The 89,819-nt window shown below is 63.0% G+C and carries 83 protein-coding genes, 2 rRNA genes and 1 other RNA gene (1 of these 86 running past the window's edge); 67 read left to right on the top strand and 19 right to left on the bottom strand.

Annotation, left to right across the window (positions count from 1 at the left end; all coding sequences use genetic code 11):
• From V4529_03700 to V4529_03635, 14 genes are all read left to right on the top strand, one after another.
• Nucleotides 1–915, top strand: a 23S ribosomal RNA gene (locus V4529_03700); the annotation flags it as partial.
• Nucleotides 916–1,042: 127 nt separating this feature from the next.
• A 5S ribosomal RNA gene (gene rrf / locus V4529_03695) occupies nt 1,043–1,159 on the top strand.
• Nucleotides 1,160–1,214: 55 nt separating this feature from the next.
• Nucleotides 1,215–2,084: a GTPase Era gene (era, locus tag V4529_03690; GenBank protein ID MES2357426.1), complete on the top strand. Its 870-nt coding sequence runs from the start codon at nt 1,215–1,217 to the stop codon at nt 2,082–2,084.
• An 8-nt stretch (nt 2,085–2,092) separates the two neighbouring features.
• Nucleotides 2,093–2,260, top strand: coding sequence for a Trm112 family protein (locus V4529_03685; GenBank protein MES2357425.1), 168 nt, complete (start codon nt 2,093–2,095; stop codon nt 2,258–2,260).
• Nucleotide 2,261: 1 nt separating this feature from the next.
• Nucleotides 2,262–3,242 carry a hypothetical protein gene (locus V4529_03680; protein ID MES2357424.1) on the top strand — a complete coding sequence of 327 codons (981 nt, stop codon included), beginning with the start codon at nt 2,262–2,264 and terminating at the stop codon, nt 3,240–3,242.
• 100 nt (nt 3,243–3,342) lie between these two features.
• A complete protein-coding gene (locus V4529_03675; GenBank protein MES2357423.1) occupies nt 3,343–4,344 on the top strand; it encodes a diguanylate cyclase in 1,002 nt (333 codons plus the stop codon).
• Nucleotides 4,341–5,099, top strand: coding sequence for a zinc-ribbon domain-containing protein (locus V4529_03670; GenBank protein MES2357422.1), 759 nt, complete (start codon nt 4,341–4,343; stop codon nt 5,097–5,099). The genes V4529_03675 and V4529_03670 overlap by 4 nt, the downstream gene beginning before the upstream one ends.
• A 221-nt stretch (nt 5,100–5,320) precedes the next feature.
• Nucleotides 5,321–6,440 (top strand): peptide chain release factor 2 gene (gene prfB / locus V4529_03665; protein MES2357421.1). Its coding sequence is split into 2 segments (ribosomal slippage): nt 5,321–5,383 and nt 5,385–6,440, totalling 1,119 coding nucleotides; the frame shifts between segments, so codons are not numbered across the junction.
• A complete protein-coding gene (lysS, locus tag V4529_03660) occupies nt 6,437–7,933 on the top strand; it encodes a lysine--tRNA ligase (GenBank protein MES2357420.1) in 1,497 nt (498 codons plus the stop codon). The genes prfB and lysS overlap by 4 nt, the downstream gene beginning before the upstream one ends.
• A complete protein-coding gene (locus tag V4529_03655) occupies nt 7,930–9,180 on the top strand; it encodes an FtsX-like permease family protein (GenBank protein MES2357419.1) in 1,251 nt (416 codons plus the stop codon). The genes lysS and V4529_03655 overlap by 4 nt, the downstream gene beginning before the upstream one ends.
• Nucleotides 9,177–9,893 carry an ABC transporter ATP-binding protein gene (locus V4529_03650; GenBank protein ID MES2357418.1) on the top strand — a complete coding sequence of 239 codons (717 nt, stop codon included), beginning with the start codon at nt 9,177–9,179 and terminating at the stop codon, nt 9,891–9,893. Before V4529_03655 ends, V4529_03650 begins: the two co-directional genes overlap by 4 nt.
• On the top strand, nt 9,883–10,371 hold the full coding sequence (locus tag V4529_03645) for a UvrB/UvrC motif-containing protein (protein ID MES2357417.1): 489 nt from the start codon (nt 9,883–9,885) through the stop codon (nt 10,369–10,371). Before V4529_03650 ends, V4529_03645 begins: the two co-directional genes overlap by 11 nt.
• Nucleotides 10,368–11,444, top strand: a complete 1,077-nt coding sequence (locus tag V4529_03640) for a protein arginine kinase (protein MES2357416.1) — start codon at nt 10,368–10,370, stop codon at nt 11,442–11,444. Before V4529_03645 ends, V4529_03640 begins: the two co-directional genes overlap by 4 nt.
• A complete protein-coding gene (locus V4529_03635; protein MES2357415.1) occupies nt 11,441–13,933 on the top strand; it encodes an ATP-dependent Clp protease ATP-binding subunit in 2,493 nt (830 codons plus the stop codon). Before V4529_03640 ends, V4529_03635 begins: the two co-directional genes overlap by 4 nt.
• Nucleotides 13,934–14,015: 82 nt before the next feature.
• On the opposite strand, the gene V4529_03630 is transcribed toward V4529_03635, so the two are convergent.
• Complete coding sequence (locus V4529_03630) at nt 14,016–14,558, bottom strand: PEP-CTERM sorting domain-containing protein (GenBank protein MES2357414.1); 543 nt, start codon at nt 14,556–14,558, stop codon at nt 14,016–14,018.
• A 749-nt stretch (nt 14,559–15,307) separates the two neighbouring features.
• Between V4529_03630 and bamA the strand changes: the two genes are divergently transcribed.
• The 23 genes from bamA (at nt 15,308) to V4529_03515 (ending at nt 42,092) form a co-directional block, all read left to right on the top strand.
• The gene (gene bamA, locus V4529_03625) at nt 15,308–17,641 is read left to right on the top strand and encodes an outer membrane protein assembly factor BamA (protein MES2357413.1); all 2,334 of its coding nucleotides are present in this window, start codon (nt 15,308–15,310) and stop codon (nt 17,639–17,641) included.
• 9 nt (nt 17,642–17,650) lie between these two features.
• Nucleotides 17,651–18,274, top strand: a complete 624-nt coding sequence (locus V4529_03620) for an OmpH family outer membrane protein (GenBank protein MES2357412.1) — start codon at nt 17,651–17,653, stop codon at nt 18,272–18,274.
• 7 nt (nt 18,275–18,281) lie between these two features.
• Entirely contained in the window at nt 18,282–19,250 is a 969-nt protein-coding gene (gene lpxD / locus V4529_03615; GenBank protein MES2357411.1) for a UDP-3-O-(3-hydroxymyristoyl)glucosamine N-acyltransferase, read from the top strand.
• Nucleotides 19,247–20,545: a bifunctional UDP-3-O-[3-hydroxymyristoyl] N-acetylglucosamine deacetylase/3-hydroxyacyl-ACP dehydratase gene (locus V4529_03610; protein MES2357410.1), complete on the top strand. Its 1,299-nt coding sequence runs from the start codon at nt 19,247–19,249 to the stop codon at nt 20,543–20,545. The genes lpxD and V4529_03610 overlap by 4 nt, the downstream gene beginning before the upstream one ends.
• Entirely contained in the window at nt 20,542–21,318 is a 777-nt protein-coding gene (lpxA, locus tag V4529_03605; GenBank protein MES2357409.1) for an acyl-ACP--UDP-N-acetylglucosamine O-acyltransferase, read from the top strand. The genes V4529_03610 and lpxA overlap by 4 nt, the downstream gene beginning before the upstream one ends.
• Nucleotides 21,315–22,301 carry a Gfo/Idh/MocA family oxidoreductase gene (locus V4529_03600; GenBank protein ID MES2357408.1) on the top strand — a complete coding sequence of 329 codons (987 nt, stop codon included), beginning with the start codon at nt 21,315–21,317 and terminating at the stop codon, nt 22,299–22,301. The genes lpxA and V4529_03600 overlap by 4 nt, the downstream gene beginning before the upstream one ends.
• Nucleotides 22,294–23,403 carry a lipid-A-disaccharide synthase gene (gene lpxB, locus V4529_03595; protein MES2357407.1) on the top strand — a complete coding sequence of 370 codons (1,110 nt, stop codon included), beginning with the start codon at nt 22,294–22,296 and terminating at the stop codon, nt 23,401–23,403. The genes V4529_03600 and lpxB overlap by 8 nt, the downstream gene beginning before the upstream one ends.
• Nucleotides 23,400–24,077, top strand: a complete 678-nt coding sequence (locus V4529_03590) for a lysophospholipid acyltransferase family protein (GenBank protein MES2357406.1) — start codon at nt 23,400–23,402, stop codon at nt 24,075–24,077. Before lpxB ends, V4529_03590 begins: the two co-directional genes overlap by 4 nt.
• Entirely contained in the window at nt 24,074–25,099 is a 1,026-nt protein-coding gene (gene lpxK, locus V4529_03585; protein MES2357405.1) for a tetraacyldisaccharide 4'-kinase, read from the top strand. The genes V4529_03590 and lpxK overlap by 4 nt, the downstream gene beginning before the upstream one ends.
• Before the next feature lie 59 nt (nt 25,100–25,158).
• A complete protein-coding gene (locus tag V4529_03580) occupies nt 25,159–26,406 on the top strand; it encodes a Glu/Leu/Phe/Val dehydrogenase (protein MES2357404.1) in 1,248 nt (415 codons plus the stop codon).
• 21 nt (nt 26,407–26,427) lie between these two features.
• Complete coding sequence (locus V4529_03575) at nt 26,428–26,886, top strand: 23S rRNA (pseudouridine(1915)-N(3))-methyltransferase RlmH (GenBank protein MES2357403.1); 459 nt, start codon at nt 26,428–26,430, stop codon at nt 26,884–26,886.
• The gene (locus V4529_03570; protein MES2357402.1) at nt 26,883–27,602 is read left to right on the top strand and encodes a class I SAM-dependent methyltransferase; all 720 of its coding nucleotides are present in this window, start codon (nt 26,883–26,885) and stop codon (nt 27,600–27,602) included. The genes V4529_03575 and V4529_03570 overlap by 4 nt, the downstream gene beginning before the upstream one ends.
• The gene (gene bshC, locus V4529_03565) at nt 27,599–29,140 is read left to right on the top strand and encodes a bacillithiol biosynthesis BshC (protein ID MES2357401.1); all 1,542 of its coding nucleotides are present in this window, start codon (nt 27,599–27,601) and stop codon (nt 29,138–29,140) included. The genes V4529_03570 and bshC overlap by 4 nt, the downstream gene beginning before the upstream one ends.
• Nucleotides 29,133–30,788 carry a murein biosynthesis integral membrane protein MurJ gene (gene murJ, locus V4529_03560; protein MES2357400.1) on the top strand — a complete coding sequence of 552 codons (1,656 nt, stop codon included), beginning with the start codon at nt 29,133–29,135 and terminating at the stop codon, nt 30,786–30,788. The genes bshC and murJ overlap by 8 nt, the downstream gene beginning before the upstream one ends.
• 9 nt (nt 30,789–30,797) lie before the next feature.
• On the top strand, nt 30,798–32,645 hold the full coding sequence (gene uvrC, locus V4529_03555) for an excinuclease ABC subunit UvrC (GenBank protein MES2357399.1): 1,848 nt from the start codon (nt 30,798–30,800) through the stop codon (nt 32,643–32,645).
• Between the two features lie 100 nt (nt 32,646–32,745).
• Nucleotides 32,746–33,609 (top strand): acetyl-CoA carboxylase, carboxyltransferase subunit beta, encoded by an 864-nt coding sequence (gene accD / locus V4529_03550; protein ID MES2357398.1) that lies wholly within the window; start codon nt 32,746–32,748, stop codon nt 33,607–33,609.
• Nucleotides 33,594–34,901, top strand: coding sequence for a folylpolyglutamate synthase/dihydrofolate synthase family protein (locus tag V4529_03545; protein ID MES2357397.1), 1,308 nt, complete (start codon nt 33,594–33,596; stop codon nt 34,899–34,901). The genes accD and V4529_03545 overlap by 16 nt, the downstream gene beginning before the upstream one ends.
• 85 nt (nt 34,902–34,986) lie before the next feature.
• Nucleotides 34,987–36,210 carry a histidine--tRNA ligase gene (hisS, locus tag V4529_03540; protein ID MES2357396.1) on the top strand — a complete coding sequence of 408 codons (1,224 nt, stop codon included), beginning with the start codon at nt 34,987–34,989 and terminating at the stop codon, nt 36,208–36,210.
• 47 nt (nt 36,211–36,257) lie between these two features.
• Nucleotides 36,258–37,727, top strand: a complete 1,470-nt coding sequence (gene proS, locus V4529_03535) for a proline--tRNA ligase (protein MES2357395.1) — start codon at nt 36,258–36,260, stop codon at nt 37,725–37,727.
• Entirely contained in the window at nt 37,709–38,998 is a 1,290-nt protein-coding gene (gene lysA, locus V4529_03530) for a diaminopimelate decarboxylase (GenBank protein MES2357394.1), read from the top strand. The genes proS and lysA overlap by 19 nt, the downstream gene beginning before the upstream one ends.
• The gene (locus V4529_03525; GenBank protein ID MES2357393.1) at nt 38,998–39,486 is read left to right on the top strand and encodes a YfcE family phosphodiesterase; all 489 of its coding nucleotides are present in this window, start codon (nt 38,998–39,000) and stop codon (nt 39,484–39,486) included. The genes lysA and V4529_03525 overlap by 1 nt, the downstream gene beginning before the upstream one ends.
• A gap of 7 nt (nt 39,487–39,493) precedes the next feature.
• Nucleotides 39,494–41,041 (top strand): glutamine-hydrolyzing GMP synthase, encoded by a 1,548-nt coding sequence (guaA, locus tag V4529_03520; protein MES2357392.1) that lies wholly within the window; start codon nt 39,494–39,496, stop codon nt 41,039–41,041.
• Between the two features lie 28 nt (nt 41,042–41,069).
• Entirely contained in the window at nt 41,070–42,092 is a 1,023-nt protein-coding gene (locus V4529_03515) for an LLM class flavin-dependent oxidoreductase (GenBank protein MES2357391.1), read from the top strand.
• A 134-nt stretch (nt 42,093–42,226) separates the two neighbouring features.
• On the opposite strand, the gene V4529_03510 is transcribed toward V4529_03515, so the two are convergent.
• Nucleotides 42,227–42,679, bottom strand: coding sequence for a PTS sugar transporter subunit IIA (locus tag V4529_03510; protein MES2357390.1), 453 nt, complete (start codon nt 42,677–42,679; stop codon nt 42,227–42,229).
• A gap of 124 nt (nt 42,680–42,803) precedes the next feature.
• Here V4529_03510 and dusB point away from each other — a divergent pair, with 124 nt between their 5' ends.
• The 3 genes from dusB to ssrA all read left to right on the top strand — a co-directional run bounded on the left by dusB (nt 42,804) and on the right by ssrA (nt 45,937).
• Entirely contained in the window at nt 42,804–43,859 is a 1,056-nt protein-coding gene (gene dusB / locus V4529_03505; GenBank protein ID MES2357389.1) for a tRNA dihydrouridine synthase DusB, read from the top strand.
• Complete coding sequence (locus V4529_03500; GenBank protein ID MES2357388.1) at nt 43,792–45,285, top strand: GGDEF domain-containing protein; 1,494 nt, start codon at nt 43,792–43,794, stop codon at nt 45,283–45,285. Before dusB ends, V4529_03500 begins: the two co-directional genes overlap by 68 nt.
• 284 nt (nt 45,286–45,569) lie before the next feature.
• Nucleotides 45,570–45,937, top strand: a transfer-messenger RNA (tmRNA) gene (gene ssrA / locus V4529_03495).
• Nucleotides 45,938–45,972: 35 nt separating this feature from the next.
• On the opposite strand, the gene V4529_03490 is transcribed toward ssrA, so the two are convergent.
• The 15 genes from V4529_03490 to truA are packed head-to-tail and all read right to left on the bottom strand — an operon-like array spanning nt 45,973 to nt 62,913.
• Entirely contained in the window at nt 45,973–46,962 is a 990-nt protein-coding gene (locus tag V4529_03490) for a lysylphosphatidylglycerol synthase transmembrane domain-containing protein (protein MES2357387.1), read from the bottom strand.
• Nucleotides 46,959–47,645, bottom strand: a complete 687-nt coding sequence (locus V4529_03485; GenBank protein ID MES2357386.1) for a polysaccharide deacetylase family protein — start codon at nt 47,643–47,645, stop codon at nt 46,959–46,961. The genes V4529_03490 and V4529_03485 overlap by 4 nt, the downstream gene beginning before the upstream one ends.
• On the bottom strand, nt 47,642–48,805 hold the full coding sequence (locus tag V4529_03480; GenBank protein MES2357385.1) for a glycosyltransferase family 4 protein: 1,164 nt from the start codon (nt 48,803–48,805) through the stop codon (nt 47,642–47,644). Before V4529_03480 ends, V4529_03485 begins: the two co-directional genes overlap by 4 nt.
• A gap of 1 nt (nt 48,806) precedes the next feature.
• Nucleotides 48,807–51,482 carry a pyruvate, phosphate dikinase gene (gene ppdK, locus V4529_03475; GenBank protein ID MES2357384.1) on the bottom strand — a complete coding sequence of 892 codons (2,676 nt, stop codon included), beginning with the start codon at nt 51,480–51,482 and terminating at the stop codon, nt 48,807–48,809.
• A 1-nt stretch (nt 51,483) separates the two neighbouring features.
• Complete coding sequence (gene purF, locus V4529_03470) at nt 51,484–52,860, bottom strand: amidophosphoribosyltransferase (protein ID MES2357383.1); 1,377 nt, start codon at nt 52,858–52,860, stop codon at nt 51,484–51,486.
• Nucleotides 52,861–55,164, bottom strand: a complete 2,304-nt coding sequence (gene purL / locus V4529_03465) for a phosphoribosylformylglycinamidine synthase subunit PurL (protein MES2357382.1) — start codon at nt 55,162–55,164, stop codon at nt 52,861–52,863.
• Nucleotide 55,165: 1 nt separating this feature from the next.
• A complete protein-coding gene (gene purQ, locus V4529_03460; GenBank protein ID MES2357381.1) occupies nt 55,166–55,858 on the bottom strand; it encodes a phosphoribosylformylglycinamidine synthase subunit PurQ in 693 nt (230 codons plus the stop codon).
• Nucleotides 55,855–56,127: a phosphoribosylformylglycinamidine synthase subunit PurS gene (gene purS, locus V4529_03455; protein MES2357380.1), complete on the bottom strand. Its 273-nt coding sequence runs from the start codon at nt 56,125–56,127 to the stop codon at nt 55,855–55,857. Before purS ends, purQ begins: the two co-directional genes overlap by 4 nt.
• Before the next feature lie 7 nt (nt 56,128–56,134).
• Entirely contained in the window at nt 56,135–57,058 is a 924-nt protein-coding gene (gene pssA / locus V4529_03450; GenBank protein MES2357379.1) for a CDP-diacylglycerol--serine O-phosphatidyltransferase, read from the bottom strand.
• Nucleotides 57,059–57,099: 41 nt separating this feature from the next.
• Nucleotides 57,100–57,753 carry a phosphatidylserine decarboxylase family protein gene (locus V4529_03445; protein ID MES2357378.1) on the bottom strand — a complete coding sequence of 218 codons (654 nt, stop codon included), beginning with the start codon at nt 57,751–57,753 and terminating at the stop codon, nt 57,100–57,102.
• Nucleotides 57,750–58,670 (bottom strand): phosphoribosylaminoimidazolesuccinocarboxamide synthase, encoded by a 921-nt coding sequence (locus tag V4529_03440; protein ID MES2357377.1) that lies wholly within the window; start codon nt 58,668–58,670, stop codon nt 57,750–57,752. The genes V4529_03445 and V4529_03440 overlap by 4 nt, the downstream gene beginning before the upstream one ends.
• Nucleotides 58,667–60,094 carry an adenylosuccinate lyase gene (purB, locus tag V4529_03435; GenBank protein MES2357376.1) on the bottom strand — a complete coding sequence of 476 codons (1,428 nt, stop codon included), beginning with the start codon at nt 60,092–60,094 and terminating at the stop codon, nt 58,667–58,669. Before purB ends, V4529_03440 begins: the two co-directional genes overlap by 4 nt.
• Nucleotides 60,095–61,486, bottom strand: a complete 1,392-nt coding sequence (locus tag V4529_03430; protein ID MES2357375.1) for a trypsin-like peptidase domain-containing protein — start codon at nt 61,484–61,486, stop codon at nt 60,095–60,097.
• A 3-nt stretch (nt 61,487–61,489) separates the two neighbouring features.
• A complete protein-coding gene (locus tag V4529_03425) occupies nt 61,490–62,152 on the bottom strand; it encodes a transaldolase family protein (protein ID MES2357374.1) in 663 nt (220 codons plus the stop codon).
• Nucleotides 62,149–62,913, bottom strand: a complete 765-nt coding sequence (truA, locus tag V4529_03420; GenBank protein ID MES2357373.1) for a tRNA pseudouridine(38-40) synthase TruA — start codon at nt 62,911–62,913, stop codon at nt 62,149–62,151. The genes V4529_03425 and truA overlap by 4 nt, the downstream gene beginning before the upstream one ends.
• Nucleotides 62,914–63,049: 136 nt before the next feature.
• On the opposite strand from truA, the gene V4529_03415 reads away from it, so the two are divergent.
• Together V4529_03415 and trpD are read left to right on the top strand one after the other, a co-directional pair.
• Entirely contained in the window at nt 63,050–63,913 is an 864-nt protein-coding gene (locus V4529_03415) for a hypothetical protein (protein MES2357372.1), read from the top strand.
• Between the two features lie 13 nt (nt 63,914–63,926).
• The gene (gene trpD, locus V4529_03410) at nt 63,927–64,970 is read left to right on the top strand and encodes an anthranilate phosphoribosyltransferase (GenBank protein MES2357371.1); all 1,044 of its coding nucleotides are present in this window, start codon (nt 63,927–63,929) and stop codon (nt 64,968–64,970) included.
• A gap of 52 nt (nt 64,971–65,022) precedes the next feature.
• Here trpD and lexA read toward each other — a convergent pair whose 3' ends face one another.
• The gene (lexA, locus tag V4529_03405; GenBank protein ID MES2357370.1) at nt 65,023–65,631 is read right to left on the bottom strand and encodes a transcriptional repressor LexA; all 609 of its coding nucleotides are present in this window, start codon (nt 65,629–65,631) and stop codon (nt 65,023–65,025) included.
• A gap of 76 nt (nt 65,632–65,707) precedes the next feature.
• On the opposite strand from lexA, the gene V4529_03400 reads away from it, so the two are divergent.
• The 12 genes from V4529_03400 to V4529_03345 all read left to right on the top strand — a co-directional run bounded on the left by V4529_03400 (nt 65,708) and on the right by V4529_03345 (nt 75,818).
• Entirely contained in the window at nt 65,708–66,556 is an 849-nt protein-coding gene (locus V4529_03400; protein MES2357369.1) for an indole-3-glycerol-phosphate synthase, read from the top strand.
• Nucleotides 66,540–67,178, top strand: a complete 639-nt coding sequence (locus V4529_03395; GenBank protein ID MES2357368.1) for a phosphoribosylanthranilate isomerase — start codon at nt 66,540–66,542, stop codon at nt 67,176–67,178. The genes V4529_03400 and V4529_03395 overlap by 17 nt, the downstream gene beginning before the upstream one ends.
• A gap of 4 nt (nt 67,179–67,182) precedes the next feature.
• Nucleotides 67,183–68,376, top strand: a complete 1,194-nt coding sequence (gene trpB / locus V4529_03390) for a tryptophan synthase subunit beta (protein ID MES2357367.1) — start codon at nt 67,183–67,185, stop codon at nt 68,374–68,376.
• Complete coding sequence (locus V4529_03385) at nt 68,376–70,088, top strand: HEAT repeat domain-containing protein (GenBank protein MES2357366.1); 1,713 nt, start codon at nt 68,376–68,378, stop codon at nt 70,086–70,088. The genes trpB and V4529_03385 overlap by 1 nt, the downstream gene beginning before the upstream one ends.
• Nucleotides 70,085–71,536 carry an HD domain-containing phosphohydrolase gene (locus V4529_03380; GenBank protein MES2357365.1) on the top strand — a complete coding sequence of 484 codons (1,452 nt, stop codon included), beginning with the start codon at nt 70,085–70,087 and terminating at the stop codon, nt 71,534–71,536. The genes V4529_03385 and V4529_03380 overlap by 4 nt, the downstream gene beginning before the upstream one ends.
• Nucleotides 71,505–72,308: a tryptophan synthase subunit alpha gene (gene trpA, locus V4529_03375; GenBank protein ID MES2357364.1), complete on the top strand. Its 804-nt coding sequence runs from the start codon at nt 71,505–71,507 to the stop codon at nt 72,306–72,308. Before V4529_03380 ends, trpA begins: the two co-directional genes overlap by 32 nt.
• Nucleotides 72,309–72,310: 2 nt before the next feature.
• Nucleotides 72,311–72,661, top strand: a complete 351-nt coding sequence (locus V4529_03370) for a dihydroneopterin aldolase (GenBank protein MES2357363.1) — start codon at nt 72,311–72,313, stop codon at nt 72,659–72,661.
• A complete protein-coding gene (gene folK / locus V4529_03365; GenBank protein MES2357362.1) occupies nt 72,654–73,067 on the top strand; it encodes a 2-amino-4-hydroxy-6-hydroxymethyldihydropteridine diphosphokinase in 414 nt (137 codons plus the stop codon). The genes V4529_03370 and folK overlap by 8 nt, the downstream gene beginning before the upstream one ends.
• Entirely contained in the window at nt 73,064–73,876 is an 813-nt protein-coding gene (panB, locus tag V4529_03360; protein MES2357361.1) for a 3-methyl-2-oxobutanoate hydroxymethyltransferase, read from the top strand. Before folK ends, panB begins: the two co-directional genes overlap by 4 nt.
• 72 nt (nt 73,877–73,948) lie before the next feature.
• Complete coding sequence (gene panC / locus V4529_03355; protein ID MES2357360.1) at nt 73,949–74,842, top strand: pantoate--beta-alanine ligase; 894 nt, start codon at nt 73,949–73,951, stop codon at nt 74,840–74,842.
• Between the two features lie 2 nt (nt 74,843–74,844).
• Nucleotides 74,845–75,387, top strand: a complete 543-nt coding sequence (locus tag V4529_03350; GenBank protein ID MES2357359.1) for an HD domain-containing protein — start codon at nt 74,845–74,847, stop codon at nt 75,385–75,387.
• On the top strand, nt 75,387–75,818 hold the full coding sequence (locus V4529_03345; protein ID MES2357358.1) for a LytR C-terminal domain-containing protein: 432 nt from the start codon (nt 75,387–75,389) through the stop codon (nt 75,816–75,818). The genes V4529_03350 and V4529_03345 overlap by 1 nt, the downstream gene beginning before the upstream one ends.
• Here the strand turns inward: V4529_03345 and rlmN are convergent.
• Nucleotides 75,747–76,826 (bottom strand): 23S rRNA (adenine(2503)-C(2))-methyltransferase RlmN, encoded by a 1,080-nt coding sequence (gene rlmN / locus V4529_03340; protein ID MES2357357.1) that lies wholly within the window; start codon nt 76,824–76,826, stop codon nt 75,747–75,749. The two genes, V4529_03345 and rlmN, sit on opposite strands and share 72 nt — an antisense overlap.
• Before the next feature lie 115 nt (nt 76,827–76,941).
• Here rlmN and aspS point away from each other — a divergent pair, with 115 nt between their 5' ends.
• The 13 genes in view from aspS to V4529_03275 are tightly spaced (at most 18 nt apart) and all read left to right on the top strand, a layout consistent with a single transcriptional unit that may run on beyond the window.
• Complete coding sequence (gene aspS, locus V4529_03335) at nt 76,942–78,723, top strand: aspartate--tRNA ligase (protein ID MES2357356.1); 1,782 nt, start codon at nt 76,942–76,944, stop codon at nt 78,721–78,723.
• Complete coding sequence (locus tag V4529_03330) at nt 78,720–79,676, top strand: PhoH family protein (GenBank protein ID MES2357355.1); 957 nt, start codon at nt 78,720–78,722, stop codon at nt 79,674–79,676. Before aspS ends, V4529_03330 begins: the two co-directional genes overlap by 4 nt.
• 4 nt (nt 79,677–79,680) lie before the next feature.
• Nucleotides 79,681–80,718: an HDIG domain-containing metalloprotein gene (locus V4529_03325; GenBank protein ID MES2357354.1), complete on the top strand. Its 1,038-nt coding sequence runs from the start codon at nt 79,681–79,683 to the stop codon at nt 80,716–80,718.
• Nucleotides 80,715–81,158, top strand: coding sequence for an rRNA maturation RNase YbeY (gene ybeY, locus V4529_03320; GenBank protein MES2357353.1), 444 nt, complete (start codon nt 80,715–80,717; stop codon nt 81,156–81,158). Before V4529_03325 ends, ybeY begins: the two co-directional genes overlap by 4 nt.
• A complete protein-coding gene (meaB, locus tag V4529_03315; GenBank protein ID MES2357352.1) occupies nt 81,142–82,206 on the top strand; it encodes a methylmalonyl Co-A mutase-associated GTPase MeaB in 1,065 nt (354 codons plus the stop codon). The genes ybeY and meaB overlap by 17 nt, the downstream gene beginning before the upstream one ends.
• Entirely contained in the window at nt 82,203–83,867 is a 1,665-nt protein-coding gene (locus V4529_03310; GenBank protein ID MES2357351.1) for a methylmalonyl-CoA mutase family protein, read from the top strand. The genes meaB and V4529_03310 overlap by 4 nt, the downstream gene beginning before the upstream one ends.
• An 18-nt stretch (nt 83,868–83,885) precedes the next feature.
• Complete coding sequence (locus V4529_03305; GenBank protein ID MES2357350.1) at nt 83,886–84,296, top strand: cobalamin B12-binding domain-containing protein; 411 nt, start codon at nt 83,886–83,888, stop codon at nt 84,294–84,296.
• The gene (locus V4529_03300) at nt 84,293–85,888 is read left to right on the top strand and encodes a carboxyl transferase domain-containing protein (GenBank protein ID MES2357349.1); all 1,596 of its coding nucleotides are present in this window, start codon (nt 84,293–84,295) and stop codon (nt 85,886–85,888) included. The genes V4529_03305 and V4529_03300 overlap by 4 nt, the downstream gene beginning before the upstream one ends.
• Nucleotides 85,889–85,895: 7 nt before the next feature.
• A complete protein-coding gene (locus V4529_03295) occupies nt 85,896–87,254 on the top strand; it encodes an acyclic terpene utilization AtuA family protein (protein ID MES2357348.1) in 1,359 nt (452 codons plus the stop codon).
• Complete coding sequence (locus tag V4529_03290; protein MES2357347.1) at nt 87,254–87,604, top strand: hypothetical protein; 351 nt, start codon at nt 87,254–87,256, stop codon at nt 87,602–87,604. The genes V4529_03295 and V4529_03290 overlap by 1 nt, the downstream gene beginning before the upstream one ends.
• Nucleotides 87,601–88,365, top strand: coding sequence for an enoyl-CoA hydratase/isomerase family protein (locus V4529_03285; GenBank protein MES2357346.1), 765 nt, complete (start codon nt 87,601–87,603; stop codon nt 88,363–88,365). The genes V4529_03290 and V4529_03285 overlap by 4 nt, the downstream gene beginning before the upstream one ends.
• Nucleotides 88,362–88,517 (top strand): hypothetical protein, encoded by a 156-nt coding sequence (locus V4529_03280; protein ID MES2357345.1) that lies wholly within the window; start codon nt 88,362–88,364, stop codon nt 88,515–88,517. The genes V4529_03285 and V4529_03280 overlap by 4 nt, the downstream gene beginning before the upstream one ends.
• A gap of 13 nt (nt 88,518–88,530) precedes the next feature.
• Nucleotides 88,531–89,819 carry the 5' portion of a DUF3656 domain-containing protein gene (locus V4529_03275; protein MES2357344.1) on the top strand. 1,192 nt of this gene lie beyond the right edge of the window, so 1,289 of the gene's 2,481 nt are visible here — the first part of the coding sequence; it begins with the start codon at nt 88,531–88,533; its stop codon lies off the right edge, out of view.

The following is an 89,819-nucleotide window of genomic DNA, read 5'->3' as shown; positions in this document are numbered from 1 at the left end:
TCTCGACCACGTGCTCGGCGAAATTGCAGTCTCGGTGAGGATTCCGAGTCCCCGCAGCAGGACAAAAAGACCCCATGCACCTTTACTGTAGCTTGCCATTGGTCGTTGCACTTCACTGTGTAGCATAGGTGGGAGCCGTTGAGGCCCAGGCGCTAGCTTGGGCGGAGGCAATAGTGAAATACCACCCTGTGTTGTGCGACGCCCTCACCACGGAATGAAAACCATTTCTGGGACCGTGGCAGGTGGGCAGTTTGACTGGGGCGGTCGCCTCCGAAAGTGTAACGGAGGCGCGCGAAGGTTCCCTCAGCGCGGTCGGTACTCGCGCTTGAAGAGTGTAACGGCATAAGGGAGCCTGACGGTGAGACCGACGGGTCGAGCCGGCACGAAAGTGGGCCGTAGTGATCCGGTAGCCTCGCGTGGGCGAGCTATCGCGCAACGGATAAAAGGTACGCTGGGGATAACAGGCTTATCGCGCCCGAGAGTTCACATCGACGGCGCGGTTTGGCACCTCGATGTCGGCTTATCACATCCTGGGGCTGGAGCAGGTCCCAAGGGTCCGGCTGTTCGCCGGTTAAAGTGGTACATGAGCTGGGTTCAAAACGTCGTGAGACAGTTTGGTCTGTATCCGCTGCGGGCGTTGGAGAGTTGAGGGGTGCGGACTCTAGTACGAGAGGACCGAGTCGGACAGTCCGCTCGTGTACCGGCTGTGACGCCAGTTGCAGCGCCGGGTAGCGATGACTGGTGGCAAGAACCGCTGAACGCATCTAAGTGGGAAATGCCCCCCAAGATGAACTCTCCCTCCTTCTTAAGAAGGCAAAAGGGCCGGGGAAGAACACCCCGTCGAATGGCTGCACGTGGAAGTGGAGCAATCTATTCCAAGCGAAGCAGTACATATCGCCCGAGAGGCTTGACTCCAAATCTGGGCTGGTCTGAATACCGATCCAGCCCGAGCAACCAACAGGTTGCGACTCAGCAGAAAACTGCGATCTTGCGATACGTAGTTTCTTATACCACAATCACTACTGACTTCCGATCTTCCTACGCTGGCGACTAGAGCGCAGGGGCCACACCCGTTCCCGTTCCGAACACGAGCGTTAAGCCCTGCAGCGCCGATGGTACTCCGATCGAGAGATCGCGGGAGAGTAGGCCGTCGCCGGCACCTTTTCAAAAGGCCGTCCATCACTGGACGGCCTTTTGTATTTTCCACTACCGCCATGACCAGAGCCGGAACAGTCACCGTCGCCGGAAAGCCTAACGCTGGCAAGTCCACGCTCCTCAACCGACTCGTCGGCCAGAAGCTCAGCATCACCAGCGACAAGCCACAGTCCACACGCGATCGCATCGTGGGCATACGCACCGACGGCGACACCCAGATGATCCTGGCCGATACCCCTGGCCTCCTGGATCCCGGCTATCTGCTCCAGACCGCCATGCAGTCTGCCGCCGTTTCAGCACTCCGCGACGCCGACTGCATAGTCTACGTGTGTGACGCGCGCGAGGGTGTCCCGGGTCCTCTCAACGAAGTCGCTGGTCTCGAATCTCCACCACGCGCTCCAATAATCGTCGCACTCAATAAATCCGATCTGCTCGATCGTCGCCAACGTGAGAAACTGGCTCTCGCCCTGCCGGATGCTATCTTCATCTCCGCGCTCACCGGTGAGGGATTTCCCGCCCTCATCGCGGCGATCGAAAGCCATCTTCCCGAAAGCCCGTTCCTGTTTCCGGTCGAAGACGTAAGCATCCATTCAGTCCGCTTTCTCGCTGCGGAGCTCATCCGCGAGACGGCGCTCGAGCAGCTGGGCGCCGAGGTGCCGTACAGCGTCGCTTGCGAGATCGAGGAATTTCGCGAAGATCGCTCGCCCATCTACATTCGTGCAGTGATCCACGTCGAACGCGACAGCCAGAAGCGAATACTCATCGGCGAGAAGGGAAAGCGCATCAAGCTCCTCGGCACGGCTGCCCGCAAGAAAATTGAAACTCTCGTCGGCGCAACCGTGTACCTCGACCTTTGGGTCAAAGTATTGCAGAATTGGAGAAAGGACGCCGCGGCACTTCGCCGCTTTGGTTACACCACACACGACTGAAGCCCAACATGCCACTAGCACCGCAGCTCCTCGAAATACTCGTCTGCCCCAAATGCAAGGGGCCGCTGGAATACAACGAGGCAGAGGATGCATTGACGTGCCAGCGTGACAAGCTCAAATATCCGGTGCGCGACGGGATCCCGATAATGCTGATCGACGAGGCGACACCCGTATAGCGTGGCGCGAATCCTGACTGACAGAGCCGCAACCACGCTAGCTGCACTAGTCGCAGCATTCACCGTGGCTGCGGCAGTCGCGTACCCGCGCACGTCATTCGCACAGTCCGGCCAGGAGGGGATATTTCTCCTGCTGCCGGTCGGTGCTCGCGCCGTCGGAATGGGCGAAGCGGTCGTCGCGCAGCGCGGCGGCAGCGACCTGCTATGGTGGAACCCGGCCGGCATCGTCGGTAACGGTCCGCAGACGCACGAGGTCGCGCTCCATCATTCCACCACGGTCGTCGGCCAGGGGAATGCGCTTGCCTTCGTCTGGCCGGCAGACAAAAAGACGGCGTTCGGTTTCCTGGTCAACGTCCTCGATCTCGGCCAGCAGACGCTCACCGACGATCAGGGGAACAGCATCGGCGTCGCCAGTCCCACCGACTACTCCGTGGCCGCAAGCTACGCCGTGGCGCCCGCCCCCTGGCTGGCGCTCGGCGTGACCGCAAAACACGTGGAGGCCGGAATTCCCTGTTCAGGTGTTTGCAGCGGGCTCGGCATCGCCAGCTCGCGATCCAACGGCTTCGACATCGGCATGCAGTTTCGCCCCGACGCAATTCCGCTCACTCTCGCGGCAGCTGCCCGCAATCTGGGCATTGCCGGGGCGGCGGGCCGGCCCGGTCGCATCGACCTGGGCGCCGACTACAAGGTCATGGCATTTGCCCGGGGCGACGACAGCGTCGAAGTTCATGGTGCCGCAGACCTGGTCTCGACAGTCAAGATGGATAGCACCACGGCTCGACTCGGCACCGACATAGTCGTCGACCAGCGGCTGCACGTTCGGGCTGGCTACATCCGCGACGCGGTGAACGGTTCCGGTGGTGCAATAGGTGTAGGGCTCCAATCTGGTAAACTAGTGTTTGACATCGGACGGACATACGGCGGGCTCACAGGTACGAACGACAAGCCCCCGACGTATTTCTCGCTCCGATATTTGTGGTAGGTTGCGTGGCAGGTTGCAACGCCCGGCGCAGGCCGGTCGCACAAGTACCTTATGAGGCTGCCGCGATACCTGCCTGTGCGGTTATCTTCCAGGGATCGAGATGACGGACCAGTCGCTTTCAAGCCCCCAGCTCCCCATAGCCTTGCTGCTCCAGGCCGTGGAGGCACAACTCCCTCCGTCGGTTGCGGGGTGGGTCGATCGCCAGCCGGTAACAGTCGTTCCGGTCACATCGATCGACGAGCTGATGGTCTATGCGCTGCGCTCCCGGCCACGCTTTGTCGTCATAGACGGGCGATCGCCGGTTGGAGATCCGCTGGCTGCCTGCCGCAAGATCAAGCGCGATCCGTTTACCGGAGTGGTCCCGGTCGTGTACGTTGCACCAGACGGAATGCCAGCGCGCGTAGAGGCGCTGGATGCACTGGCGGATGACGTGGTATCGGCCGAGATGGACGACGCGGAGACTCTGACACGGCTACGCTGCACGCTGGCGCGCTCGGATCGCGACGTCAACGTCCATCCTTCGACACGGCTACCCGGTGCGCCGGCGATTCACGACGCAATCCGGGACCGGCTCGATACGCCATTCGCGGCCTGTTACGCGGACCTCGACCATTTCAAGGAATTCAACGATCGCTACAGCTACGTCGAGGGCGACCGCGTAATTCGCCTGCTGGCGGCGTTGCTTCACGATACCGTTCGCGGCCTGGTCGGCGACGACGGGTTTGTGGGTCATATCGGCGGCGACGATTTTATTTTCCTGATTCCTCGCGACCGAGTTGACGATGTGTGCACTGAGATCGTCCAGACATTTGATACGCTCATTGCGTATCAGTATTCCGAGAACGACCGGCGCGCAGGCTATTTTTTCGGGAAGGATCGACGTGGTCAGCTGCATCGTGTTCCCTTGATGACGCTTTCGATCGGCGTCGTTACGAACGAACGGCGCACATTCACGAGCTCCGTGGGTGTGAGCGCGCTTGCTACCGAAATGAAAACGTACGCGAAGACGCTTCCCGGATCGGTCTACGCCATCGACAGGCGAACAGATGACCGCTCCGAGATCCAGACGCCGCAGTTGACTGAAACCGGTGCCCGCCAATGACGCCAATGGTCGTACAGTGTTCCTCGTGCCTGACCGAGTTCGAGCTGGACCCGAACAAGGTGCCGGCTGCCGGCGTTCGCGCACGCTGCTCCGTCTGCTCCGCGGTAATCACCGTTCCCGCTCCGCACGTTGCGGCACCGCAACGAGTCGAACCGCAACGCGCTGAACCGCAAGGCGCTGAACCGCAACGGGGCGCGCCCGAGCGCGCGGTACCGGAACACAGAGAGACTGAACCTCAGGCGCCCGAATCCGCCGGCGCCGCGACAACTACCGCGAAAGAGTCCCCGTCGATCGCCGCCGAGCCGCCGAAGCAAGCTGTGCATCCCGCGCCTCCGCCTCCTGTCGCGGCTGAAGCGGCGCCCGCTGCTCCCGAGCCTGCACCGGCTGCGGTGAGTACGGCGGACAGTGTGATGGGGTCTTCGTGGGCAGTGCCCAAGCCGTCGGTTGCGCCGGCCGTGTCGCCGGTCGAGTCGGATGGCGGCCAACGCCGGCCGATCAATCCGTTTCTCACGCGTGATCCCGCGTTGCGCGCAAAGCGTCTCGCGCGCGCTCTCGTCTCGGATATCGTTGCCTACCACCCGGCGCGTCACGCCGAAGGCCTGCGCGACGGAACGCTGAAGACGTTGTTCCGCGATGAGATCAAGAAGAGCTACGAGGAATACGTCGATCAGGTGGGCCGTGACTTTGCAGGATCGACCACGCACTTTCAGGATGCGCTGAACGACGTTCTCGCAAGCGGCAAGAAGCTTTTCTAGGGACACGCCTCGTCGCGCGATGTCGTCATTCCCGCTGTAGGGCGCGGATGCATCCGCGCCTTGGGAATCCATGTTATCGTTCTCTGGACGCGATAAGGGTGGAAACTGGTCGGCAGCAAATGGATTCCCGCGTTAGCGGGAATGACGGCTGCCGGCGGTTGCCGCTTTCATCGGATGACGAGCCCTAGTGGTTTTCCAACTCTCGTACTCAATAATCAACCATGCTGGATCACGAACGGGCGCGCCTGCTCGAGCACGCCACGCAACGCCTCGCGGAACTGCGGAGGTATCTTTGACATCGCCGGGAAGCAGGAGCGCCTGACGGCGCTCGACGCGCGCACGGCCGACCCCGAGTTCTGGGATGCCCGCGAGGCGGCCCAGGGCGTGGTGCAGGAAACCAAGATTCTCAAGACGTGGATCGATCCCTTCGAGGCACTCGACGCACGCGTTCGCAGTGCGGTCGAGCTGGACGACATGCTTCGCGAATCGCCCGATGCCGAAATGCTGACCGATCTCGACGCCGAGCTGGTATCGATCGACGATGCACTCGGCGCATTCGAGCTGCGCTCGCTGCTCCGCGGTGAGGATGACTTCCGTGACGCGCAGGTCGAGATTGCGGCTGGTGCCGGCGGCACCGAGGCCCAGGATTGGGCCGAGATGTTGATGCGCATGTACACGCGCTGGGCCGAGCGTCGCGGGTTCAAGGTCGAAGTGCTCGACAGAAGCGAGGGAGAGGAGGCGGGAATCAAGGGCGCCGTATTGGAGATCAGCGGAGATCATGCGTACGGATTCCTCAAGCCGGAAGCCGGAGTGCACCGTCTCGTCCGCATCTCGCCATTCGATTCGAATGCACGCCGGCACACGAGCTTTGCGTCGATCTTCGTGTATCCGGTCGTCAACGAAGAGATCAACATCGAGATCAAGGAAGATGATCTCCGCATAGACGTATATCGTGCATCCGGCGCCGGTGGCCAGCACGTCAACAAGACGAGCTCGGCGGTCCGCATTACGCACATTCCTTCGGGACTGGTGACCGCGTCGCAGCAGGAGCGCTCGCAATACAAGAACAAGGCGACCGCGCTCAAGATGTTGAAGAACAAGCTTTACCAGGCCGAGGTCGCGAGGCGTGAAGCCGAGAAGGCGAAGGTGGACGCGTCCAAGACGTCGGTGAGCTTCGGCAACCAGACGCGGAGCTACGTGTTTCAACCCTACACGATGGTCAACGACCACCGTACCGAGCTCAAGATTCCCGACGTGCAGAAGGTCATGGACGGCGGAATCGATCCATTCATCGAGGCGTACCTCAAGATGCAGGCAGAGCAGGGGAGCGCAGAGTCATGACGGACGAGCTGCACTTTCTGATGGCGGCGCGCCGCGAGAAGCTCGACGCGATGCGTGCCCGCGGCATCGAGCCGTTTGCATACAGCTTCGATCGCACTTCGACCGCACAGCACGCCGTCTCGCTCGCTCCGGAAGATCAGTCCAGCGAGGCGTCCGAGCGCGTGAGCGTAGCCGGCAGAATCGTCTCGATGCGCGCGCACGGCAAGACCGCCTTCGCGCATCTTGCCGATGCAACGGGCCGCGTTCAGTTGTATTTCCGGCGTGACGACCTGGGTGACGCGTATTCACTGATCGACATGCTCGACATCGGCGACGTGATTGGCGTGAGCGGCGTGGTATTTCGCACGCGAAGTGGCGAGCCGACGATTCGCGTGGCTGCATTCGAGGTCCTTGCCAAGTCGCTCCGTCCGCTGCCGTTCGCCAAGGAAGAGACGGCGAGCGACGGATCGGTCGTCCGGCACATGGGCTTCAGCGATCCGGAGCAGCGTTTTCGTCAGCGTTACGCCGATCTTGCGGTAAATCCCGAGGTGCGCGCGACGTTCGTCGCGCGGGCGGGAATGACGCGTGCGATCCGCGCGTTCCTCGATGCGCGCGGATATCTCGAAGTGGAGACCCCAGTGCTGCAGCCGCAGTACGGCGGAGCGGCAGCACGTCCGTTTGTAACGCAGCACAACGCATTGGACATGGCGCTGTATCTCCGTATCGCGGACGAGCTGTATCTCAAGCGGTTGATCATCGGCGGAATGGAGCGCGTCTACGAGATCGGACACGACTTCAGGAACGAGGGCGTTGACCGGACACACAATCCGGAATTCACCATGCTCGAGTTCTACGAGGCGTACGCCGATTACGAAGTGATGATGGACGTCGTGGAGCGGCTGATCGTTGCTGCCGCCGACGCCGTGCGCGCTGTGGAACCGTTCAGCGATGCGGTGCCGGTCTTCACCACGCCGTTCAGACGGATCGAGTGGCTTGGTGCGATCAACGCCGGCCTTGGCACCGACATCCTCGCGCTGGATCACGGCGGGTTGATACAGCACGCCACACGACTCGGTGTGCCGCGCGCGGCCGCGATGAGCCGGCCCAAGCTCATGGACGAGATTTTTCAGCTGCTCGTGGAGTCGAAGATTGTCGAGCCGACGTTCGTGGTCGATTATCCGCTCGAACTGTCGCCGCTGGCCAAGCCCAAGCGCGGTGACGCGCGGCTTACCGAACGGTTCGAGCTGTTCGCCAACGGACGCGAGCTCGCCAACGCATTCAGCGAGCTGAACGATCCGATCGATCAGCGCGAGCGGTTCGAGGCTCAGGCAGTGTTGCGGGCGGCGGGCGATCTCGAAGCTGCAGGCGTCGACGAGGATTATCTCCGCGCGATGGAGTACGGCATGCCACCGACAGGCGGAGTCGGGATTGGAATCGATCGTCTGCTCATGTACCTGACTGGAATCCAGCACATCCGCGACGTAATTCTCTTTCCGACCCTCCGGCCGGAATGACGCGCCTCGAGCTGGCGATCGCCTGGAGGTATTTGCGGAGCCGGCGTGGATCGAAGTTGTTGTCGTTCATAAGCGTCATCGCGATCGCCGGCGTCGTCGTGGGCGTGAGCGCTCTGATAATCATCATCGGTGTGATGAACGGACTACAGCACGACCTGCGCGAGAAGATTCTGGTCGGCAGCCCGGACATTCGCGTGCTCACCTACGGCGACGATCTCAAGATGGATTCCTGGCGATTCGCGCTCAAGCGTGTGCGTCAGGTGCCCGGTGTAGTCGCGTCTGCGCCATTCGTGCAGAGCGAGGGTGCCATGAACGCGGGGAGAACATACGCGAGCGGCGTGTACGTGGTCGGAATCCCCGGCAAGGGATCCGGCTTCCCGGAAGTCACGAGCATTCGCGAGCACGCGGTTCGCGGGAAGTTCTCCTTCGATACGCAGGACGGAGCCCACCGTGGGGTGGTGATCGGGCAACTGCTTGCGTCGCGCTTCAACGTATGGCCGGGCGACACGATCAATCTTATTTCTGTTGCGGGTGTTCAGCAGAACGCGGCGACCGGTGCGTACATTCCGCGCGTTTACCGCTACGAGGTGACGGGCGTCTTCCAGACCGGGATGTACGAATACGACAACGCGTACGTGTACATCGATCTTCGCTCCGCACAGGAGTTCGCGGGAATCGACAGCTCGGTAACCGGGCTCGAAGTGAGCACGAAAGACCGGTGGAACGCGGGCGTCGTTGCGAGCGCGATCACGGACCACCTTGGCTTCCCCTACCGCACCGTCGATTGGCAGGAGCAGAACCATTCACTGTTCCAGGCGCTCAAGCTGGAGAAGCTCGGAATGAGTGTAATCCTGTTGCTGATCGTCATCGTTGCGGCGTTCAACATCGTGAGCACGCTGTCGATGGTGGTGCACGACAAGACGCGCGAGATAGGCATTCTCAAGGCGATGGGACTCCCGTCGTCGGCGATCCGAAACATCTTCCTGGTACAGGGCCTCGTGATCGGTGCCGTGGGCACCGGGCTGGGTCTCCTGCTCGGTTTTGCGGGGGCGCTTGCACTGGACAGATACAAGTTCATCAAGCTGGACCCATCGGTATATTTCATAGATCATCTTCCGGTGACGACACAACCGCGCGACGTGATATTGATCGTCGTTGCGAGCCTGCTGATCGCGGCGCTCGCGACATTGTATCCGGCAATTCAGGCGGCCAAGCTGTATCCCGTCGACGCGATTCGGTCGGAATGACGACGGTTCTGGAAAGTCGCGGCGTGACCAAACGGTACATCGGCGGCGACGGTGTTGCACTGGATGTTCTGCGTGGAGTGGATCTACGCGTCGAGTCGGGCGAGATGCTTGCGATAATCGGGGAAAGTGGCTCGGGGAAGAGCACTCTTCTGCACATACTGGGCGGACTGGACCGTCCGACCTCCGGTGACGTGCTGTTGTCTGATCGTCTTCTGTCCGATCGTTCGGATGAAGAACTCGCGGCCGTGCGAAACCGCGGCGTCGGTTTCGTGTTCCAGTTTCACCACCTTCTGCGGGAGTTCTCCGCGCTCGAAAATGTCGCAATGCCACTTCGCATCGCTGGTGAGAGTCCAGCCGTAGCCGAAGCACGAGCGACGTCGCTTCTGGAACGCGTGGGGCTTGGCGGGCGATTGCACCACCGGCCCGGCGAGCTTAGCGGCGGCGAGCAGCAGCGGACAGCGGTCGCCCGCGCGCTGGCGGCGTCGCCGGGTGTCGTCCTGGCGGACGAGCCGTCCGGCAACCTGGATCTCGCAAACGGCGAACGGTTGCACGACCTACTGGCCGAAGTCGTGCGAGACCTTGGCGTTGGGATGGTCGTCGTCACGCATAACATGTCTCTGGCCGACAGGGCGCGAGCGGTGTATCAGTTGAAGGAAGGAAGGTTGTCGGAAATCGTGCGGGGCGAGGGAGGAGGTTGGATCGGTGCTGTGTGAGGTTTGCAAGGAAAACGACGTGGTCATAACCGTTACGGAGATCGACGGGAACGGCGTGCGTCAGGTTCGGCTCTGCGAGCAGTGCGCCGCCGAGCGCGGACTCCAGGCGTCGGTCTCGGCGCCACCGCCCGCGGTAACCGATTTCCTCCAGTCGGTTCAGCAGCACATCCCGCCGTCGCAGACGGACGCGGTGCGTTGCTCGTTCTGCTCGTCCACGCTGCGCGACTTCCGCCAGACTGGCAGGCTTGGCTGCCCTTACTGCTATACCGCCTTCGAGCAGAGCCTGCGCGAGTTGCTCCGAAAGGTGCACGGGCAGGGGCAGCATCGAGGCCGGGAGTACAGTGGCGCACAAGGCGCGCTCGAAGCGCCGATTCCAGCATCGCCAGACCGGCTGCGTGAGCGGCTCGAGCGGGCGATCCGGAACGAGGAATTCGAACTGGCGGCGTCGCTGCGCGACCAGCTCCGGGCCATCGAATGAGCTTCGATCCGGAGACGCTGCCCGGCGGCGGCCTTGGCTGGATGGACGGGACCGGCGAGCAGGCTGGCGTCGTTCTGTCCACCCGCGTGCGTCTGGCCCGCAACGTCGAGGGCTACGCCTTCTCGGGGCGCGCCAGAGAGGGCGAGCGCCTGAGAGTGCTGTCGCAGGTCAGGGATGCCTTGTCGGTGATTCCGGCCGCACGGGACGGGGTCCTGGTGCGCGTTGACCAGCTGGAGGAGCCGGACCGTCTGCTATTGCATGAACGGCACGTCGTGAGCAAGGAGCTCGCGGCGCTCGATACCGGAACTGCGCCCCGCAGCGGCGCGGCGGTTCATGTCGGGCGCGACGTTGCCATCATGGTGAACGAGGAGGACCATCTCCGGATCCAGGCCATGCGGTCCGGGCTGGATCTGGATCGGGCCTTTGCGGATGCGCGTGACATCGACGTGGAGCTGGGACAGCGTGTCCCGTTCGCGTATCATCGTGAGTTCGGATTTCTCACCGCCTGCCCGACCAACGTCGGTACCGGGCTCCGGGCATCCGTGCTGGTTCACCTGCCCGCACTCGTTCTCACCAAGGAGATCGGCAGAGTGCTGGTCGGTCTTCAGCAGGTCGGCCTGACGTACCGAGGCTTATATGGAGAGGGCAGCGAGGTCATAGGCAATCTGTTCCAGATTTCCAATCAGACCACGCTCGGGAAGTCCGAGCAGGATCTGCTGGATTACCTCCAGGATATCGTTCGGCACGTCATCGAAAAGGAACTGGAAGCGCGTAAAGTGCTCCTGCGGGACGCGGAGTATATTCTAGAGGACAAGTTGTGGCGGGCATACGGCACACTGCGGTACGCGAGAAGCCTCTCTTTCGACGAGGCGATGAATTTTCTGAGTGGAGTTCGCCTGGCCGCCGGACTGAAACTGATCGATGGGTTGAGTGTATACATTCTTAACGAACTCCTGGTATTCACTCAATCAGCGCATCTCTCCGCACGCGAGGGAAGGGTATTGACAGAGGATGAGGCGAGCGTGGTTCGCGCTGCCTTCGTACGGGAGACTTTGGAAAGGGCTGCCCAATGAACGGATACAACTTCACGGAGCGGGTGCGCAAGGTTCTCGCGATGGCACGCGAGGAAGCGGCGCGTCTGCACCACGAATACGTCGGCACCGAGCACATTCTGCTCGGGCTGATTCGCGAAGGCGAAGGCGTTGCAGCGGCGGTCCTGCAAAACCTCAGCATCGATCTCGACGACATTCAACAGAAGATCGAAGAGACGGTGAAGAAGGGGAAGGCAACTGTCGCTACGGGTCCGGATCTACCCTACACATCACGCGCAAAGAAAGTTCTCGAGCTTGCAATGGCTGAAGCTCGCGAGCTCAATCACTCATATGTCGGTACGGAACACCTTCTGCTCGGCCTTCTGCGCGAGGAGAAGGGAATTGCAGCACAGGTACTGACCGACGCTGGAATCAATCTCGACGAAGCGCGCAAGGAAACGTTGCGTCTGCTCGGCACCGAGCTTCCGCAGGGTGCGGGTGCCGCGGCCACAGCCGGTGCACCAGCCACACCGCCAGCCGCCAAGGGCGAGAAGAAGTCCAAGACTCCCGCACTCGATCATTTCTGCCGCGATCTCACGCAGCTTGCGGCCGAAGGGCAGCTCGATCCGACGATCGGGCGCGCAAAGGAAATCGAGCGCGTTATGGAAATCCTCACGCGCCGGAAGAAGAACAATCCAGTTCTGATCGGCGAGCCTGGTGTCGGCAAGACGGCGATCGTCGAAGGACTGGCGCAGCTGATAGCAACTGGCGAGTGCCCTGATTCCTTGCGCGACAACCGCGTGCTGTCGCTCGACATGGCGGCGGTCATCGCTGGCACCAAGTATCGCGGCCAGTTCGAGGAGCGCCTCAAGGCCGTGATGAACGAGATCGCGCAGAACAAGAACATCATTCTCTTCATCGACGAGCTGCACACGCTCGTTGGCGCTGGCGCTGCAGAGGGCGCAATCGACGCGAGCAACATGCTCAAGCCAGCGCTTGCGCGCGGCGAGCTGCAGTGCGTCGGCGCATCGACGCTCAACGAGTACCGCAAGTACATCGAGAAGGACGGCGCTCTCGAGCGTCGCTTCCAGACTGTAGTCGTCGAGCCGCCCTCGGTCGACGACACGGTCGAGATACTGAAGGGACTGCGCAGCAAGTACGAGGATCACCACAAGGTGACGATCCCCGATCTCACGCTCGTCGCGGCCGCGAAGATGTCGGAGCGCTACATCACCGACAGATTCCTTCCGGACAAGGCGATCGACGTGATCGACGAGGCTGGCGCTCGCGCACGTCTCGCGACGCAGGCTCCGCCGCCCGAGGTCATCGCGCTCAAGCATGATCTCGAAGGCGTGAACGCGGAAAAGGAAACTGCGGTGCGCGATCAGAACTTCGAGCGTGCAGCGTCGCTGCGCGACAAGGAGCGCGATCTCCAGGCGCAGATCAAGCACGCGCAGGAAGATTGGGACAAACGTCGTCAATCGCATCGTCCGGTGCTCGGAGAGGATGAGATCTCCTTCATCGTGAGTCGCTGGACCGGCATTCCGGTTCGACGGCTGCAGGAAGCGGAGACTGCGCGTCTGCTCCGGATGGAGGATGAGCTTCATGCATCCGTCATCGGCCAGGACGAAGCGATCAGAGCGTTGTCGCGCTCGATTCGCCGGAGCCGCGCCGGGCTGAAGGATCCCGCGCGTCCGATCGGGTCGTTCATCTTCTCGGGGCCAACTGGCGTCGGAAAGACGGAGCTTGCCCGCTCGCTCGCCAAGTTCCTGTTTGCGGATGCGAGTGCGTTGATCCGCGTCGACATGAGCGAATACATGGAGAAGTTCTCCGTGTCGCGGTTGATCGGCGCGCCTCCGGGATACGTCGGCTACGAGGACTCGGGTACGCTCACCAAGGCCGTACGGCGCAAGCCGTACAGTGTGATCCTCCTGGATGAGATCGAGAAGGCGCATCCGGACGTGTTCAACATTCTGCTGCAGGTGCTGGATGAAGGACATCTGACGGACAATTACGGACGTGTGATCGATTTCAAGAACACCGTCGTCATCATGACATCGAACGTCGGTGCAAAGGACATCACGAAGGGCGGGACGCTCGGCTTCAACACCGGCGAATCGCGCGACTCGTTCGAGCGCATCGTGCAGCGCGTCAAGGAAGAGATGTCGCACACGTTCAATCCGGAGTTCCTGAACCGGTTGGACGACGTGATCGTGTTCCACCCGCTGTCGCGCGAGAACATCCGCTCGATCGTCGACGTGGTTCTGCGCGATGTGCAGAAGCGGCTGGCAGACGAGGAGCTGGTGCTACGCCTCACTGAGTCGGCTGCGGACTTCCTCGTGAAGCACGGTTACGATGACAAGTTCGGCGCCCGTCCGTTAAAGCGGGCGATTCAGCGCTACATCGAGGACCCGCTCTCGGAGAAGATCCTCATGGCCGAGTTTGCCAAGGGGGACGAGATCGAGGTCGACACCGCGGCAGAGGGCGAGAAGCTCGAATTCCGTGTCATGACCAAGGCGAGCGCGGCGTAGTTCAGCGCGCTCGGGGGGGATGAAAAAAGCGGGTGAGGCTGCATGCCTCACCCGCTTTTTCGTGTCCAGTCCTCCGACCGTCCTACTTGCGGCGATTACGGAGCAGCGGTGCCAGTCCGACGATGCCCGTGAGCAGAAGGGCAGCCGAGCCGGGTTCCGGGACCGTGCTGGCGTCCGGTACGAAGCCCTGATCGTCGTTGGGCGGCGGCGTCTCGCCGGTGGGAGCGTTGGGCCCGTTGTTCGGCGGCGGGTTGCCGTCGTTGAACGAGGGCGGGTTGCTCTGGGGCCCGGGCTGCTGGGGCGGGGTTACAGTGCCTGTGTCTGCCGGAGTCGTCGTCGTGTCGGCGGGGCTCGGTGGCGTCGCGCCGCCCGTTGGAGCGGGATCGTGCGCGCCGGGCGTCGTCGCCGAGTGGAGATTGAAGCTGGAACCGTTGTCGGACGGGTTGTGTCCGGAATGTGTGAAGGCCATGAAGAGGCCTGCTCCGGCGACAGCCCCCGCGCCGGCGATCCATCCGCGGGCATTGTGGTCGCTGCCAGTGTCGGCTGGCGCGCCCGACTGGCCGGACACTACGCTGATTGGGGCAGCAGCGATTGCTGTGGCAAGGAGGAGCTTGGCGATAGACATTGTTGTGTCCTAAGGGACTTTAGCGTAAGAGGACTGTCGGTCGGTCAGCGCCATACATTGGCAAGCGCGGGGCCACGCAGTAGCCGTCACTTTTCTGCTGTTCAGGGCCGACAATTGGGTAGTATTCCGGTTATCTCGTCCGGATACGCTTCCCGACCGGTCCATCAGGGACCCTCCTGGGGGAACATATGTACGAATTGGGGGAGGCGCCTATGCGCGGCTGCAACAGGTGTTGCGTCATCCCCGCAGCGCCCATGAAGGGGGATAAGGCGAGTTGAACCGGCTTGCTCCGCGGCGAAGAGAAGAGCGCAGAGGGCGGTGGAAACGCGAACCGCCGCTCCGGAGTGGGGAGCGGCGGTCAAAGGTGCTTGGCGTCAGTAATGAAACTGGGCGATCGTGTGGCTGGCCTTCGGGCGGGCGGGGAGTGTGCTGCTCGCGGGACGGATTGGGTCACCACGCGTGTGACACATCGTGGTGTCGGCAGCAGGAGCGCAATTCTTGAGTGATGCGGTGAACGGCGGCGGTAAAAAAATGCCGTGTGGCGCGCGCAACTTTCCTGCACCTCGTGGTGTCGTACGGACCTGATAATTGCTGCAAACTCGAGTCATGGATGGATGCGCTCAAACCGACTGCCGTGGTATATTAGAGGGATGTTCAAGTTTGCTGGGAGCCTGCTGGCCTTAGCGCTGGTAGGGCTCCCTTTGTACGCCCAGGGGGCAGATTCCACGGTCGCGGGCGGCCGATGCTCGGTGCCCGATACAATCACGGTGACGGGCAACTCGCGTGTCGACAACGCGACGGTGCGCGCCACCATAGGCCTGGTTCCCAAGACCACTCTCAACTACCGCGATGTGCAGCGCGCAGTCAAAGCGCTGTACGCAACCGGCAATTACGATGACGTTCACGTCATCTGCACTGTCGATCCAAAGACCAACAAGGCTTCGCTCGACGTACAGGTGAAGGAGCGACCCGTACTTGCGAGCATGTCGATCCACGGCGTGGATCAGGTATCGGCGAAGGATGTGAAGGAGCGCCTCGATCTTCCCATCGGAACCGCCGTCGATCCAGCGAAAGTCGCGCTCGCGATCTCGCGCACGGATTCGCTGTACGAGAGCCGCGGATTCTATCTCGCTCGAGTGCATGTCGATTCATCGCTTGCAAACGACCAGCTGACGCTGAGGTTCGACGTCACTGAAGGACGGCGTCTCGCAATTTCCGGTATAGGCGTTACGGGAAATCGCTCGGTTCCCTCGCGCGCGATTGTCGGTGCGATGGAGACCAAGCCAGAAGGGTTCTGGTGGTTTCGCAACGGCGAATTCGACGATGCAACATTCGCGGGCGATCTCACCGATCGCATTCCGTCGCTGTATGCGAGTCGCGGCTACATCGACTTCAGGCTGTTGCAGGACACCATGCGAGTGGACAAGAAGAACGGCAAGGGTGAGATCCAGCTGAACGTTCAGGATGGTCCGCGCTATACGGTGGGCAATTTCGAGATTCTCGGGAACAAGCGCTTCACACAGGAGCAGCTTCGTAACTACTTCCCGTTCGATCGCGAGGATCGCTCGCTGGCGGAGAGTGCCCTCGGTCTGTTTCACCACACGTACAAGAATCCCAAGGGCACCTTCGACGAATCTCGCTGGACCGACGCGACGGAGAAGGTGAAGGAGGCGTACAGCAACGAAGGGTACATCTACGCTGTCGTGACTCCAGTGGAGGAACGGGTTCCGTCGCAGGATTCCGTGCGCAAGGTCAACCTGCGTTGGGACATCGAGGAAAAGTCGCCGGCGATAGTGAATCGAATCGACATCGCGGGCAACGACTACACGTACGAGTCGTGCATACGCGAGCAGATCGTCATGGCGCCAGGCCAGGTGTTCAAGCGCGACTATCTGATTCGCAGCTATCAGAACATCGCGAATCTGAATTTCTTCGATTCGCCAATGCCAGAGCCCGAGGTCACGCCCGACGAGAACGGCGACGTCGACATCACGTTCAAGGTGAAGGAGAAGCGCACCGGCAACGTCAACTTCGGCGCATCGATGGGCCAGGGAACCGGTCTCGGCGGATTCATCGGTCTGGACCAGCCGAACCTGTTCGGCCGCTGCAAGCGCGCGCAGCTCAACTGGCAGTTCGGCAAGTACATCAACGATTTCAGCCTCACGTATTCCGATCCCAACATTCGCGACTCGCGCATTTCCGGATCGGTGACTGCGTACGACACCAAGACGCGCTACACCATCGCCGACCTCGGTCAGAGTACGCGCGTCGGTGGTCAGATCCAGTTCGGCTTCCCGGTTCCCAATTCATACTTCAGCCGCATCTTCCTGTCCTATGGCGGCGAGTCGGTGAAGTACGCCAATGAGCAGGGAACGCTGCTCAGCACCATCATTACGAGCTGCAAGAGCTGTTTCCGGTCGTCGCTCGGCGTGTCGTATCAGCATGACACGCGACTTGGACTTCCGTTCGCGACGCAGGGTGGATTGCAGAACTTCAGCGCCTCGTTCAACGGCGGCCCGCTCGGTGGAACCGCGAACTTCCAGAAATACACGACGGAGCTCCGCTCCTATGCGCCGCTGGCGTACATCGGCGGGAATCCGCTTGGTGGCGAGCCGATGACGATCGTGGCTGGCCTCACGGCGCGCGCAGGTGCAGTGCTGGGCGATCCGGGACCGTTCTTCTCGTCGCAGTCGTTCGCACTCGGTGGCACGCAGTACGGTGAGCCGCTGCGCGGCTATTGCGAATTTTCCATCACGCCGGCCGGATACGATCCATCGGCGTGCAACGGCAACGCCAAGACCACCTCATTCGGGAACGCGTTCTTTGTCACGACCGCGGAGCTGGGGCTCCGGGTGAATCAGTCGGTGTATCTGGATACGTTCATGGAAGGCGGTAACGTATGGCAGCGGCCGCGGGACTTCGATCCCACGCGCCTCTTCCGCAGTGTAGGCGTGGGCGGCTCAGTGGTGAGTCCGCTCGGCCCTCTTGGTGTCGACTTCGCGTACGGCCTGGACAGGGTCGACGCGCAGGGGCACTCTAACCCGGGGTGGAAAGTCCACTTCAAACTTGGACAGTACTTCTAGGAAAACATGATGAGCAAATGGATGCACTCCGCGATGTTTGCGGCAGCGACACTCGCACTCGCTCCTTCGGCATTCGCACAGGCGACGCCGCTCAAGCTGGCCTATATCAACTCCCAGAAGATCCTCGCGGAAGCGCCGGGTCGGGCGGAGGCCGAGTCGACGTACAACAAGGAGATGGCGACAGCGCGGGCGCAGCTGCAGCAGATGGACGACTCGCTCAAGGGGATGGTCGCGACCTATGAAAAGGACGCGCCTGGCCTGGACAGCGCACGCAAGGAAGCGCGCGGCAAGACGATCCGCGACACGGAAGCCGCGTTCACGCAGCGCGCGCAGGATCTGAACAACCAGATGCAGCAGCGCCAGGCAGATCTGGCACGACCGCTCATGGATCAGGTGTCACAGGTGCTCGATCAGGTCCGCTCGCAGGGCGGCTACAGCATGATCTTTGACGTCGGGGCTCAGGGCAGTGCACTGGTCTCGGCAGACAAGTCGCTCGATCTCACCGATATGGTTCTCGCAAAGCTCAAGGCGCTTGGTCCGCCGAAGACAGGGGCCACGCCAGCGACCACCACGTCCGCGAAGCCACTCGGACCAGCACAGAAGCCGGCGGGCGTGACGCGTCCAAAGCCGTGATGACGCGATGGCGCTGACTGCACGGGAAATCGCGCAGCTCGTCGGTGGCGAGTTGCGCGGTGACCCGGAGTCTGCGGTGGATGGCGTGGCTGCGCTCGACAGGGCGGGGCCACGCCACGCTACTTTTCTGGCCTCGGCTCGCTACTCCGAGCAACTGGCGGAATGTCACGCCGGGATTGTGCTCGTTGCCCGCGAACTGGCTGACGCAACATGCGGCGCGCCGAGCAGAATCGTCGTCGAGAGGCCGCACGAGGCGTTGCAGACAATACTTCCCCTGCTGTACGACCTTGCGCCAGCGGAACCGTGGATCGCACCTACCGCGCGGATTGGACACGGCGTGCAACTTGGCGCCGGCGTCCGTATCGAAGACTACGTGGTGCTGGGCGACGGGGTGAAGATTGGCGATGGCACGCGGCTGTATCCGCATGTGACGGTATACAGCGGCGGCGAGATCGGTGCGCGGTGCGCGATCCATTCTGGTGTACGTATCGCGAGTGACGGCTTTGGATACGTGTTCCGAAACGGCCGGCACGAAAAGATTCCGCACGTGGGACGCTGCATAATTGGTGACGACGTGGAGATCGGCGCGAATACGACGATCGATCGCGGCAGCATCGACGACACGGTAATCGGCGCCGGCACGCGCATCGACAACCTCGTGCAGATTGGACACAACGTGCGAATCGGATCGTTGTGTCTGCTGATGTCGCAGGTCGGCATAGCAGGCTCGGCGCACATCGGCAACGGCGTCATCATCGCGGGGCAGGCCGGTATCGGCGGCCACGTGACGATCGGCGACGGTGCGCGCATCGCCGGCCAGGCGGGCGTATTCGGAGACGTTCCGGCCGGCGAATCGTGGTCCGGCTATCCCGCGCGCCCGCACCGCGAATCATTGCGCGCGACTGGCGCGCTGTTCAAACTGACTGGTATAATCAGGAAATTGGAGAAGCTTGTTGACGACAAGGCGCCCGCATGACGCGGCGCACAGTATCAGCACCGGCGCGGATCGCCGGCGTGGGGCTGCATCTGGGTCAGCCTTGCGAGCTCACGTTCAGACCTGCGGCTGCTGGAGAGGGAATCAGGTTCCGGCGCGTCGATCTTGCAGACAAGCCTGTAATTCCGGCCCGGGTGGACCAGGTTACGGCGACCGAGCGACGGACACAGCTCGGGAGCGGCGCGGCAGCGATCCACACGGTCGAGCACGTCCTCTCCGCGGTGGCTGCTCTCGAGATCGACGATCTCATGATCGACATGAGCGGGCCTGAGCCGCCGATTCTCGATGGCAGCGCAGCTCCATTCTATGATGCATTGATCGGGGTGGGGATCGAGGAGCTTCCGGGCGAACCGGAATATCTCACGCTGACCGAGCCGCTTCGGGTAATCGACGGGAATTCGGTGTACGAGGCGCATCCCGCGAACGAGCTGTTGCTGGACGTGACGATCGAATTTCCGCATCCGGTTATCGGACGCCAGTCGGCTCGCTATGTTGTTGGGCGGGAGAGCTATCGCGATCAGATGGCCGCGGCGCGGACGTTCGGCTTTCTCAACGAAGTCGAAGATCTGCGCGCGAAGGGTCTGATCCAGGGCGCATCCACCGACAATGCAGTAGTTCTTGACGACATTGGCGTCGTCGCGAACGTGTTGCGCTGGGACGACGAGTTTCTGCGCCACAAGGCGCTGGACTGTGTGGGTGACCTCGCGCTGGTCGGCTCGCGCGTGAAGGCGCGAATCGTCGCGGTGCGGCCGAGTCATCGCGGTACGGTGACGCTGGTTCGGGAAATGGTGCGCGCGGGAAGGCGTTCCAGATCAACAGAGCAAGGAGCGAAGAGCATGGCTGGCACGATGTCGATTGAAGAGATCATGAAGGTCCTTCCGCACCGGTATCCCTTTCTTCTCATCGATCGAATACTCGAGATCGAGGGGAAGCAGCGAATCGTCGGGATGAAGAACGTCACGATCAACGAGCCATTTTTTCAGGGACACTTTCCCGGCCATCCCATCATGCCGGGTGTGCTGATAATAGAGGCGATGGCTCAGGTCGGCGGAATGTTGCTGATGGGCGGACTGGAGGAGACGGAGCAGAAAGTCGTGTACTTCATGTCGCTCGACAACGTTCGCTTCAGGAAGCCGGTCCGGCCAGGCGATCAGATTCGCTTCGAGCTGGACGTGATCCAGATCCGCGGGGCTGTCTGCAAGATGCGCGGCGTAGCGAAGGTCGACGGCGAGCTGGTAGCCGAGGCCGAGATGGCTGCGATGGTGCGCGATAGATGACGGCGAAAATTCATCCGAGCGCGATCGTTTCGCCCTCCGCGGAGCTCGGGGACGGCGTCGAGATCGGACCGTTCGCAATCGTTGGCGAGGATTGTGTGATCGGCGACGGCTGCGTGATATCGGCGCGTGCCAGCCTCGAGCGCTACGTGATACTCGGCAAGAACGTGAAGATCGGAGTCGGGACGGTTCTCGGCAGCGACCCGCAGGATCTCAAGTTCAAGGGCGAGCGGACGACAGTCGAGATCGGCGACAATACGGTTGTGCGCGAGTACAGCACGATCAATCGCGGAACGTCGCAGTCGTTCAAGACGAGTGTCGGTCCTAACAGCTTCGTGATGTCGTATGTGCATCTGGCGCACGACTGTCATATCGGCGAGGGCGTCGTTCTCGCGAACATGGTGCAGCTTGCGGGCCACGTGACGGTGGAGGATCGCGTCATCCTTTCGGGCGTGACGGCGGTTCATCAGTTCACGCGAATCGGGCGCAACGCGATAGTTGGCGGCTGCTCACGTGTGTCGAAGGACGTGCCGCCGTTCGTCAAGGCGGTCGGCAATCCGATGAAGCTGTACGGACTGAATTCGGTCGGACTGCGCCGGAACGGGTTCTCGGCGGAGACGATTCTCGAGTTGAAGCGCGCCTATAGGCTGTTGTTCCGATCGGAGCTCAATCTCGCGCAGGCGGTCGAGCGGGTCATGGCGGAGGTGGAGCAGATTCCCGAAGTGATACAGCTCGTGCAGTTCGTGGAATCGAGCCAGCGCGGGGTCGCCATTTGAAGCCACTGCGCATTGGTGTAGTCGGAGCCGGCGCGCTCGGCTATCATCATGTTCGATTGTTGCGTCAGATGCCCGAGTTCCGATTGTCGGGATTCGTGGAGGAGCGGCCGGAGCGCGCCGCGCAGGTGTCATCCGAGCTGGAGGTTCCCAGTTACAGCGATCTGGAGACTCTGCTCGACGACGTCGATGCGGTGACGATCGTCGTTCCGACACCGCGGCACTTCGCGGTAGCGAGCAAGGCGCTGGAGCGCGGCAAGCACGTGCTGATCGAGAAGCCAATCACGGCGACCGTCGAAGAAGCAGACGCGCTGCTTGAAATCGCGCAGCGGACGGGTGCGGTCGTGCAGACGGGGCACGTGGAGCGATTCAATCGTGCGATACGTGCTGCGCTGCCCTACGTGAGCAATCCGCGCTTCATCGAGAGCGACCGGTTGGCGCCGTTCAACATTCGCGGATCGGATGTCGCCGTCGTGCTCGACCTGATGATTCACGACATCGATCTGATTCTGACGCTCGTCAATTCCCATGCGGGAAACATCGCCGCGGTGGGAATCCCCGTGCTCACGCAGACGGTGGACATTGCAAATGCGCGCATCACGTTCGACTCCGGCGCGGTGGCCAACATCACCGCGAGCCGCATCTCGCGAGAGCGATTCCGCAAGGTGCGAATCTTCCAGCCGAGTGGCTATCTCTCGCTCGATCTTGGAGCGGGCAATGGTGAATTCTTTCGATTGAAGAAGGCTGGCGATCTGCACGCGCTCGTCGCGAGCGGGACGACGCCGGATCTCGCGGACTTCGTTGAGCGTATCGCACTGGAGGCGCCGGAAGGGGAGCCGCTCAAGCTCGAGTTCGAGAGTTTCGCGGCGGTACTCAACGGCAGCGCACCGCTGGTGGTGAGTGGTGCCGCGGGTCGTCGGGCGCTGGAAGTCGCGCTGAGGATCGTGGGCGACATCGAGCGCAACGCCCCGTCTATCGGTGCGTGAAGTTCTTTTCGTCGCCGGAGAGGCGTCCGGCGACATGCACGCGGGCAGCGTCGCGGCGCGGCTGCGAGAGATCCGTCCCGATCTGGCGACCGCGGGCGTAGGTGGCGCGCACATGCGCGCGAGCGGCGTCGAGATAACGCGGGATTACGCCGAGCTCGCGGTGATGGGATTCGTCGAGGTCGTAAGGCACATACCGAAGCACGCCGCGCTGTTGCGTCAGCTTCGAGCGCGCCTGGCCACCGGAAACGTCGCGGTGGTCGTCCTGATCGACTATCCCGGGTTCAACATGAAGGTTGCAGCGGCCGCGCGTGAGGCGGGTGTGCCTGTGCTGTACTATGTCACGCCGCAGGTATGGGCGTGGGGTGCAGGGCGGCTACCGAAGCTCGCCAGGCTCGTGACAAAGGCTGCCGTGATCCTTCCCTTCGAAGCCCCGTTGCTCGCGGGCTACGGAATCGACACGACGTTCGTAGGTCACCCGTTGCTGGATCGCGCGCAAAATCTGCCGACGCGCGCGCAAGCTCGCGAGCGGCTCGGAATCGGTCCCGATGAGCAGGTGCTCGCGTTGTTTCCGGGTAGTCGGGAACAGGAGATAGCGCGTCACTTTGCTCCATTCATAGAGAGCGGACGTGAGCTGGCGCGCCGACACCCGGGCCTTCGCGTCATCGTCCACGGTGCGCCGACCGTGAATCTGGATGCGCTGGAGTGTCCATTCGAAATCGTGCGCGGCGCGTCGTTCGACGTGTTCCGTGCTGCCGACGTCGCGCTCTGCAAGAGTGGGACGACGACGCTCGAGGCGGCGATCGCGCAGTGCCCCATGGCTGTCGCGTATCGCACCGGCGGGCTTTCATATGCAATTGCGCGGCGTGTGGTCAAGATACCGTACATCGGGCTTGTCAACGTCGTCGCGGGACGCGAAGTTGCGCGCGAGTTCGTGCAGGGAGCATTGCAGCCGATGGCGGTGGCGACGGAGCTCGGACGATTGCTGGATGACGCAGCGTACCGCGAGGTGCAGCGTGAGGGGCTGATCGAAGTCAGAAACCAGCTCGGTACCCCCGGTGCTGCCGGTCGCGTGGCGGAGATGATCTCGGGGCTGGCGGGATGAGTGAGCCCGCGCCCGAGCGGAGTCGGCTGACTGGGATTCAGCGGCTGGCCGTGGCACTCGGCCCCGCGTTGCTGCGCATGTTGTACTGGACGTGGCGGGTGAGCGAAGTGAACGACGCCGGCTGGCGCGCGCTGCGCGCCCAGGGACATCCTTTCGTGTTTGCACTGTGGCACGGCCAGCTGTTGCCGTTGACAGTGCAGCACAGGTCCCAGGGGATAAAGGTATTGATCAGCGAGCATCGCGACGGTGAGTTGATCGCGCGGATCACTGCGAGTCTGGGATTCGGGTCCATACGTGGATCGACGACGCGCGGTGCAACTCGCGCATTGCTCGCGATGTGCGACGCGCTGACGACAGGGAGTGAGGTAGCGGTTACGCCCGACGGCCCACGCGGGCCGGCGCGGAAATTCGCGAGCGGGGCAGTCGTCGCCGCCCAACGTGCCGGCGCGCCGATAGTCACTGTCGGCGTTGCGGCATCCCGCGCATGGCATCTGCGCAGCTGGGACCGGTTCATGATTCCGAAGCCGTTCGCCCGGCTCACTTTCGTGTACGGCGATCCCACGTACGTGAATGCGAGCGACTCGCGCGGCGCGGCGATGCAGGGTGAGACGTTCGAGGCGTCACTGAACGCGGTGGTCGCGACAGCGCAGGCGCTCGATCAGGAACGTCGATGACCGTCGGCGAGCTATGGTACGGAAGATCTTTTCGCGCGCGACTGATGCGCGCGGTCGTGACGCCGCTGTCATGGCTTTATGGCGCTGTGGTCGCAACAAGGAACGCGTTGTATGACCGCGGCGCATTGCGCGTACACCCGGCATCGATTCCGACTATCAGTGTTGGGAATGTCACTGTGGGCGGCACTGGCAAGACGCCGTTCAGCGCCTATCTGGTTGGCGAGCTGATCTCGGCCGGGCACCGTCCCGCGGTTGTGATGCGTGGCTACGGCGACGACGAAGTGCATCTCCATGGACGAATGAATCCCGGAGTTGCGGTGATTACGGGGGCCGACCGTGCTGCGGGAATCAGCGCGGCTGCAGCGGGCGGGGCCGACGTCGTCGTACTGGACGACGGCTTTCAGCACCGCAGGGCGTCGCGCGATCTCGATGTAGTGCTGGTGAGCGCAGAGAGCTGGCGCAACGATCTGCGATTGCTTCCTGCGGGACCATTGCGGGAGTCGCTGCGGTCGCTGGACCGTGCGGACTTCATCGTCATCACGCAGAAGAGCGCGACCAGCGAGCAGGCGGGTGATGTGATGCGGGCTATTCGAGCCGAGCATCCCGATGCTGACTTCGCAATAGCAGCGCTGCAACCGGACGCGCTGGTCCGTGCGTCGGATGCGGAGTCGATGGTGCTCGACAAGCTTCGCGGCGAGCGAGTGCTCGCGGTGGCTGGAATCGGTGATCCGGCCAGCTTCTTCGCGCAACTGCGGAAACTTGGCGCCGATGTGACGGAGCTGCGTTTTCGCGACCATCACGGCTACATCGCTTCGGACGCTGCGCGGATCGTGAGCGAATCGCGAGGTCACAAATATGTTGTCACGACGGAAAAGGACGCGGTGAAGCTGACGAGGGTCTGGCCTGCGAACGGAGTGGAGCTTTGGTATCTTTCACAGGCTGTGCGCCTGACGGAGGGATACTCTCTCGTCGCGTCAGCTCTCGCGAATTTATTCAAACGAGCCACTTCAATCGCTGAATAATGGCCACCGATCACCGTCTTTCGACTCATAAAATCGTCCACCCGGACAAGGACCCGGTTTTGAACGAGGAAAATCCATTCGACGCGATGATGTCGCGTTTTGACCGTGCCGCAGAGCTGCTCGATCTGGAGCCTGGCATCTACAAGATTCTTCGCAATCCGGAGAAGCAGATAACCGTGTCGTGCCCGGTCGTTCTGGACAACGGAGAGGTCGAGGTCTTCACTGGTCACCGCGTGCTCTACAACACGTCACGCGGGCCGGGCAAGGGCGGCATTCGTTTCGACATGCACGTCACGCTCGAGGAAGTGAAGGCGCTCGCCGCGTGGATGACGTGGAAGTGTGCTGTCGTGAACATTCCGTTCGGTGGTGCGAAGGGTGGCGTAGTCTGCGATCCGCTCAAGATGAGCGTAGGCGAGCTCGAGCGCCTGACTCGGCGGTACACGAATGGAATCATCCAGACGCTCGGACCGGACTCGGACGTTCCTGCGCCCGATGTGAATACGAACGAGCGCGTGATGGCCTGGGTGATGGACACGTACTCGATGCACGTCGGTCACACGACGACCGCGGTCGTGACGGGCAAGCCGGTCGAGATGGGTGGCTCACTTGGACGACGCGAGGCAACGGGGCGTGGCTGCACGATCGTGACGACGGATGCGCTGGAGCACCTCGGCATGCACGTGAGCAAGTCCACGATCGCGGTTCAGGGCTTCGGCAACGTTGGATCGACCGCTGCGAAGCTGCTTCAGGAGTCCGGAGCGAAGATCGTCGCGATCGGCGATCGCGATGCAGCGTTCCACAACGCGAACGGTATCAAGGTCCAGGAGGCGATTGCATATGTGCAGAAGCACAAGTCGCTCAAGGGATTCAAGGGTGGCGACGCAATCAGCGGTGCCGAGCTGCTCACGCTCGACGTGGATGTACTGCTGCCGGCAGCGCTGGAGAGCGTGATCACGACCAAGAACGCGCACGACATTCGCGCGAAGGTAGTTTGCGAAGGCGCCAACGGGCCGACCACCGCAGCGGCCGATTCGATTCTCGACGAGAAGGGGATCTTCGTCATCCCCGACATTCTCGCGAATGCCGGCGGAGTGACTGTGTCGTACTTCGAGTGGGTGCAGGATCGCGGTGGCTACTTCTGGGATGAGAAGACCGTAAACGACCGTCTCACGGAGATCATGCGTCGCAGCTTCGCGGATGTTCTTGCGCTGTCCAAGACGCACAAGGTGAACATGCGCACTGCTGCGTACATGCTTTCGATCAGCCGTGTTGCGGCTGTGCATCGCCTGCGGGGCATCTACTCCTAACGTTCCGTACGAGTGCGTGTGATGATCGCCGCGGTCGGGCACCCGAAGGACAGGGCGCTCGCCGCGGCGATTCTCGACTATGAGACCCGCGCAGCGCGGTACTGGCCGATCGAAGTCGTCGAGGTGAAGGCAGAGCGTGCCGACAATGCAAGCACGTCGGCGAGTGTACGCGCTCGCGAGGGAGATCGCATCCGCGCGAGAGTTGGCGATGTCGCAACGAAGGTTGCGTGCGACACGAGCGGGCAATCGATGTCATCCGAGCGTTTTGCCGCGTGGCTACAGGGAGAGCGGGAAGCTGCACGTGATGTCGTCTTCATGATTGGCGGTGCATTCGGGCTGGACGACAGTCTGCGCGATGGGGCGAACATCCGGTTGTCGCTGGCGCCGTGGACGCTGCCGCACGAGCTTGCCCGGCTCGTGCTCGCGGAGCAGCTGTATCGCGCAGGCACGATCGTCCGCGGCGAGCCATACCACAAATGAGCGAGTGGTTCACGCGGTGGTTCGGCAAGGAGTACCTCGATCTGTATCCACACCGGGACGAACACGAAGCGCGTTCGGTGGTTCGGCTCATCAGAAACATGGTTTCTCCCGACCCGGCGGGGCGTGCGCTGGACCTGGCATGCGGGTCCGGTCGTCACACGAGGGCGTTGTGCCAGCACATCTGGACAGTGGGGCTGGATCTGTCAATGGAGTTGCTGGAGGTGGCGAAGTCGGAGGCGCCGGAAGTGCCGTACGTCCGGGCCGACATGAGGATACTGCCATTCGCCGGAGCCAGCTTTGATCTTGTTGTCAATCTTTTCACGAGCTTCGGCTACTTTTCTTCGGATGACGAAAACCGCGTGGTGCTGTCCGAAGTGAACCGCGTTCTACGGCCTGACGGAGTATTCGTGCTGGACTATCTCAACTCGGATCAGGTGCGTGCGACGCTCGTTCCGCACGACACGCGCCGCATCGGGAACCGCGTCGTGACGCAGGACCGACGGATCAGCGCCGATGGCCTTTACGTCGAGAAGGACATTTCCGCAGCAGGGTCGCCGCGGAAATATCTCGAGCGAGTGCGACTCTTCGAGCCGGACGATCTTCGATGTCTGCTACACGATGCTGGGTTCCCGGTCGATCACGAGCTGGGGGAGTATTCCGGTGCGCCGCTCAGCACCGATAGCTCCAGGGCGATCTTCTTCGCGCACCGTTCATGATACGCGCGATATCCCGGCCAATCGGCGGATCGCCGCTCGCGCGCAACGCGCTCGCTGGCGCGCTGCCAGAGTGGTATGGCGCCAGGTTGAGCAATGCCGCCGCGTGGAATGCCGCGGCATCGCAAACCGCGAATGATTTCCAGCAGCGGTCGTGGCTCGGAGATCTGCTGCCGGCGTTCGCTCCGTCGGGCATTGCTGCCGACCGCTTGCGGACTGCGTCCGAATCAGGCGGCTTTGTCGTGACGGGAGGGCAACAGCCCGGTCTGTTCGGCGGTCCGCTCTACGTGTTGCACAAGGCCGTGACACTTCTCGAGATGGCTGATGCACTCGCGGCAATCACAGGACGTCCGGTCGCGCCCGTATTCTGGGCAGCCACCGACGATGCTGACCTGGTGGAAGCGAATCACGTCTCGGTCGTGCGTCACGGCAAGCTCGAGCTGCTATCCATGTCGCCCGATAGCGTGTCGGGACGCTCGATGGCTGACACGCCGCTGGGCGATGTCACCGCGCAGATCCAGCGGTTGGAGGAGGCCAGCGGATCTGCACCGGATCAGCGCGTACTCGAAGCGGTTCGGAATGCCTACGCGCCTCAAGCTACCGTTGGAAGCTCATACGTCGTCCTGTTGCGCGCGTTGCTCGAGCCGCTCGGCGTCGCGGTGCTCGACGCATCGCACGCGGCGGTACGGGATGCCGGACACGATACGATCCTTCGCGCCCTCCGTAGTGCCGATGACGCCGCCGCGGCGCTACACACGCGTACGAGGGCGATCGTCGACGCGGGATTTCATCCGCAGGTAGCCGCCGTCCCGAACCTGTCGCTCGTTTTCGAAACGCTGGAGGACGGTACTCGCCGGCGCGTTCCGCTCCGTGCAGCCCGGCAGATCGCCGACGATGCAAGCGCGGGGCGGCTTGGTCCGAACGTGTTGCTGCGACCGATCATCGAGCGACAGATACTTCCAACTGTCACGTATGTCGGTGGCCCGGGCGAGGTCGCGTATTTCGCGCAGGTATCAGCTGTCGCTGATGCGCTCGGCGTGGTCCAGCCGAGAATCTCACCCAGGTGGAGTGGAACTCTGCTGGAAGAGCACGTGGAGAGCATGCTCGCGCGACTGGACGCGAGCATCGACGATTTCGCCGATCCGCATGCGGTCGAGAGCCGAGTCGCGCGCGAGGGGATTTCAGAACCGGTACGCGATGCCATGGATTCGCTGCGGCGTGCGCTCGAGTCGAGCAGCGACGCGATGCGCCGGGATGCGCAGACGAATGACGCATTGTCGCGATCGGTCGGAACGATGCGCGCGGGTGTGGAGCATCGGCTGGCGCGGCTGGAACGTCGCTACGCGGCGGCGATCAAGCAGATCGGGTCTGAGAGATTGCACGACGTCGCAGCTGTTCGCGCATCACTCTTTCCGGGCGGATCTCCGCAGGAGCGGGCCCTGAGCTTCGTTCCATTCCTCGCGCGATATGGAAACGCGGTGATCGATGCGGCGCGGGCGGGCGCGAGGACGCATGTTGCCAGCTTGATACACGGTGGCTGAGGAGCAGACCGGACAGGCAGCGTTTCTTGTCGGGGCCGGTATCTTTGCGAGCAAGCTCGCCGGCCTCGTTCGGCAGCGCGTTTTCGCGCACTATCTCGGTGCGTCACTCGCCAATGATGCATTTCAGGGCGCGTTCCGGATTCCGAACATGCTTCAGAATCTGTTCGGCGAAGGCGTGCTCTCGGCGTCGTTCATTCCGGAGTATGCCGGCACGCTGGCGCGTGGCGAGAAGCGTGAGGCAGCCGAACTAGCCGGCGCAGTGTTCACTGCGCTGGCGCTGGTCGCGTCGCTGATCGTTCTCATCGGTGTCCTTGCAGCGCCGCAACTGGTTGGGATCCTGGCCGGCGGAGGCAGCACGCTCAGTCAGATCGTGCACCCGTTCGCGCGATTCCTTCCGTCGTCGTTCATTCAGTGGCTGGCCGTCACGGGCGCGACTCCGGAGGAGGACGCGCTCACGACGACGCTCGTCCGGATCCTGTTTCCCGGCGCCGGCCTGCTCGTATTTTCCGCGTGGTGCCTGGGAGTTCTCAACGCGCATCGCAAGTTCCTGCTGTCGTACATGGCGCCGCTGGCGTGGAACGCGGTGATAATCGGTGCGCTGCTCGTCTACGGGTCACATCGCACGGCGCCGGATCTTGTCGTGGCAGTCGCGTGGGCGTCTGTGCTTGGCAGCGCTGCGCAGTTCATGGTCCAGCTTCCGACGCTGCGACGGGTCGCGCCGGCCATCGTTCCGAATTTCAAATTCGGTCTGCCCGGTGTGCGGCGAGTGTTCAAACAGTTCACGTCGGCCTTTCTCAGCCGCGGCGTGGTGCAGATCAGCGCGTTCATCGATCTTGCGCTTGCATACCATCTGCCGATAGGAACCGTGTCGTCGCTGGCGTACGCGCAAACGCTGTACATACTTCCGGGAAGCCTGTTCGGAATGTCGGTGTCCGCGGCGGAGCTGCCGGCAATGTCCAGCGCACTTGGCACGCCGGAGGAGATCGCAGCACAGCTTCGCGTGCGACTCAACGCCGGCATGGAGCGCATCGCCTTTTTCATCGTCCCGTGCGTGATCGGATTCCTCGCTCTGGGCGACATCGTGACCGGCGCGTTCCTCCAGACAGGCGCATTCAAGCGCGCCAACACGGTCTGGGTATGGGAGATTCTCATCGGATCGACCGTCGGGCTGCTCGCGTCCACGCTCGGACGTCTCGATTCATCGACCTATTACGCGCTGCGCGATACCAGGACCCCGCTCAAGTTCGCGATCATCCGTATCGCGCTGACTACCGTGCTGGGCGTCATCTTCGCGTTCCAGCTCCCAGGCTGGCTCGGTCTCGATCCAAAGCTCGGTGCGGCCGGTCTCACCGCGTCGGCGGGCATCGCGGGGTGGGTCGAGTTCATTCTGCTGCGGCGCGGCCTTACGAAGCGTATTGGACGGACCGGGCTCTCCGTGCGCTATGTGGTGAAACTGTGGATCGCCGGGCTCGGTGCGGCTGCGCTGGGCACGCTGGGCCGGTTCCTGGTACCCACGTCGCGCCCGCTGGTGCTGGCTGCGATCTCGCTCTCGGCGTTTGCGCTCGGGTACGCGGTATTCACCGTCGCTCTCCGCATTCCCGAAGCGTTGATGTTGGCGTCGAAACTGCGGCGGCGTTCGGGCGTATAACTTTCGATGGTGACGGTTCCCGAAACGGTAGCACAGAAGCTTCAGCACCTTCCGGACGGCCCCGGCGTGTATCTGTGGAAGGGCGCTGACGGAGTGGTGCTGTACGTGGGGAAGGCAAAGAGGCTGCGCTCGCGCGTGCGCAGCTACTTCGCGAGCGACCACCCCTTCAGTCTCAAGACGCAGCATCTGGTACGCAACATCGCCGACCTCGAGACGATCGTCGTCCCGACGGAAGCGCACGCGCTCATACTCGAGGCGAACCTGATCAAGGAGTATCATCCCAAGTTCAACATCGCGCTCCGGGATGACAAGTCGTATCCATACATCAAGGTCACGGTGAACGAGCCCTTCGCGCGCATGTTCGTCACGCGACAGGTAAGCAACGACGGCGCAAAGTATTTCGGCCCGTACACGGACGTCGGCGCGATGCGTCGCTCGCTCAACGTGGTGAGGCGCATCTTCACCGTGCGCTCGTGCAACTACGACATGCCGCGCGAGATGCCGGAGCGTCCGTGCCTCGACTACTTCATCCAGCGTTGCAAGGCGCCATGCGTGTTCAAGCAGACGCAGGCGGAATACGCCGCGATGATCGACGAGGTGGTGCTGTTCCTGGAAGGGCGTTCCGACGAAGTGGTGCGCAGAGTGCGAGAGCGAATGGAGCTCGCGGCGTCGAGCCTGGACTTCGAGCGTGCTGCGGAGCTGCGTGACGCGCTGATGCACCTGGAGCGCATGGAAGAACCGACGGTCGTTCTGCGCGTGGAAGGTGGCGATCGCGACGTAATCGGCTATGCGCGCGATGGCGACGATGCTGTGGTCGCGCTTCTACGTATAAGAGAAGGGAAGCTGCTCGCGCGCGAGCACCGCTTCATGGAGAACGTGGACGGTGAGGATGACGCAGACGTATTACGGCTGTTCCTTGCCGGCAGTTACATCGCCATGCCCGAGCACGCGTCCGAGCTGGTGCTTCCATTCGATTTCCCGGACCGCGAGCTGATCGAGGAATCGTTGCCCGGCCAACGCATACACATCCCGCAAAGGGGTGTTCGTCGCGAGCTCGTCCAGCTGGCCGAGCAGAATGCGCGGCACCTGCTGGAGGAGCTGAAGCTCGCATCGGCGGAGTCCGATGTGCGCGCGGGCGAGCCGGTGTACGAGCTCGCGCGAGAACTCTCGCTGCAGAAGTTGCCGCGCACCATGGTGTGTTTCGACATCTCGACAGCGCAGGGCACAGATACCGTCGGCTCCTGCGTGTTCTTCGAGAATGGCCGCGCCAAGCGCGGCGAGTATCGCAAGTTCAAGGTGAAGACTGTCGTTGGAACTGACGACTTCGCTTCGATGAACGAAGTCGTCACCCGGTACTTCAACCGTCGCAAGGAAGATGGAAAGCAGCTTCCCGATCTCATCGTCATCGATGGCGGGAAGGGACAACTTTCCGCTGCGCACGAAGCCCTCGCTTCCATCGGACTCGGTGACCGCCCGCTGATCAGCCTGGCGAAGCGCGAAGAGGAGATCTTCGTATGGGGCAGAGCGGAGCCGCTCAGGCTCTCACGCCGGTCAGCGGCGCTGCGACTTCTGCAGCAGATTCGGGATGAAGCTCACAGATTCGCGGTAACGTTCAATCGCAAGCGTCGCAGCATGCGAACGGTGACGTCGGAGCTGCTCTCGATACCCGGAGTCGGTCCCGTAAAGCGGCGCCAGTTGATTCAGGCCTTCGGAAGCGTTCAGGGGGTGCGCGACGCATCGCTGGACGAGATTGCCGTTCTACCCGGCTTCACGAAGGCCTCGGCGCAGCGTCTCAAGGATCAGTTGGCGGCCTCCGACGTGGTGGCGCCGGCGTCTGCCGTGCCATCTCCGGAATAGCTGGCGCACATCTTTTCCGGCCGCGGGACCTGGCTGGTTACCGGACGCCTGTTCCGCAACTCCTTGCCCAGCATTGGGTGCCGGGTGACATTAGAGGTATATGGCTTGGTTCAGGAAGGACAAGAAGCCCCGCAGTCCGCGGCGCGAACGGCTGGAGATTCCGGCAGACGCCTGGGAAAAATGCGAATCGTGTGGCTACACCGACATAACGGAGAAATTCGTCCGGAATCTCAACGTTTGTCCAAACTGCGGCTTTCACCGCAGAATTCGCGCGTGGGACTACGCCAACATATTCCTCGATGAGGGGACGGCCGAGGAGACCGAGGTCGAGATCCGCTCGGCCGACCCGCTCGGCTTCCCCGAATACGCCCAACGGCTCAAGAAGGCGACGGCCAACGCGGGTGAAGGTGATGCCATTCTAACCCTCACAGGCCAGCTCGGTGGGTCGCCCATCAGCCTTGGCATCATGGACTTCGCCTTCATGGGCGGGTCGATGGGATCTGTCGTGGGCGAGAAGATCGCCCGTCTCGGGCAACGCTCACTGGAGAAGAAGCACCCGCTGGTCATCGTCTGCGCGTCGGGTGGTGCGCGAATGCAGGAGGGCGTCCTGTCGCTCATGCAGATGGCCAAGGCGTCCGCGATGCTGTCGCAGTTGGCGGAGCGGCGGGTGCCCTACGTATCGCTGCTGACGAACCCGACTACGGGCGGCGTGAGCGCGAGCTTCGCCATGCTGGGGGACGCGATAATCGCGGAGCCAGGTGCGGTGGTGGGCTTCGCTGGGCCGCGTGTGATCAAGCAGACCATCGGACAGGATCTACCGGAGGGCTTTCAGACCGCCGAGTTCCTGCTGGAGCACGGTATCGTGGACATCGTGGTACCGCGTCACGAGCTGAAGCCAACGGTAGGTCGCCTTTTACGACACATGAGCGGCAAGCCGGCGGCGACTGGATGGCTCTCGACCTGACGTACCGGGAAACTATCGAACGGTTGTTCGAAAAGACCGGATCGAAGGTAGTTCCGGGGCTCGAGCGGACCGAAAAACTGCTCGACGCGCTGGGTGATCCACACCGGAAGTACCCTTCCTTTCACGTCGCCGGAACGAATGGCAAGGGGAGCACGGTCGCGACGCTGGATGCGTTGCTCAGGTTCGGCGGTAGGCGCGTGGGGCGGTACACGTCGCCACACATTGTGGACTTTCGCGAGCGGATCGCGATCGATGGCGTGCCGATCCCCGAGGAGACGCTGCTGGAGCTGCTGCGCCGGATCGAGCCGCTCGCAGAGTCGGTGGAGGCGACTTTCTTCGAAATCACCACGGTTGCCGCGATGATCTACTTCGCAGAAGCGAATGTGGATGTCGCGGTGATGGAGACGGGTCTGGGAGGAGCTCTCGACAGCACCAACGTGCTGGACCCGGTCGTCGCGACGGTGACCAATATCTCGCTGGACCACACGGAGTATCTGGGCACCACGCTACAGTCGATTGCGGACGAGAAGGGCGGAATCTTCAAGTTCGGCCGGCCCGCGGTGATCGGAGAACCACGGCTGGATATCGCCAAGAGGCTCGCTGAGCGAGCGGCGGAGCGCGGTGCCACTCCGATATCGATCGTGCGCTCAGATTGGCGTGCGTGGTCGGTCTCGCTCGCTGGCGGCATGACGTCGTTCACCGCGGCGACGCCGTTGGGGCGCACTCGACTCTCCACTCCATTGCTGGGCGAGCATCAGGTCCGCAACACCCTCACTGCTCTCGCGACGATCCACGCTGCCGGTCCGGAGTACGCGATCAAGAAAGAGAACATCAACCGGGCGCTGTCCTCCGTCAGCCTTCCAGGACGGTTTCAACGCATCAGAGACTGGATCTTCGACGTGGCGCACAACGCGGCAGGAGCGCGGGCGCTCGCGGAGACTCTGGCGGCGCGCCCGACTCCGCCTCCGGTGACCATCGTTCTGGGTGTTCTCAAGGACAAGGACTGGTACGGCATGATCGAAGCGTTGGCACCGGTCGCGAATCATTTCATAATTACCAACCCTCCAAGCGCGCCGCCGGAGCGCGCATGGGACCCGCTGCCGGCGGCGGCGCACGCCAATGCGTGCAAGGTTCCGGTTTCGCTCGACCTCGACTTCGCCGTGGCCATGGAGCGTGCAGCTTCGTTGCCCGGCACCAAGGTCGTCTGCGGATCATTTCACACCGTGGGAGACGCGATGGCGGTACTGGGGATCGACCCTGCAGCTCGGGCGTCGCGCGGCGCGCGCGACTGATCCGAGCGTGTTTCGCGGGGGCCGTGCCCGTGGTTCACAGCCGCTGGTGGTAGCACGCGCCTCTCCGACCGAATAGGTTTGGACGATGGCGCACACAACACTACCGGGGTTCAGAGATTTCTACCCTGAGCAGTTTGCAGAGCGCGCGTATGTGACCCGAGCGTGGCGTGAGGTTGCACGCCGCTACGCATTCATGGAATACGATGGCCCGCCGCTCGAATCTCTGGAGCTGTACACGGCCAAGAGCGGCGACGAGATAGTCGGCCAGCTGTATAATTTCGTCGACAAGGGCGGCCGCGAAGTCGCACTGCGTCCGGAGATGACTCCGACGTTTGCGCGCATGGTGAGCGCGCGTGCCAACTCATTGCGCAAGCCGACTCGTTGGTTCTCGATTCCGCAGTTGTTCAGATACGAACGCCAGCAAAAGGGGCGGCTTCGCGAGCACTATCAGCTGAACGTCGACATCGTCGGCGAGGCTGGAGTCGCGGCGGACGCCGAGCTGGTCGCGTGTGCTATCGATATCTGCCGGGAGCTGCGTCTCACGTCGAACGAGGTTGTGGTGCGTGTGAGCGACAGACGCGTGATGCACGCGTATCTCGCGGCACTCGGCATTCCGGTCGACGCATTCGAAGTCGTGCTTGCGGTGACCGACAAGCTGGCGCGGCAACCGCGTGCGGTGTCGGCGGAGAAGCTTGCTGCGGCGGGGCTGAATGAAACGCAAGTGAACGCAGTGCTCGAGATCACGAGCGCAACGCTCGATACCGTTGCGACCGCGATCCAGACCACGTCCGAGGAGGGCGGTGAGCACGTCGAGGAATTGCGCAGATTCTTCGAGTACGTTGGCACGCTGGTGCCGGACGGGGCGGCATGGCTCCAATTCGATCTGTCGATCGTGCGCGGACTCGCGTACTACACCGGCATCGTGTTCGAATTGTTCGACCGCTCCGGTGAGTTTCGCGCGATATGTGGCGGCGGGCGTTACGACAACCTGCTCGGCGCGATCGGCGGCGCAGCGCTTCCTGCGCTCGGATTCGGAATGGGCGACGTCGTGCTCACCGAATTGCTGCGCGCGCGCAAATTGCTTCCGGTGACGGAGCCGTCGGTTGATTACTGGCTCACCGCCGATGAGGACGTTCCGTTGACGAAGATCATGGCCGAGGCGGCGCAGTTGAGGGCACAGGGCTTTTCCGTGGAGTATGCGCTGCGGCATCAGACTCCATCCAAACAGCGCAAGGCGGCGGTTGCGGCCGGCGCGCACAGCATCATCCACCTGAGCAACACGGCGGCGACGGGATCTCATGCCCGATAACGCGCGCCTCATCCAATACTGCATTCACTGCATCAACTACTGCATCGATGGCTGACGAAAAGAAGCTTCCCACTCGCGCTCAGGACTTCAGCGGATGGTACAACGAGCTCGTTGTACGCGCGGAACTGGCGGACTACGCGCCGGTTCGTGGATGCATGGTCATCCGCCCGAACGGCTATGGCATCTGGGAGCGCATGCAACGCCAGCTCGATGACATGTTCAAGGAGACTGGTCATCAGAACGCGTACTTCCCGTTGCTGATCCCACAGAGCTTTCTGCAGAAGGAAGCGCAGCACGTGGAGGGCTTTGCGCCCGAAACGGCGGTTGTGACGTACGGCGGCGGCAAGCAGCTGGATGAGCCGCTCGTGATTCGCCCGACGTCCGAGACGATCATCTACTCGATGTTCGCCAAGTGGGTGCAGAGCTATCGCGACCTTCCGCTGCTGATCAATCAGTGGGCCAACGTCGTCCGTTGGGAGATGCGCACGCGTCTGTTCCTCCGTACGCTCGAGTTTCTGTGGCAGGAAGGGCACACGGCGCACGCGACCGAGGCGGAAGCCGAAGAGGAGACGCGCCGGATGCTCGGCGTGTACCGCGACTTCATGGAAGGCTGGATGGCGATGCCGGTCGTGACCGGTAGAAAGAGCGAGTCGGAAAAGTTCGCTGGCGCGCTGCGCACGTATTCGTGCGAGGCGATGATGCAGGACAACAAGGCGCTCCAGGCCGGTACGTCGCACAATCTCGGGCAGAACTTCGCCAAGGCATTCGATCTCACGTTTCAGACCGAAGCCGGCGAGCTGGACTTTGCGTGGAATACGAGCTGGGGTGTCTCGACACGCATGGTGGGCGGACTCGTGATGACGCACGGTGATGACAATGGCCTTGTCACGCCGCCACTGCTGGCACCGATCGAAGTGGTCATCGTGCCGATCTATCGCACGGACGAGGATCGCGAGCGCGTCATCGCGGCGGCGATGAAGATCAAGGAATCACTCGGCGCCTGGGAGCGCCGGTCGCCTGCACGGCTGCGCATTCACGTGGATGCGCGCGAGGGAATCAAGCCGGGCGCCAAGTATTACGAATGGGAGCTGCGCGGGATACCGCTCCGAATGGAGATCGGCCCACGTGATCTGGACGCGGGTCAGGCGGTGCTGGTGCGTCGCGACACGCGCGAGAAGCGGCCGTATCGACTCGATACGATCGGGGAATCGATACACGAGCTGCTGTCCGCGATCCAGGACAACCTGCTCGAAACGGCGCGCGCGCGACGCGAGGCGAACAGCGTGCGCGGCGACGTTACTTACGAGCGCTTTCGCGAGATCATGGACGGCGACGGGGCGTTCGTGTACGCCGGCTGGTGCGGCTCCGCCGAATGCGAGGCTAAAATCAAGGAAGAAACCAAGGCGACAATACGATGCCTTCCCGACGAAGAGTTCCGTTCCGCGGTGGCACCGACGTCGTGCCTGCGGTGCGGAGAGAAATCGGTAGCGGAGGCCTTGTGGGCCAAAGCGTACTGATGCCCGCCGGTTACACACGGCGCGATGGTGCGCTGTTCTGCGATGGCGTTGCGCTGGACACGATAGCGGATCGGGTTGGCACTCCGGTCTACGTGTACAGCGCAAACACGATTCGCAACCAGTACCAGCGACTTGCGGTCGCGGTTGAAGGACTGCCCGTCCACGTACACTATAGCGTGAAGGCCAATTCCAGTCTGGCGATTCTGGCGCTGCTGAGATCACTTGGCGCCGGCGTCGACATCGTAAGCGGCGGCGAGCTGCACCGCGCGCTCGAGGCGGGATTCGCGGGCTCGGACATCGTATTCAGCGGCGTCGGCAAGACCCCCGCGGAATTGGAGCGCGCAGTGCGCGCCGGCGTGCGCAGCATAAACGTCGAATCCGAAGGCGAGCTCGCGGTGCTGCAGGACGTTTCGCACCGGATCGGCGTCGTCGCCCCGGTAGTTCTGCGTGTAAATCCCGACGTTGCCGTGGACACGCCGCATCCGTACACGCGCACCGGCGAGCGCGGGATGAAATTCGGAATTCCGCTTGATCGGGTCATCGCTGTCGCACGTGCGATGTCGTACATGACAAACGTGAAGCTGATCGGCCTGGCCTCCCACCTCGGCTCGCAGATCGGTGACGCAACGCCGTATGCACTGGCAGCGAAGGCGCTCGTGCAGCTGAAGCGCGATATCGAAGGCGAGAATCTCGCGCAGCTCACGACGTTGGACCTGGGCGGCGGCCTCGGAGTGACGGACGACGACGGCTCATCACTCGATCTCGGGGCGTACGCCGATGCGCTGCGGATCGCCGCCGCAGAGCCAGGTGTGGAGATACTCATCGAGCCGGGCCGGTTCCTGGTGGCCGAGTCGGGCGTGCTGGTGACGCGGGTGCTGTACCGCAAGCATAGCGGCGGAAAGGAGATCGTCATCACCGACGCGGGGATGAACGATTTCATTCGCCCGTCGCTGTACGCGTCGCATCACGCGATCGATTCTGCGTCGAGTGACGCCGAGCCGACTCTGCGCGCGAATATCGTCGGTCCGGTTTGTGAGAGTGGTGATTTCTTCGCGAACAATCGGCTCATTGCTGATGTCGCGCCGGGAGAGCTGCTCGTCTTGCGCGCGACCGGTGCGTACGGCTACTCGATGGCGTCGAACTACAATTCGCGCCCGCGGCCAGCCGAAGTACTTGTGGATGGGAGTCGATTTGCAGTAATCACCGAGCGAGAGTCCGACGCTGATCTTACGCGCCGCGAGACATTCGCGCCTGACTGGATCGAGGACTGATGCGAGTCGGAATCATGGCTGATACGCACGACAGGGTTCCCGCGATTGCGGAGCTCGTCGCCCGTATGATCGCCGGTGGTGCAAGCCTGCTTATGCACGCTGGGGATCACTGTTCACCCTTTTCGCTGACGCCCGTGAATGACGCCAACATCCCGATGCTTGGCGTCTTTGGTCGAAACGATGGAGATCCCGAGGGCCTGGCAGCGGTTGCTGCGCAAGGAGTGGGGACCGAGCTGTACGAGTCTCCGCACAGCTTCGAAGTGTCGGGCAAGCAGATCCTCATCGTTCACGACATTGGTGAGGTGCATCAACGTTCGCTGGACAAGCACCACTTCGTGTTCCATGGCAGCTCGCATCAGGTCGAGATGAAGAGCAGGGGAGACACGCTGATCCTGAATCCCGGTGAGGCATGCGGCTGGTTGTACGGGTCGTGCACAGCTGCGCTCGTCGATCTGGATACGCGCGAAGTGGAAATCATCAAACTCTGAGAGCTGGATGAATCCGGAAAGAATTCTGATTCTTGATTTTGGGGCGCAGTACACGCAGCTGATAGCGCGGCGCGTGCGCGAAGCACGGGTGTATTGTGAGATCCATCCTCCCACGCGAACGCTCGAGTGGGTGCGCGAGTGGAATCCTTCCGGCATCATCTTCAGCGGTGGCCCCAATTCGGTATACGACGAATCCGCTCCGATGGCGGATCCGGCGTTGCTCGGCGTGGCACCGGTACTGGGCATCTGTTACGGAATGCAACTGATCGCACAGCTCTCGGGTGCGACGGTCCTGCGCGCGGGAAAGCGGGAGTATGGTCGCGCCCAGGTCTGCGTCACCGAGCCGGATGCGCTCTTCGCGGGTTTCGACGGCGGGGAATGCCTCGAAGCGTGGATGAGTCACGGCGACCATGTGGAATCGCCACCTCCTGGTTTTACAGTAACAGCGCGGAGCGGGGCCAACCCCGTTACGGCGTTCCGCCATGAGACACGTCCGATATTCGGCGTGCAGTTCCATCCAGAAGTCGCGCACACGCCGCGCGGCCGAGAGCTGATCGAGAACTTTCTGTTCCGTATCTGCGGTTTGCATCCCACGTGGACGCCGGGTTCCTTCGTCGAGCGTGAGGTCGTACGTATTCGCGCGCTCGTTGGCGACGCGCGCGTGATCTGCGGACTTTCGGGCGGCGTCGATTCGTCGGTTGCGGCGGCGCTGGTACACCGTGCAGTTGGAGATCAGCTTACGTGTATCTTCGTGGATACCGGTCTGCTTCGAATGCACGAGCGCGAGCAGGTCGAGCGCACGTTTCGCGCTCACATGGGTGTCAATCTGATCACCGTGGACGCGAGTGCAGAGTTTCTTGGCGCACTTGAAGGCGTCGAAGATCCGGAGAAGAAGCGGAAGATCATCGGACACACGTTCATCGACGTATTCGAAGCCACAGCAGCGAAAGTAGGCGACAACGTTCGTTTTCTGGTGCAGGGCACGTTGTATCCGGACGTGATCGAGTCGTTCTCACCGACCGGCGGCGCGTCGGTGACGATCAAGACCCATCACAACGTCGGGGGACTCAAGAGCGACATGAAGTTCGCCCTGATCGAGCCGCTGCGTGAGTTGTTCAAGGACGAGGTGCGGAACGTCGGACGCGAGCTGGGTCTGCCTGAGGAGATGGTTGGCCGACACCCATTTCCGGGACCGGGCCTCGCGATACGCGTGCTCGGCGACGTCACACCGGCGAAGCTCGAAGTGTTGCGCCGCGCCGATGCGATCTATCTGGAAGAGATTCGCTCAGCGGGATTGTACGATACGATCTGGCAGGCGTTCGCGGTGCTGTTGCCGATCCGCAGTGTTGGAGTGATGGGCGACGAGCGGACGTATGAAAACGTGCTCGCGTTGCGCGCTGTCACCAGCACCGATGGTATGACCGCTGACTGGTATCACTTTCCCTACGATGTGCTGGGGCGGATATCGAACCGCATCATGAACGAGGTCGATGGGGTGAACCGGGTTGCTTACGATGTGAGCTCGAAGCCGCCGGCGACCATCGAGTGGGAATGAGCGAGACTCACGGTCAGCATCTCGTGCAATGAAAAAGATCGGCTTTCTGTCGTTCGGGCACTGGACGCCGTCGTCACAGTCGCAAACACGATCTGCAGCCGACGCGCTGCTGCAGTCCATCGATCTCGCTGTTGCTGCCGAGTCGCTGGGTGCGGACGGCGCATATTTTCGCGTTCACCATTTCGCCCGGCAACTCGCGTCGCCATTTCCGCTTCTTGCCGCGGTCGGTGCGCGGACGAGTCGCATCGAGATCGGCACTGCTGTCATCGACATGCGGTACGAGAACCCGTACTACATGGTGGAGGATTCGGGAGCGGCCGATATCATTGCCGGCGGCCGGCTGCAACTTGGGATCAGCCGCGGCTCGCCCGAGCAGGTGATCGATGGCTGGCGATATTTCGGCTACAGCCCGGCCGACGGTCAGACCGATGCCGACATGGGGCGCGGTCACGCGGAGGTTTTCCTCGGCCTGTTGCGTGGCGACGGATTCGCGCAGCCGAGTCCGAGGCCGATGTTCGCAAATCCGCCGGGCCTGCTGCGCATCGAGCCGCATTCGGATGGTCTGCGCGAGCGGATCTGGTGGGGTGCGGGATCGAACGCCACTGCGGTCTGGGCGGCAAAGCTCGGCATGAACCTGCAGAGCTCCACTCTCAAGGACGATGAGACTGGAGAGCCGTTCCATGTGCAGCAGGCGGCGCAGATCCGGGCATTTCGTGGTGCGTGGAAAGAAGCTGGGCATGCGCGCGAACCGCGCGTTTCGGTGAGCCGCAGCATTTTTGCGCTCGTCACCGATCGAGATCGGGCCAACTTCGGGCGCCAGGGCGCGGACGCGGATCAGATCGGGTACATCGACGAGAAAACGCGCGCGATCTTTGGTCGGAGCTATGCTGCGGAGCCGGATGCACTCGTGGAGCAACTCAGGAACGACGAGGGGATCGCGGCGGCGGACACGCTACTCCTGACTGTACCCAATCAGCTTGGCGTGGACTACAACGCGCACGTCATCGAGGCGATCCTTACGCATGTCGCGCCGGCACTTGGGTGGCGCTGACGGACGTTCCGGCGCGTTAACGGCGCGTAGTTCGATATCGCTCTAAGAGGGGCCGGCACGGGGGGGGGGCGAAACCGCGTTCGATATCTCGTTAGGAGAGGCGGGCGCGGGGGCCCGCCCCTACGGGTGCCACGTTACACCCCTTTTTCCTTCAACAACGCCATGAACTGGGCGGGCTCGGTGAGCTCCAGCAGGCGGCCGGGCACGTCGGATTCCTTGCTGAACTGGGCGATCTTACCGAGTACTGGCAGGTACTGGTTGGAGACCTCCAGCGGCGGCGCGACGATCAGAAAGAAGAAATAGACAGGCTTCTCATCGATCGCCTTGAAGTCGACGCCGTTCGGTTTGCGACCGAAGGCGACCCTCAGCTTGTTGACGACCAGTGAGCGGCAATGCGGGATTGCAATCCCGCGACCGATACCGGTCGAGCCGAGGTTCTCACGGCGCTTCAACATCTTGAACAGCATCCCTTCGGACTTTTCGTCCAACTTCAGGAGCGAAATAAGCTCGCGAAGGATGTCGTCCTTGTTGTCGGCCTTGAGGTCGAGCGAAATCGCATCTTCGGAGAAGAACTCGCGTAGTTCCATTGCGTTTGTTGCGGGTGCGGGCGAAGCGGGCAGTTCGAGGTGAACCGTCCAAGGTACTTTCGGCCCACAGTCATGTCAAATACGCGCGTTGCCCACCCTCGGGGCGAACATTAGCTTCAGAGTCATGGCCAGGACATTCCCATTCCCAATCGCTGCAGCGACGCCACTGTATCTGGCGCCGATGGCGGGAGTGTCGGAATCCCCGTTCCGGCGCATCTGTCACCGGTTCGGCGCCGACGTAGTCGTAACTGAATTTCTTTCGGCCGAAGCAATACGGCGGGAGAATGAGGCCACGCTCGCGAAACTTCGCTTCGGTGCCGACGAGCGTCCCATCGGTGTGCAGATTTTCGGCGCCGAACCCGCAGCAATGGGCGACGCTGCGCGACTGGTATCCGATGTCTTTCAGCCCGAGTTCATCGATATCAACTTCGGCTGTCCCGTCAAGAAGGTCGTGAAGCGGAATGGCGGATCCGGCTGTCTCAAGGACCTCGGACTCGTCGAGTCCGTGATCAAGGCTGTTGCGGCAGCCACGCCGTTGCCTGTCACGGTCAAGATTCGCAGTGGCTGGAGCGAGGAAATGCGGAACCCGGTGGAGATCGCGCTACGGTGTCAGGATGCCGGTGCGACGGTGCTCACTCTGCACCCTCGCACACGCGCACAGATGTACAGTGGCGCTGCACGCTGGGATGAGATCGCGGCGGTTGTGGATGCGCTGGACATTCCGGTGCTCGGCAACGGCGACATCAAGTCCGCCGAAGACGCGATCGAGATGCATCGCCAGACCGGTTGCACCGGAATCATGATTGCGCGCGGATCCTTCGGCCAGCCGTGGATCTTCGATCAGACGCGTGACCTGCTCGAGGGACGCGAGAAGCGGCCGGCGCCCCCGATCCGCGAGCGTCTCGCGATCGCGCTCGAGCACGCGCACATGGCTGACGAGTTCGAGCTCGATCCCCGTGGCGCCGCCGTTGAGTTTCGGAAGCACCTTGGCTGGTATGTGAAGGGGTTGCCGGGATCGGCTGAGCTGCGCAAGAAGTTGTACGCCGTTCGATCCATCACTGAGGTCGAAGCAATCTTCGACGACTACCTGTCCCACCCTTATGGTGCGCGAAATGGTGACGACGACCTGGTCGGGAGAACCGCTGATACAACGAGCGACGCGATCGCCGAGGCTGCGTAGTACCGATTCGGCGCCATCGGTAGAGCACACGCCCATCACGGACGTCCTTGCGGATGTTCGCGAGCTGTTTGGTGGAATACATGCGTCAGTGTGGGATGCAGCTGATCCGGCGGCTGCGCCGCGTTTGATGGAGTTCGTGAGCGCCGACGGGCAGGAGCCGCAGCTCGACCCGCGCGCGAAGGGGTTGATCGCGTGGGCCGCGAATCAGAACGTCGGCGAGATTTCCACGGATGGGGAGCGCGTCGCATTTGTCGCCACGCCGATTCCATCGACGACGGGAGCGCGCCATGTGCTGGCGGTCGCTGCCGGAGAACGTGGCGCGCTCAAGCTTCCGCGGGAGCAGCTCCGCACGTGGCTCCCTCGGCTTGGCCGCAGGTTGTCGACGCTTCGCTCGCTGCTCGACGCGCAGGCCGCGGTGACGCAGTCGGAACGACACGCAGATCTTCTTCTGCTTACGGCGACACAGCTTCAGGACCACAGGACCATCGGGGATCTGGGCGCATCGCTCTGCACTGCGGCATCGCACATGATGGGGACGCGACGGGTAGCGCTGGTGCGCTGGAACCCTTCGCGGCCGGCGGGTGAGGTCGCATATTCGATTCGCGGGCATCCCGTAGTGGCGGGGTCTGTCGTCACCCCTGAGAGCCAGGTTGGCGCGGCGTGCATTGGCGATTACCCCGTGTTGATCGAGGACGCGACGGACCGCGGCCGTGGTTTCGTAGTCTTCGGCGGCGAGGAGGAGCAGCACCCGCTCGGTGCGCTGGCGATAGTCCCGCTACGTGGTGGCGACGGAGTCATCGGCGCGCTCGTGATGGAAAACGAGCTGCCCATCACGATCAGCCCGACCGACGCCAAGAACCTGCGCCTGCTCGGCGTCATGGCGGCGCATGCGCTCGAAACCGTCTGGGAGATCGAGGAGATCAACAGACGCGCGCGGACGGATGCCCTGACCGGGTTGGCGAACCGGCAGCAGTTCGAGGAACGGCTGACGCGCATCGTCATGGAGACCAACCGCTTTGGCGGGTCGTGCACGCTCGTGGTGGTCGATATCGACCGGTTCAAGCACGTCAACGACACCTACGGGCACCAGGTAGGCGACGAGGTGCTCAAGCGCGTCGCTGCAGCATTGCAGGCCGAGGTCCGCAACGTCGATCTCTGCGCCAGATACGGCGGTGAGGAGATGGCACTGCTGCTGCCGCAGACTGATCTTTCTGGCGGATGCCAGCTTGCCGAGCGCCTGAGGACTGCGGTCGGTGGAAGGCCGTTCGTGATCGGCGGCAGGGACATTCGCGTGACAATTTCGCTCGGCCTCGCGACGTATCCCGAAGGGGCGCGGGACCGCGATGAGTTGTTTTCGGCGGCGGACCGGGCATTGTACGTGGCCAAGCGCGAAGGTCGGGATAGGGTTGTTGCGGGTGGGTTATAGTCCGTTGGGGTGACGGTTTAGGCACCGTCATTTAAAGTCGTTTCGAGGCCGTAGGGGCGGGCCTCCGTGCCCGCCCGCTCTGATGCCGGGGTGTGTGTGTGCATCGATCGCCCAAAACGTCAGGGGCCGTGGTCGTACGACATGCGGGCACGGCGCGACACGGCCGCGTGACGGGCAGTGGCTAAATGACGTCACGGGGGCGGGCACGGGGGCCCGCCCATACGCGGGCTCGGCTGACCGCGCGACGGGAACCTGCGCGTGCTTACGGTGTTATCTTAAGTGAAGGGGGCGACCGGCTTCGACGGGGTTAGTGAAGCTGTGGCCGCGTGCCGAGGTTCCTGGAACCTCGTAAAAAAATCTGGGAATCTTCACAACTGCCAACGACAACTTGGCCCTGGCTGCGTAACCTGCTGTAAAGCGGTTACTGCACCTGCCTGAATCGGAGCGCTCCTGACGCGCCGACCAGGTATTGCAAATTCGGGATAGTGGCTAGGGGCGGTTTCCCCTTAATCACGAAATAACAGGAACCTTGTCCAGTCGTAGCCCCGCCTTCCGGGTCGCGATTGGAGAGACAAAAAAGCGAAGGCTACGCACGTAGATGCTGTGGTGAATCTTGCTTCGGACCGGGGTTCGAATCCCCGCGCCTCCACTTACCTCCCTACGAACACCAGAAACGCCGGCTGCGGATCATACCGCAGCCGGCGTTTTTGCTTTCCTGCGGAAGATGAACTCCGGCGCGAGCGCGACGCCGATCAACGTGGTCGGAATTATCTGAAGCGCCTGGATCAGGACCGCGACGGCAACCGCGTTGGCTTCGATCGTCCCGAAGGGGGCGGTGGCAAGTGCGTACGCGAACTGGAAGAAACCGACGTTGCCAGGCGTGGCGCGAACGACAAGCGACACGTTCACGGCGAGGAGCGCAGCGAGGCTGCCCTGGACAGGCAGATGTGTGTGCGCTGCGCGTGCAGCATAGGCGAATGTCGCCAACTGCCCCAGCCATGCCAGGATGGTCAACACGAGCAGAGGGATCATCCTCGGGCCCGTTGCCAGCTCGCGCATGCTGCCGCCGAATTCGCGGAGCCACGCCAGCGCCTTGGCCCGCCATCCGCGAGGGATCGCCCGCCGCTCGACGATCTGCTCGGCGTCGGCGTCGGGGGCCGTCCTGGCCAGCCATACGAGCGCGACGGTGATCAGGATCAGCGCGATGACGACGGGCCAACGCAGGACTTCAAACTCTGACGGAAGGGTGAACACTGCGAGACCGACGGCGAGCAGCACTATGAAGCCTATCGGATCGAACAGGCGATCCAGTGCAGCAGTCGCCAGCACTCGGGCCGCCGGCACTCCGCTCGATCGCGTGACAAACACTATGCGTGCGGCATCGCCGCCGTTCGCGACGAGGACGTTGTTGAGACCCGCGCCGGCGAAGGTCGCGCGCATGCACAGCGCCAGCGACGGAGATCCAACGGCGCGAAGCAGAATCCACCATCGCACACCGCGCGCGACGAGGCTGAGGAGGTTCACCGCGAGTGCAGCGAGCAGCAAGGGACGCGACGCGGTTATCATCGCGTGCCATGCCTGGCCCCAGTCGACTTTCCTCGCGAAGAGGATCAGCAGAACGATGATCGCGGCAGACAACGTCAGGCGAACCAACCTGCCGATCCTAGCGCGATTCATCTTGGCAAAGTCGCGAACGTGAAGCCGCGATCGTGCAGCTTGCTGACGATCTGCGGGACCGCGCGAGCGGTCTGCGTGCGGTCACCAACCGGGTCGTATCCATCGCCGTCGTGCAGGAGCAAGATGTGTCCCGGCCGGGCGCCTTCGACCGTTCTGGCCACTATCGCATCCGTGCCGGGCAGATCGGTGTCCCAGACACCGAGCGACCAACCGACTGTTCGCTCGCCGAGCGAGCGGGCTATTGGAGTGACCCACGGGCTGCGGAATCCGTGCGGTGCGCGAAAGAACGCGGGTGTGACCCCGCACGCGGCTTCTATTGCGGCCTTGCCACGCCCGAGGTCGTCGCGCACGTAGCCGATGCCGCGCAGGTGGAGCTTCCGATGGTAGTAGCCGTGGTTGCCGATCTGATGACCTTCCGCGGCGGCGCGGTGCGCGATCTCGGGCCAGCGTTCGACGTGTCGGCCAAGGAAGAAGAAGGTCGCGCTGACTCTGGCCTTGCCGAGTGCATCGAGCACCACCGGTGTCGCGTACGGATTGGGTCCGTCATCGAAGGTAAGCGACACGGTACTGTCTGATGTCGGGAGCTGATGCAGGACGCTGCCGAAGACGGGACTGTTTCTGTAGAATGCCCCGTACGCAGCCGTCCCCGCCGCAGCAACCGCGGCGGCTACGGGTAGGATCATGCCGCCGCTGAACGCCGCGCCAGAACGCTATCGTATTGTTCGAGGACGCGCTCGGTGACACGCGGCCATGCGTACTGCTCCGCTTCGCGGCGGCCAGTCTTCCCGAGCCTGGTGCGCAGTGTCTCGTCGTCGAGCAGCGTGACCATCGCATCGGCGAGTGCGTCGCGGTCCCCGCACGGCACCATCAACGCCTCGCGCCCATCCTTGACGACGTCGCGGAAACCCAGGATGTCGGAACACACAACCGGGGTCTCGCATGCCATCGACTCGAGTAGCGTTATTCCGAATGACGCCTTGGTGGTCGGGCAGGCGTACATCGCGGCGTGGGCGTAGTAGCTCGGGCGTGCCTTCAGCACCGATCCGACGAACGTGATGTCCGGATCGTCGCCCGCTGCGCGGAAGTAATGCTTGCGTAGCGGACCGTCTCCGACGACCACGAGCTGCGCTTCGCGTTGCTTGCCGCGCACGCGCTTGAAGGAATCGATGAGCGTCGTGAGTCCGTTACGGGGATCGAAGCGGCCGAGGAAGAGAATGGCTGGGACGTCGCGACGCAGTCCCGGTGGCAGTGGTGCGTGTGGATTGAAGAGATTGATGTCGATGCCGTTGGGAATGATGGTCCAGTCGGCTTCGAAATAGCGATCGAGGGCGATTGTCGTCGAGTGCGACACGGCTATGGCGACTTCCAGCATGTCGAGCCGGCGCTGAAAATATTTGCGCCCGAGCTGATATCCGACGGATTTATCGAAGTAAGTGTGGAAGGTACCGATAGTGGGGCAGTCGGCCTCCTCGATCGCGAGAATCGGAAGGATCGGGCTGAGAGGCGAGTGTACGTGGACGATATCGTAGCGTCCCTCCTGCAGGACACGGCGCATGTCCTTGCGGAGCGACAGGCCGACCGTGATGCGAGCCTGCGAGCCGTTGGCGTAGATCGGCTGGCTTCGTCCAATCCTGATGACACCGTTTTCCGCGACCGCGCCTGGCAGATTGGACGTTATGATGTCGACGTGGTGGCCAAGTTTTCGAGCTTCACGCGCAAAAAAATGGACATGCTCGCAGATGCCACCCAGGTGCGGGTAGTAATACTCAGTGACCAGCGCGATCCTCAGGGGGCGAGGCGGCGCCAGGTTGAGACTCGGGCCGGCGATTGCCGACGAATACACGCTACTGGCCAGGGGTGGCCTCAAGAGCGGCATGGGCTGCGGCGAGCCTGGCAATAGGAACCCGGTAGGGTGAGCATGAGACGTAGTCAAGGCCGGTGGCATGACAGAATGCTACCGAGCGCGGCTCGCCTCCGTGCTCGCCGCAGATGCCCAATTTAATGCCCGGTCGGGCCTTTCGGCCATCCTCAACCGCGATGCGGATCAGGCGGCCGACTCCGACTGGGTCCAGGGTCTGGAAAGGGTCATCCGGAAAAATGCCACTTTCTACGTAAGAAGGAAGGAACCGTCCGGCGTCGTCGCGGCTGAGTCCGTAGGTCGTCTGGGTCAGGTCGTTGGTCCCGAAGCTGAAGAATTCGGCCCGTTTGGCAATTTCGCCCGCGGTGAGCGCCGCCCTTGGGAGCTCTATCATAGTCCCAATAAGGTACGGAACGGTTTCCCCCATGACACCCAGAACCTGCTCGGCGGCATGTTCGAGGATGGCCCGCTGGTTGTCGAATTCGGTGACCGCGGAGACGAGCGGGACCATGATTTCGGGGTGCACATCGATGCCGCGGCGTTTGGCCTTGACGGCGGCCTCGAAAATCGCCCGGCCCTGCATCTCGGTGATTTCGGGGTATGTGATTCCGAGGCGGCATCCGCGGTGGCCCAGCATGGGATTGGTCTCGCGCAGGTTCTCCACGATCCGCTGCAGGTCGTGGCGGGGGATGTCGAGCGTCCGTGCCAGGAGCTTGCTCTCCTCTCCGCCGTGCGGCAGAAATTCGTGCAACGGAGGATCCAACAGGCGGATGGTGACCGGCAGGCCGTCCATAGCCTCGAAGATCCCCTCGAAGTCGGCGCGTTGCATCGGAAGCAGTTTCGCGAGCGCTCGCCTGCGGCCTGCCTCGTCGCGCGCGACGATCATCTCGCGCATCGCGTTGATGCGCTCGCCCTCGAAGAACATGTGCTCGGTTCGGCAGAGGCCGATCCCTTCCGCGCCAAAGTTGCGGGCGATGCGTGCATCGCGCGGCGTATCGGCGTTCGCACGCACCTTGAGCGTGCGAACCTCGTCGGCCCAGCCGAGCAGCTGTGCGTAGGCCTGGTACAGCGGCGCCGCGCTCTCGCGCATCGTGCCGTTGGTGACCTGCACCACCTCACTCGGAATCGTGGGGAGCGCACCGGAGAACACGCGGCCAGTCGCGCCGTCGAGTGTTATGTAGTCGCCCTCGTTGACGGTCTGGTTCCCGACGGTGAAGCGACGATGTTCGAGATCGACGTGAATGTCGCGACAGCCAACGACGGCGCACTTGCCCATTCCGCGGGCCACTACGGCTGCGTGGCTGGTCATCCCACCGCGCGCCGTGAGCACCGCGCGGGCAGCAACGATTCCGTGGAAATCCTCGGGCGTTGTTTCCTCGCGTACGAGAATCACGGCAGTACCATCAGCCGCACGCGCCTCGGCGATGTCCGGATCGAATACCGCTATGCCGCTGGAGGCGCCGGGACTCGCCGGGAGGCCGACGCACAGTGTCTTTGCACGCGCGGCGGGATCGATGATCGGATGCAGCAGCTGATCCAGTTGTCCAGCGGGCACGCGGCGTACCGCGTCGTTTTGCGTGATCAGTCCTTCCTCGACCATGTCGCGCGCAATGCGAACGGCTGCTGCTGCGGTTCGTTTTCCCGTGCGTGTCTGCAGCAGGTACAACTGGCCCCGCTCGACAGTGAACTCGATGTCCTGCATGTCGCAGAAGTGACGCTCGAGTCGTGCCTGCGTATCCATGAGCTGCTCGAACGCCGCGGGCAGGCGAGTGGCCATCTGATCGATGGCGATCGGAGTGCGGATGCCTGCGACGACGTCCTCACCCTGCGCGTTGACGAGAAACTCGCCGTAGAACGTGTGCTCGCCGGTGGAGGGGTCACGCGTGAACGCGACGCCCGTTCCGGAATCGTCGCCCAGATTGCCGAACACCATCGCGACAATATTGACCGCGGTGCCGAGTGTCTCCGGAATCGCGTGCACCCGGCGGTAGTCGCGCGCCTTCTTGAGCGTCCATGAGCGCCACACTGCTTCGATCGCGCCCCACAGCTGCTCGGTGGGATCTGTCGGAAATGGTGTCCCGGTCTGGTTGCGGACTATCGCCTTGAACTCTTCGGTGAGATTACGCAGCGCGTCCTCACTCAGCTCCGCGTCGCTTTCGACTCCCGCGGTCATGCGCTTGGCAGTGAGCAGGTGCTCGAACGCGCTGGACGGCACGCCGAGAACGACATCGGCGTACATCTGGATGAATCTGCGATACGAATCGTACGCAAAGCGTGCACTGCCGCTCGCTCGCGCGAGTACGACAACGGTTCGATCGTTGAGACCGAGATTCAGGATGGTCTCCATCATGCCCGGCATCGAGACCGCGGCGCCGGAACGTACGGAGACCAGCAACGGGTCGTGCGCGTCTCCGAACTTCTTTCCCGATGTTGCTTCGAGGCGCGCTACGTTCGCTGCGACTTCCGCCCGCAGCTCAGGCGGACAGGCGCCGTTTTCCAGATAGGAGATGCACTCGGTCGCCGCGATCGTGAAGCCGGGTGGTACGGGAACGCCGAGGTTGGTCATCTCGGCGAGATTGGCCCCCTTGCCGCCGAGCGTGCGCTTCATGTCTTTCGTACCTTCGGCCGCTCCTCCGCCGAAGAAGAAGACTTTCTGCGTCACGTCAGCAGCCGCAACCAAACCGGAGCTTGTCCGGATCGGTCGGGGGTAGTGTCGGATAGTCGCCAGAGAAACACGCGTGACAGAACCCTTCCGGCCCGTCTGGAACGGCGTTGAGCATCCCGTCGAGCGAGAGGTAGCCAAGCGAGTCGACACCGATGTGTTTCGCTATCTCGTCGACCGTGAAGTTCGCAGCGATAAGATCCTCGCGGTTGGGCGTATCGATGCCGTAGTAGCAGGGTCCGGTCACGGGTGGCGAGCTGACACGCATATGGACTTCGACCGCACCCGCCGCGCGCACCATCGCCACGAGCCCACGTGTGGTGGTTCCGCGCACGATCGAATCGTCGACCATGACGACGCGCTTTCCCTCCAGCACTTCTCGTACCGCGTTGTATTTCACCTTCACCTTCGCGTCGCGGCCGGCCTGCTCAGGCTGAATGAAGGTTCTCCCGACGTAGTGATTGCGGATGAGCGCAAGCTCGTACGGCAGGTGCGACTCCTCGGCGAAACCCAGCGCCGCGGAATTGGACGAGTCCGGGACGGCGAAAACGAGATCCGCATTCGGCGCCGGAACCTCGCGCGCGAGCTGACGTCCGAGCGCACGACGGGCCCGATCTACGGAGCCGCCGAACACGCGACTGTCAGGTCGTGCGAAGTAGACATACTCGAAGACGCATCGAGTGGACGCCTTGCGCTCGAACGGGAAGATCGAGCGTATCCCGCTTGCGTCGACTGCAATGATCTCGCCGGGCGCGACTTCGCGAATCGCAGTCGCGTTCACGATGTCGAGCGCGCACGATTCGGATGCGAAAACGATCGCGCCGTTCACTTCGCCCATCACGAGAGGTCGCCAGCCGCGCGGGTCACGTGCCGCGAGCAGCGTCTCGCCGATTATCGCGACGAGCGAGTACGCTCCCTCGACCGGTGCGAGCGCAGCGGCCAGCCGTACTTCGGGCGCACCGTCCGGGGCCTTGGCGATGCGATGCACGATCACTTCGGAATCGATCGTCGATGAAAAGATCGATCCCTCATTTTCAAGATCGCTGCGCAGCTCGGTCGCGTTGATAAGGTTGCCGTTGTGTCCGATCGCGATATGGCCGTCGCGCGAGCGCGCGAGTATCGGCTGCGCGTTCTCGATAGTCGAGCTGCCAGCGGTGCTGTAACGGGTATGGCCGATCGCGAGCCGCCCATCCAGCGGCACCTGCCGCGTACTTGCTTCGGAGATGAGCCCCATCGCACGCGTCGCGCGGGCGACTCCTTCGGGGCTGACCGATACCATTCCCCAGGACTCCTGACCACGGTGCTGTAGTGAATACAGCCCGAGCTGAGTCAGCGATGCCGCGCGGTCATCACCGAAAATGCCAAATACACCACACATCTAGACCTTCACTCCTTCAGTTTCTTCGATTGCGGCACTCTGGGGCGCCGCGTCCATGATGCGCGGGATAGCCTCATGATACGCCGCGGCTGCCTGCTCGGTTCCAATTTTCAACACTCTGCCACCTGTCCGGATCGTAAAACCTTCAGCCAGGTCGGTAACCGTTCCGATCGCCCGAGCCGGTACGCCATTACGTGCCGCTATCTCCAGCACGCGGTCCGCCTCGCCCGACGAAATGACCACGCGGCCCTGTGCTTCGCCGAACAGCACGGCGCGGAGTGGGAGCGAATCCCAAGCGCCGAGATCGATGTCCGCGCCGAACATCCTTTCAGGGTTCGCCATGATGCATTCGGCGACAGCAATCGCCAGACCACCATCGCTGCAATCGTGCGCTGAAGCGACCACTCCGGCCCTGATCGCTTCCAGCAGCGTGGCGATGAGGCTGCGTTCGTGATCCAGATTGCAGGCCGGCGGAGCTCCGCCGATCGCGCCATGGATCGTCGCCAGGTACTCGCTGCCGCCAATCTCGTCGGTGCAATCACCAAGAAGAACTATCGCATCTCCCGCATTGCGAAACGTCGATCGGGTGATGTGTTCGAGCGAATCGATGACGCCGAGCATTCCGATGACCGGCGTTGGATGCACGCTGCCGGTCGGACTCTCGTTATAGAACGAGACATTTCCACCTGTGACTGGTGTGTCCAACGCGATGCAGGCCTCGCGAATTCCCGCAACGGCTTCCTTGAACTGGAAGAATATCTCAGGGCGTGTCGGGTTTCCAAAATTGAGACAGTTGGTGATCGCGAGCGGACGCGCGCCGGTGCATGCGACGTTGCGAGCCGATTCGACGACAGCGATGCGGCCGCCAACTCTTGGATCGAGCGTGACGTACCGGCCGTTGCAATCTGTCTTGAGCGCAATGGCGCGATCGGTGCCACGGACTCGCAGAACTGCTGCGTCCCCGCCAGGCCCAATGACAGTATTGGTTCGCACCGTCGAGTCGTATTGCTGATACGCCCACCGCTTGCTCGCGATTGTGGGAGCGGCGAGAAGCTGCAGCAATGTCCACGTCGGGTCGGCCTCCGCGGCCAGTTCCTTCGTCGCCGCGACGTCGATGCTGCGTCTCGCGATCGCCTCGCGTCCCTCCTCGGCCGGAACGTCGTAGCGCGGACACTCTGTAACGAGTGCGGAGCCGGGAAATTCCGCGACTACGCGATCTCCCTCGGTCACGCGGTAAACGGGCTCCTGAATGACCTTGCCTATCACTTCAGCGGTGAGATCCCACTTGAAGAGAATCTCCCGAACCTGCTGCTCGTGACCTTCGAGTGCCACTACCAGCATGCGCTCCTGCGACTCGCTGAGCAGTATCTCGTAAGGCGTCATTCCTGCTTCACGAACGGGGACGCGGCTCGTATCGATCGTGACTCCAACGTCGCCGCGCGCCGCCATCTCGGCGGACGACGAAGTCAAACCGGCGGCACCCATGTCCTGAATCGCGACGATGTGTCCGCTGCGGATCAGCTCGAGACTTGCTTCGAGCAGAAGCTTCTCGGTGAATGGATCGCCAACCTGAACTCGTGGACGTTTCGCCTCGCTCGCCTCGGAAAGATCTTCGGACGCGAACGACGCTCCGTGAATCCCATCTCGCCCGGTCCGCGCGCCGACACAGAGAATGGGATTTCCGACTCCCTCGGCTTTCGCACGGATGAGCTCATCCTCGCGCAACATCCCGACGCACATCGCGTTGACCAGCGGGTTGCCATCGTATGCAGAGTCGAAAACAATCTCACCCGCTACGGTTGGTACGCCGACGGAATTTCCGTAGTCGCCAATTCCCTTGACGACGCCGGCGAACAGATAACGGTTGCGCGCGCTATCGAGTGAGCCGAATCGCAGCGAGTTGAGCATCGCGATCGGGCGCGCGCCCATCGTGAATACGTCACGAAGGATTCCACCCACACCGGTTGCGGCGCCCTGATAGGGCTCGATTGCGGACGGATGGTTGTGCGACTCGATCTTGAACGCGATTGCGACGCCATCACCGATTGCGACGACGCCTGCGTTCTCGCCAGGGCCCTGGATGACGGCAGCACCTTCGGTAGGCAGCGTACGCAGAGTGTTACGCGAGTGCTTGTAGGAGCAGTGCTCGTTCCATAGCGCGCTCACGATTCCGAGCTCCGTGAACGTCGGCGTTCGGCCAAGCATGTTGCAGATGCGGTCGAACTCCGACTCTGTCAGACCGTGCTCTCTGACAAGCGCGGGGGTGATTTCCGGATCGCCGGGGCGGGGAAGAACTTCGCTCATGTCAGGCTGGTACTCCATCGAGCAGCGAGTGAAACACGCCGAGGCCGTCGGTCGAACCGATCACCGGATCCACCGCTCGCTCGGGGTGGGGCATCATACCGAGAACATTGCCCGCTGCGTTGATGATTCCCGCGATTCCGTTCACCGAGCCGTTGATGTTGTCCTCATCACCGATGTCGCCGCCCGCGGAAGAATACCGGAATGCGACGCGCCCTTCGCCTTCCAATCTCGCAACTACGTCGGGATCAGCCGTGTAGCGACCATCTCCATGTGCCACCGGCACCGACAGTATCTGGCCCTTGTAATATTCATGCGTGAACATGCTCGAGTCGTTCTCCACGCGCATCGTGACGAGGCGTGAGACGAACCGAAGCGATGCGTTCCGCAGAAGTGCTCCAGGAAGCAACCCGGCCTCGCATGCGACCTGAAAGCCGTTGCAGATTGCGAGAACCGGTGCGCCGCGCTTCGCATGCGCGACGACTTCATTCATGATCGGACTGAAGCGGGCGATTGCTCCGGGCCGCAGGTAATCGCCGTAGCTGAAGCCACCCGGAAGGACGATCACGTCGCAGCCTTTGAGGTCGTGGTCCTTGTGCCAGAGATACACGCATTCCTGACCGATCGCGTCCGCCGCTGCATGGCACGCGTCGTAGTCGCCGTTCGATCCGGGGAATGTGACGACGCCGAACTTCACGACTGACCGCCCTGTTGCAGTGTCGGCTCTTCCAGCACGAAGTCTTCGATCACCGGATTCGCGAGCAACTTCTCGCACATGCTGCGAACCGCGCTCGTGGCATCGGCGGCGCTCGCCGCGTTGACGTCGACCGTGATGAAGCGTCCGACTCGTATATCGGCAATCGTATTGAAACCGAGGCTGCGGAGCGCGCCCGCAACCGCTGCGCCTTGCGGATCGAGAATTCCGGGACGCGGGATGATCTGAACGGGAACGCGGTATAACTGCACAGCTACCTCAAGTTTCGGGTGAAGGGGGAGCTTCGTCCGGATTGTCATTCCCGGGCCGATCGCGCCTGGGACGACGGCGACGACGACGGCGTCTGGTGACGTTGGTCGTTTCCGACGGCGAATAGGCGAGTGCGGCATTCGCTGGGCGCTCGAGGGGCTCGAGCTCCGTCTCGTCTTCCTCGTCGTTCTCGAGATCCGCGTCGTGGCTGCTGAAAGTTGGACGTCCGAGCAAGCCGAGCAGCACGGATCTTCCAAGACCATACAGCACGTAGGCCAGGCACGCGGGGAAGAAGAATTGCTTGGGTACGAAGAACACGCCGATGATCGTGCCCAGCACGACGATCGTGCCGAGTATCTCGCGCAGAGACCTGAAGCCGACGGTTGGGACGGCGGGATACGATGCGTCGCTCACCATGAGCGCGCCGAGGCCCGCCATCACAAACCTGAGCATCACGTGCCACTGAAGGTTCGCGATGTTTGTATCGTTGTAGAGCGACGTCTGGCTGAACCAGTAGTACGTGGCCAGAGTCAATCCAGCCGCCGGACTCGGCAGGCCGTGAAAGTAGCGTTTTGCGCGGCCAGCCTGCTCGACGTTGAAGCGTGCAAGGCGCAATGCGGCGCACGCTATGAAGGCGAACGAAAATACCCAGTCCCATCCCTCGCGATTGAGAACCGCGAAGTACATGATCATCGCAGGCGCGACACCGAACGAAACGATGTCGACCAGCGAGTCGAGCTCGGATCCGAGTGGCGATCCGGTGTTGGTCGCGCGAGCGACGCGGCCGTCGAAAACGTCGAAGATGCCGGCGAGAACGACGTACAGACCGGCGCGCGACGGATCTCCACGTGCGGCTGCGACGATCGCGAATATGCCGAAGAAGAGATTCGCGATCGTGAGACCGCTGGGCAGCAGAATCACGGCGCGGCGCATTGGGCGACGCCGATGATGATGGGTCCCAGCGACGCGCGCACTCACCGTTTGAGCTCCGCAAGAACAGTCGTACCCGCTGTCGTCATGTCACCCAGCTTCGCGTTGACTGTCGCGTCGGTGGGGATGAAGACATCGACGCGCGATCCGAATCGAATGATGCCGAATCGTTCGCCCTGATGGGCCTCGTCTCCGACCTTGCTGTACGTGACTATGCGACGCGCGATCAGTCCGGCAATCTGACGCGTGAGAATCCGAGTTCCCGCCGGTGTCGTAACTCCGACCGACATCTGCTCGTTCTCCAGACTCGACTTCTCGGCGGCCGCATTCAGAAACTTGCCCTTGTTGTAATGCACGAAATCCACGCGTCCATCTACCGGATAGCGGTTCACATGCACGTTGAAGATGTTCATGAAGATCGAAATTCGGGTCGCCTTGCCGTGCACGAACAGCGGCTCGTCGACATTGGTGATCATCAATATCTTGCCGTCAGCCGGCGCGACGATCAGATCTGCGCCGCGTGGACCCGTTCGCTCGGGATCGCGGAAGAAGTAGGCGCACCAGAGGGCGACGACTGTAATGAGAATCGCGAGCAGCCATACGGGCCACGACCGGTAGTGCAGCGCCGCAATGAACGCAATGATCACGGCGGCGACACCGATTCCGATGAATGGCCAACCTTCGCGCGCGAAGCTCAAGTTGCGTTACCGATCGAAAGCGATGATCCGGTGAGGCGTCTGTACGCCTCGAGATACCGGTTGCTCATTGCCGTGATCACGTCCGGCGGAATGTTCGGACCGGGCGCGTCGCCGTTCCATTTGCCTTCATTGCGCAGCCGTTGCAGGTAATCACGCAGCGGCTGTTTATCGAAGCTCGGCGGCGTCGTACCGGCGCGATAGGAATCGCGCGCCCAGAAACGCGAGCTGTCGGGAGTCATGACTTCGTCCACCAATATAACCTCCCCATCGCGTTCTCCGAACTCGAACTTGGTGTCCGCGAGAATCAAGCCGGCCCGTTCCGCCACGCCGGATCCAAAGCGGAAAAGCTCCAGCGAGAGTTCTTCGAGCCGGCCGGCGACCGCGCCGAGCCGATTGCTCATTTCGGCGCGCGATATGTTTTCGTCGTGTCCCGACTCGGCCTTGGTCGCCGGTGTGAAGCGCGGCTCCGGCAACGCCTGGCTCTCCACCATTCCGGCGGGTAACGCTTCACCCGCAAGTCTTCCGGTCGCGAGGTAGTCCTTCCATCCGCTGCCCGACAGATATGCGCGGACGACGCACTCGACCGGAAATACGTTCGCGCGGCGCGAGAGCATCGCACGTCCCTGCAACATGTCGCGGTGCGCGCGGAGCGCCGGCACGAGCGAGACTATCTCCGATGCGTCGGCCGTGATCATGTGGTGGGGGACGTTGCGGATCTGGCTGAGCCACCACGCCGTGAGCTGGGTCAGCACTGCACCCTTGTGCGGCACTGGTTGGTCCAGCACGACGTCGAATGCGCTCACGCGATCCGTTGCGACGAGCAGCAGGCGGTCTGCATCGATCTCATAGACGTCGCGGACCTTTCCATGCCTGAGGACGGGAAAGGGAAGCGACGTTGTGCTGATTGGCGTCGTCATACCCTGAGCGCCTCGGTTGAAAGGGTGTCGGCCGAGTCGTTCAGCAGTGGATCAACGACCTCGCGCAGGAACTCGGTAACCTGTTCGCTCGAGCGGCCGACGAAGTTACGTGCGTCAAGCACGCTCCGGAGATCGTCGATGGGGACGGCGTAATCGGGATCGGCAGCGAGTCTGTCCAGCATGTCGTTGCGACTCGCGCCGTCCTTCACGGCAGTCGCCGCGGCGACGCTGTGTTTCCGGATCACCTCGTGTGCTTCCTGGCGATCGCCACCCGCCTCCACGGCGCGCACGATCAGCTCCTCGGTCGCCATGAATGGCAGTTCATCCGCGACGCGGCGCGCAATGCGGGCGGGATGAACCTCGAGTCCGGACGCGATGTTTCGCATGATCAACATTATCGCATCGGTCGCAAGAAACATTTCCGGGATCACGAGTCGTCGGTTGGCACTGTCGTCGAGCGTACGCTCGAAGTACTGCACCGAATGGGTCTCGTTTGCATTCGGCTCGAGCGACAACACGAACCGCGCGAGCGAATTGATCCGCTCGGAGCGCATCGGGTTTCGCTTGTATGCCATCGCCGACGATCCGATCTGCTCCTTCTCGAACGGTTCCTCCACCTCACCGAACGACTGCAGCAGGCGCATGTCGCTGGCAAATTTCGCCGCACTCGCTGCAACGCCGGCCACCGCGCCAAGCACCGCGGCGTCGAGCTTTCGCGTGTACGTCTGACCGCTGACGGGAATCGAGGAGGAGAAGCCCATTCTGGATGTGACGAGCCGGTCCAGCTCGCGCACTTTCGCGTGGTCGCCATTGAAGAGCCGCAGGAACGACGCCTGAGTGCCGGTAGTTCCCTTGACGCCGCGCAGCGGTAGCGAGTCGATCCGATACTGCATGTCTCGGATGTCGAGTACGAGATCCTGGATCCACAGAGTCGCCCGCTTTCCGACAGTCGTAAGCTGCGCCGGCTGAATGTGGGTGTAACCGAGAGTCGGCTCGTCCTTCCACTTCTCTGCGAACGCAGCCAGTGCGCGTACGACGTCCACTGCACGGCTGCGAAGCATCGCCAGTGCGCGCCGCATCAATATCAGGTCCGCGTTGTCGGTGACGAAAGCGCTGGTCGCACCCAGATGTATGAAGCGCCGCGCACCCGGCGCCGCGTCGGCGAAGGTGTGCACGTGCGCCATCACGTCATGTCTGAAGCGTTGCTCGTACTTCGCCGCGGCGTCGAAATCGATGTTGGCAGCGGCGGCGCGCATCTCGGCGATCGCCGATTGGGGGATGTCGATGCCAAGCTCCATCTCCGATTCCGCGAGTGCGATCCACAGTTGACGCCAGAGCAGATGGCGCTCCTGGGCCGACCACAGCTCCAGCATGGCGCGCGACGCGTATCGCGCGGACAGCGGTGACGAATATGTATCGTGCATCTACTGCGTCACGAACTCGGTCGAGTAGAACTGGCCCTGCCGTTCGACATACATCACTACCACACCTCTCCCGCTGTTGAGCGCCGCCGCGGCATCTTCGGCGCTTGTGATCCGCGTTGTGTTCACCTGAACTATCACGTCACCCTGCGCGAGCCCGATCTGCGCCGAGACGCGCGGGCTCACGTTCTGTACGTAGGCGCCGGACTGACTTCTGATGTTGCGCTCCGAGCGAATCGCGGGTGTGAGCGTCGTCAGCTCGATCTCGTGCAGCACCGTTACTCGCGGCGCGTTCACCTCGGGTAGATCCGCAATGCGCACGTTCACGGTCTTGTCCGACCCGCTTCGCTGCAACGTGATCGGAATCGTCTCGCCGACTCTCAGCTCCAGCAACTCCGCTTCCCAGTCGTATGCGTTCCGTATCTGTCGGGCGTCGACGCGTACTATCACGTCTCCGCTGCGGATTCCAGCCGATGCCGCAGGTGATCCGGGGGTCACCGCTGCGACCGTGACGCCACGTTGAGGGCGCTGGCCCAGCGTGCGGCTCTCGCTTACTGCCGGCTTGACGCCGATCCATGGACGGCGAACCGAGCCGTGCGTGAGCAGGTCGTCTGCGACGCGTGCTGCGCGGTTGATCGGAATGGCAAAGCCGAGTCCGACTGAGCCGCCACTGGGAGAGTAGATCGAGCTGTTCACGCCGATGACCTCGCCCGCGGCGTCCACCAGCGGACCGCCCGAATTGCCGGGATTGATCGCCGCGTCCGTCTGGATCATATCGACGTACGCACCATTTCCCGCGTCTGGTGGCGGAGCCACGAGATTGCGCCCGACGCCACTGACGACTCCCACAGTAACACTTGGCTCCGTATTGGCGAGCACGAAACCGTACGGGTTGCCGATGGCGATCGCCCACTCGCCGACGATCAGTGACGATGAGTTGCCAAGTGGTGCGACAGGAAGGTTGGAGGCGTCGACCTTGAGCACGGCGAGATCGTTCACGTCATCCACGCCGACGAGCTTGGCGACATACGTCGTTCCGTCGCGCAGCGCTACCGAGATTCGTGTTGCTCCGCGGACGACGTGCGCGTTGGTGAGTATCACGCCGTCCTTGCGCAATATGAAGCCCGAGCCAAGACCCGCTACGGGGCGCTCGGCGGAGTTTCCGCCGAAGAACTGCTCCATGATGTCCGCCGGAACGTGCTCCACTGCTTCCGTCTGTACAGTCACAACGCTCGGTGCGACGCGCGCGACCGCAGCCGTGATCGCCGTGCGCCGGGACGCATCGACCTGCGCGTTGGCAGAGGGTTGCGCGACGGTAATCTGTTGCGCCTTGGATGATCCGCCCTTGCATGCGATCGCCGCTGCGATGATCGCGACCACAGCTATCCGCTTCATTGCCTACAGGCTCCTCGGCTTGTGACGTCTGGAGAGCGCGCTCAGGTATCGGTCGACGCCGCGGTCCGTGAGCGAATGCACAAGCAACGAGCCGAACAACTCCGGCGTGACATATGCGACGTCGGCGCCGGCGAGCAGATAGCTCGTGAAAGCGATGGAGCTCTGCGGCGCCGTCACTGCGACGTCGCACTCGAGTCTGCACTTGTCGATCACCGCGCGTATCTGCGCAACCATCTCCGCACTCGGACGCCCCTGGGCGTCGATCTCGCGTACGTCGGTTGCGACCATCGATGCGCCGAGCTTGGCCGCGATGAACGCCTGCGCGCCGGAATACACCTGCGTGGCGCAGATCCGCACGCCGTCTTCAACCAGCTTTCGAATCGGCGACACGGCGTCTTCGACGAACGGAATCTGCACGATCGCATGCTCCGATACTCGCGCGATGTCACGCGCTTCCCGGTAGATGTCCGCGCCACTTATCGCGCTGACTGGCACGCAAACCGGAACGCCGAAATCGACGGTGATTTCAGCGAGTCTGTCCAGCAGGGTCGCCGATGGATCCTCGGTCGCGAGGTCCACCGGCGAAAGAACTACGCCGTCGAGCAGACCTGCCGAAGCAAACTCCCTGATCTCTGCGACCGATGCGCTCTGAACGAAGATCTTCATACGCCCTCAAGATAGAAGTGCGCCGGATAGGTCACCCGGTCGAGAAACAGACCGTGCGACGGGGCCGGCGGGGAGACGGCGAGGTTGTTCGGTGCGGCAAGCAACTCGAGGAAGGATTCGGGTTTCCTGCGTCCCGCCGCGACGTCTATCATCGTGCCGACCAGGAAGCGCACCATATGGTGCAAGAATCGGTTCGCCTCGATGGTGAAATCGAGCCGCCCACCGCGTCGCGCCCACCCGGCGTAGGTCACGGTGCAGCGGTGCTGATCGGTTTCCGGGGCCGTGCCGCGAACCGCGAAGCCGTAGAACTGATGCTCGCCCAGGAGTGATTCGGCTGCGGTCGACAGCGCCGATTCATCGTGCAATTGCCATGGGACGCGCCATTCGTACCTGCGCCTGAATGGTGAGGCGGACTCGTCGTCCGTCCCCAGCTGATACGTATATCGTCGCGAAATGGCGCTGTAGCGGGCGTGGAATTGATCGGTAACGTTGTGCGCCTGTGCGATCCAGACGTCGTGTGGGAGCAGCGAGTTGAGCGCTCGGCGAAGTTTGGAGGCGTTCCACGTCTCCGGCACTCGCACGTGCGCAGCCTGTCCTCGCGCGTGAACCCCTGCGTCTGTCCGTCCAGCTCCGATCAACGTTACCCGGCGTTCGAACAGTCGTTCGAGTACGCCTTCGACAGCACCCTGAACCGTCGCCGTTGCCGGCTGGCGCTGCCATCCGGCGAACCGTGACCCGTCATACTGCAGTACGAGTTGCACGGTCCGCTCCCGCATGGGCCGGAAGTTATCCGGTCGACCGATGATGTCAAGCAATTCGCCGCGCAGGAAATCTGTGCGCCGATGCAACGCAAAGCATTGACAAGTCACGATTTAGGACGCAAACTCGCAGCATCGGATGTCCGTGAAATCTCTTCCCGCGCTCGCGGCTGATCTTGCTCTGGCCCCGGACGCCTCTGCAGCGCTCCGATTGGTCCACGAAGAGCTTTCCGGTGGCGACAGGCGCACCGGCTTCGTGCTGCTCACGGTCGATCCGCGGCGCAACGCGCTGGTCAACGAACAACTGGTGGCTGACAGTGCGCCCGACGGTGCACTTCCGCCCTACGCACTCCTCGCGCTCGATCATCTGCCGCCAACGGTGCAGTACGCGGTGCTGGCGGGCCAGCGGTTCGCGGACGTCGGAGACCAGGGGTCGCAATACGCACGCCTGCTTGGCGTCGATGCCGGGGTGGGCGACTTCAGACTCCTGCTCAAGGGCGTCGTCTTCGAGGGCGCGCTTGCAGCCGCGCTGGCGCTGTACGATTCGAGTCGCCGGTCTTCGTCCAAGCTCCTCGAGCGTGCGGCGCCGCTGGCGACGTTGTTCGAGCTGGCGTACGCCCGGTTTTACGAACGTGACGCGCGTTTCGAAGCAGTGTCCGCGTTGCACGACGTGACGACGCGGATGCGCGCCGAGCATGCAAGTTCGGTAGCTGGCCTGGAGCGCGAGGTCGAGCGGCTCCGCGCAGCACAGCGCGCGGGGACGAGCGACGTCATACACAAGTTGCGCGACGCGGTCGGTGCCGCCGAGCGGCGCGCCATCGCTGCCGAGCAACGACTGGTTGCAGTGGAAGGGCAGGTGGTGAACGCCGTGGATCGCCTGGAGCGGACGCACGTGCAGCTGCACCATCAGGACGCGACGCTGCGCGCGCAGACTGATCTCATCCGCCAGCTCGAAGCTCGACTGGCCGAGCTGGACAAGGTAGCGGAGACTGCCCGCTCCTGAGTAGCTATACGTCATGACGACGACACCCGCTCCTGCACCGCTTCAGGCGGCGATAGCCGCGCTTGCGCACGACCGCCCGCTCACGCAGGACGCGATCACGGCCGCGTTCGACGTCGTCATGCGCGGCGACGCATCGCAGGTACAGATCGCGGCATTGCTGACCGGTTTGCGCGTGCGCGGTGAAAGCGCCGACGTCGTTGCGGGTGCGGCGAGCGCACTGCGGCGCGCGATGGTTCGGCTGGATCTCCCGCAGCACGACGGTATCGTCGATACGTGCGGAACCGGAGGCGGAACGGTCGGGACTTTCAACATCTCCACGGCGGCCGCCCTCGTTGCTGCCGGCGCAGGCGTGCGCATAGCGAAACACGGCAACCGATCCTTCACTTCCAAATCCGGTAGCGCAGACGTTCTCGAAGCGCTGGGCGTCAACATCGACGTCGATGCGGATGCAATGCGGCGCGCGTACGACAGTGCGGGCATCGTGTTCATGTTCGCGCCCCGCATGCATCCCGCCATGCGACACGTTGGTCCCGTGCGCGGCGAGCTTGGAATTCCAACCGTGATGAACATCATCGGGCCGCTGGCGAATCCGGCATCGGTCGGCCGGCAGGTGATCGGCGTGGCGGATGCGGCGCGCGTGACCGTGATCGCCGACGCGCTTGCGGCGCTCGGAACGGTTCATTCGCTCGTTGTGCATGGTGCGCCCGGAATGGACGAGATCTCGCCGCTCGGACCGACGCGAATTCTGGAGATCCGTGGGGCTGTGATCACCGAGTGGGAGTGCGATCCGGAATCGATCGGCGCCGACGTGGCGCGGCCGTCGGAGCTGATTGGAGGAACGCCCGCGGAGAACGCCGAGCTGATACGAAGCTGCCTCGCCGGCACGGCGCCCGCCGGTGCGATCGCCGCGGTCGTCGCGAACGCGGGAGCGGCGGTGTACGTCGCCGGGATGGTCGATTCGTTGGCGGCGGGTGTCAAAAGAGCGAGGGCCGCAATCGCGGATGGTTCTGCGACAGCGGCCCTCGAACGACTGCGAAAAGCGTTACCGCGCGTGTAGGCGCGGAATGACGGCCCTGTCGTAACGCTCTCACAATCGATCGGACACTACACTAGCAGCGCCGCATCACCCCAACGACTATTCCCTGGATCGCGACGTCGTTCTCGTGAACGTAGATCGGGTCCATCGTATCGTTGCGAGGTTGCAGCCGGATGCGGCCGTCGCGCTCGCGATAGAATCGCTTGACCGTCGCCGACTGGCCATCGATGAGGGCGATGACCGTCTCACCGTTGTCGCATGAGGCGCGCTCGTTGACCACCACGAAGTCGCCATCGCATATGTGGTCCTCGATCATCGAGTTTCCTCGGACGCGGAGCACATAGTGATTGCCGCCGCGATGCACGAAATCTTCCGGCACCGCGATCGTCTCGTGCGTCTGAATAGCCTCGATCGGCATACCGGCGGCGACGGTTCCCATGAGGGGAACCTGAACGGCGCGTGGATACTGATCGGACGGAAGGATCTCGATACCGCGGCTCTCGTTATAGCGCCGCTTGATGTAAGACTTGCGCTCGAGATTGCTCAGGTGCTCGTGGACCGTTGCCAGCGAGCTGTACTCGAATCGCGCCGCGATCTCCTCGAAGCTCGGCGCATAGCCGTTATCTTCGGTGTACTCAGCGAGATAACTGAGAATTTCCCGTTGGCGCTTGGTCAGCGACATCGCCAGATTCCTAGAGGGTGGGTCTGCATGCACGGCTGACCCCGAACAGCCGCCGAACCAGTACGTTATCCGAAGAATGCCCGAAACGCAAGCTTTTTCCGCACCGCGGCGTAGCTGGACCCCTCCCTCTGGCACGCTCGGCGAGCTGGTGCAGGCGTCCTTTAGCCGCGCTCTCGCTCTCCTCGCCCACGAGGAGGAGCTGCTCGCTGCCGCTCGATCGGCGCCACCAGCGCCTTCCTTCCGTGAGGCGCTGCTCCGCCCGACGGTAGGGATTATCGCCGAGGTCAAGCGGCGCTCGCCATCCAAGGGCTCGATAAACCCGAACCTCGACGCGCTCTCCCGTGCCAGCTGCTATGCCGAGGCGGGCGCGGCTGCGGTTTCCGTCCTGACGGAGCCGGAACGGTTCGGCGGCTCCATAAGGGATCTGCGGGAGGTCGCGCGCGGCGTCCCGATTCCCGTTCTCCGGAAGGACTTCATCGTGGCACCCGTTCAGCTCCACGAGGCGCGTGCGAATGGGGCTTCGGCCGCGCTGCTCATCGCGCGCGCCCTGTCGATGCCGGCGCTACCCGAGCTGATTGAAGCCGGAACGGAGATCGGTCTCGACTTGCTGGTGGAGGTGCGCGATGCGGTCGAGCTGAAGCGTGCCCTCGACGCCGGGGCCACGATCATCGGCGTGAACAATCGGAACCTCGAAACGCTCGTAATCGACCCGGGTACCGTCGAACGAATTCTGCCGCTCATTCCTCGCCATGTCGTGGCGATCGCCGAGAGCGGAATGACGTCGCGGGACGACGTCCAACGCGCGGCCGGGGCAGGCGCGGACGCGGTGCTGATCGGCTCCGCGGTGTCGGCTGCCGAGGACGCGGGCGCGTTGGTGGGGTTGCTCACTGATGTCGCCGTGGAGCGCGATGCACGTTCGAATTAAGTTCTGCGGGCTGACGCGCGCGGGTGACGTCGAGGCGGCTGTCGCGCTCGGGTGTGATTATGTCGGCGTGATCTTCGCAGGCGGCCCGCGTAATCGCACCCTTGGTGAAGCTGCGTCGATTCTCCGCCATTCCGGCTCGGCGCGTCGCGTCGGCGTGTTCGGCGCGCCGCACGCGACCGAACTGAACCACTATGTCACTTCGGTTCCGCTGTCGGTCGCGCAACTTCACGGCGACTCGTCGCCCAAAGCAGTGATGGCGGCGCGCGCGATTGGTGTTACCGAGGTCTGGTCCGTCCTGCCGGTTGTCGACGGCGCCCTCCGGGGAGACGCCCACGAGCTGTTTCAGTGTGCCGACGCAGTCGTCCTCGATACGAAGGGCGCGAATGGGCTGGGCGGTACCGGACGATCGTTCGACTGGGCGGCGGCTGCCGCTGCGCTCGCCTCGGTGCCACGACAGGCGAGACTCGTGATCGCCGGCGGTCTGACGCCGGATAACGTGGCCCAGGCGATCGCCCATCTCAAGCCGGACGTAGTTGACGTGTCATCGGGCGTCGAGTCGGCGCCGGGCGCCAAGGATCCCATATTGATGAGCCGTTTCGTGGAAGCGGTTCGGAGTGCATGACTTTTTGACTACTATCACTCCCGACAGTGTCGGGCGATTCGGTGCCTTTGGCGGACGATACGTTCCCGAGACACTGATACCAGCGCTGGATGAGCTGGAGCGAGCATTCGACGAGGCGATGGCGGACCCGGCGTTTGTCACCACTTTCACCGATCTGCTGCGCGACTACGTTGGCCGCCCATCCCCGCTGAGCGACGCGCCGCGGTTCAGCGAGCGCGTGGGCGTGCCGGTCTATCTGAAGCGCGAGGATCTGAACCACACTGGCGCGCACAAGATCAACAACGCAATCGGTCAGGCGTTGCTTGCGATGCGGATGGGCAAGCGGCGCATCATCGCGGAGACGGGCGCTGGACAACATGGTGTCGCGACTGCAACCGCGTGCGCGCGATTCGGTCTCGAGTGCATCGTGTACATGGGCGAGACGGACATGGAGCGGCAGGAGCTGAACGTCTTTCGCATGCGACTGATGGGTGCGACGGTCGTGCCGGTTCATTCGGGAACTCGCACGCTCAAGGACGCGACGAGCGAGGCGATTCGTGATTGGGTGACGAACGTCGACACGACGCACTACATCATCGGCTCCGTCGTCGGCCCGGCGCCGTATCCGCGCATGGTGCGTGACCTTCAGAGTGTCATAGGGCGTGAGGCGCGCGAGCAGATGCTGGCACGCGTCGGAAGATTGCCATCTGCTGTCGTGGCGTGCGTCGGCGGCGGATCGAACGCGATGGGAGTGTTCAGCGGATTCGTGGCTGACCGCGGTGTGCGTCTCATCGGTGTCGAGGCCGCGGGCGAGGGTCTCGATACCGAGCGCCATTCCGCGTCGCTGTCGCGTGGCCGGCCGGGCGTGCTTCACGGTGCGCTGAGTTATCTGCTGCAGGACGCGAGCGGCCAGGTTCATCCGGCACATTCGATCTCGGCGGGTCTGGATTATCCGGGAGTCGGGCCAGAGCATTCGTTTCTGCACGACAGCAAGCGCGCGGAGTACGTCGCCGTTACCGATGCGGAAGCGCTGGAAGCGTTCAGCGTGCTGAGCCGTCTGGAAGGTGTGATGCCGGCACTCGAAACGTCGCACGCAGTGGCGTGGTTGCTTGGCACCGCGGGCACATGGGCATCCGACGATGCCGTGCTGCTCTGCGTGAGCGGACGCGGTGACAAGGACGTGGCTCAGGTTCGCGCAATGCTGGCCAACAAGCGCTGATGTCCCTCTCTCCGACACCGCCGGTTGGCGTCCAGCTCGGCGCTTCGCGCGCCGGCGTGGATCCATTGGTCTCGGAGACGCTCAAGACGCTCGCGCGCGCTGTGCGCTCGTTTCAGTTGTATCTGCCCAACAACCCGATGCACGTGCGCGCCATAGACTCGGCGCGCGCGGCGTTCGTTGCGCTGTGGGCGAAGATGGACAGCATCGAGTTCGGCGTGACTGAGACGGAGTTCACGCACGAGGACGTGCCGGTGTTCGCCGAGAGCGATCGCGGCGGTGAGAGCCTTCCATGGCTCTTCTACAAGGACGGCATACGCTCCTTCGAGATCCGCAAGGGATTCGAGATGAAGGAGCTTCCGCTCTTTCTAGGTGCCCTCAAGGCCGTGCGCGCGCAGGCCGGCGGCGACGAAGATCTCGTCACCTTGTTCTGGGAATGCGACTTCGAGTGCATGTCGTACACGTACGAGGAGGCGGGCGGCGACGGCTACTCCGCGCCGGGCGCCGAATTGCTGCGTGGAGGCGCGCCCGCCGGCGTGGTCGACGCACCGGCCGAGAACGAAAAGGACGCGGGAACGTACGGGCCCGGGTCCTCGCAGTTTGCACGGATCTCCGATTTCGACTCGACGCTGTATTTCCTGGAAGAGCAGGAGATAACGTACCTGCACCAGTCGATTCGCGATGAATTCGCAGGTGATCTTCGCCCGTCGGTCGCCGCGGCGCTGCTCGACACGTTCGAAACGCAGGCCGATCCGACGGTGCGCGAGGAGATCTGCGGAATCCTCGAGAATTTCATGCTCGTGCTCCTGTCGGGACTGCAATTTCGCACCGCTGCGTTTCTCATTCGCGAATGCGCCGCGGCGACGGCTCGGGCGGAGGGTGTACTGCCGTCGCACAAACAGCGGCTGGCTGATCTGGTGGATCGAATCAGCGACCCTGCGACGCTCAATCAACTGCTCGACGCGCTGGAAGACACTCAGCTCAAGCCTCCGCAACAGGATCTGGTGTCGCTGTTCACGCAGCTCAAGCCAAGCGCGCTGACGCCGCTGGTGTCGCATCTGGTGCGCTCGCGCAACAGCGAGCTGCGTGCGATTCTCGAGGAAGCGGTCACCCGTCTCGCGAGTTCGAATACTCTCGATCTGATGGCGCTGATTGGATCGGACGACGAAGCCGTGTCGCTCGAGGCAATGCGTCGCGCGGGTGACATAAGATCGCCGGCGGCGGTCGCACCACTGGCGCGAGTGCTCGACGCAGCATCCGAAACCAGTCGCGCTGCTGCGGTCGCGGCGCTCGCGCAGATCGGATCTCCCGGCGCCATGCAGGTCCTGGAACGCGGGCTGGACGACAGCGATCGCGACATTCGGCTGTTCGTGGTCAAGGCATGTGCCGAACGTCAGTACCGGCCCGTGCTCGCACGGTTGGAGCGCGCCATCAAGGATCGTCTCACGCGCGACGGATCGTCGAACGAGAAGAACGCATTCTTCGAAGCATACGCCACACTCGGCGGAGACGGATCCGTGCCTCTGCTCGAAAGCATCCTCGTTCCGCGCGGACTGCTTGCGCGAAAGGAGGATCCGATGACGCGCGCGAGCGCGGCGATGGCGCTCGGCAAGCTGGGCACGGAGCGCGCACTGGAGGCGGTGAGCAAGGCGCTGGGCGACAAGGAGATCGTCGTGCGGAGTGCAGCCACGCGCGCGATGCGAGGCAGCGCGTGAGTCAGACGGCGGTGGACGAGGGCGAGCGGGAAGAGACCGCGAATACGCGGCGCGCCGGCCGCGCGCTCATCGTAGCGACTCACGCTGCAACGCGCGCGATGAAACTGTACCCTCCGGAGCATCAGGCGGTGCAGAAAGCGCTGAGCGAGCTAGCTACCGCGGCGTCGGAATGCAGAAGCGTGGATTCGGAGCTCGAGCTGCGCGTGCACGGCGAGTTCATCTTCGTGAACGGCACGCGACTGCGGCTGGATCTCAGCAACTACGCCAGCTTCGGGCGCGTGCTGGAGCTGTTTCGCTCGGCTGGTGTCGGGTCGCTGCGTGTGCTGCGCGAGGCAACCCCACGCGAATGGTTCTCGCTGGTCACGTTGCTGGAGACGGTCGGCAGCACGGGCGAGGGCGATGCGGACGAGCTCGTGCGCCGCTTGCGCGCTGCGGGAGTCGATGCATTCGAGGCCGCCGCTCACGCCGATGAGGAGGAAGAGATCGAGGAGCGGGAGGTCGCGAAGGCCGCGGCGCGGCGAACCTATGCGCAGTCCGTCGCGCTCACCAAGGACGTGATCAACTCGGTCCGCATGGGCCGCGTACCTAGTGCGCGAAAGATCAAGCGAGCGGTGCAGACCATCGTGGACGAGGTGCTGACGGAAGAGGCGTCGCTGATCGGGCTGACGACTCTGCGTGAGTACGACGAGTACACGTACACGCACTCCGTCAACGTCTGCATCTTCGCCGTTGCGCTCGGGAAGCGAATTGGAATGAGCAAGCTGCAGCTCTACGAGCTTGGCGTCGCAGCGCTGATGCACGACATAGGCAAGTCGCGCGTTCCGACCGATCTGCTTCAGAAATCCACCGCTCTGGACGAGGACGACTGGCGGCGCATCACGGCGCACCCGTGGCTCGGAATGCTCACTCTGTTCCAGCTGCGGGGGCAGCAGGAGCTTCCGTATCGTGCGATGGTGAGCGCGCACGAGCATCACATGCGGCGCGATCTGACCGGCTATCCGCGGGTGATTCGTCCGCGATCCATCGCGATGACGAGCCGGATCGTGGCGGTGGCGGACGCGTATGACGCCGCAACGAGCCGGCGATCGTACCAGACCAAGCCGTATCCGCCGTCGGCCGTACTGCAGGAGATGCGCGACAATCCACGCCGCGGACTCGATCCGGTTGTAGTGAAGGCGTTCATCACGCTGCTCGGGATCTATCCGTCAGGAACGCTCGTCGTACTCGACACGTTCGAGCTCGCTGTCGTGCTTGCCGCGAATCCGAATCCGGAGATGTTGTCGAGGCCGCGTGTGGTAGTGGTGAGCGACGGACGCGGGAATCTTCTGCAGCCACCGATCGAGACAGACCTTGCGGCGACCGGACCCGATGGTCAGTTTGCGCGCACCATCATCAAGACTGCGGATCCGGACAGGTATGGCATCAGGGTTAGCGATTACGTCATCTAACAGAATCGACGAGCGGTTCGCTCTTCTGCGGGAGCAGGGCAGAAAGGCGCTCGTGTGCTATGCGACGGCTGGGCATCCCGATCGCGCGCGCTCGATCGCTCTGCTGCGCGGGCTGGAAGACGCCGGCGCCGACGTAGTCGAAGTCGGTGTGCCGTTCTCCGATCCGCTCGCCGACGGTCCGGTCATCCAGGCAAGCTCGCAGATCGCGCTCGACGCTGGCACGACATTCAGCGACGTGCTCGAAATCGTCGCCGAAGCGGCTCTTGGCGTTCCGGTGGTGCTGTTCGGATATCTCAATCCATTTCTCGCCGCTGGCGAGGGGGCACTGGACCGCATGGTGAGCGCGCGATGCGACGGATTGTTGATTACCGACCTTCCCGTAGGCGCAGATCCACCACTCGAGGCTCGCTTCACAGCCAGTCCGCTTGCGTTCATCCGACTCGTCGCGCCAACCACCCCGGTCGATCGAATGAAGCTCATTGCGCAGAACGGCAGTGGATTCGTGTATCTCATCAGTCGCCTCGGTGTCACAGGTATGCAGCAGCAGATTGCGCCGGAACTGGGCTCGACGGTCGCGCGTCTGCGTTCGGTGACCACGCTGCCTATCTGCGTCGGCTTCGGCGTCACGGACGCACGTCAGGCTGCTGCAGTCGCGGCCGTCGCCGACGGCGTTGTCGTGGGCAGCGCGATCGTCCGGGCGGCGGGAACGAGCGTAGATGCGGCGATCGCACTCACGCGGTCTCTGCGTGCCGGAATCGACAACGCAGGTTGAGAATGGCCGACACCGTTTCGCTCAGGGGAATGCGCTTCCACGCGCGCGTCGGAGTGCTGCCGCACGAGGAGCAGCTGCCGCAACCCGTGGAGCTCGATCTCTCCGTGACGGTAGACGAGACTGTACGGCCGCCGCACGTCGTCGACTACGTCGCGCTTTACAGCGCCGTCGCCGAAGTGATGAGCGTACGTCACATCGCATATCTGGAAGAGGCGGCCGAGCGCGTCGCGGCTGCGGCACTGCGCGTCCGAGGTGTGCGGTCGGCCACCGTGTCGATCAGAAAGCCGCACGTGCCGCTGCCCGGCCCGGTTGAATACGCCGAAGTCTCGATCACCCGCGAGCGCGATGGATGACATCGCCTTCGTCGCACTGGGTTCCAACCTGGGCGATCGGCGAAAACATCTGTCCGACGCCCTCTCACGCATCGGCGGAATTCCAGGAGTCGCGATAGTGGCGCTGACCGGTCCCGAGGAAACCGAACCGATCGGTCCCGTCGCTCAGGGGCCCTACCTGAATCAGATGATCGCGCTGCGCACTTCACTGTCACCGCCCGAATTGCTGGCGGCGCTGCACGAGGTGGAGCGCGAGGGTGGCCGCGTTCGGACCGTCCGTTGGGGGCCGCGCACAATAGATTTGGACATCGTCAAGTACGCGCACACGACCTGGAGCTCGGCCGAGCTTCAGGTACCACATAGAGAAATCGACAACCGCGACTTCTGGCAGCGTGAGCTCGCCGAACTCGCAGAGGTATCCATTTGAGCAGCGCACCGCCGTCACGCGCCGTCACGGTTCGTGACATTCGCGATCGCAAGGGCAAGGATCCAATCGTCGTCGTCACTGCGTACGACGTTCTCTTTGGCCGGCTCGTGGACCAGGCAGGCGTGGACATCGTGCTCGTCGGTGATTCCGCCGGCAACGTCGTGGCGGGATTCGAATCGACTCTGCCGGTGACACTGGATCAAATGATCTATCACGGTGCAGCGGTATGTCGCGGAGTCTCCCGCGCGCTCGTTACGGTGGATATGCCATTCCTGACATATCAGATCGATACCGCGACCGCGCTCGTGAATGCGGGACGGTTGCTCGTCGAGACCGGTGCGCAGGCCGTGAAGCTGGAAGGCGGCAACGAGCGCATCGCGGCAACAGTCGCACGTCTCGTGGAGATCGGCATTCCGGTAATGGGACATCTGGGCTTCACGCCGCAATCGGTGAACGCGATCGGCGTTCGAGTGCAGGGAAGAGAAGCTGAAGAAGAGGACCGCATTCTGGCCGAAGCGAAGCGACTGGACCAGGCGGGCGCCTTCGCGATAGTTCTGGAGTTGATGCCGGCGAAACTTGCGGCGCGCATCACGGCGAGCATCAGCGCTCCGACGATCGGGATCGGTGCCGGCCCGGGGTGCGATGGTCAGGTGCTGGTGCTCCCCGACATGCTCGGTATGAACGAGGAGTTCTCACCGCGTTTCCTCAAACGCTACGCGAATCTGGCCGACACGGTGCGCGACGCGGTGCGCGCGTACGGCGACGACGTTCGCGGGCATCGGTATCCGTCAGCCGAACACAGTTTCTAGAGCGAGCTCGCCTCACATGCAAGCAATCACTCGTCATTCCCGCGGAAGCGGGAACCGGAGGTCGTCATCCGCTTGCGCGGGAACGACGAATTTCTCAGCTCCATTCCACGGGCACGACAGAACGTGGTAACCGAATCATCCATCGCGGGGATGCGTGCGCGCTTGCGCGAACTCACCGCCAGCGGCGCGCGAGTGGCACTCGTTCCGACGATGGGTGCACTGCACGACGGACATCTCGCGCTGGTGGACGCCGCCGCGAAGACTGCGGACGTGGTCGCCGTGAGCATCTTCGTAAACCCGTTGCAGTTCGGACCCAACGAGGACCTCGCGCGTTATCCGCGTACGCCCGAAAGTGACTCGGCAGCGCTCACAGAACACGGCGCAACCATCGTCTTCATGCCGACGGCGGAAGAGATGTACGGCGCCAACACCTCGCGGACGACCGTAACGCCTCCATTGTTCGCGGCCGTGCTCGAGGGTGCGGTTCGCCCTGGTCACTTCGCCGGCGTACTCACCGTGGTGGCGAAGCTGTTCAACATCGTTCAGCCAGCCGTCGCGGTGTTCGGGCGCAAGGATCTTCAGCAACTGTCGCTGATCCGCGCCATGGTCGCCGATCTGAACTTTCCGGTTCAGATCATCGCGATCGATACCGTGCGGGAAAGCGATGGACTTGCACTCTCCAGTCGCAACCGCTATCTCGACGCCGACGCACGGCGCCACGCACCCGCGCTGCGCGCGGCGCTCGCCTCGGCGAAAGCTGCTTTCGACGCCGGAACCACCAGCCCGGCGGCAATCGAATCGGCGGGGATGGCTACCCTGGCGAAGGATGGCGCGTTCGAGGTTGATTATCTCGCTCTGGTAAACGAAACTGATTTCGCACGGCCGTCCGTCGCCGCGAAGGGAGATTCGATAGTGGTCGCGGCGCGGATCGGCGGCACTCGATTGATCGATAACATCCAACTCTGACAATGCACAGCTCGACGCTGGACCTTCCCGATTGGGCGCGCGTTGGCGACAAGCGCGCCGAGCACATTCAACGCGTCACTGCGTTGCTGAATGCGTGGGCAGCGGCGATGCGGCTTCCTCCGGCCGAAGCGCGTGCGTTCATCGACGCCGGCGTTCTGCACGACGCACTGCGTGACGCGACCGAAACCGAGTTGCGCGAGATCACCGGTGACAACGAAAGCCCGGCCGGCCTGCTGCATGGCCCCGCTGCGGCGATCACACTGGAAAGGCACGGCGAGAAGCGCACCGACCTGCTGGACGCGATTCGCTATCACACAGTCGGCAGCGTGCGGTGGGGAGTCGTTGGGCGGGCCCTGTACATGGCCGACTTTCTGGAGCCTGGCCGGAAGTTCATGAAGCAGGACAGATATTTTCTCTCGCTGCAGGTCCCGACGTCGTTCGAAAGCGTATTTCGCCAGGTGGTGCGGATGCGTCTGGAATGGACCGTGCGCGAGGGAAACAACATCTTTCCGGAAACGGTCACGCTCTGGAACAGCCTTCAGTAATGTCGTGCCGTTCCGTGATGCTCGTGATCGCTGCGGCATTTGCGTTTGCAGGATGCAAAAAGGGCGTTCAACATCGCGGCGCTTCGGCAGATGCAGCGGCGGCGAAGATCGACACCACCGTCGGTCACGCCCCGCCCGGGGTGCGCATCAAGGTCGAAGTGTTGAACGCAAGCGCGGCCCGTGGTGCGGCACGACGCGCGACGCTACTGCTGCGCGCGCGTGGCTACGACGTGGTTGCGATGGGCAATTCTCGTACGACGCAGGCACCGACACTGGTGCTGGACAGATCCAATCATCCGGAGTGGGCCGCGCTGATCAGCAAGGCAATCGGCGGCAAGGCCGTCGCTCGCCCGGATACTTCACGCTACCTCGACGCCACCGTCGTGCTCGGCACCGACTGGACGCCGCCTCCGATGCCGTTCTACCCGTAGCTGGCCGCACGCCGCGGCGATGTCCTTTCCGCGACTCTTGCGGATTGCGACACTCAACCCACCGCGCCGCAGCATCGCCGCGAAACGACGTATGGAGTCCGCGGTGGTTGGCGTGAAATCGCCGGCGCCGCCCGGATGCAGCGGAATGAGATTCACGAACGCCTTGCACTCCTGCGCCAGCTTCATCAACTCGCGCGCGTCCTCGTCGCGGTCGTTCACACCGCCAAGCATCACGTACTCGAAGGTGACGCGCCGATCGAAGCTCTTTGCGGCTTCGATCACTTCGGAGAGTGGATACTTCGTGTTGATGGGCATGAGACTGCGACGCAGCTCGTCGGTCGGTGCGTGCACCGAAATCGCCAACCGGAACTGTTCCGGACGGTCGGCCAGCGCGACGATGCCAGGGAGAATCCCGACTGTCGAGACTGTGATGTGGCGGGCACCGATGCCGAGTCCGGCCGGATCGTTCAGGATCGTGAGCGCGGAATTGACGGCGCGCCAGTTCATGAGCGGCTCCCCCATCCCCATGAAGACGATGTTGGTGACCGCGATTGGCGGGTCCAGCAGCGCCATCTCACGCACCTGGCAGGCTATCTCGTACGGCTCCAGATTGCGCGTGAAGCCCATCTTGCCTGTAGCGCAGAACGCACACTGAAGCGCACAGCCGGCCTGCGACGAGATGCACAACGTCAGGCGATCTGCGTCGGGAATCGAGACAGTTTCTATCGCTTCGCCGTCGGCCAGGCGGAACAGAAACTTGCGCGTCCCGTCGGCCGATAGTTGTTGCGTCGCGATGCCGAGCTCGGGGAGTTCGAACGACTGTTCGAGTGCTTCACGGAGCGCTAGGGGCAGCTCCGTGATATCCGCGAACGAGCGTACGGGCGCCTGCCACAGCCTGCGCGCGACCTGACGAGCGCGATACAGCGGCTCGCCACGGTCACGAAAGAACGCCTCCAGGGTCGCATCGGCGTCCGCGGGCGTGAGATTGAGAAGATTGATTTTGGACATGTGGGATCGGCGGGCAACGGCGCGAAGGGCCTACCATAAGCCATTGCCAGCCATAAATTTAACCGATCTACATGCAATCATATTATCAGGTCGTGGCACTGCCCCAGCACGCCGCGTGAGCGCCCCCGAATTTCCCGCGACAACCGAGCGAACCACCCTCTGCGGCGCACTTCGCGCCGAGCATGCCGGAACGCAAGCGAGGCTGGGCGGATGGGTCGAGAGCTCGCGCAACCTCGGCGGGATGGTCTTCCTGAATCTGCGTGATCGCGCAGGAGTCGTTCAGGTCTCATTCAATCCGGACTTCACCCCCGCTGCGATGATCGAGGCCGCGTCGTCGGTTTCGCTCGAGAGCGTCGTGCGCGTCGAGGGCACTGTCGCATTGCGTCCGCAGAACATGGCGAACGCCGACATGGACACCGGGGCGGTCGAAGTACAGGCCACTTCGATAACCGTGCTGGGACCGGCGGAGTCGATAGCGATGCCGGTCGTCGCCAAGGGATCGAACCTACCGGCGGAAGAGATACGGCTGCGCTACCGCTACCTGGATCTGCGTCGCGCGCCGCTGCAGGCGAACCTCATCCTGCGCCACCGGCTGCTGCAGGTAACGCGAGCATTTCTCGACGCGCGCGGATTCCTGGAAGTCGAGACGCCGATCCTCACCAAGCCAACACCGGAAGGGTCGCGCGACTACGTGGTCCCCAGCCGGCTGCATCCCGCGGAGTTCTACGCGCTGCCGCAGTCGCCGCAGCTGTACAAGCAGTTGCTGATGATCTCGGGCATGGATCGTTATTTCCAGCTCGCGCGCTGTTTTCGCGATGAGGACCTGCGCGCGGATCGCCAACCGGAATTCACACAGATCGACATCGAAGCGTCGTTCATCACGCCGGAAGATCTCTACACGCTGACAGAAGGCATGCTTCAGGCGCTGTTCGCGGTTGCCGGCATTCAGATCGCGACACCGTTCCCGCGAATGACGTACGCTGATGCGATGGAGAATTACGGCTGCGATCGTCCGGACATGCGCTTCGGCTTGCAGATTCGCGACGTGACCTCCGTATTCCGGGAGTCCGACTTCGCCATTGCGCGCGCGGCGATCGCGTCCGGCGGGCGGGTGCGGGGGATAGTGATTCCTGGCGGAGCGTCGCTCTCACGCAAGCAGGTGGACGAAATCGAAGTTGCAGCCAGGAGCGCGGGCGCTGCGGGGCTGATGCGTATCAAGTGCGTGAACGGTGTCGTCGATGGCGCGCCGGCAAAGGCGCTCACCGATGCCGGTCGTGCGGCGTTGCAGTTGTCGGATGGCGATCTCATGTTGCTGGTGGCCGGTCCGGATCACATTTCGAATCCAGCACTGGATCGCACGCGTCAGGACGCCGCGCGCCGGATGTCGCTGGTCCCGGATGGCGCGAGCGAGCTGCTCTGGGTGACTGATTTTCCCATGTTCGCCGTGGATCCGGAGACCGGACGCCTCGACGCGATGCACCATCCATTCACCGCACCGAACCCGGAAGATCTCGGATTCCTCGACAGCGATCCGGCACGCGTTCGTGCGCTCGCGTACGACGTGATTCTCAACGGGACGGAGCTGGGCGGTGGCAGCATTCGCATCGGCGACCCGGCGCTCCAGCGGCGGGTACTGTCCCTTCTGGGCATCGATTCCTCCACGGCGGAGGAGCGCTTCGGCTTTCTGCTGGAGGCGCTCTCCGCTGGCGCCCCGCCGCACGGCGGAATTGCATTAGGCTTCGACAGGATTGCGATGCTGCTCGCCGGGGCCCCCAGCTTGCGTGATGTCATTGCATTTCCCAAAACGACTGCGGCGCGCGCATTGTTCGAGGGAGCGCCGACCGTAATACCGGCCGACGAGCTCGCTGCTCTACATCTCAAACCCGCTCACGCTTGACCGTTTCAGACGACAACACGGCGCTCAGGATCTCGACGGAAGGCGCCGACATGCTCACTCTCGCGGGAGTGAACGACGAGAATCTCACCGAGCTCATGCGCCAGACGGGAGCGCGTGTAGCTCTTCGTGGCGATACCATGACACTGACGGGTGCGCGCGAGGAGGTTGACCGCGCGCAGCCAGTGGCGCAGCGCATGATCGACCAGGCGAAGCGCCAGCTTCCGCTGACCGCGGACGACGTCCTGCGGATGAGCCTGGATGGCGTGCGCCCGGATGGCTCCGCATCGGACGAGCGGATCGTGCTGCCGGGAATCCGGAAGGTCATTCAGCCAAAGACCGCGGGCCAGGCGGAATATCTCAAGCAGATCAGCGACAACGACATTGTGATCGGGATCGGTCCGGCGGGAACGGGAAAGACGTATCTCGCTGTGGCTGCGGCGGTCGACGCGCTCTCGCGCAAGCGCGTGCGTCGCATAGTGCTTGCGCGTCCCGCCGTCGAGGCTGGCGAGAGTCTCGGCTTCCTGCCGGGTGACATGCAGGCCAAGGTCGATCCGTACCTGCGTCCGCTGTACGACGCGCTGGAAGACATGATGCCGGCGGAGCGCGTGCAGAAGGCGCTCGAAACGCGCACGATCGAGATTGCACCGCTTGCATACATGCGCGGCCGCACGCTCGCCGATGCCTTCGTCATCCTCGACGAGGCGCAGAACGCGACGGCGGCGCAGATGAAGATGTTTCTGACTCGACTGGGCGTCAATTCACGCGTCGTCATAACCGGCGACAAGACGCAGATCGACCTTCCGCGTCGTGAAGATTCGGGACTGGTGCAGGTGGAGCGGGTGCTTGCCGGAATCGAGGGCATATCGTTCTTCTACTTCACCGACGCCGACGTTGTGCGACACAGACTGGTGCGTGACATCATCAAGGCGTACGCAGAGGATACGACGGGGTGACGCGATGAATCTGTGGCGACGGCTCTCGGAGCGTGATGCCGCGGACGAAGCGGACCCTCCAGATCGCAACAAGCGCGACGATGCAGTTGCGCGAACATCCTTCGCGCCACGACTCGACGTAATACTCGAGATAGCGGCTGTTACGGCGCGAATACTGCTCGACCCGCGCGTGACCTTCGCCCTCGCCATAGCGGTCGTGATCCTCGTTCCGGGTCGCGTGGGGGAGTTGATCACCGCCTTATTTGTCGCCGTCGGTGCGTTGCTCGTGTATCGCGCCAGGCAGTGGCGCCGGATTCCGGATCACATTCGCTGGCTTGCATGGGCGGACCTCAACATGCCGCTCATGCGCCGCCTGAGTCTGGAAGCGCCTGGCACTTACGCTCACACGATCGCGATGGCGAATCTCACCGAGGCCGCGTGCAACGCCATCGGTGCGGATGGTCTGCTCGGCCGCGTTGGATCGTACTATCACGACGTGGGCAAGCTTCGCAAGCCGCAGCACTTCGTGGAGAACCAGCCGCGCGGACGCAACCCGCACGACAAGCTCAAGCCGGCTACGAGCGCGGCGATCATACGCTCGCACGTTCGGGACGGCATCGAGCTGGCCAAGGAGAACGGTGTTCCGCGTCCCATCCGCGCGTTCATCGCCGAGCACCACGGAACCCTTCCGATCGCGTACTTCCTGGCCAAGGCGCGCGAGCGCGACGACTCGGTGAACGCGAGCGAATATTCCTATCCGGGTCCCATTCCGCAGAGCGCGGAAACCGCAATCTGCATGCTTGCAGATGCCGCCGAGGCGAAGGTGCGAGCGCTGGCCGATCCGACGCCTGCGGCGATACGTACGATGGTCGAAGCGACGATCGCACAGCGGATGGAGGAGGGGCAGCTCGCTGACGCGCCAATCACTCTGCGCGAGCTCAGCATAGTGCGCGAGCAGTTCGTGCGTATCCTCACCGGCATGTTCCACGGCCGGATCGAGTATCCGTCGCCGGTGCGACCGATGGCCATCGCGCCGAAACGCGATTCGCGCGCGAGCGCGTGAGCGTAGCCGTCGACGTATCGCGCGACGGGGTTCGAATCGCGCTGTCCGAACAGCGGGTGCGCGAGATCGTGCGCGCGGTGTGCCGTCGGGAACGAGTGCGCGAGGCGCTGATATCCGTTGCGTTCGTCCGGAACGCGACGATAGCGCGAATGAATAGAGAATTCCTGGGCCACTCCGGTGCGACCGATGTCATCACCTTCGAGCTGGACGGCGGACGGACGCGTTCATCGCGCCGCGCGATACTCGGTGACATCTACATTGCGCCGGACGTGGCGCGCCGCAACGCGATAGAGAATGGCGTTGGTATTCGCGAGGAGCTGGCCCGGATCATTGTACACGGCACGTTGCATGTGCTTGGATACACACATGCGGAAGGGTCTCATCGCACCACCGGCGACATGTGGCGCCGACAGGAGGAGATCCTTGCCTCAATCGCTTGAGGCGCTCGTCGCGGATTTCGAGGCCGGGAAGTCGGCGGCTCTGGCGCGTGCGGTGAGCATCGTCGAGAATCATCGCGCCGGTTATGACGAACTGATGACGCGACTGCACCCGCACATCGGCCGCGCGCAGCGTCTGGGAATCACGGGACCGCCGGGCGCGGGCAAGAGTACGGTTACGAATCTGATCGTGCAGTCGCTGCGGCAGGAAGGACACACCGTTGGTGTGATTGCCGTCGATCCAACTTCACCGTTCACGGGTGGCGCGCTGCTCGGCGACCGCGTGCGGATGGAGTCGGTAGCGCTCGATCCGGGTGTGTACATCCGATCGATGGCGACGCGCGGATCGCTCGGCGGGCTTTCCGCGCGCACAGCGGAGGTTGCGGATGTGCTCGACGCGTTCGGCTTCGACAGAATCATCATCGAGACGGTGGGGGTGGGGCAGACCGAGCTCGACATCGCACGCACTGCCGATACGACGGTCGTCGTTCTCGTTCCCGAATCGGGCGATTCGATCCAGACGCTTAAGGCCGGCGTGATGGAGATCGCCGACATCTTCGTCGTCAACAAGGGTGACCGTCCAGGCGCCGATCGGTTGCGCAACGACATCGAGCTGATGCTCGGCTTGCGACGTGGATCGGCCGGTGGCGTTCCCGCACATCATGGTGTTCAGCTCAAGACTTTCAACCCGATCCGCATAGCGCGCGAGGCTGCCAGGGCGGAAGATCCCGAGCGCTGGACGCCGCCCGTGCTGGGTACCATCGCATCCAGGGGTGAGGGTATCGACCTGCTGCTGGCCGCCGTGGCGCGTCACTTTCGTTATCTTGAGATGTCAGGCGCTCTCAAGGGGCGCCGGCGCATACGGCTTCGGAATCAGGTCGCTGAAGTGGTAGCCGAGCGGGTGCGCAACAGGCTCTGGGACGACCCGGAGACCAACGTATGGCTTGACGCGCAGCTCGATCTGCTGGAATCCGGAGCGGCAACGCCGTTCAGCGTTGCGGACGAGTTGCTGAGACGGAGCGGTCCCTTGTTGACTGGAGTCGATGCATGACGACGGCTGAGATGCTGGAGCTGGACAGACTGCGTGAGGAAGTCGCGCAGTGGCGCGCGCGATTCGACGCCGCGAAAAAACGCAATGCGCTATTCGCGAATTCCGGCGACGTCGTCGATCCCGTTTACACGGCGCTCGACATCGCGGGCGACGGATCGGCACTGGAGCTGCCTGGCGAATATCCCTTTACACGCGGCATACACGCGACCGGATATCGTGGCAAGCTGTGGACGATGCGGCAATTTGCCGGCTTCGGCACGGCGCCCGAGACCAACGCGCGTTACAAGTACCTCCTGTCGCATGGTCAGACCGGTCTCTCCGTCGCGTTCGATTTTCCGACGTTGATGGGTTACGACTCCGATCACCCGCGTTCGGAGGGCGAGGTCGGCAAGTGCGGCGTCGCGATATCCAGTCTCGCCGACATGGAAACGCTTTTCGAGGGGATTCCGCTCGACAAGGTTTCGACGTCGATGACCATCAATGGTCCCGCGGTGATTCTTTTCGCGTTCTACGTTGCCGCTGCCGAGAAGCAGGGCGTGGACATCAAGGAACTGCGCGGAACGATCCAGAACGACATCCTCAAGGAGTACATGGCGCAGCACGCGTGGGTTTACCCCATCGAGCCCGCGCTGCGTCTCATCGTCGATAACTTCGCGTGGTCCGCTGAGCACGTTCCGCTCTGGAACACGATATCGATCTCCGGCTATCACATTCGCGAAGCTGGCGCAACAGCGGCGCAGGAGCTCGCGTTCACGCTCGCCGATGGTTTCACGTACGTCGAGCGGGGTCTCGCGCGCGGACTGGACGTGGACGACTTCGCGCCGCGCCTGTCGTTCTTCTGGGACATACACAACGATTTCTTCGAGGAGATCGCCAAGCTGCGTGCAGCGCGACGCATCTGGGCGCGGCATCTCAAGGAGCGCTTTGGCGCAAAGGATCCGCGCTCGCTCATCATGCGCTTTCACTCGCAGACCGCGGGCGTCACGCTCACTGCGCAGCAGCCGATGAACAACGTCGTGCGCGTCGCATATCAGGCCATGGCTGCGGTGCTGGGCGGCACGCAATCGCTGCACACGAATTCGATGGACGAGACACTCGCTCTGCCTACCGAGCAGGCGGTCCAGGTCGCGCTTCGCACTCAGCAGGTGCTCGCGTACGAGACCGGCGTTCCGAATGTCGCCGACCCGCTGGGTGGTTCCTATTATGTGGAAGCGCTGACCGACAAGCTGGAACAGGAAGCCGAGGCGTTGTTCGAGCAGATCGCCGAAGTTGGCGGTGTGGTGCACGGCCTAGAGACCGGCTGGTTGCAGCGCAAGATCGCGGAGTCGTCTTCACGGCAGCAGTGGGAGATCGAGCAGCATCGCCGCACGATCGTCGGTGTGAACGAGTTCGTCACCGAAGAGGGCGAGCTCACGATTCCATTGCTCAAGGTGAGCGAGGCCGCCGAGCGCGAGCAGCGTGCGCGCATGGCCGCGATGCGCGCGTCGCGTGACAACGCACTGGTCGAATCGCGTCTCACTGCGCTGCGCGAGGCGTCGCGCACGGATACCAATCTGATGCCGTTCATTCTCGACTGCGCTCGTGCCTACTGCACGCTGTACGAGATACGCGCCGCCATGGAAGAAGTATTTGGTGCGTATCGCGAGCCCGTGTTCTTCTAACCCTTGCAATAGAAACAGATGCGCCCTATCCGAGTGCTAGTCGCCAAACCGGGACTGGACGGCCACGACCGTGGCGCCAAAGTAGTTGCGGCCGCACTGCGCGACGCAGGGATGGAGGTCATCTACACCGGCCTGCATCAGACTCCCGAGATGATCGCGACCGCTGCGATCCAGGAGGACGTCGACGTCGTCGGGCTTTCCATTCTGAGCGGCGCGCACATGACGCTCATACCGCGCGTACTCGATCTGCTGCGCGCTGACGGACGTGACGACATACTCGTGACCGGCGGCGGGATCATTCCGCGCGAGGACATGGATGCGCTCGAGGCTCGCGGCACGGGGCGGCTGTTCGGACCTGGCACGCCCACCAGCGAGCTCGTGGATTACATCCACGACTGGTTCGAGGCGCGCGAAAGCCAGACAGCGTGACGTCGCGACTGCAGTCGCTTGACGCCGACCTTCGGGAACTCGAGAACAGGCTCGAGCAGGGCGGCGGCGCAAAGAAGATCGAGAAGCTCCACGCGCAGGGCAAGCTGTCGGCACGCGAAAGGGTCGCGTTGTTGTGCGACCCGGGCAGCAGCTTTCTAGAGATCGGCCTGCTCGTCGCGTACGATCAGTACGATGGCCAGGCGCCGTCGGCCGGCGTTGTAACCGGCCTGTCAGTAGTTGACGGCCGGGAGGTCGTGGTAGTTGCGAACGACCCGACCGTGAAGGCGGGCTCATGGTGGCCCGAGACGATCAGGAAGATTCTGCGCGCGCAGGAAATAGCGATGCGGTGCACGATCCCGATCGTGTATCTGGTCGACTCTGCAGGAGTGAATCTGCCGTATCAGGGCGGAGTATTCCCGGGGCAGTTCGGCGCGAGTCGCATCTTCTATTACAACTCGGTGATGCGACGTTACCTGCGTATCCCGCAAATCGCCGCGGTAATGGGCCAGTGCATCGCGGGCGGCGCGTATCTCCCCGCCTTGTCCGATGTCATTCTCATGGTGAAGGGAACATCCTTCATGGGGCTCGGCGGTCCCAATCTGGTAAAGGGTGCTACGGGTCAGGTAATCGACAGTGAGACGCTTGGCGGCGCCGAGACACACACGCAGGTGAGCGGTGTCGCGCACTACGCGGTGGATGACGACGCGTCGTGCATCGCCAAGATCCGCGAGCTGATCTCGCGTCTGCCGCGTCCCGCAGTGCCGGCGCCGGTCGAGCGTGTGACCACAGATCCGGCTATCGCGGACCTGCTGCCGAGCGACCATCGCATGTCTTATGACATGCATGCGCTGCTCAGGCTCATCGTCGATGACGGCGCGCTGGATGAATTTCAGGGCGAGCTGGCCAAGGAAGTGATCTGCGGTGACGCGCGCATCGGGGGTATTCCGATCGCTGTCATTGCCAACCAGCGCGGACTGGTGAAGGGACGTCCCGGCGAGAAGCCGCGGTTCGGCGGAATCATCTACGCGGAATCCGCCGAGAAGATGGCGTACTTCATCGACCGTTGTGATAGACAGCGCATCCCGATTCTGTTCGTGCAGGACGTGTCCGGCTTCATGGTTGGGCCGGAAGCCGAGCACGAAGGAATCATTCGTGCTGGCGCGCGACTCGTCGAAGCCATGGCGACGACTCGCGTGGCGAAGATCGTGCTCACGGTAAATCATGCGTCGGGCGCGGGGTACTACGCGATGGCGGCTCAGGGTTTCGATCCGGACTTCGTCTTCACGTGGCCCACGGGGCGCATGGGCGTGATGGAGGGCGAGGCCGCGATCCAGGCGGTGCACGGCCCCGCGATCGACGCGGCCCGCAAGGCAGGCGGCGATTTGAAGGATGAAGTCTCTGCCGTCGTGGACGAGATGCGCGCGGATTACGAGCATCAGCTCGATGCGCGGTACGCCGCCGCCCGCGGTTACGTGGATGCGATAATTCACCCTGAAGACACGCGCTCTGCGATCATTACGGCGCTTACGGCATCGCTCAACAATCCCGGTCCGCACCTTGGGCCATTCGTTCTTCCAACGCACATAGCCTGATTATAAAATGACTGAACGCGTAGTCCGCGTCGCAAGCGGACAGGGATTCTGGGGCGACTCGCTCGACGCACCTCGCCAGCAGGTGGAGAACGGACCGGTCGACTATCTGATGCTCGACTACCTCGCCGAGGTCACGATGTCGATTCTGCAGAAGCAGAAGGAGCGTGATCCGACGATGGGTTACGCGCGCGATTTCGTTGGCGCGATGGATTCCGTGCTCGAGGCGGTGACCGAGCGCGGAGTGCGTGTCATCGCGAATGCAGGCGGTGTGAATCCGCCCGCGTGCGCGACGGCCATTCAGGGCGTGGCGAAGAAGCGGGGCAAGTCGCTGCGCATTGGCGTGGTGACCGGCGACGATCTGCTGCCGCGGCTTAACGAGCTGGTGGAGCAGGGACATGCTCTGGCGCACATGGAAACCGGCGAGCCGCTCGAGACGGTGCGCGATCGCGTCCTGTCAGCCAATGCGTATATCGGCTCCAAACCGATCGTCGAGGCTCTGTCGCGCAAGGCGCAGGTCGTCATTACGGGCCGCTCCACCGATACCGCTCTCACAATGGCGCCCATCCGGTTCGAGTACGGCTGGAAGGACACGGATTACGACCGGCTTGCTGCCGGGATCGTCGCCGGGCACATACTGGAGTGCGGCGCGCAGAGCTCCGGCGGCAACTGCCAGTATGACTGGCGCAACATTCCCGATCTCGCCAACGTCGGCTACCCGATCGCCGACGCGTACGAGGACGGGAGCTTTGTCGTCACCAAGCATCCGAACACCGGCGGACGTGTGTCGGTGCAGACGGTATCCGAGCAGCTCGTTTATGAGATGGGCGATCCTCACGGTTACATCACGCCGGACGTGATTGCCGATTTCTCCACGATCCGCATCGAAGACGCCGGACCGGATCGCGTTCGAGTATTCGGAATCAAGGGCTACGCACCGACTGACAAGCTCAAGGTATCGATCGCATATAAATCCGGGTACAAGGCCGTGGGCACGCTCGTGTATTCGTGGCCTGACGCGCTTGAAAAGGCGCAGCTCGCCGATCGTATCCTCCGCGAGCGACTGGAGCGCCTGGGCCTGCGCTTCGATGAGATTCTCACAGAGTTCGTCGGTGCATCCGCCACGCATGGCCCACTCGCTGGTGACGCGGGGAGGAATGCGCCAGAAATTCAACTGCGTGTCGGTGTGCGGTCGGATGATCGCGCAACCGTCGAGCGCTTCACGCGCGAGATTGCACCGCTCGTGCTGAACGGACCGCCCGGCGTCACCGGTTTCGCTGGCGGACGCCCGAAAGTGGAAGAGATCGTTGCCTACTGGCCGGCACTGATAGACAAGACAGTCGTGCAGACTCATGTGGAGATCGTCTGATGAAAGTACGATTGCTCGACATCGCGCACGCGCGATCCGGTGACAAGGGCGATACCGCGAACGTTGGCGTCATCGCCAATCGGCCTGAGTGGTTTCCGCTCATCGCCCGCGAGTTGACGCAGGCGCGCGTCACGCAACACTTCGCCGGGATGATCGAGGGCGAGGTCGATCGCTTCGAGCTGCCGAACTTGAACGCTCTCAACTTCCTATTGCACGGCGCCCTTGGGGGCGGTGGAACGCTGTCGCTCAAGACTGACGCGCAGGGAAAGGTGTACTCGACGGCGCTGCTGCGCATGATGCTCGACGTACCGGACGCCGAGGCGCGCGCGCTGGGTCTGCCGTCAGCATGAACCGCATTCGCGTCGAGTCCGACGGCGTACTCGCGCGCATCACGCTAGCGCGGCCGGAGAAGCGCAACGCGCTCGATCACGAGACGACGCACGAGCTGTTGCAGGCCTTCACGTCGTGCGCACAGCACACCGGCACTCATGCGGTGCTGCTTTCCGCCGACGGCGCCGACTTCTGCGCTGGCGCCGATCTCAAGGAGCTCGCGGGCATGCTCGGCGCAACTGCCGAAGAACACTATGCCGACGCGGAGGCGCTCGGACGCGTATTCATCGCGATGCGGGAGATGCCCAAGCCCGTGATCGCGGCCGTGCGTGGTCGTGCGCTTGCGGGCGGTGCAGGGCTTGCGACCGCCGCCGACATCGTGATCGCGCACGAAGACGCGCAGTTTGGCTACCCGGAAGTTCTCGTCGGCTTCGTCCCTGCGATGGTGATGACGATGCTCCGGCGCTCGGTTGGCGAGAAGCGCGCCTATGACCTGGTCGCGAGCGGGCGACGCATTACCGCCGCCGAAGCGCTCGACATGGGTCTCGTGAGTCGCGTGATCGGCGGTGGGGGCGACGATTTTGCAGAAGCTGCGGAGCTAATCGCGCGCGAGATCGCCGAATCGTCCGTGAGCGCGCAGGCGCTCACCAAGACACTGTTCTATCAGCTCGACGGCCTGGATTTCCGCGAAGGCGTGCTAGCTGGCGCGCGTACGAACGTCGCCGCCCGAAGCACCGAAGACTTCCGCAGCGGCGTTCTACGGTTCACGAACAAAGCATGAGACGCATCGACTCGTTCAAGATCGGATTGGCGATTTGCGCGATCGTGCTGTTCGCGTTCTCGATCAGGTCTGGCGTGACCGCGTATCGCCTTGCCGCGATCGCGTGCCTTCTGGGTGCGTTTCTGCTCCGTTTCGCACGTCCGAGAGCGTAATTAGATTGCGAGGGTGAAGACCACCCGAAACATTCCCGAACTTCTCTCACCTGCCGGCTCTCTGGACGCCGTTCGGGCCGCCGTCGCGAACGGCGCCGACTCCGTGTACCTGGGCGCCGAGAAGTTCAACGCCCGGGACGAGGGAGCCCAGCTGACGCTGGACGAGCTCGAGGCTGCATGTGCGCTGGCGCACTCCCGGGGGACGCGGATCTACCTCACGCTCAACACGCTCGTGAAGCCCGCCGAGCTCACTGATGCGCTCGATTTCCTGGGACAGGCTATCGATCGTGGGATCGACGCGGCGATCGTTCAGGATATCGGGCTCGTCAGGCTGATCGACAAGGTGTATCCAGGGTTCGAGATACACGGCTCGACGCAGATGACCGTGCACGACGAATCCGGCGCGCGATTGATGCTGGAGCTGGGAATCGATCGCGTAGTGCTGGCGCGCGAGAATTCGATCGAGGACATTCGCGCGATTCACTCCGCCGTGCCGCAACTCGGCCTCGAATCGTTCATACACGGTGCGCTCTGCATCTCGTACAGCGGCCAGTGCTACATGTCCGGGATGATCTCGGAGCGCAGTGCCAATCGCGGATCATGCGCGCAGTCGTGCCGCAAGGACTACACGCTCACGGATTCCACGACGGGCGAGACGCTCGACACCGGCTTCCTGATTTCGGCGAAGGACCTTGGCGCGTACGACTCGCTGGCCGACATCGCAGATGCCGGTGTGCGTTGTCTCAAGATCGAAGGACGCAAGAAGCGACCAGAGTACGTCGCAACCGTGACACGTGGATATCGCGATTTTCTCACCCGCGTTGGTGAAGGCGATACGACGCCGCCGGCTGTCGAGGAAGTGCAGGATCTGGTTCAGATCTTCAGCCGCGGCTTCACACCCGGAATGTACCGTGGCCGTGCTGGTCGCGAGTACGTCACGCGTGACCAACCGGACAATCGTGGTGTGGAGTTGGGCACCGTTGTGGGAGTCGGTGCGCGTGAAGTAGTCGTAGAAGTTTCGGCGCGAATCGAAGCAGGCGATGGAATCGCGTTCGAGGGTGGCCGCGGAGTCGAGACCATCGGAGCGACTGTTACCTCGGTGCGCACTCTTGGCGAGGTGAAGGGAACACTGCGTCAGGCGCTGACGTTGCGTGCGCATCCGCAGGTTGGCGCGGTCGTGGTTCGCAGCTCCGACGCCACGCTTCTCGCTCGTGCGCGGGCGAGCTTCGATTCGGTCGAGCTGGCACCCGCTCGCAAGCGTCCCGTCGACGTCGCCGCGTTCGGGAGCGTGGGATCACCGCT

It is taken from the genome of Gemmatimonadota bacterium (assembly GCA_040388625.1).
Classification (GTDB): Bacteria; Gemmatimonadota; Gemmatimonadetes; order Gemmatimonadales; family Gemmatimonadaceae; genus Fen-1247.
The sequence above is the reverse complement of the archived record's forward strand: the minus strand, read 5'-3'. Positions and strand labels throughout refer to the sequence as shown.

Bases quoted from the DNA above. Each gene is read 5' to 3' on its own strand.
- era (MES2357426.1), top strand. From the start codon at position 1,215: ATGACCAGAGCCGGAACAGTCACCGTCGCCGGAAAGCCTAACGCTGGC.
- V4529_03685 (MES2357425.1), top strand. From the start codon at position 2,093: ATGCCACTAGCACCGCAGCTCCTCGAAATACTCGTCTGCCCCAAATGC.
- V4529_03675 (MES2357423.1), top strand. From the start codon at position 3,343: ATGACGGACCAGTCGCTTTCAAGCCCCCAGCTCCCCATAGCCTTGCTG.
- V4529_03670 (MES2357422.1), top strand. From the start codon at position 4,341: ATGACGCCAATGGTCGTACAGTGTTCCTCGTGCCTGACCGAGTTCGAG.
- lysS (MES2357420.1), top strand. From the start codon at position 6,437: ATGACGGACGAGCTGCACTTTCTGATGGCGGCGCGCCGCGAGAAGCTC.
- V4529_03655 (MES2357419.1), top strand. From the start codon at position 7,930: ATGACGCGCCTCGAGCTGGCGATCGCCTGGAGGTATTTGCGGAGCCGG.
- V4529_03650 (MES2357418.1), top strand. From the start codon at position 9,177: ATGACGACGGTTCTGGAAAGTCGCGGCGTGACCAAACGGTACATCGGC.
- V4529_03640 (MES2357416.1), top strand. From the start codon at position 10,368: ATGAGCTTCGATCCGGAGACGCTGCCCGGCGGCGGCCTTGGCTGGATG.
- V4529_03635 (MES2357415.1), top strand. From the start codon at position 11,441: ATGAACGGATACAACTTCACGGAGCGGGTGCGCAAGGTTCTCGCGATG.
- V4529_03630 (MES2357414.1), bottom strand. From the start codon at position 14,558: ATGTCTATCGCCAAGCTCCTCCTTGCCACAGCAATCGCTGCTGCCCCA.
- V4529_03620 (MES2357412.1), top strand. From the start codon at position 17,651: ATGAGCAAATGGATGCACTCCGCGATGTTTGCGGCAGCGACACTCGCA.
- lpxD (MES2357411.1), top strand. From the start codon at position 18,282: ATGGCGCTGACTGCACGGGAAATCGCGCAGCTCGTCGGTGGCGAGTTG.
- V4529_03610 (MES2357410.1), top strand. From the start codon at position 19,247: ATGACGCGGCGCACAGTATCAGCACCGGCGCGGATCGCCGGCGTGGGG.
- lpxA (MES2357409.1), top strand. From the start codon at position 20,542: ATGACGGCGAAAATTCATCCGAGCGCGATCGTTTCGCCCTCCGCGGAG.
- V4529_03590 (MES2357406.1), top strand. From the start codon at position 23,400: ATGAGTGAGCCCGCGCCCGAGCGGAGTCGGCTGACTGGGATTCAGCGG.
- lpxK (MES2357405.1), top strand. From the start codon at position 24,074: ATGACCGTCGGCGAGCTATGGTACGGAAGATCTTTTCGCGCGCGACTG.
- V4529_03575 (MES2357403.1), top strand. From the start codon at position 26,428: ATGATCGCCGCGGTCGGGCACCCGAAGGACAGGGCGCTCGCCGCGGCG.
- V4529_03570 (MES2357402.1), top strand. From the start codon at position 26,883: ATGAGCGAGTGGTTCACGCGGTGGTTCGGCAAGGAGTACCTCGATCTG.
- bshC (MES2357401.1), top strand. From the start codon at position 27,599: ATGATACGCGCGATATCCCGGCCAATCGGCGGATCGCCGCTCGCGCGC.
- accD (MES2357398.1), top strand. From the start codon at position 32,746: ATGGCTTGGTTCAGGAAGGACAAGAAGCCCCGCAGTCCGCGGCGCGAA.
- V4529_03545 (MES2357397.1), top strand. From the start codon at position 33,594: ATGGCTCTCGACCTGACGTACCGGGAAACTATCGAACGGTTGTTCGAA.
- hisS (MES2357396.1), top strand. From the start codon at position 34,987: ATGGCGCACACAACACTACCGGGGTTCAGAGATTTCTACCCTGAGCAG.
- proS (MES2357395.1), top strand. From the start codon at position 36,258: ATGGCTGACGAAAAGAAGCTTCCCACTCGCGCTCAGGACTTCAGCGGA.
- V4529_03525 (MES2357393.1), top strand. From the start codon at position 38,998: ATGCGAGTCGGAATCATGGCTGATACGCACGACAGGGTTCCCGCGATT.
- guaA (MES2357392.1), top strand. From the start codon at position 39,494: ATGAATCCGGAAAGAATTCTGATTCTTGATTTTGGGGCGCAGTACACG.
- V4529_03515 (MES2357391.1), top strand. From the start codon at position 41,070: ATGAAAAAGATCGGCTTTCTGTCGTTCGGGCACTGGACGCCGTCGTCA.
- V4529_03510 (MES2357390.1), bottom strand. From the start codon at position 42,679: ATGGAACTACGCGAGTTCTTCTCCGAAGATGCGATTTCGCTCGACCTC.
- dusB (MES2357389.1), top strand. From the start codon at position 42,804: ATGGCCAGGACATTCCCATTCCCAATCGCTGCAGCGACGCCACTGTAT.
- V4529_03500 (MES2357388.1), top strand. From the start codon at position 43,792: ATGGTGACGACGACCTGGTCGGGAGAACCGCTGATACAACGAGCGACG.
- V4529_03490 (MES2357387.1), bottom strand. From the start codon at position 46,962: ATGAATCGCGCTAGGATCGGCAGGTTGGTTCGCCTGACGTTGTCTGCC.
- V4529_03485 (MES2357386.1), bottom strand. From the start codon at position 47,645: ATGATCCTACCCGTAGCCGCCGCGGTTGCTGCGGCGGGGACGGCTGCG.
- purF (MES2357383.1), bottom strand. From the start codon at position 52,860: ATGTGTGGTGTATTTGGCATTTTCGGTGATGACCGCGCGGCATCGCTG.
- purL (MES2357382.1), bottom strand. From the start codon at position 55,164: ATGAGCGAAGTTCTTCCCCGCCCCGGCGATCCGGAAATCACCCCCGCG.
- pssA (MES2357379.1), bottom strand. From the start codon at position 57,058: ATGCGCCGCGCCGTGATTCTGCTGCCCAGCGGTCTCACGATCGCGAAT.
- V4529_03440 (MES2357377.1), bottom strand. From the start codon at position 58,670: ATGACGACGCCAATCAGCACAACGTCGCTTCCCTTTCCCGTCCTCAGG.
- purB (MES2357376.1), bottom strand. From the start codon at position 60,094: ATGCACGATACATATTCGTCACCGCTGTCCGCGCGATACGCGTCGCGC.
- V4529_03430 (MES2357375.1), bottom strand. From the start codon at position 61,486: ATGAAGCGGATAGCTGTGGTCGCGATCATCGCAGCGGCGATCGCATGC.
- V4529_03425 (MES2357374.1), bottom strand. From the start codon at position 62,152: ATGAAGATCTTCGTTCAGAGCGCATCGGTCGCAGAGATCAGGGAGTTT.
- V4529_03415 (MES2357372.1), top strand. From the start codon at position 63,050: ATGTCCGTGAAATCTCTTCCCGCGCTCGCGGCTGATCTTGCTCTGGCC.
- trpD (MES2357371.1), top strand. From the start codon at position 63,927: ATGACGACGACACCCGCTCCTGCACCGCTTCAGGCGGCGATAGCCGCG.
- lexA (MES2357370.1), bottom strand. From the start codon at position 65,631: ATGTCGCTGACCAAGCGCCAACGGGAAATTCTCAGTTATCTCGCTGAG.
- V4529_03400 (MES2357369.1), top strand. From the start codon at position 65,708: ATGCCCGAAACGCAAGCTTTTTCCGCACCGCGGCGTAGCTGGACCCCT.
- V4529_03395 (MES2357368.1), top strand. From the start codon at position 66,540: ATGCACGTTCGAATTAAGTTCTGCGGGCTGACGCGCGCGGGTGACGTC.
- V4529_03385 (MES2357366.1), top strand. From the start codon at position 68,376: ATGTCCCTCTCTCCGACACCGCCGGTTGGCGTCCAGCTCGGCGCTTCG.
- trpA (MES2357364.1), top strand. From the start codon at position 71,505: ATGGCATCAGGGTTAGCGATTACGTCATCTAACAGAATCGACGAGCGG.
- V4529_03370 (MES2357363.1), top strand. From the start codon at position 72,311: ATGGCCGACACCGTTTCGCTCAGGGGAATGCGCTTCCACGCGCGCGTC.
- folK (MES2357362.1), top strand. From the start codon at position 72,654: ATGGATGACATCGCCTTCGTCGCACTGGGTTCCAACCTGGGCGATCGG.
- V4529_03350 (MES2357359.1), top strand. From the start codon at position 74,845: ATGCACAGCTCGACGCTGGACCTTCCCGATTGGGCGCGCGTTGGCGAC.
- V4529_03345 (MES2357358.1), top strand. From the start codon at position 75,387: ATGTCGTGCCGTTCCGTGATGCTCGTGATCGCTGCGGCATTTGCGTTT.
- rlmN (MES2357357.1), bottom strand. From the start codon at position 76,826: ATGTCCAAAATCAATCTTCTCAATCTCACGCCCGCGGACGCCGATGCG.
- V4529_03325 (MES2357354.1), top strand. From the start codon at position 79,681: ATGAATCTGTGGCGACGGCTCTCGGAGCGTGATGCCGCGGACGAAGCG.
- V4529_03310 (MES2357351.1), top strand. From the start codon at position 82,203: ATGACGACGGCTGAGATGCTGGAGCTGGACAGACTGCGTGAGGAAGTC.
- V4529_03305 (MES2357350.1), top strand. From the start codon at position 83,886: ATGCGCCCTATCCGAGTGCTAGTCGCCAAACCGGGACTGGACGGCCAC.
- V4529_03295 (MES2357348.1), top strand. From the start codon at position 85,896: ATGACTGAACGCGTAGTCCGCGTCGCAAGCGGACAGGGATTCTGGGGC.
- V4529_03290 (MES2357347.1), top strand. From the start codon at position 87,254: ATGAAAGTACGATTGCTCGACATCGCGCACGCGCGATCCGGTGACAAG.
- V4529_03285 (MES2357346.1), top strand. From the start codon at position 87,601: ATGAACCGCATTCGCGTCGAGTCCGACGGCGTACTCGCGCGCATCACG.
- V4529_03280 (MES2357345.1), top strand. From the start codon at position 88,362: ATGAGACGCATCGACTCGTTCAAGATCGGATTGGCGATTTGCGCGATC.